This window comes from Thermomonospora sp. CIF 1 (assembly GCF_001896795.1).
Taxonomy (GTDB): Bacteria; Actinomycetota; Actinomycetes; order Streptosporangiales; family Streptosporangiaceae; genus Thermomonospora; species Thermomonospora curvata.
Genome location: NZ_MOYN02000002.1, coordinates 113,055 through 197,916 on the forward strand (window position 1 = coordinate 113,055; position 84,862 = coordinate 197,916).

The 84,862-nt window shown below is 71.8% G+C and carries 72 protein-coding genes, 3 tRNA genes and 1 pseudogene (1 of these 76 running past the window's edge); 43 read left to right on the plus strand and 33 right to left on the minus strand.

All coding sequences use genetic code 11. The features are described 5' to 3' along the window. The 6 genes from pheA to BUE48_RS00635 all read left to right on the plus strand — a co-directional run. Positions 1–215 carry the end of a prephenate dehydratase gene (pheA, locus tag BUE48_RS00610; RefSeq protein ID WP_286988297.1) on the plus strand. The gene continues 625 nt to the left of window position 1, outside the view, so 215 of the gene's 840 nt are visible here — the last part of the coding sequence; its start codon lies off the left edge, out of view; it ends in the stop codon at positions 213–215. Positions 216–359: 144 nt separating this feature from the next. Then, complete coding sequence (locus tag BUE48_RS00615) at positions 360–1,778, plus strand: hypothetical protein (RefSeq protein ID WP_286988299.1); 1,419 nt, start codon at positions 360–362, stop codon at positions 1,776–1,778. 138 nt (positions 1,779–1,916) lie between these two features. After that, positions 1,917–3,173 (plus strand): serine--tRNA ligase, encoded by a 1,257-nt coding sequence (gene serS, locus BUE48_RS00620; protein WP_012850514.1) that lies wholly within the window; start codon positions 1,917–1,919, stop codon positions 3,171–3,173. A 152-nt stretch (positions 3,174–3,325) separates the two neighbouring features. Next, positions 3,326–3,787, plus strand: coding sequence for a hypothetical protein (locus BUE48_RS00625; protein ID WP_012850515.1), 462 nt, complete (start codon positions 3,326–3,328; stop codon positions 3,785–3,787). After that, positions 3,784–4,098 carry a transcriptional regulator gene (locus BUE48_RS00630; RefSeq protein WP_012850516.1) on the plus strand — a complete coding sequence of 105 codons (315 nt, stop codon included), beginning with the start codon at positions 3,784–3,786 and terminating at the stop codon, positions 4,096–4,098. The genes BUE48_RS00625 and BUE48_RS00630 overlap by 4 nt, the downstream gene beginning before the upstream one ends. 473 nt (positions 4,099–4,571) lie before the next feature. After that, complete coding sequence (locus tag BUE48_RS00635; protein WP_041439141.1) at positions 4,572–5,402, plus strand: Cof-type HAD-IIB family hydrolase; 831 nt, start codon at positions 4,572–4,574, stop codon at positions 5,400–5,402. Between the two features lie 172 nt (positions 5,403–5,574). Here BUE48_RS00635 and BUE48_RS00640 read toward each other — a convergent pair whose 3' ends face one another. After that, positions 5,575–6,138, minus strand: coding sequence for a bacterial proteasome activator family protein (locus BUE48_RS00640; protein ID WP_012850518.1), 564 nt, complete (start codon positions 6,136–6,138; stop codon positions 5,575–5,577). A gap of 532 nt (positions 6,139–6,670) precedes the next feature. Here BUE48_RS00640 and BUE48_RS00645 point away from each other — a divergent pair. Together BUE48_RS00645 and BUE48_RS00650 are read left to right on the plus strand one after the other, a co-directional pair. Further along, entirely contained in the window at positions 6,671–8,668 is a 1,998-nt protein-coding gene (locus BUE48_RS00645; protein ID WP_286988303.1) for a nucleotide-binding protein, read from the plus strand. Positions 8,669–8,747: 79 nt separating this feature from the next. After that, a tRNA-Ser gene (locus BUE48_RS00650) sits at positions 8,748–8,836 on the plus strand. A gap of 110 nt (positions 8,837–8,946) precedes the next feature. On the opposite strand, the gene BUE48_RS00655 is transcribed toward BUE48_RS00650, so the two are convergent. After that, positions 8,947–9,984, minus strand: a complete 1,038-nt coding sequence (locus BUE48_RS00655; protein WP_012850520.1) for a serine/threonine-protein kinase — start codon at positions 9,982–9,984, stop codon at positions 8,947–8,949. A 282-nt stretch (positions 9,985–10,266) separates the two neighbouring features. Between BUE48_RS00655 and BUE48_RS00660 the strand changes: the two genes are divergently transcribed. Both BUE48_RS00660 and BUE48_RS00665 read left to right on the plus strand, forming a co-directional pair. Next, positions 10,267–11,622, plus strand: a complete 1,356-nt coding sequence (locus tag BUE48_RS00660; protein WP_286988304.1) for a PAS domain-containing protein — start codon at positions 10,267–10,269, stop codon at positions 11,620–11,622. 227 nt (positions 11,623–11,849) lie between these two features. Next, positions 11,850–12,491 (plus strand): LysE family translocator, encoded by a 642-nt coding sequence (locus BUE48_RS00665; RefSeq protein WP_286988306.1) that lies wholly within the window; start codon positions 11,850–11,852, stop codon positions 12,489–12,491. Positions 12,492–12,742: 251 nt separating this feature from the next. Here BUE48_RS00665 and BUE48_RS00670 read toward each other — a convergent pair whose 3' ends face one another. Then, the gene (locus BUE48_RS00670) at positions 12,743–13,921 is read right to left on the minus strand and encodes a methyltransferase domain-containing protein (protein WP_286988308.1); all 1,179 of its coding nucleotides are present in this window, start codon (positions 13,919–13,921) and stop codon (positions 12,743–12,745) included. A 366-nt stretch (positions 13,922–14,287) separates the two neighbouring features. On the opposite strand from BUE48_RS00670, the gene BUE48_RS00675 reads away from it, so the two are divergent. Next, positions 14,288–15,505 (plus strand): helix-turn-helix domain-containing protein, encoded by a 1,218-nt coding sequence (locus tag BUE48_RS00675; protein ID WP_286988310.1) that lies wholly within the window; start codon positions 14,288–14,290, stop codon positions 15,503–15,505. Positions 15,506–16,177: 672 nt separating this feature from the next. Here the strand turns inward: BUE48_RS00675 and BUE48_RS00680 are convergent. Next, positions 16,178–16,921 (minus strand): M15 family metallopeptidase, encoded by a 744-nt coding sequence (locus BUE48_RS00680; protein WP_286988312.1) that lies wholly within the window; start codon positions 16,919–16,921, stop codon positions 16,178–16,180. A gap of 141 nt (positions 16,922–17,062) precedes the next feature. Here BUE48_RS00680 and BUE48_RS00685 point away from each other — a divergent pair, with 141 nt between their 5' ends. Then, a complete protein-coding gene (locus BUE48_RS00685; protein WP_012850526.1) occupies positions 17,063–17,470 on the plus strand; it encodes a hypothetical protein in 408 nt (135 codons plus the stop codon). A gap of 16 nt (positions 17,471–17,486) precedes the next feature. Here the strand turns inward: BUE48_RS00685 and BUE48_RS00690 are convergent, their stop codons facing one another. Beyond that, on the minus strand, positions 17,487–17,948 hold the full coding sequence (locus BUE48_RS00690) for a MarR family winged helix-turn-helix transcriptional regulator (protein ID WP_012850527.1): 462 nt from the start codon (positions 17,946–17,948) through the stop codon (positions 17,487–17,489). A 179-nt stretch (positions 17,949–18,127) separates the two neighbouring features. Here BUE48_RS00690 and BUE48_RS00695 point away from each other — a divergent pair, with 179 nt between their 5' ends. Further along, positions 18,128–19,141 carry a pirin family protein gene (locus BUE48_RS00695; protein ID WP_286988314.1) on the plus strand — a complete coding sequence of 338 codons (1,014 nt, stop codon included), beginning with the start codon at positions 18,128–18,130 and terminating at the stop codon, positions 19,139–19,141. A gap of 50 nt (positions 19,142–19,191) precedes the next feature. Here BUE48_RS00695 and BUE48_RS00700 read toward each other — a convergent pair whose 3' ends face one another. Both BUE48_RS00700 and BUE48_RS00705 read right to left on the minus strand, forming a co-directional pair. Next, entirely contained in the window at positions 19,192–20,058 is an 867-nt protein-coding gene (locus tag BUE48_RS00700; protein WP_286988315.1) for an alpha/beta fold hydrolase, read from the minus strand. A 58-nt stretch (positions 20,059–20,116) separates the two neighbouring features. Beyond that, positions 20,117–20,752, minus strand: coding sequence for a 2'-5' RNA ligase family protein (locus tag BUE48_RS00705; RefSeq protein ID WP_286988316.1), 636 nt, complete (start codon positions 20,750–20,752; stop codon positions 20,117–20,119). A gap of 491 nt (positions 20,753–21,243) precedes the next feature. Here BUE48_RS00705 and BUE48_RS00710 point away from each other — a divergent pair, with 491 nt between their 5' ends. The 4 genes from BUE48_RS00710 (at position 21,244) to BUE48_RS00725 (ending at position 25,001) form a co-directional block, all read left to right on the plus strand. Beyond that, positions 21,244–21,984, plus strand: a complete 741-nt coding sequence (locus BUE48_RS00710; RefSeq protein WP_286988318.1) for a hypothetical protein — start codon at positions 21,244–21,246, stop codon at positions 21,982–21,984. Positions 21,985–21,990: 6 nt separating this feature from the next. Then, positions 21,991–22,641 (plus strand): class F sortase, encoded by a 651-nt coding sequence (locus BUE48_RS00715; RefSeq protein WP_286988320.1) that lies wholly within the window; start codon positions 21,991–21,993, stop codon positions 22,639–22,641. Between the two features lie 302 nt (positions 22,642–22,943). Then, positions 22,944–23,573, plus strand: coding sequence for an NAD(P)H:quinone oxidoreductase type IV (wrbA, locus tag BUE48_RS00720; RefSeq protein ID WP_012850533.1), 630 nt, complete (start codon positions 22,944–22,946; stop codon positions 23,571–23,573). A 234-nt stretch (positions 23,574–23,807) separates the two neighbouring features. Then, a complete protein-coding gene (locus tag BUE48_RS00725) occupies positions 23,808–25,001 on the plus strand; it encodes an ATP-binding protein (RefSeq protein WP_012850534.1) in 1,194 nt (397 codons plus the stop codon). A gap of 240 nt (positions 25,002–25,241) precedes the next feature. Here BUE48_RS00725 and BUE48_RS00730 read toward each other — a convergent pair whose 3' ends face one another. Together BUE48_RS00730 and BUE48_RS00735 are read right to left on the minus strand one after the other, a co-directional pair. Next, positions 25,242–26,513, minus strand: coding sequence for a MauE/DoxX family redox-associated membrane protein (locus BUE48_RS00730; protein WP_286988324.1), 1,272 nt, complete (start codon positions 26,511–26,513; stop codon positions 25,242–25,244). Further along, positions 26,513–27,499, minus strand: coding sequence for a hypothetical protein (locus BUE48_RS00735; RefSeq protein ID WP_286988326.1), 987 nt, complete (start codon positions 27,497–27,499; stop codon positions 26,513–26,515). Before BUE48_RS00735 ends, BUE48_RS00730 begins: the two co-directional genes overlap by 1 nt. Before the next feature lie 372 nt (positions 27,500–27,871). On the opposite strand from BUE48_RS00735, the pseudogene BUE48_RS00740 reads away from it, so the two are divergent. Further along, positions 27,872–28,366, plus strand: a pseudogene (locus tag BUE48_RS00740) (SigE family RNA polymerase sigma factor); the annotation flags it as partial. Between the two features lie 859 nt (positions 28,367–29,225). Further along, the gene (locus BUE48_RS00745) at positions 29,226–30,983 is read left to right on the plus strand and encodes a sigma factor (protein WP_012850539.1); all 1,758 of its coding nucleotides are present in this window, start codon (positions 29,226–29,228) and stop codon (positions 30,981–30,983) included. A gap of 4 nt (positions 30,984–30,987) precedes the next feature. On the opposite strand, the gene BUE48_RS00750 is transcribed toward BUE48_RS00745, so the two are convergent. Further along, on the minus strand, positions 30,988–31,734 hold the full coding sequence (locus BUE48_RS00750) for a MerR family transcriptional regulator (protein WP_286988328.1): 747 nt from the start codon (positions 31,732–31,734) through the stop codon (positions 30,988–30,990). A gap of 85 nt (positions 31,735–31,819) precedes the next feature. Between BUE48_RS00750 and BUE48_RS00755 the strand changes: the two genes are divergently transcribed. Beyond that, positions 31,820–32,824: an adenylate/guanylate cyclase domain-containing protein gene (locus tag BUE48_RS00755; RefSeq protein WP_012850541.1), complete on the plus strand. Its 1,005-nt coding sequence runs from the start codon at positions 31,820–31,822 to the stop codon at positions 32,822–32,824. 46 nt (positions 32,825–32,870) lie between these two features. Here the strand turns inward: BUE48_RS00755 and BUE48_RS00760 are convergent, their stop codons facing one another. Together BUE48_RS00760 and BUE48_RS00765 are read right to left on the minus strand one after the other, a co-directional pair. After that, positions 32,871–33,722, minus strand: a complete 852-nt coding sequence (locus BUE48_RS00760; protein WP_012850542.1) for an LLM class F420-dependent oxidoreductase — start codon at positions 33,720–33,722, stop codon at positions 32,871–32,873. Positions 33,723–34,075: 353 nt separating this feature from the next. Next, on the minus strand, positions 34,076–34,420 hold the full coding sequence (locus BUE48_RS00765) for a TraR/DksA family transcriptional regulator (RefSeq protein WP_012850543.1): 345 nt from the start codon (positions 34,418–34,420) through the stop codon (positions 34,076–34,078). A gap of 362 nt (positions 34,421–34,782) precedes the next feature. On the opposite strand from BUE48_RS00765, the gene BUE48_RS00770 reads away from it, so the two are divergent. Continuing rightward, positions 34,783–35,760, plus strand: a complete 978-nt coding sequence (locus BUE48_RS00770; protein ID WP_012850544.1) for a sensor histidine kinase — start codon at positions 34,783–34,785, stop codon at positions 35,758–35,760. Beyond that, the gene (locus BUE48_RS00775; RefSeq protein ID WP_286988333.1) at positions 35,757–36,491 is read left to right on the plus strand and encodes a response regulator; all 735 of its coding nucleotides are present in this window, start codon (positions 35,757–35,759) and stop codon (positions 36,489–36,491) included. Before BUE48_RS00770 ends, BUE48_RS00775 begins: the two co-directional genes overlap by 4 nt. Before the next feature lie 3 nt (positions 36,492–36,494). Here BUE48_RS00775 and BUE48_RS00780 read toward each other — a convergent pair whose 3' ends face one another. From BUE48_RS00780 to BUE48_RS00790, 3 genes are all read right to left on the minus strand, one after another. Further along, complete coding sequence (locus tag BUE48_RS00780; protein WP_286988334.1) at positions 36,495–37,673, minus strand: site-2 protease family protein; 1,179 nt, start codon at positions 37,671–37,673, stop codon at positions 36,495–36,497. Between the two features lie 523 nt (positions 37,674–38,196). After that, positions 38,197–38,637, minus strand: a complete 441-nt coding sequence (locus tag BUE48_RS00785; protein WP_286988336.1) for a hypothetical protein — start codon at positions 38,635–38,637, stop codon at positions 38,197–38,199. Between the two features lie 68 nt (positions 38,638–38,705). Continuing rightward, positions 38,706–39,485, minus strand: a complete 780-nt coding sequence (locus tag BUE48_RS00790; RefSeq protein WP_286988337.1) for a serine hydrolase — start codon at positions 39,483–39,485, stop codon at positions 38,706–38,708. A 205-nt stretch (positions 39,486–39,690) separates the two neighbouring features. Between BUE48_RS00790 and BUE48_RS00795 the strand changes: the two genes are divergently transcribed. Next, positions 39,691–40,524: an alpha/beta fold hydrolase gene (locus BUE48_RS00795; protein ID WP_012850550.1), complete on the plus strand. Its 834-nt coding sequence runs from the start codon at positions 39,691–39,693 to the stop codon at positions 40,522–40,524. A gap of 207 nt (positions 40,525–40,731) precedes the next feature. Continuing rightward, complete coding sequence (locus tag BUE48_RS00800) at positions 40,732–41,715, plus strand: LLM class flavin-dependent oxidoreductase (protein WP_286988339.1); 984 nt, start codon at positions 40,732–40,734, stop codon at positions 41,713–41,715. A gap of 11 nt (positions 41,716–41,726) precedes the next feature. On the opposite strand, the gene BUE48_RS00805 is transcribed toward BUE48_RS00800, so the two are convergent. From BUE48_RS00805 to BUE48_RS00815, 3 genes are all read right to left on the minus strand, one after another. After that, entirely contained in the window at positions 41,727–43,208 is a 1,482-nt protein-coding gene (locus BUE48_RS00805) for an FAD-dependent monooxygenase (RefSeq protein ID WP_286988341.1), read from the minus strand. A gap of 129 nt (positions 43,209–43,337) precedes the next feature. Next, entirely contained in the window at positions 43,338–43,895 is a 558-nt protein-coding gene (locus BUE48_RS00810) for a GNAT family N-acetyltransferase (RefSeq protein WP_012850553.1), read from the minus strand. Positions 43,896–44,791: 896 nt separating this feature from the next. After that, the gene (locus BUE48_RS00815; RefSeq protein WP_286988343.1) at positions 44,792–46,309 is read right to left on the minus strand and encodes a hypothetical protein; all 1,518 of its coding nucleotides are present in this window, start codon (positions 46,307–46,309) and stop codon (positions 44,792–44,794) included. A gap of 285 nt (positions 46,310–46,594) precedes the next feature. Between BUE48_RS00815 and BUE48_RS00820 the strand changes: the two genes are divergently transcribed. Both BUE48_RS00820 and BUE48_RS00825 read left to right on the plus strand, forming a co-directional pair. Then, positions 46,595–47,119, plus strand: coding sequence for an ATP-binding protein (locus BUE48_RS00820; RefSeq protein ID WP_012850555.1), 525 nt, complete (start codon positions 46,595–46,597; stop codon positions 47,117–47,119). Further along, the gene (locus BUE48_RS00825) at positions 47,116–47,676 is read left to right on the plus strand and encodes a hypothetical protein (protein ID WP_012850556.1); all 561 of its coding nucleotides are present in this window, start codon (positions 47,116–47,118) and stop codon (positions 47,674–47,676) included. Before BUE48_RS00820 ends, BUE48_RS00825 begins: the two co-directional genes overlap by 4 nt. A 957-nt stretch (positions 47,677–48,633) precedes the next feature. On the opposite strand, the gene BUE48_RS00830 is transcribed toward BUE48_RS00825, so the two are convergent. Both BUE48_RS00830 and BUE48_RS00835 read right to left on the minus strand, forming a co-directional pair. Continuing rightward, positions 48,634–49,176: an ATP-binding protein gene (locus tag BUE48_RS00830; protein WP_286988344.1), complete on the minus strand. Its 543-nt coding sequence runs from the start codon at positions 49,174–49,176 to the stop codon at positions 48,634–48,636. Further along, the gene (locus BUE48_RS00835) at positions 49,173–49,451 is read right to left on the minus strand and encodes a hypothetical protein (RefSeq protein WP_286988345.1); all 279 of its coding nucleotides are present in this window, start codon (positions 49,449–49,451) and stop codon (positions 49,173–49,175) included. Before BUE48_RS00835 ends, BUE48_RS00830 begins: the two co-directional genes overlap by 4 nt. Positions 49,452–49,653: 202 nt before the next feature. Between BUE48_RS00835 and BUE48_RS00840 the strand changes: the two genes are divergently transcribed. Continuing rightward, positions 49,654–50,496 (plus strand): helix-turn-helix domain-containing protein, encoded by an 843-nt coding sequence (locus BUE48_RS00840; protein WP_286988346.1) that lies wholly within the window; start codon positions 49,654–49,656, stop codon positions 50,494–50,496. A gap of 17 nt (positions 50,497–50,513) precedes the next feature. Beyond that, positions 50,514–50,834: a DUF397 domain-containing protein gene (locus BUE48_RS00845; RefSeq protein ID WP_286988347.1), complete on the plus strand. Its 321-nt coding sequence runs from the start codon at positions 50,514–50,516 to the stop codon at positions 50,832–50,834. A gap of 201 nt (positions 50,835–51,035) precedes the next feature. On the opposite strand, the gene BUE48_RS00850 is transcribed toward BUE48_RS00845, so the two are convergent. From BUE48_RS00850 to BUE48_RS00865, 4 genes are all read right to left on the minus strand, one after another. Next, entirely contained in the window at positions 51,036–51,551 is a 516-nt protein-coding gene (locus BUE48_RS00850; RefSeq protein WP_502694587.1) for a phosphorothioated DNA-binding restriction endonuclease family protein, read from the minus strand. 1,421 nt (positions 51,552–52,972) lie between these two features. Beyond that, positions 52,973–53,062, minus strand: a tRNA-Ser gene (locus tag BUE48_RS00855). A 161-nt stretch (positions 53,063–53,223) separates the two neighbouring features. Then, positions 53,224–53,613: a hypothetical protein gene (locus tag BUE48_RS00860; protein WP_286988349.1), complete on the minus strand. Its 390-nt coding sequence runs from the start codon at positions 53,611–53,613 to the stop codon at positions 53,224–53,226. Positions 53,614–53,727: 114 nt separating this feature from the next. Beyond that, positions 53,728–54,837, minus strand: coding sequence for a glycerophosphodiester phosphodiesterase (locus BUE48_RS00865; protein WP_012850566.1), 1,110 nt, complete (start codon positions 54,835–54,837; stop codon positions 53,728–53,730). A gap of 808 nt (positions 54,838–55,645) precedes the next feature. On the opposite strand from BUE48_RS00865, the gene BUE48_RS00870 reads away from it, so the two are divergent. From BUE48_RS00870 to hisC, 13 genes are all read left to right on the plus strand, one after another. Beyond that, positions 55,646–56,209: a class IV adenylate cyclase gene (locus BUE48_RS00870; RefSeq protein WP_286988352.1), complete on the plus strand. Its 564-nt coding sequence runs from the start codon at positions 55,646–55,648 to the stop codon at positions 56,207–56,209. Between the two features lie 338 nt (positions 56,210–56,547). Beyond that, positions 56,548–56,620: transfer RNA gene (locus tag BUE48_RS00875), tRNA-Arg, on the plus strand. A 905-nt stretch (positions 56,621–57,525) separates the two neighbouring features. Then, positions 57,526–58,752 carry a hypothetical protein gene (locus tag BUE48_RS00880; RefSeq protein WP_286988353.1) on the plus strand — a complete coding sequence of 409 codons (1,227 nt, stop codon included), beginning with the start codon at positions 57,526–57,528 and terminating at the stop codon, positions 58,750–58,752. Continuing rightward, positions 58,752–61,076, plus strand: a complete 2,325-nt coding sequence (locus BUE48_RS00885) for a serine/threonine-protein kinase (protein WP_012850570.1) — start codon at positions 58,752–58,754, stop codon at positions 61,074–61,076. The genes BUE48_RS00880 and BUE48_RS00885 overlap by 1 nt, the downstream gene beginning before the upstream one ends. 365 nt (positions 61,077–61,441) lie before the next feature. Next, complete coding sequence (locus tag BUE48_RS00890) at positions 61,442–62,353, plus strand: PP2C family protein-serine/threonine phosphatase (RefSeq protein ID WP_353745264.1); 912 nt, start codon at positions 61,442–61,444, stop codon at positions 62,351–62,353. Between the two features lie 5 nt (positions 62,354–62,358). Further along, a complete protein-coding gene (locus BUE48_RS00895) occupies positions 62,359–63,657 on the plus strand; it encodes a VWA domain-containing protein (RefSeq protein WP_012850572.1) in 1,299 nt (432 codons plus the stop codon). 4 nt (positions 63,658–63,661) lie between these two features. Beyond that, positions 63,662–64,303, plus strand: coding sequence for an FHA domain-containing protein (locus tag BUE48_RS00900; protein ID WP_012850573.1), 642 nt, complete (start codon positions 63,662–63,664; stop codon positions 64,301–64,303). Between the two features lie 7 nt (positions 64,304–64,310). Next, on the plus strand, positions 64,311–65,792 hold the full coding sequence (locus tag BUE48_RS00905; protein ID WP_041439146.1) for a GlnX family signal transduction membrane protein: 1,482 nt from the start codon (positions 64,311–64,313) through the stop codon (positions 65,790–65,792). A gap of 23 nt (positions 65,793–65,815) precedes the next feature. Continuing rightward, positions 65,816–66,655: a glutamate ABC transporter substrate-binding protein gene (locus BUE48_RS00910; RefSeq protein WP_286988355.1), complete on the plus strand. Its 840-nt coding sequence runs from the start codon at positions 65,816–65,818 to the stop codon at positions 66,653–66,655. 234 nt (positions 66,656–66,889) lie between these two features. Further along, positions 66,890–67,570: a lysophospholipid acyltransferase family protein gene (locus tag BUE48_RS00915; protein ID WP_012850576.1), complete on the plus strand. Its 681-nt coding sequence runs from the start codon at positions 66,890–66,892 to the stop codon at positions 67,568–67,570. A gap of 59 nt (positions 67,571–67,629) precedes the next feature. After that, a complete protein-coding gene (locus BUE48_RS00920) occupies positions 67,630–68,355 on the plus strand; it encodes a hypothetical protein (RefSeq protein WP_012850577.1) in 726 nt (241 codons plus the stop codon). 146 nt (positions 68,356–68,501) lie between these two features. After that, positions 68,502–69,173, plus strand: a complete 672-nt coding sequence (locus tag BUE48_RS00925) for an NUDIX hydrolase (RefSeq protein WP_012850578.1) — start codon at positions 68,502–68,504, stop codon at positions 69,171–69,173. A gap of 53 nt (positions 69,174–69,226) precedes the next feature. Next, positions 69,227–70,309, plus strand: a complete 1,083-nt coding sequence (gene hisC, locus BUE48_RS00930; RefSeq protein WP_286988357.1) for a histidinol-phosphate transaminase — start codon at positions 69,227–69,229, stop codon at positions 70,307–70,309. Between the two features lie 11 nt (positions 70,310–70,320). Here hisC and BUE48_RS00935 read toward each other — a convergent pair whose 3' ends face one another. The 7 genes from BUE48_RS00935 to BUE48_RS00965 all read right to left on the minus strand — a co-directional run bounded on the left by BUE48_RS00935 (position 70,321) and on the right by BUE48_RS00965 (position 79,995). Then, positions 70,321–71,949 (minus strand): protein kinase domain-containing protein, encoded by a 1,629-nt coding sequence (locus BUE48_RS00935; RefSeq protein WP_342610166.1) that lies wholly within the window; start codon positions 71,947–71,949, stop codon positions 70,321–70,323. 404 nt (positions 71,950–72,353) lie between these two features. Then, positions 72,354–73,625 (minus strand): transcriptional regulator, encoded by a 1,272-nt coding sequence (locus BUE48_RS00940; RefSeq protein ID WP_174315338.1) that lies wholly within the window; start codon positions 73,623–73,625, stop codon positions 72,354–72,356. 732 nt (positions 73,626–74,357) lie between these two features. Then, a complete protein-coding gene (gene murA / locus BUE48_RS00945) occupies positions 74,358–75,644 on the minus strand; it encodes a UDP-N-acetylglucosamine 1-carboxyvinyltransferase (RefSeq protein ID WP_041440490.1) in 1,287 nt (428 codons plus the stop codon). A gap of 492 nt (positions 75,645–76,136) precedes the next feature. Continuing rightward, positions 76,137–76,994 (minus strand): phosphoribosylaminoimidazolesuccinocarboxamide synthase, encoded by an 858-nt coding sequence (locus BUE48_RS00950; protein WP_286988358.1) that lies wholly within the window; start codon positions 76,992–76,994, stop codon positions 76,137–76,139. 66 nt (positions 76,995–77,060) lie between these two features. Then, positions 77,061–77,861 carry an MOSC domain-containing protein gene (locus BUE48_RS00955; protein WP_012850584.1) on the minus strand — a complete coding sequence of 267 codons (801 nt, stop codon included), beginning with the start codon at positions 77,859–77,861 and terminating at the stop codon, positions 77,061–77,063. Positions 77,862–77,950: 89 nt separating this feature from the next. Then, positions 77,951–79,267, minus strand: coding sequence for an adenylosuccinate lyase (gene purB / locus BUE48_RS00960; RefSeq protein WP_286988359.1), 1,317 nt, complete (start codon positions 79,265–79,267; stop codon positions 77,951–77,953). 20 nt (positions 79,268–79,287) lie between these two features. Next, positions 79,288–79,995, minus strand: coding sequence for a TetR/AcrR family transcriptional regulator (locus BUE48_RS00965; RefSeq protein WP_286988360.1), 708 nt, complete (start codon positions 79,993–79,995; stop codon positions 79,288–79,290). Positions 79,996–80,107: 112 nt separating this feature from the next. Between BUE48_RS00965 and BUE48_RS00970 the strand changes: the two genes are divergently transcribed. Then, positions 80,108–80,671 carry an NADPH-dependent FMN reductase gene (locus tag BUE48_RS00970; RefSeq protein ID WP_140175468.1) on the plus strand — a complete coding sequence of 188 codons (564 nt, stop codon included), beginning with the start codon at positions 80,108–80,110 and terminating at the stop codon, positions 80,669–80,671. Positions 80,672–80,696: 25 nt separating this feature from the next. On the opposite strand, the gene purD is transcribed toward BUE48_RS00970, so the two are convergent. Further along, positions 80,697–81,953 carry a phosphoribosylamine--glycine ligase gene (gene purD / locus BUE48_RS00975; RefSeq protein WP_286988361.1) on the minus strand — a complete coding sequence of 419 codons (1,257 nt, stop codon included), beginning with the start codon at positions 81,951–81,953 and terminating at the stop codon, positions 80,697–80,699. Positions 81,954–82,466: 513 nt separating this feature from the next. Between purD and BUE48_RS00980 the strand changes: the two genes are divergently transcribed. After that, complete coding sequence (locus BUE48_RS00980; RefSeq protein WP_206664021.1) at positions 82,467–83,576, plus strand: magnesium and cobalt transport protein CorA; 1,110 nt, start codon at positions 82,467–82,469, stop codon at positions 83,574–83,576. Between the two features lie 54 nt (positions 83,577–83,630). Here BUE48_RS00980 and BUE48_RS00985 read toward each other — a convergent pair whose 3' ends face one another. Beyond that, on the minus strand, positions 83,631–84,554 hold the full coding sequence (locus BUE48_RS00985) for a glycerophosphodiester phosphodiesterase family protein (protein ID WP_241661091.1): 924 nt from the start codon (positions 84,552–84,554) through the stop codon (positions 83,631–83,633). Between the last annotated feature and the right edge of the window lie 308 nt (positions 84,555–84,862).

Consider the following 84,862-nt stretch of genomic DNA (forward strand, 5'->3'; position numbering starts at 1 on the left):
AGATCCTGACCGAGTTCGCGGTGCGGGGCATCAACCTGACCTTGATCCAGTCCCGTCCCACCGGCACCGGGCTGGGCTCGTACCGGTTCTGGATGGACTTCGAAGGCCACGTGGCCGAAAAGCGGGTCGGTGAGGCGCTGATGGGGTTGCGCCGGATCTGCGCCGATGTGCGTTTCCTGGGCTCCTACATGCGGGCTGACCGGATCCGGCCATGATCATTGGGTCATACTGGCGGTCCTTGATCATCTTTGTGGATTCGCCGGATGCCGTCTTTGCGGGCGTGTCCGCACCGTGATCGCCGCGGTTTCCCGTCCCTTTGAGTCGTCGGCGCATCCCGGTCCGGTCGGTACGGAGTTCGCATGCGCAGACTGCTGATCGCGCCGGTGGCCGCGGCCGCCCTGGTCGCCGGATCGCCGTCGGTGCCGGGGCCCCTTCCCGGGATCGCGATGGCCGCAGCCGACGAGGTGAAGCCGGCCGTCACGAAGTTCACCGAGTTCCAGGTCACCCCCACGGAGGTCGACGCCGCGGACGGGCTGGTGAGGTTCTCGGGCAGGCTGGTCCATCTGGACGCCGACGGCGCGGAACGCCCCGTGGCGGGGGTTCCGCTGCTGCTCAGCTACGGGGTTCCCGAAGAGGAGCTGGTCACCGACTCCGACGGCCGCTTCGCGGGAAGCGTCTATGTGCATCACTCCAGCGTCTCCCTCCACGTCCGGTATCAGCGGACGGCCGACAGCCCCTATCGCAACGCGGTGAGCCCTTCGGTGCCGGTCACCGTGACGGGCAGTGCCGAAACCCGGCTCTCCATTCGGGTGACTCCCGGCGACAAGATCTTCGCCCAGGACACCGCCCAGGTCAGCGGGAAGGCGGAATGGCGGCGCGTGACCGGCCAGTGGCTCCCGCTGAAGGGGCACACCGTCCGGGTGATGTGCGGGACCGACGGACAGAGCGTGCGCACCGCGCTCGATGGGACTTACGCGATCCCCTTCACGGTCCGCCGGCGGTGCAACTTCTACGTCCACTACCCGTCCCACGAGCCGCAGACGCTGCTGTCGTCGACGGCTTCTGCACGGCCCACGCCGGAGGTACATGTCCGCACCCGCTTTGCGGACGTCGAATGGCCCCGTGCGGTGGAGCGCGGCAAGAGAATCCTGGTCACCGGTTACCTCTACGGGAACGAGGATGCCGGATTCAGCCCCGTCCGCGGCGCGCGGGTGAGGCTGGAGTTCTCTCCCGACGGGCGGCGGTGGAAGCACGCCGGTGATTCGCCGGTCAGCGAGGAGTCGCATTTCGAGCTGTCCGCCCTCGCCCCCGGCAAGGGCTACTGGCGGATTCGCACCCTCCAGGTGCCCTCCTACTGCACCTCTCCGGGAGTCCTCCGGAGCGCCCTCATACCGGTCAAGGACCGCACCCGGTTCACCGGGTTCAACGCCTCTCCCGAGCCGGTCCGCAAGGGCGCGGCCATCACCGTCAAGGGCACGCTTCAGCGCCGGACTCCGGCGGGCGTCTGGAAGGCGTTCGGCAAACGCGCGGTGACGATCGAGTTCCGGCCCAAGGGCTCTGGCACCTGGCGCCGGCTGCGCACGGTGAAGACGAACGCCAAGGGCCGCGTGCTGACCAGGTTCAAGGCCGTCCGGGACGGCTACTGGCGGCTGTCGTTTGCGGAGGCGCCGCTCTTCTTCGGCAGCAGGAGCGCCGCGGACACGACCGTGCGCCGGATACGCGAAGAGGCGAGCGGCGGACGCCGGTCCGGCAGGCACGGGCCGGCGTCCGTGTCCTGATCGCCGAGGTCAGGGCCGTGGCACCCGGCCGGGCGGGGAGACGGCGCGGGCACGGGCTTTGCCGGTCCGTGGCCTCCGGCCGCCCGCAGGGCCGATATCGGGGGCGGGGGGCGGCGGCGGACCGGTAGCCTCGGGTTTGTGATTGACCTGCGAGCTCTTCGAGAGGACCCCGAGCGGCTGCGCGCCTCGCAGCGCGCCCGCGGTGAGGACGAGGCCGTCGTCGACCGGCTGATCGATCTGGACGAGCGGCGCCGGGCCGCGTTGTCGCAGTTCGAGAAGCTGCGGGCCGAGCAGAAGAGTTTCGGCAAGTCGGTCTCCAAGGCCAAGGGGGAGGAGCGGCAGGCCCTGCTGGAGCGGGCCAAGGAACTGGCCCGCCAGGTCAAGGAAGCCGAGGCCGAAGCCGACCGGCTGCAAGAGGAGCTGAACGAGGTTCTGCGCGGCGTCCCCAACATCATCGAAGAGGGCGCCCCGCCCGGCGGCGAGCAGGACTTCGTGGTGCTCGAGCACGTCGGCGAGCCGCCGACCTTCGACTTTGAGCCCCGCGACCACCTGGAGCTGGGCGAGCTGCTGGGCGCCATCGACACCGAGCGCGGCGCCAAGGTCTCCGGGGCCCGCTTCTACTACCTGACCGGGGTGGGGGCGCGGCTGCAGCTGGCCCTGCTGAATCTGGCCATGGAGCAGGCGATCGAGGCCGGGTTCTTCCCGATGTACCCGCCGGTGCTGGTCAAGCCGGAGGCGATGGAGGGCACCGGGTTCCTGGGCGCCCACGCCTCGGAGGTCTACCGGCTGGAGGCCGACGACCTGTACCTGGTGGGCACCTCGGAGGTGCCGCTGGCCGCCTACCACATGAACGAGATCATCGACGATCTGCCCCGGCGTTATGTGGCCTGGTCGTCCTGCTTCCGCCGGGAGGCCGGCTCCTACGGCAAGGACACCCGCGGCATCATCCGCGTCCACCAGTTCGACAAGGTCGAGATGTTCTCCTACTGCACGCTGGAGGACTCTCACGCCGAGCACCTGCGGCTGCTGGAGTGGGAGAAGCAGATGCTGGCCAAGGTCGAGCTGCCGTACCGGGTGATCGATGTGGCGGCCGGCGACCTGGGCGCCAGCGCGGCCCGCAAGTACGACTGCGAGGCGTGGCTGCCCTCCCAGAACACCTACCGGGAGGTCACCTCGACCTCCAACTGCACCGACTTCCAGGCCCGCCGCCTGGCGGTGCGGCACCGCGGGGAGGACGGCAAGCCCCGCCCGGTGGCCACTTTGAACGGCACGCTGGCCACCACCCGCTGGATCGTCGCCATTTTGGAGAACCACCAGCAGGCCGACGGCTCGGTCCGCGTCCCCAAGGCCCTGCAGCGCCACCTGGGCCTGGAGGTCCTCGAGCCGGTGCGCTGACCGCGCTCGTCCCTCAGCCACCCGAACGCCGGGTCCCGCAACCGCGGGACCCGGCGTTCGGCGTTCCCGGCCGTTCGCGGGCCACCCTGGCTCTTTCCGTGATGGCAAGTCGTGACTTGACGACTTGGAAAGTCACTGCTTTACTTTCCACCATGGAAAGGCAAGAGTTCACGCAGGGGGCGCTGCCCTCTCCGCAGGAGGCCCGGGCCGCGCTGGAGGCGGTGGAGCAGGCTCGGGAGTCGGTGAAGACCACCCAGTGGCCGATGTGGTACTTCGTCGCCCTCGGGGTGTGGGTGGCCCCGCTCGGGCTGCTGTCGCGGATGCCGACCGACTTCCCCCGGGTGCTGGTGGCGCTGGTGGCGCTGATGGCGTGGATGGGGCTGTTCAGCGCCATCGTCGCGCTCGGCGCCAGGAAGACCGGTGTGGTGCCCTCCTTCTCCCGCGAGCAGGTGGTGCACATCGCCGCGATCCTGGTGCCGGTCGCCGTCATCGCCGCGCTGATCGGCTGGAAGGCCGGGACGGACTGGGCGCTGCCGTCCTTCAGCGCGCTGGAGGGAGCCATGATCGTCCTGTACGCCCTGTGGGTGCGGCACCGGAGCGCTCGGTCGGCATGACCACTGCGGAAAAGTCCATCGAGGGCTTCAACCCGGTGATCCACGCCCCCAACCGGCTGCGCATCTGCGCCCTGCTCAGCGCCGCCGACCAGGCCGAGTTCGCCTTCGTCCAAGACAAGCTGGGCGTCAGCGCCTCCGTGCTCAGCAAGCACGTCAGCGTGCTGATGGACGCCGGGTACGTCAAGCAGACCAGGGCCGTCCGCGACACCCGCCAGCGGGTGTGGCTGTCCCTGACGAAGGAGGGCCGCGCCGCCTACAAGGCCCATGTCGCGGCCCTCCAGGCCATCGTCAGCGGCGAGCTGGACGCCTGAGGCCGCGCGCGGAGGGAGGGCCGTCCCGCCGCGCGCGCCTCCGTGGGATCGCGGCCGAGGCCCATGCCGGTGCTCGTCTCCGGCGGCCTCCCCGATGCGTGGGACGGTCCCTAAGGAAGGGGGCGTCCCGGAGAAATGCGGCGATGGCCCGCCCGCGCGGGCCGGTGACCTGCCGCGTCCGCGCCCGCCTTGGCGGTTCTTCCCCTCGGCGGTGAATCGGCCTGCGGCTCTCCGGGGCCCGCCGGCCGGTATTCGCGGTGTCGGACCTGTGTGAGACGGTGACGTTGTTCGTTTCAGTGATGGATCGGCTTACGGTTTATGCGCGGTATATCGGTGCGGTTTGTACCGGTATGCGGCGAAGTGGCGGCAGATATGGCAGAAAGTGACTGATCGCGGCATCATGGTGGGTCCGCTGCCCGGAAGGCCGGGCGTGAGGGGAGCGGGACGTGTACGCAGGAGCGGGGGAGGACGGCTTGGCTGAGCGGAAGGCACCGCCCCGGCTGGTCGCCACCGATCTGGACGGCACCCTCGTGCGCTCCGACGGCACCATCTCCGCGCGCACCGTCCAGGCGCTGGCCCGGGTGGAACGCGCCGGCTCCACGCTGGTCATGGTCACCGGACGGCCGCCGCGGTGGATGCGGGACGCCGCCGCCGCCGTCGACCACCGCGGCATCGCCATCTGCGCCAACGGGGCGGTGCTGTACGACCTGCACACCGAGACCGTGCTGCGCACCCGCCTGATCGAGGCCGAGGTGGTCGACGAGGTGGTGCGGCGGCTGCGCGAGGCCGCCCCGGAGTTCCGCTTCGCCGTCGAGTACACCGACGGGTTCGTCTATGAGGCCAGCTACGACCTCGGCCGCTGGGACCTCGAGGCGCTGGGCGGCCGTCCGGTGGGCGAACGGGAACTGGTCAGCCGGGGCGGCATCAAACTGCTGGCCTTCCACCCCGGCGCCGACCCCGACCGGCTGGCCGAGGAGACCCGCAAGGCCGTGGGGGACCTGGTCACCGTGACCCACTCCTCCGGCCGGGGGCTGATGGAGATGAGCGCCCACGGCGTCACCAAGGCCAGCGCCCTGGCGGAGCTGTGCGCCGAGCGGGGGGTGGCCGCCGCCGACGTGGTCGCCTTCGGTGACATGCCCAACGACCTGCCGATGCTCACCTGGGCCGGCACTTCCTACGGCGTCGCCAACGGCCACCCCGACGTGCTGTCGGCGGTCACCCACACCATCGGGCGCAACGACGACGACGGCGTCGCCAAGGTCCTGGAGCAGCTCTTCCCCGCCACCGGCGCCGACGTTCGATGAAACCCTCTCGGCCCGCACTCCCGGGAGCCTCAGGCGGGAGCCCTGACGACGGGGAGCCCCTGCCGCCCCGAGCCGCACCGCTGCTCCCGGCTGCGGCGCTCCCGCGTGCTCGGCGGCGCGGGAGCGGCCGGCTGCAGAGGGTTTCAGCGGGGACGCCGCCGGGCGGGAGCGCTCACAGGTAGGGGCCGGAGGCGTGACCGGAGCGGTGCTTGTGCTCCTCGTCGCCGCGGGACTGGGCCGCGCCGGAGGACAGGGCGCCGGCCGGCAGCGCGCGCCGCATCTGCTCCAGCTGGGCGCGGGCGGCCATCTGCTGGGCGAACAAGGTGGTCTGGATCCCGTGGAACAGGCCCTCCAGCCAGCCCACCAGCTGGGCCTGGGCGATGCGCAGCTCGGCCTCGCTGGGGACCTCCTCCTCGGCGAACGGCAGCGACAGCCGCTCCAGCTCCTCCACCAGCTCGGGGGCGAGCCCTTCCTTGATCTCCTTGATCGAGGAGGCGTGGATCTCCTTGAGCCTGGCCCGGCTGGCCTCATCCAGCGGCGCCGACTTGACCTCCTCCAGGAGCTGCCGGATCATCCCGCCGATCCGCATCACCTTGGCGGGCTGCTCGACCATCTCGGTGACGGGGCGCTCTTCCTCCCCGGAGTCGTTGGAACCCCCCTCCACCGCGATGCCGTTCGGCCCGACCACGAGAACCTGGGGATTCTGCTCTGATGCGTTGCTTCGGGGCTCGTTCATAGTGTCTCCAGTTTCACATGCCGGGTCACCGGCCCGACCCCCTACGGTAGGGGTGGTCTTGCCGGTACGGCCGCCGTCCGCCAGAATTTGGTGGTTTCGGAGTGTTCGTCCGTCGGTGGGGTCCGGCCGGCGGCAAGGCCGGCGTGCGCACCGCCGCCCGTCCCGTGCGGCGGGACGGGGTCATGGGACCCCGCGGCGCCGATCCGGGCAGGTGCGATCCGGCCCGCCTGCCGCTTTGCGGGCCGGCCGTCATGAGCCGCTCGTCCTCCAACATCTCCACCCTACGTGCCGGACGCCCGGCTCGATCGGTGTCGCCGACCACACCGGAAAGGGCGTCCGCCGGGTGCCGTTTCGGGATTTCGGTGACGGCAGAAGAACCAGAGGCGCATGAGAAGCGGACAGGCCGGATGCATCCCCACGGATCAGCGCTTTCGGGGTGCGTTCACGGCATTGGAGGAGTATCACGTGCCTTAGGCTGCTGACGACCTGTTCTTGACCGATCGCGCGGGGACATGTCCGGAGGGGAGAAGCGGTGGCGAAGAACGATCCTGACCGTCGTTCCCTCGAAGAACAGCTGGCCTCCCTGGATGCCATGAGCAGAGAACAGGGCGGTTCCCCTTCCTCCGAGCAGGGGGCCCCGTCCGCCGCGCCGGCCGAGCAGGCCTCCGAGTTCCCCGCCAACCCCTGGCCGGCGTCCCCGCCGCCGCTTCCGGCCCAGCCCGGGCCGATGGGGTATGCGCCGCCCCTGCCCCCGGACAACGGGCCGCCGTCGTTCGCCCCGCCCCCGCCGCCTCCTCCCCTGACCGCGTTCGCCCCCTACGGCGGCGAGCCCGCCGCCCAGCAGCCGGGCGACATGCCGCCGGAGTACGGCTCCGGGCCGCACTCCGCTGGGGACGGGCAGCACCAGGGCGCACCGCCCTATGCGGCCCCGCCCGCCTATGCGGACCCGTCGCCCCAAGGCGAGCAGGCCCCGGCGGACTCCCCGCAAGCCGAGGCCGCTCCCGCCCACCCGCAGGGCTATCCGGGGCAGCCGATTCAAGACGGCCAGCTCCCGCCGCACGCCTACCAGAGCCCGCCGTCGCCGGACGGACCGCCTGCGCCGCCCTTTTACCCGGGGCTGCCGCTTCCGGACGCCGCTTCGCCGGGCGCGCCCTCGCAGAACCAGCCGTTCCCGGGCGACCCGTCCGCCTATCAGGGACAGGCGTATCAGGACGCCGCGGCTTCATCGGGGGCGCCCGCCGCGCAGGACCAGTCGTTCTCCGGCGATCCATCCGCTTACCAGGGCCAGCCGCAGCAGGACGCCGTCTCCCCCATGGGGACTCCCGCCGCGCAGGATCAATCGTTCTCCGGCGACCCGTCCGCTTACCAGGGCCAGCCGCAGCAGGACGCCGCTTCGCCGGCAGGGGCTCCGCAGGGCCAGGCGTTCCCCGACGGATCGGCGGCGCCCGGCGCTCCTCCCGCTTACCAGGGCCGGCCCTACCCGGGGCCGCCGCAGCCCTATCCGCCGGCGCACTACGGTTCGCCCGCACCGCAGCAGGGGCCGCCGCTGGCACCGCTGCCGCCGCTTCAGGAGGTGCCGCAGCGTCCGCCCACGGCCCCGCCGACCTCAGAGAGCCTGAGCGCCGAGACCCTGCTGCGCGAGCGCAAGACCGCGCCGTCCGGCGGCTGGCGCAGGATGATCTTCAAGGCGACCGGCGGCGCGATCCGCCCCGGCGAGTCGGCCGCCGAGCGGCGCCGCCGGGAGCTCATCGCCCGGGCCCGCACCCCCGTGGTCGGCGGCCACCACCGGGTCGCGGTGATGTCCCTCAAGGGCGGCGTCGGCAAGACCACCACCACGGTGGGGCTCGGCGCCACGCTGGCCTCGCTCCGCGGCGACCGGGTGATCGCGGTGGACGCCAACCCCGACCGCGGCACGCTGTCGGACAAGGTCCGCCTGGAGACCGACGCGACCGTGCGGGACCTGCTCAACGAGCGCGACCAGATCCAGCGGTACGCCGACGTGCGCGCCTTCACCTCCCAGGCCCCCTCCCGGCTGGAGGTGCTGGCCTCCGACCGCGACCCGGCGGTCAGCGAGGCGTTCAGCGCCGAGGACTACCGGGCGGTCGCCGAGGTGCTGGAGCAGTTCTATTCGATCTGCATCACCGACTGCGGCACCGGCCTGCTGCACTCGGCGATGGCCGGGGTGCTGAGCCTGGCCGACCAGCTGGTGCTGGTCAGCTCCCCGTCGGTGGACGGCGCCCGCTCGGCCAGCGCCACCTTGGACTGGCTGGACGCCCACGGCCACGGCGACCTGGTGCGCAGCGGTGTGGTGGTGCTGTCGATGGTGCGCGCCCGCTCCAAGAGCAGCGTCGACCTGGACAAGCTCCAAGAGCACTTCGAAAGCCGCTGCCGGGCGGTGGTGCGCGTCCCCTACGACGACCACCTGGAGGAGGGCGCCGAGGTGGACCTCGATCAGCTCTCCCCCGCCTGCCAGGACGCGTATCTGCAGCTCGCCGCCATCGTGGCGGACGGCTTCGCCTGGCCCCGCTGAGCGCGCGCCGCACGCCCGCGGAAAAAGGGCCGCGCGAGCACGCCGCGCGTCCCGCTATCGTGGTGCCTACCGATGGCATGGAGAGTTCGCATAGTGGACTAGTGCAGGCGCCTTGAAAGCGCCCAGGGCTGGGGACAGTCCTCGTGGGTTCGAATCCCACACTCTCCGCTCGGTACCAGGGGCAGTGGCGTCCGGGCCGCTGCCCCTTAGTCGTGTTTTCCGAGCGTCCCGGTCTCACCGCTTCCGGGATGCCGCCCGCGGTGCGCCGGGGTGACCGCTCAGGTGGTCCCGTCGGTTCTTCGCCGCCTCCGCGCCGGCGGCTGGAGCGCCTGACGGGGAACCGGTCCGGACGCCGCACGCGGATGCTCCCGTCCCGCATCCGACCTCCCCGCGATCAAGGCCGCGGCCTTGGCGAGGGCCTGCCGTCCGGTGTGTGCGGGGGCCCCGCGTCCGGCGCGGGCGGGGCCGGGACGGCGGGCGTGCCGGGCCGGGGCGATGGCCTGGTGGAGCAGCGCGGCGGTCTGGGCCGCGGTGAGCCGGTCGGCGGCGTCCCGGCGCATCAGCCCGGTGATGACCGGGGCCAGCGGGCCGGCGTGGACCGGGTAGGGCGGCTCGCAGGTCAAGACGGCGTGGCGGGCGGCGCCGGCGCCGGCCGCCGGGTAGGGCCGGTGCCCCTCCACCGCGTAAAACAGCGTGGCGCCCAGCGACCACAGGTCGGAGGCGGGGACGGCGGGTTCGCCGCGCGCCCGCTCCGGGGCGGTGTAGGAGGGCGCCCCCAGGACGGGGACGGAACCGGCGGGGACCGGCTCGTCCGCGCGGGCGGCGATCCCGAAGTCGGTGAGGACGGCCCGGTCCCGGCCGCCCAGCGTGCCGATCAGGACGTTGGCGGGTTTGACGTCCCGGTGGAGGATCCCGGCGGCGTGCGCGGCCTGCAACGCCCCCAGGATCTGCAGGCCGATGCGGGCGGCCCGGTGCGGGGGCAGCGGCCCGTCTCGTTTGACCAGGGAACTGAGCGCCCGGCCGTTGATCAGCTCCATGATGAGCCAGGGACGGCCGTCGTGCTCGGCCACGTCGTAGACGGTGATGGCGGCCGGGTGCGCGACCCGCGCCGCCGACCTGGCCTCGCGCAGGGTGCGCCGGCGCCGTTCGGCCAGGCGGGCCGGGTCGGCCCGGACGGGCGGGAGGGGCTCCTTGGCGGCCACGTCGCGGCGCAGCCGTTCGTCGTGGGCCCGCCAGACCACGCCGCAGCCGCCGCGGCCGATCTCGGCGATGAGGCGGTACCGCCCGGCGATCAGCGCACCCGGGAGCTCGGTCATACCGCGACCATATATTTTAATTGAAATCCAAAATGTTACTCGTGAGTTCGTTTGACCGAACCGGCTCACTCTCCTGTGGGGGCGGCGGGCGGCGGGGGCCGGTGGCCGTCCCCGGGGCGGTCCGGTGATTTGGCATATCTCACACCCTTGGCATATCTCACACTCGCCGAGGTGGCCGCCCGCATTATTTTTGATCTAGATTTTACAAGTAGCTACTTGTTTTTCGTGAATTTTTCCTGCCCGCCGGCGTCCTGCTGTGCGCATCGTGAATGGAGATGGTCGGTGAGTGCCCCCACATTGACGGAAAGTGACATCCGCTCGGGCGTACTAGGGCTACAGGAGCTGTTCTTCTCGACCACCGACCGGCGCGGTGTGATCCGGCAGGGCAACTCCGTGTTCGCCCGGGTCTCCGGATACTCGCTGGAGGAACTCGTCGGGGCGCCGCACAACATCGTCCGCCACCCCGACATGCCCGGCGGGGCCTTCCGCCTGATCTGGGACCGGCTGCAGGCCGGCCGCGCGGTCGGCGCCTACGTGCGCAACCAGACCAAGACCGGCGGCTCCTACTGGGTGTACGCGACGATCAGCCCGCTCCACGACGGCTACATCTCCGTCCGGATGGTCCCGGACGGGCCGATGTTCGCGCTGGCCAAGCAGATCTACGCGCAGGCGGTCGAGGTCGAGCGCGAGGCGATGCGCACGCATGGGGCCGGCCGCCGCGAGGCCGCCCTGGTCGGGATGAGGACCATCGAAACCCTGCTGCAGCAGCACGGCTTCGGCTCCTACGACGAGTTCATGCTCGACACGCTGCCGGCCGAACTCTCCTCCAAGAGCCACCTGCTGTCGCTGGCCCACGCCCGGCCCGGCGCGCACGGCCCGGTCGCCGAGGTCCTGGAGGGCAGCAGGGCGCTGGACCGGCTGCTGGGCGACCTCATCGGCCGGCTGGCCCAGTACCAGAACCTCAGCGAGGAGTTCGCCCGCACCTCGGCGCACGCGCTTGAGATCGCCCATCGGTTGGATCGTTCCGTGCAGGACGCCCAGCACGCCTCGGACGTGGTCGCCGACTCCGCCCCGGTGCTGGCGAACGTGGCCCGCGTGATGGCCCTGCCCATGCACGATGCGGTGAACGCGCTGGAGCGGCTGCAGGCCTCCCTGGGCCGGCTGCGCTCGGACGTGGCGGAGCTGCGTTTCAAGATCTCGCTGGCCGGCCTGTACAACCACATGGCCGCCGCGTTCGCCGCCGAGGTCGTCGACGGCGCCGCGCCCGCCGACGCGCTGAGCGCGGTGCCGCTGCTGTGCGACGCCAGCCGCATCGGCGTGCTGGAGATGTCCGCGCAGGTGCAGCAGGTCAACGACGCGCTGCACGACATCGCCGCGCTGGTGCGGGAGGCGGCCGGGCTGCTGGGGGACTTCCGCCGCTTCCTCGGCCAGTGGCGCATCCTGGTGATGCGGCACCGGGTCGGCGAGGCCGTCCGCGACAAGCTGCAGCGCATCGACGCGGAGATCGCCGCCAGCTGGGAGTGGATGCAGACGCTCAACTCCCTGGGCCAGGAGTACGAGTCGGCCGTGGTCCCCTTCGACGCCGAGCTGCTGCAGGGCCACCTGGCCAGGATCCAGGCCACCCTGGTCGCCGCTTGAAACGATCCAGACCGGACCTTTTTCAGCACCTGGCCCCGGGCGCCGCGGGTGGGAGCATCGAGGGCGTTCGGCACTGTGACGTTCCAGATCACGGCATCGTCCCCGGCTCGACCGGCGGAGAGGGCGTGTTGAAAAGGGGTTCACCGAGACGGTGAGGCCCGGCCGATGGGCGGGAAAATCCGATGACTCGCCGCGGCCGGGCCGATTAGCGTGTGCCAATGCCGAGTATGTCGACCATGGCCGTGTATGTGATCGCGGCCACTTTCGTTCTGATCGCCCCCGGTCCCGCCGTCCTGTACGTGGTGTCCCAGGGCCTGCGGCACGGCTCCCGCGCGGCCGTCACCGCGGTGCTCGGCGTCCACATCGGCACGCTCGTGCAGGTGGCCGCGGCCGTGGCGGGCCTGTCGTGGCTGCTGGTGAACTCCGCGACGGCCTTCATGGTGGTCAAGTACGCCGGCGCCGCGTACCTGATCTACCTGGGCGTGCGGACGCTGCTGAGTCGCCGATCGCCGGAGGCCGAACAAGACCTGCCCGCACCCGCCCCGAAGGGACGGCGCCGCCTGCTCGGCGAGGGCTTCCTGATCAACCTGCTCAACCCCAAGCTCGCCCTGTTCTTCCTGGCCTTCCTGCCCCAGTTCGTGGACCCCGCCAAGGGCGCCCCCGCCCTGCAGATCACCGTCTTCGGGCTGCTGTTCGTCCTGCTGGGCCTGTGCACGGACGGCGCCTATGCGCTCCTGGCCGGCGTCATCGGCCCCTGGCTGCGCCGGAACGTCCGCCTGCTGCGCGGCGAACGCTACGCCGTCGGCGGCACCTTCATCGGCCTCGGCCTGTTCGCCGCCCTCGCCCCGTCCGCCCAGCGTCACGCCTGAACCCGCCGGGGAACGCGACGCCCCGGCGGATGGTGCGATCTGCGGTGGTGCCCCAGAACGCCCGTTCGAGGCGCCGCCTGGGGCACACCGGCGGATCGACGATTGTTCCCCACCTCGTGTCCGCCTGATGGCTCGTCAGTGGACTTCCGGGCCGAGCAGATGACCTTCCGCGCCGCGGCGGCGTTGCAGAAGGGCGGGTGATCGGAGAGGTCCGCCTCCACGCCCCGGGATTCGCCCCAGCCGGTGGACGCTTACCCCGCCAAGGTCGCAGGCAGCGGCCGGTCCGGGGAGCGCAGCCACACCCGTTCGCCGTCCGGGCCGACGGTCAGCCCGAAGTCCTCGTGGCCGGGCCGTCCCTGTTCGGTCCACCACCGGTGGGCCGCCTCGACCTCATCCCACAGGCGGCGGGGGCCGCCCTGGTAGACCTCGGCCTCGGGGGCGTCGTCGAAGAACGCGATGGCCCAGGACCGGCATCGCAGGCTGAACAGCCAGCCCAAAACCGTGCCGTCCTTGCGGCTGCTGGTGGCGTACACCATGTCGGGGACCAGCAGGCCGACCGTCCACCACGCCGGGCCATAGGGAGTGTCCCATAGGTCGGCCGGACGCAGCCGAGTGGCCGATTCGACGGTGCCGGGCGGCCAGCCCCCGCCGGGCGGGAGGTAGTCGTTCCGGTCGATCTGTGGTGTGCGTTCCGGGCGGGAGCCCATGAACCGCACCGGCCATAGAAAGGGGCCGGAGGCGATGCCGTCTTCTTGAACGGTGAGGCGGACCAGGGCGCCTTGGTGGGTGAGGGTGGTTTCCCACGGTGCGAGGATCACCCCGCCGGGGCGGGTCTGCTCCACCCACGCGGTAGGGATGCGCCGGACCGCGTAGGTGCACTGGACGCGGTCATAAGGAGCGCCGTCCGGCCAGCCGGCGGCACCGTCCCCCACGATCACATCAGCGACCAGGCCCACGGCCGTGATGCGGGCCCGGGCCGCCTCCGCAACGGCCGGGTCGTACTCGATGCCGACCACCGTGCCCGCTGCGACCCGGGCGGCCAGCAGAGCGGTGGTCCAACCGGTCCCGACACCGAGATCCAAGACCCGGTGCCCGGGGCGGACGTCCAAGTCGGCGAGCATCCCAGCGACCAACGACGGTTGCGATGACGAGGAAGTCGCCGTCTGCCCGGCCGCGGCCGGGTCAGGCTGGTCGTCCCACTGGGTGACGATCGGGACATCCTGCTCAGCCCAGGCCGCCCAGCCGCTGGGATCCCGGCGGCGGTCGACGCGCACGTTCTGACCGCTGTCCGGATCCTTCGGCCAGATCACGTCGGGAAGGAACAGCGACCGGGGCAGCGCGGCGAACACCTGTACCCATCCGGCGTCCAACCGCCCGGAGGCGACCGCCTCGGCCAGCCACTCAGGTGTCGTGGTGGTCGCGGGGGTCACTTGCGGTGCGTCCCCTTGGGAGGAGGCCCCTGTTCGTCCTGGGTGGGAGGACCTTCTGGCTTGGGGTTGTCCTCCGGTGGAGACGTGGAGTGCTTTCCCATGTCGGCTCCCTCCGACGTCGGAGTGGAATGGCGCCTTCATGGTGGTGGAGGCCAACCGCACGGGTCAATACTCACAGTGGTGAGACGATTACAAAATGCCGGATCCGGCCAAGGGCAAAGTTCACCGATACAGCGCCGGGCCACCCATTCACGAGGGTCATAGCCCAGCCGACCCCGGAACGGGCCCGTAACGATCTCGGACGCGCCGAGGCCCCACGCCGTAGCCTGGGAAACGCGACATCACCCAGGCGGAGGTGTGGGGCCTATGCCCGAGATTATCAGTGTGCTTGACCCAGGAGCACCTTTCTCTAAGCGGCTCGCTTACCACCGCAAGCGCAGCGGAAAGACCCGTGCGGTTCTCGGCGGCCTGGTCGGCCGGTCCGCCGAATGGGTCAAAGGGCTGGAGACCGGACGCCTGGACATGCCCAGGCTGCCGATGCTTCTCCGGCTGGCCGACATCCTGGAAGTCGACCTGTTCGACCTGACCGGCGAAGCGCGTCTGTCGCAGGCCGCCTACACCAAGCACTCTCATCCCTCGCTGGACACCATCAAGCGTGCTCTGACCGCCTACCCGGCCAAGACGACGAACCCGGTGGCGGCTGATGTCCTGGCCGGCAGGGTCCAGCAGGCATGGCAGCGCTGGCACGGCCAACGGCGCGAGCGGGACGCCATTGCTCCTTTGCTACCGGGGCTGTTGGCTGACGCCGGTGCGGCCGTCCGCTCTCTGCAGGGCGACGAGCGGCGCCGGGCCGCTCGGCAGCTCGCGCAGATTCACCATCTGACGCAGTTGTACTGCGCATTCCAACCAGCCCCCGAACTGGTCTACATGGTCAGCGACCGGGCGATGATCACAGCTCAGGATGCAGATGACCCCATCGCCATGGCCGGTGCCGCCTGGTACCTCAACCACGTATGGCGGGATGTCGGTGAGGCGGCTGAAGCCCGTGTCGAGCTGGCCTTGGACATCGCGCGAATGTTGCGGCCGGAGCGGTCGACGGAGGAGCAGGCGCTGTATGCGCTCATGCATCTGGCTGTTGCGCTGTCTCACGCCAAGCTGGGCCGTGAAGGGGAGGCGTGGCAGCACCACGACACGGCGTATGAGGCCGTTCGGCGACTGCCCGGATACATTCACCCGTGGCTGATGATCGGGACGGGGATGGTCGAGCACTACGCCGTGACCATCCACCTCGACCTGCAGAAGCCCGGGCGGGCTTTGCAGGCGGCCGAACGGATCGATCCAGCCGCGGTTCCGAGCCGTACCCGTCAGTCCCGGTACCTGGTGGAGGTGGCCCGCGCTCACCACCGGCAACGTGATCCCGTCGCGGCCGTGCATCTGATGCTGAAGGCCCGTGAGGCCAGCTACGACACGTTCGCGTTCAGCCTGTTCGCGCGGTCCATGGTGGCGTCGATGCTGCCGGATCCCCCGGCGACGGTGGCCGATGAGGTCCGGGATCTGGCCGGAACCCTCGGCTTGGCCGCTTAAGGGGTACGGTCTGTACCTCCTGCCATAGGGGTACAGAGTGTGCTTTGTGTGACGCGTCGCTCTCCTACCGTCATCGTCACGGCGGAGTTGCGGCGCGTCACTGCTTCGTGGCCATCCGTAGTGCTGCTCTGCGGCTCCGCGCTTCGGAATTGAAAGCGGCCCCGGACGGTGCTCGTGACGCCCTACGGTCCTCGCTCTTTTCCGAGCCGGGATCGCGCTTGGGGGGCGAGGTGAAGCGTGCGGAGGTCGGTGCTGCCTGGCTTGGTCTGACCAGGCACTACCCGGAGGCTCGGGTGTATGCGCCGGCGTCCGGGCGGTGGGCTGCCTGCGTTCAGGCGAGTTCATCCACGCCGACACTCCGGGCGGGCTGGATGAGGCTCTGGCGAAGGTCTACCGGCGGCCTGCCGGCGGGGCTGTCCCGTTGCGACGCGATCAGTGAGTCTTTTCAACACGCTGTTCCCACAGGTCTTGTGCGGGGATGGCGCGGCTGGGACGGTGCCGTGGCCTGCGGCGTCATGGCCTCGAAGATCGCCGAGGTCCTCGTCCCGAGCCACCGGGACTACGTGCTGGAAAGCTCGGCGAAGGGGGCGGTGACCCGGGGTTTCGGGGCATCGCCCCGTCCGGCGGCAGGGCTTGGAGCGTCGACCGCCTGCCCCTTCGGTGTGGTGGGGCTCAGCGGCCGGTGCTGGAGAAGTGCTGGTAGTCCTTGGTGCCGGTCCAGTCGCCGCCCCAGCCCCAGCCGATGGCGGCGAACGCCTTGACCACGGCGTCGCCCTTGTGGATCACGCCCGGGTCCTTGCGGGAGCGGTCTTTGAATTTCACGCAGTCCTTGTGGGCGACGTGGCCGGAGGCCGAGACATAGGGGTTCTGGCAGGGGTTGATGTCGATCGCCAGGCCGTAGGCGTGCTGGGACCAGTTGCCCGAGCCGGTGGCCTGGCGGCAGTTGAACGCCGAGGTGTTGTTGGCCTCGATGGAGTCGAAGTCGCTGCCGCGGTACTTGTCGACCGGCTCCATGCGTTCGATCGGGTACTTCTGGTCGAACAGCTTGCGGAAGACGCCGACCAGGTCCTCGGCGGCGGAGGCGTTGACGATCAGGCGGCCGTGGTGGACCTTGCCGTCCATGCCCCAGTGGGTCATGTCGATGGCCCGCAGCCGGGAGGGCGGCACCGGGCAGCCCTCGCGCCACGAATGCCGCAGGTCCGCGGCGGTCACCTTCTTGATGTCGGCGGTGAAGCGGGCCGCTTGGCGGTCGTCCTGATCCGGTGACGGGGGGACGGCCGGGCCGCTCGCCGTGGGCGGGGAGACGCTCTCTCCGGCACCGGTGCGGTCGGGGTCTTCGCCGCCGCCGCATCCGGCCGGCGCCCCGCCCAGCGCCATGGCCGCCAAAACCACGCTGATCAGGCGTTTCTTAGCCACGTCTCCAGGATCGCACGGCGGCGGAGGTGCCCGGGCACTCCGGACCGATCGCAGGGGGCGCGGGTGTGTTCCCGGGCCGGGACGGAAGATATCCGTTACGGTGCCGGTAGATGGTCTGTCCACGCACCGGCAGGGATTGCGATGACCGACCGGCAGGACGACAAGGACGTCCCCACTCTCGAGGACGAGCTGTTCGCGCTGGGATCGGAGGGCGCCGATCGCGGGCGGGCCGAGCCGATCATCCGGACTCCCGCCGTCCCGCCCTGGGAGCGCCTGGCCAAGGTCGACCGGGGAGATCTGGTCCGGTTCGCCGCGGGGTTCGCCACGTTCGCCTTCATCGACCTGGTGATGATGTACGGGCCGCTGATGGGCCGGGGCGATTCGGGCATGCCGCAGTTCGTGGCGCTGCTGGTGCTGGCGTTCGGCCTGGGCGGCATGTTCGCCTGGCATGTGCGGGGCGCCTGGCGGCCCTACGGCCTGGGGATGATGGGGGGCTGGGTGGCCTTGACGCTGTTGTCGGCGGGTTTCCTCACCGGCCTCATGGGGTGAGTGCGGCCGGAGGGTTTCAGCGGACGCCGCGGATGTGCTCGTCGACCGCGCCGAAGGCCCGGCCGATGGCCTTGAGGTCTTCGGGGGAGATGACGTCGACGAAGAAGCGCCGCACGGTCTCCACGTGGTCGCGGGCGGCGCGTTCCAGGGCGGCGAAGCCTTCGTCGGTGAGGATGGCGTAGACGCCGCGCTTGTCGTTGGGGCAGGCTTCGCGGCGCACCAGGCCCTTGCTCTCCAGCCGGGTGCAGGTGTGCGACAGCCGGCTGCGGGACTGGCTGGCGTGCTCGGCGAGCTCGGCCATGCGCAGCGCGCGGCCCGGCGCCTCCGACAGCCGCACCAGGATCTCGTACTCGGAGGTCGAGAGCCCGTGCTTGGCCTTCAGGTCGCGGTCCAGCAGCTCGTGCAGGCGCGTGCTGCCGTCGATGTAGGCGCGCCAGTCCCGCTGCTGGCCGGCGTCGAGCCATCGGGGTTCGCTCATGTCGTCCAGTATAGTCTTTAAGTTGAAGTTTCAACTATTTTGTGGCCTGCTGTCCGGCTTTCCGGGCGGATCGGGCCTCCCGTATCGCGCCGGAATAATTTAGATTTCAACTACGTTCTGCTCAGGTGTCCCCTTCCCCGGTACGTTCCCGGTACGTCTTCCGACCGCTGGAGGTCACGATGCCCGCCATCACCGCCGACCCGCTCACCCTGCCGCGCCTGCCGCGCATGCCCGAGGCGGAGCGGGCCGGCCGCCGCGTCGCCAAGGTCGTCCGCGCCCGCCGCCAGCTGGAAGGGGAGGGCTTCGTGGTGCGCCGCCCCTTCCCCGGCATGGACCTGGCGCTGGCCGACCCGTTCCTGCTGCTCGACCACATGGGCGCCGTCGAGTACGCCCCCGGCGAGGCGAAGGGAACCCCCTGGCACCCGCACCGCGGCTTCGAGACCGTCACCTACATCATCGACGGGGCCTTCCAGCACCAGGACACCACCGGCGGCGGAGGGCTCATCTCCGACGGCGACACCCAGTGGATGACGGCCGGCGCGGGCATCCAGCACATCGAGCAGCCCCCGCCGGAACTGGTCGCCAAGGGCGGGCTGTTCCACGGCGTGCAGCTGTGGGTGAACCTGCCGCGGGCCCAGAAGTGGGCGCCGCCTCGCTACCAGGACATCCGCTCCACCGACATCAAGCTGCTGTCCAGCGCCGACGGCGCCTCGCTGGTGCGCGTGATCGCCGGTTCCCTGGCCGGGCACGAAGGGCCGGGCATCACCTACACCCCGATCACCTACCTGCACGCCACCGTCGCCCCCGGCGCCCGCCTCACCCTGCCGTGGCCCGCCGACTTCAACGCCCTGCTGTACGTGCTGTCCGGCCGCGGCGTCGCCGGGCCGGAGGACCGCCCGGTGGAGGAGGGGCAGCTGGCGGTCTTCGGCGGCTCGCCCCGCACCGAGCACGGCGATGCGCTGACGCTGCGGGCCGCCGACACCCAGCCGCAGGCCAGCAAGGACGGCTGGGAGGTGCTGCTGCTGGGCGGGCTGCCGATCCGCGAGCCCATCGCCCGCTACGGCCCGTTCGTGATGAACACCCGCGAGGAGATCATCCAGGCGTTCGAGGACTACCAGGCCGGACGCATGGGGCAGATCCCCGCTCAGCGGGTGCCCCACCGTTCCACCGCCGACGAGCAGGGCATCGGCTGACCGCCTTAGGGCGTTCCCCGGCGTTCGCCGCCCCGCCCGGCGGGTTCTCCTCATCCCGCCCGGTCCAGGAGGGTGCGCAGGATCGGCTCGGTGTGGGTCCACAGCACCGCCCCTCCGATCCCGGGGACGAGATGACGTTCGGCGCCGGGGATGCGGCCGGCCAAAACGGCCCCGTTGTCCGGGGAGTGGGAGGTGTCCTCCTCCCCGTACCACAGGTCGACCGGCACGGTGATGGACGCCAGGTCGAACGGCCAGCGGCCCATCGCCAGCACCGTGTCCCGCGCATAACCCGCCGGGCCTTGGGCGAACCCTTCCGCAAGGGCCCGGCGGTAGGCGGACGCGAACGCGGCGTCCTGGTAGACCTCCAGGTCACAGGCCGGGCTGCCCTTCATGACCAGGTCCCACATCGCCTCGGGACCAAAGCCCGCGAAGGTGCGCTCGGCGCGGGCCGGGTCGCGGGCCACCAGCTCGACCAGGCCGCGCAGCTCCTGTGGCAGGGCGGCGGCGAAGGCGGGCGCGGCGATCTCGTCCGCGCCCGACACCACGGCCAGCCCCGCCACGACCCCCGCGGCGGCGCAGGCCAGCGCGAACGGTGCGCCTTGGGAGTTGGCGACCATGAGCGGCCGGCCGAGGCCGCGCAGCGCGGCGAACGCGCCGATGTCGGCGGCGTGATCGGCGAACGTCCGGCCGGGAAGTGGGGTGGAGACGCCCGTTCCGGGCCGTTCGACGGAGATCAGGCGCACGCCCAGCGCATCGGGCACGCCGCCGCCGACCCCCAGCCACCGTCCGGTGGCCGCCCCCGGTGACAGCAGCACGGGGATCCCGTCGGGCGGCCCCCACTCGGCCCAGCCGAGCACCCGGCGGCCCGGCAGCAGGGTCCGGCCGAGCCTGGCCGGATCGTCGATGCGCACGCTCATGGACGCCAGTCTGGCCACCCGGGACGGGCGGGAACGACTGATTTTCTCTCCCGGGACGTCAGGCGCCGGCCAGGGGAACGGCGGCGACCGGTTCCCACCGGTACAGGTGGCCGTCCCGCACCTGTTCCACCAGGTGGGCCCGGCGCACCGTGAACTCGCAGGGCTCGGGGGGATCGGCCAGCGCCTTGAGGATCGGGGCCGTGGGGCCGTCGGCGTTGCTGTAGGCGACCGACACATGCGGCGTCCACACCGGACGGTCGTCCAGGTCGTCCATGTGGTGGGTGGTGATGGTCTGGGCGATGCCCTCGCGGATGGCCTCGCGCACCGGGTCGAGCGCCCGCTCGGGCGTGATGCCCATGGCCACGCCCTCCAGGTAGACGTACACCCGCCCGATCCGGACGGTGATCGGCGGCAGTTTCCCCAGCGACTGGGTCACCGCCGTGAGCATCGCGGTGACCTCGTGCCGGGGGATCTCGTCGGCGAACCCCACGATCTGGGTGGTGATGTGCAGCCACTCGTCCGGGACGGGGTCCAGCCCGCTCAATCCGGCCAGGCGCTCCCGGAAGCGCCCGGCCAGCTCGCGCACTTGCGGCTGGTCGTCCACCAGCAGGTGCCACAGCAGCATCCGCCGTCCGGGCCGCATTCCCGGCCGCCACCACCAGTGATCACGTATCAGTTCAGGAGCCTGCACCACCGGCCTCCCCCCGCTCTTCGTGGAACCTTCTGCACCATGCCGTCTCCATGGTCAAGGCGGCGGGGGCGATGCCGTGAAGGTTTCCTGCCTTACTTGCGGCCTTGCCGTAGTTGCAAACTAGTTGCAATAGTGGTCCCGCGTTCCCCCGCTCGGTCTCCGGCCCGTCCCGCGGCCGAGCGGCGCCGCGGCGCCGGCCTGAGGGCGCGGATCATGCTCACGAACGAGTTCCCAGGCCGGCGCCGCGTCTCAAACCATGTCCATCCCACGGGCACAGCGCGCGCCACCGGCGAAATGCTCCTCAAGAGAAGCAAAAGTGAATACAGGTGCACGTTGAGAAATTCATGCGCCGCATCTGCCGACCGGTAAAAGTCCACCCCGGATGAGAAGGGCTCCGGTGTCGTCACCCGGCTCGGGGATAAGGGGAAGGCCGAGGGAAACCGCCGGCCGTCCCGGTGCCCAGGGCGGCGCCGGGCCGTCCCGAGGGGGGATGCGTGGACAGCACCAGGCTGGCCCTGGCCGCGCTCGCGGTGCCGCTGGCGCTCGCGGCGGCGGCCCCGCCCGGGCACGCCGAGCAGGCCAGGGTCTTCCAGGCCGATCTCGGGCCGCTGAGCGGCTCCGGCGCCCGCGGCAGTGCGACCATGGCGCTGGACGGCGACCTGCTCACCGTCGAGATCACCACCGGCGGGATGACCGCCGACCAGCCGCACCTGCAGCACCTGCGCTTCGGCGGGCGCGACACGTGCCCGCCCCCGCAGGCGGCCGGCGACGGCGCCCTCAGCACCGCCGAGCTGGTGCCCTACACCGGGGACATCCAGGTCTCCCTGACCACCGAGGGCGACACCGGGCCGCAAAGCGCGCTGGCGGTGACGCGCATGCCCGCCGCCGACGCCGGCGGCACCCTCTCCTACCGCCGCGCCTTCCGGGTGCCCGACCGGGTCGCGGCGGCGCTCGAAGCGGGCCGGGTCACCATCGTCCAGTACGGCGTCGACGTCAACGGCAACGGCCGCTACGACTCCGACGCCGGCCTCAGCGACCTGGACCCCTCCCTGTACGCCGAGGCCACCTTCCCGGCGACCTGCGGCCAGGTCAGGCCCGTCCCCCAGGGCGGCACGTCGGCCGGCGAGGGCGGCGCCGCCGGGGCCGACCCGCGCCTGCTCGGGCTGGGCGCGCTCCTCATCGCCGCCGCGGGCGGCGCCCTGGCATGGGGACGGCGGCTGCGGCGCGGCCGGTGAACCCCGATGGGCAAGCATTCGGCGAAGAAGTCGCCCTGGCCCGGTCTCGGCCTGGCGGCCTTGGCCGCCGTGGCGCTGGGAACGGCGGGCGCGGCGCTGATCGTCACCGGTCTGGACGGAGAGCCGCCCGCCCCCGCCAAAGGACGGCCGTTGGCGCGCCCCGTGGAGGCCGCCGCCCCGCTCCACGCCCGCTCCGAGCCGGTCAGGGTGACGATCCCCGCCATCGGGGTGGACGCCGGGAGGCTGGAACCGCTGCAGGTGGACGCCGACCGGCGGCTCCCGGCGCCCCGCCGCCATGATGCGATCGGCTGGCATGCGGCCGGGCCGTGGCCGGGACAGGCCGGGGCGGCGGTGCTCGTCGGGCATGTGGACTCCGGGACCGGCCCGGCGATCTTCCACCGGCTGGGCGCGCTGCGCCCCGGCGATGTGATCACGATCGGCCGGGCCGCGGGGCCGGACGCGGTGTTCACCGTCCACCGCGTGGAGCGGTACCGCAAGGAGGAGTTCCCCACCCGCCGGGTCTACGGCCCCACCGGCAACCGCGCGGAACTGCGGCTGATCACCTGCGGCGGCGCCTTCGACAAGTCCAGCGGGGCCTACCGCGACAACACCGTCGTCTACGCCACGCTGACGGGGCTGCGCCGCCCCGGTTCTTGATCTTCATCGGGGACGCGGGCGGGGCCGCCCGGCCGATCCTTGAGTCCGGAGCCTGCGGGCCGCGCGTCCTTCCATGAGCCGTCCGAGCGGGCTTTGAGGCGGTCCCGGCCGACGTCCGCCCCGGCGGTGCGGCGTATGCGCAATCCCACGCGTCCGATGATCGAGAACTCTCGCGGACGGGCGGTATGAGAGCCGATCGACCGATACCGTCCCTGGTGAACGACCGCGGCGGGATCGTCCCAGGGCGGGGAGCGGACGGTCCCCGAGTGCGAAGCGGCACAGATGCGACCAAGGGAGTGCGCATGTCTTACGACCTGAGCGGGCCGGTGCGCCTTGCCGTCATCTACTACTCGGCGACCGGGACGGTGTACGAGCTGGCCAAGGCGGCCGGGCTGGCGGCGGAGAAGGCCGGGGCCGAGGTGCGGCTGCGCAAGGTCAGGGAGATGGCCCCGCCGGATGTGATCGCCGCCAACCGGATGTGGAGCGAGCACGTCCAGGCCACCCGGCACATCGCCGAGGCCACCTTGGACGACCTGGACTGGGCGGACGCGATCATGCTCGGGGCGCCCACCCGGTACGGCATGCCGGCGGCCCAGCTCAAGCAGTTCATCGACAGCACCGGCCCGCTGTGGGGCGGCGGGCGGCTGATCAACAAGATCGCCTCGTCGTTCACCGCGGCGGCCACCGAGCACGGCGGGCAGGAGGCCACCATCCTGGCGCTGAACAACACCTTCTACCACTGGGGCGCGATCATCGTCCCGCCCGGCTACGCCGACCCGGTGCAGTTCCGCTCCGGCAACCCCTACGGGACGAGCCACACCTCGCAGAACGGGGAGATCCCGCCCGGCGAGACGCAGCTGGCGGCGATCGAGTTCCAGGCCAGGAGGGTGGTGGAGGTCGCCCAGGCGTTCAAGCGGGGCCGGACCGTCTAGGCGCGCCGGGGTTGCTGACGGGACGGGCCGGCATGCGCTACTGTGTTCGAACAGTCGAACACAGGTTCGACTCGTGGGGAGGCATGCGGTCACACGCCGGGAGGCGGCATGGGGGCGACACCTGCGGGCGTTGCGGACAGGGCCCGGTGCCGTGGCGCGCGGCGGACGACACGCCGTGGCGTTTTCTATGGAAATCTACGGCCGCAGCTATATGAGCTCATACGCTCCGAGACCGTGGACCCCGTGCGCAACCCCTATGCTCCCGGCGCCGGGCAGCGCCCGCCCGAGCTGGCCGGGCGCGACCGCGAGCTGCAGCAGTTCGAGGTGGTGCTGGAGCGGGTGGCCCGGGGACGCCCCGAACGCAGCATGATCATCACCGGGCTGCGCGGGGTCGGCAAGACGGTGCTGCTCAACACCTTCCGCTCGATGGCGATCCAGCGGCTGTGGGGCACCGGCAAGATCGAGGCCCGTCCCGAGCAGTCCATCCGCCGCCCGGTGGCCTCCGCGCTGCACATGGCGGTCCGGGAGCTGGCGCCCCGCCACCGGGCTCCTGAGCGCATCGAGTACTTCCTCGGCGTGCTCAAGGCGTTCGCCCAGGCCGGTGAGGAACCCGCCGGCAAGGGCCGGGCGCGGGCGCACCGCTGGCAGCCGGGCATCGACGTGCCGGCGGTGCGGGGCCGGGCCGACTCCGGCGACCTGGAGATCGACCTGACCGAGCTGTTCGTGGACGCCGCCTCGGTCGCCACCGACCTCGGGGTCGGCATCGGGCTGTTCGTGGATGAGATGCAGGACGTGCCCGCCGAGGACATCTCGGCGCTGTGCGCCGCCTGCCATGAGCTGTCGCAGGTCGGCGGCCCGCTGATCGTGGTGGGGGCGGGCCTGCCGCACCTGCCGGCGGTGCTGTCGGCCGGCAAGTCCTACTCTGAGCGGCTGTTCCGCTACGCCCGCATCGACCGCCTCGACCGGGCCTCCGCCGACCGGGCGCTGCTGGCCCCCGCCGAACGCGAGAACGTCACCTACACCCCCGAGGCGCTGGAGGCGCTGTATGAGGCGGCCGACGGCTACCCCTACTTCGTCCAGGCGTACGCCAAGGTGACCTGGGACCTGGCCCCGGCCAGCCCGATCACCGCCGAGGACGTCAAGGTGGCCGCCCCCGAGGCCGAGAGCGAACTGGCGGTGGGTTTCTTCGGCAGCCGCTATGAGCGCGCCACCCCCGCCGAACGCGACTACATGCGCACGATGGCCATGCTGGGCGACGACCCGGTGCCGACCGCCGCGGTCGCCGAGGCGCTGGGCCGCAAGCCCTCCAGCCTCTCGCCCGCCCGGGACGGCCTGATCAAGAAAGGACTGATCTACAGCGCCGAACGCGGCCTGGTCGCCTTCACCGTGCCCCACTTCGGCAAGTTCCTGCGATCCCAGCCGAACTGACCTCCGCGCTGCTGGGACCGTGGGCGGCTGCCCACCGCTGCGACTGGAGAGCCACACGAACCTCATGTGACTCAAGAAATCTAGGTGTTCCTAGGGGCAACCCTAGAGAGCACTAGATTTCCCTTGCCCCGGGTGTCGCGTTTTCTACGGCGATCTAGTTCTGCCGCTAGATCACCGTAGAAAGCCCAAGGCACGCATGCGGGAGCCCGGGCAAGACCGCCCGTCCCTTCGGCCGGACGGTCAGCGGGACATGACGTACTGCCTCGCGCACTCCCGGCATTCCCCGCCGGCGGGAGCACCGGCCGCCGCGTCGCCGGCCTTTGAACCGCCCGCCCCGACGGCCGAGGCCGCGCATCGGCATCCCCCCGAAGCCTTGACCGCGGCGGATCCCGCCGCCGAAGCCGTGAGTTCACCGCCGTGATGCCCCTGAGACGCCGCCGCAGAGGACCCGCTCGACGGTGGTGCGGCCTGGGCGACGTCGGTGCCCGGGGGCGCGGGTTCGCCGTCGTGGTGCTCGTGGGAAGCAGCGGCAGGGGAGCCGGCCGCCGAAAGCGCGGTCTCGGCGCCGTTTCCCGGGGATGGAGGTTCGGTGCTGCGGTGCTCCCGCGACGGAGGGACGGGAAGGACGGCCGCCCCGGGCGCGGCTGTGGAAGGGCCGGTGGCCTGGGAGGTGGGTGTGGCGGGGGCGGGCGCTGACGGTGCGTCCTCGCGGGGGGCGGGGTCGAGCACGGCGGCCCGGACGGTGCGGTCGCGATGCGCGGTGGACACCGCGAACACGACCTCCACGGGGCGTCCGTCCCGGTGGGCGGGGTAGGCCAGGAAACGCCAGCAGCCCTCGCGCCACACGTCCAACGGCTCATCACTGTCGAGCAGGGCGCGGTACTGCCGCCACGGGCGGCTGCGTCGCAGGATCTTCTGGGATTCCCGCAAAGGGCTGCGGCGGCGTTCGCACGGCACCGCGGGGCGGCGCCGGCGCCGCAGCAGCGCGGCCGGCTCGCGGGACAGGGCGGTCAGCGCCGCCAGTTCGAGTGCGCACAGCGCCCAGGTCTGCCACGGCCCGCCGGTGAGGACCTGCATGCCGTCGGCCGTCCCGCCCAGGGTGGCCAGGGCGGCCACGGTGAGCAGCGCGGCCCGGGCGATCTCGCGCCGCCCGATGCGCTCATCGCTCAGCGCGCCGAAGCAGCCGCAGCCGGCGTCGGGGGTGCGCTGCCGCAGCTCACCGACCACCCAGGTGGCCGCCCCCAGCAGCAGCACGGTCGCCACCCGCACCGCCGGGTGCGCCGACAGCATCAAGGCGACGCCCAGCGCCACCTCCACCAGCCCGTGCACCACGGCCACCGGGCGGCTGCGCCGCAGCAGCACCGCCCAGCCGGGTTCGGCGGAGGGCACCTGGATGCCGTGGATCTGCTCCGGGCGCTGCGGCGCGGGCTCGCCGGTCAGCAGCTTGGCGAGCCCGGCGCCGGTCAGCACCGCGGCCAGCAGGAGCACCTGGGCGTCACTGACCATGGTCATCATGGCGATCCTTCCGGAGCGGGGTGAAAAGCCGCGGCGGTGGCGGTGAAGTCGAGCGTGACGTTGAAGCAGCCGGCGTCCAGGTCCCCGCCGAGAGCGGCGAAGCCGACCGGGGTCAGCTCCACGATCCTGCCGCGGGGGGACGTTCCGCACTCCACGCACCGGTCGCAGTAGCGGGCGGCGACGCAGCCGCACTCGACGATCGGCACCTTGAGGGCGCGTCCGCTGCACTCGTTGCGGACGATCAGCACGCTGCCGCGAGACAGGCAGGGCAGCGGAGCGCACCCTTGCGGGGCGTCGGCGCAGCCGCCGGCGTCCCCTTCCGGATCGACCGCCGGGTAGGCGGCGCCCGCTGCCCGGCCCGCCGCCGGGCCGTCGAACCAGGTCGCGCTGCCCTGCACGGTCTGCGGGGAGGGAGCGTCGGCGGGGGCCGGCACGATGCGGTCGGCCGGGTGGCCGGGCTGGGAGGTGCCGGGACGGACGGCGCGCGGCCCGTCCGGGGAGCGCACGCAGATCACGTCCATCAGGTAGCCGGGCTCCAGCATGGGGTGCCGTACCAGCACCCTGCGCAGGGCGTCTTCGGGAATGGTGAGCAGGGTGCGGCCGCGGTGCGGCCCGCCGTCCACCTCCACCTGCCGGCCGTCGCGGTCGCAGGACAGGATCGTTCCGGTGACGCGCGTGATGTCGACCCACACGCGCTCGGCCACGGAGCCGTCGGCGTCCAGCCGTACGATCGCCTCCCGCCCGGGCGTCAACGCCTGCGGCCCCGAGCGTCCCCCGTGCCAGACCGACGTGGTGGGGGCCATCGGCAGCCGCACCGGTTCGCCCGCCGCGGTGTCCAGGACGAGCAGGTGCGGGCTGGCGTCCACGATCGTCCCCCGGACGGCGCGGGGCGGCGCGTCGGGCACGGCTCCGGCGGGCGGGGCGGGCAGGTCGAATACGGCCCGGCTGCGCAGCCGTCTCAGGGCTCCGTCGGGCTGGGGCATCGGCGCTCCGGAAGGCGGTCTTTTGTCGGCACGGCTGTCAGGGCGGTCAGTCAAGATTGACGGGCGGTGGCCTTCCTGTCGACGGATATGTCGGTTCAAATCGGTCAGCGGGATGAGCCTCTCAACACCCGGATGGAGGAATCACCTTCAGGTTGACCCGAATATGTTGTTTTTGTTGATCCGAAATTACGGTCCCCGTGCGAGGGTCGAAACACGACGGCAGACGGGCGCTTCGGACGGCCGGCACGGAGCGCCGGGCGGACGGGGGTCGCGGCCGCATGCGGTGCACCCCTTGGCAACGTGACCGGGGCGCCGGTGCGCACCGCCCCGGGGACCGGGAGGTCGCGGGTTGGGACGAGGCAGCCCCCTGGGATCGGTGACCAGGTGAACAGGGCCCAGCAGGAGGAGTTCCACCGGTACGTCGCAGACCGGGGGCCCGTGCTGCTGCGCGCCGCCCGGCAGCTCACCGGCGACCGCACCGAGGCCGAGGACCTGCTGCAGGTGGCGCTGGCCAAGACCTACCTGGCCTGGGACCGCATCAACGACCGCGCGGCGGTGGACGGCTATGTGCGGCGGGCCATGGTCAACACGCACATCTCCTGGTGGCGGCGCCGCAAGCTGGAGATCTACCCCACCGATGTGCTGCCCGACCGGCCGGTGGACGACCACACCCGGCGCAGCGAGATGCACGACGCCCTCTCCCGCGCCCTGGCCAGGCTGCCCGAGCGGCAGCGCCTGGCGGTCATCTTGCGCTATTACGAGGACCTGCCGGAACCGGAGATCGCCAAGGTTCTCGGCGTGAGCGTGGGAACGGTCAAAAGCACCGTCTCCCGGGCGATGGCCAAGCTCCGCGAGGACGTCGATCTGGAGCACGACTTCACCGCCCCCAAGGCCGCCAAGGAGCCGGACCCCCCGTCCGAGCGCGGCGCGCTCCCGGACGCCCGCCACGCCCCGGACACCTCCGAGCGCGACCGGTGAACGCACGCCGCAAGGCCTCTCGCTGATCATCTCTTCGATCATGACCCACGCTGCGGAGGGGTGGGCCACCGAACCTTTGCAACACGTGGTCTCGAGCGGCCGAGATACGGGAGCCCCGGCGGCGCACGGTGCCCCGCCATCGCGGGCCACCACCCCCTCCCGCCTGTCCTGAGCTGCGGAAACGGTGTGCTGAAAAAGTCCGCCGCCGGATCGGCCCAGGCCGGCGGGCAGGGCCGCGGCCGGCGCATCTCACCGGAGGGCTACATGGTGCTGACTGATCGGGCCAAGACCATGATCAAACGCACGGTGAATGGATCTTCCCGGTGGAACTGATGGGCCGCCCGCGCCCGACGAAGACGCCCTCCATGGAGCATGGCGCACCCTGCCGCACACGCCCCCCGACAGGGCGGCAATGGCCTTGTGAAGCCGCCGCCGAACGGGCGAAGCCCCTGGTTGGGGCGGCGATCACCGGAATGCGGGCATTCGCCGTCCAGATCCTGCGACCCGGGCCGCAAAGTTCTCCGACAAGACGTTCGGGAACGCCGCGCAGCAGGCGATCCGGCCGCTGCTTGCCGGGATCGAACCGGCCAGACCCGCCATATCGGAAGCGGCACGCTCTGCCCGCACAGGTAACCATATTGGTGATCTTGTGGTGTGCGGGTCAGAAGTGGTGTAAGCAAAGGCCCGTACCGATGTCATATGGCCTGTGTGATGAGGGCCTTCCACCGCTGTGGCGGGAGTGAGCCAAATGCCTAGGTGGTCTTCCGGAACCCCGGACGCCGATCGTCGGCTCGTCCAGGGGTTGCACCAGGGAGACGAAGAGACGCTGGGCGTCCTCTACGACACCTATGCCGAGCAGCTCTTCGACTACTGCGTCGCCATGGTCGCGGAGGAGAGGCGGGCGGCCGACATCGTCCACGACGCCTTCATCGACGCCCAGCGCCGCGCTCCGCGCATGCGCAACCGGATGCAGTTGCGCGCCTGGCTTTACGCCGCCGTCCGGCGGCGCTGCCTGCGGGGAGGCCGGGCCGCCGGCATGTCCTGGCGGTGGGCGGCGGCGTCGGCCTGGGCGCAGGAGCCGGGCGCCGCCGAGGCGGAGGTGACGCCCGAAGAGGCCCGCCGCCTGGTGGAGGCGATGCTGGGACGGCTGGACTTCCTGCACCGGGAGACCCTGGTGCTGACGCTGCGGCACGGCATGAGCCCCGCCGACATCTCCGCCGTCCTGGGGGTGTCGGCACGCCGCGTCGCCGCCCTGGTGGCCCAGGCCGAAGCGCGCGCCGAGGCGGCGATCACGGCCGAGCTGCGCGCGATGGTGCGGCACTGCCATGCCCGGCGGGACTCCCGGGAACGGTCCCAGTCCGATCCCGCCGCCGAGCCGCAGGAGGCTCCCGAGGAGCAGCCGGTGCCGGCCGGTGCCGCCGGAGGCGGTTCGCCGGTCACCGCGCTGCGGCACCGCTCCGCCGTGCGCCTTCTCGCCTCCGGCGGAACGTTCCGCAGGCGGCGCCTCAGACGCTCCGGCACCGGCCGGGCGGACCTGGAACCCCAGCTGGCCCGGCATCTGGCCGACTGCACCGAGTGCTGGCGGCGCGGCCGGGTGGCCGCCGGGAGTTTGCTGAAAGCGGCGCCGGCCCCGGTGCCGCCGGCCGCGCTCCGGCGCCGGGTGCTGCACACCGCCACCGACCCGGAGCTGGCCCCCCACCGCACCGACATCGCCGCGCGCGGCGGTCCGCTGACCCCCGCCGGGCTGCCCCGCCAGCCCGACATGCCCTCCCCGTACGCCCGGCGCTGGCTGTTCCTGGGGGGCGGCGCGGCCGGCGCGCTGCTGGCCGCGATGGTGGCGATCTTGATGATGGGGCCGGTCACCGCGAATCTGCGCTTTCCGTTCGACCCGCGCCCCCAGCCGTCCACCGAGGAGGCGCGGGAGAAAGGGGCGGAGAGCGGCGACCACCCGGCGTTGGCGGCGCCGGGCGCCGGCGGCATGCCGGGGCCCGGCGGCGGGTACGGCCGGACGCCCTCGCCGGGTCCGCCCTTCGGTGAGGTCCCGCCCGACGAGCCGCCGGAGGACCGCACTCCGCAACCGCCGGGGCCGGATCCGTCCGGGCCGCCCGGCCCGTCCCCGTCGCCGAACCCGACCCAGCCGCCGGATCCCTCGCAGCCCCCTCAACCTCCCTACCCGTCCCAGCCGCCCCTGCCGTCGCCGTCTCCGCCGCCCGCGGAAGGGCGGCTGGTCGTCGGCCCGGCCTCGGTGGTCGTGGGCCGGCAGGGCGCCACCATCACGCTCACCGCCCAGGACGGCCCGGTCGTCTGGACCGCGGTCACCACCAGCGACAAGCTGAGCCTGTCACTGGGGTCGGGGACGCTGCAGGCGGGCGCCTCGGTCGAGCTGCAGGTGGTGCTGGCCCGGCGTTCGCTGATCAATCTGCCCGGCAACGCCGCGATCACGGTGACCGACGCGGCGGGCAACCGGCACGAGGTCCAGGTGAAGTGGCGGCTGTCGCTGTTTTGAGGCCTCAGGGCCCGAGGTGTTCGCGGATCACTTCCATCCGCTCGCCCAGCGCCTGCTGGACGCGGGCCTCCATGGCCCGGGCGATGAACGGTTCCACCACCGTCTTCACCAGCGGGCGCATCCGCCGCACCAGCGCGGCCAGCTCGGCCGGCGCCAAGTCGCCGCCCGGCCCGTCCATCCGGGCGAAGACGTGCTCGCCGACCAAGGTGACGAACCGGTCGGCGATCACCTCGCAGTCGTCGCGGATCCGCTCGGCGACATCCAGCACCGCGGCCACGGGGATCCCGGCGGCGACCAGCTCGGCGCCCACGTGCAGCAGCCGGGGGCTGGGCACCCGGTAGCGGTCGCCTTCGGGCTCGATCAGGCCCAGCGCGGTGGCCCGCTCCAGCAGCGGGCCGATCTCCTCCTCCGCCAGCCCCTTGCCGAAGGAGGCCACCAGCTCCTCGACCGTCACCTGGCCGGGCAGCTCCTCCGACCAGGGGTCGGTGAGCACCTTCTCCAGGCCGAGGACCTCGCTGACGTCCCTGCCGTGCTCCCAGGCCAGCAGCAGTTCCTTGATGACCGCCAGGGTGTAGCCGCGCGCCAGCAGCTGGCCGATCAGCCGCAGCCGGGCCAGGTGGGAGTCGTCGTAGTAGCCGACCCGGCCGCGCAGGCGGGGCGGCGGCAGCAGCCCGCGGTCCTGGTAGGCGCGGACGTTGCGGACGGTCGTCCCGGCCGCGCGGGCCAGGTCGTCGATCCGGTAGTCGGCCATCGCGGTGACTCACCTCCCGTTGACCGCCCTGATCTTACGACCGATCATTGTCACATTGATCGATGTCAAGGTTTGGGGGCGGTTGATGACCGAGGCGCCATCGAGCGACCAGCTGATCGAGGAGACCCTGCTGGGCGGGCCGGCCCGCTACACCCGCGCGCAGGTCGAGAAGCTGTCGGGCGTCCCGGCCGACTACGGGCTGCGGATCTGGCGGGCGCTGGGCTTTCCCACCCCTCCCGAGGACGAGGCCGCCTTCACCGACGAGGACGTGGCCGCGCTGCAGGAGATCCGCGAGCTGCTGGACACCGAGCTGGTGGACGAGGAGATGGTGCTGCACCTGGCCCGCGCGGTCGGCCAGACCATGGGCCGGCTGGCCGGCTGGCTGGGCGGGGTGTGGCTGCGCCGGCTCGGCCAGGAGATCCCCGACGACCAGCCGGTCACCGAGGAGCTGGTGTTCACCGCGCTGGCGGCCACCGAGGAGCTGCGCCCCCGCTTCGAACGGCTGCTGCTGCACGGCTGGCGCCGCCAGCTGGCCGCCTCCGCGCTGCACTCGCTGACCACCACCGCCGCCGCGACCGCCGACCCGGCCAGCGGGGTGGCGCTGATGGCGGCCGGTTTCGCCGACGTGGTCTCCTTCACCCGCCTCAGCCGCCGCATGGACGAACGGGAGCTGGCCGAGTTCGTCGAGCGCTTTGAGGCCACCGCCGCCGGGATCATCGCCGACCTGGGCGGCCGGCTGGTCAAGACGCTGGGCGATGAGGTCTTCTTCGTCGCCGCCGACGCCGCCGTCGCCGCCGAGATCGCGCTGTCGCTGGCCGGACGCCACGGCGTCGACCCCGGCTTCCCGCGGGTGCGGGCCGGGCTGGCCTACGGCGAGGTGATCTTGCGGCTGGGCGACTTCTTCGGCACCCCCGTCAACCTCGCCGCCCGCCTCACCTCCATCGCCTACCCCGGCGCGGTGCTGGTGGACGGCGAACTGGCCGCCGCCCTGGCCGACGACGACCGCTACGACTTCTCCTCGCTGCGCCCCCGCCCGCTGCAGGGCCTGGGCCGGGTCCGCCCCCGCCTGCTGCGCCGCCGCACGTCCTGACCCCGCGGGGCGCCCCGGCCGGCGGCGCCCCGCGGGGCCGGCGGGGTCACTGCTTGGCCAGCGGGGCCAGGGCGCGCCACTGCTCCAGCGGCAGGGTCCGGTAGTCGGCGGTGATGACCTGGACGGCGGCGTGGTCGGCGCCGGCCTGGAAGTGCTCGGCGATGCGCCGTTCGGCCGCCTCCACATCGCCGATCGCGAAGACCGCGTCGATCAGCCGGTCGCTGCCGCCGCCCGCGAAGTCCTCCTCGGTGAAGCCCAGGCGCAGCAGGTTGTTGGTGTAGTTGGGCAGCTGCAGGTAGAAGGACAGATGGTCGCGGGCGCTGCGGCGGCCCCGCTCCAGGTCGGTGTCGAGCACCACCTTCACCTCGGGGGCCAGCAGCGGCCCGTCCCCCAGCACCTGCCGGGCCCGGTGGGTGTGCTCGGGGGTGACCAGGTACGGGTGGGCGCCGGCGGCGCGGTCCCGGGCCGCCGCCAGCATCTTCGGGCCGAGCGCGGCCAGCACCCGCTCGGCGGCCGGCACCCCGGCGGCGTCCAGCTCATCCAGGTAGCTCATCATCGTCGCGTACGGACGGCGGTAGCGGTCGCCGACCGCCGGCCCGTGGCTGATGCCCAGCCCCAGCAGGAAGCGCCCGGGATGGTCGTGGGCGAGCGCCCGGTGCTGGGCGGCCACCTCCGAGGCCGGATGGTCCCAGACGCTGAGGATCCCGGTGGCCACCACGATGCGGGAGGAGGCCTCGATGAGCACCCGGGCCGACTGCACCCCCGGGCTGCCGCCCAGCCAGATCGCCCCATAGCCGAGCTCCTCCAGCTCGGCGACCGCCTCCGCGATCGGCTCGGGGGCCTTGGGCCGCCGGGTCCGCAGCGCGGGAGTCCAAATGCCGATCCGTCCGAGTTCCATCCACGCCTCCGTTGTCGATCATCCGGCTCTTGTGGCAACCGGGCGGCGGTGCCCGCTGTTCCCGCCGCGCCGCTTCGGCGACGCCGGGGCGGGAGGAGTTCCGGGCACGACTCCCCGCCGGGGGCATGCCCGTGCCGCGGCCGGAGTTCCTTCAGGACCTCGTGCCGAACATGCCCGCCGATGATCGAACCGTGGCAAAGGCGCCCCGCCGCGGCGCGCGGTGACCGGCACCGCGCGCCGCAGCCGGGCCTCGGCTCAGGGCACCACGCCGGAGCGTGCCTCGGGTACTCGTCCGTACCGTCCATCGCCGCAGCGGCAGACGGTGGTGAGGAAGGCGATCGATCCGGCCGCGCTCATGCTCGTCCCCGTCGGCGCTGCTGGCAGGAGACACAGCAACGGGCGTACGGCAAGATCTCCAGCCGCCCCTCGGGGATGGGCTTGCCGCACTTTTCGCACAGTCCGTACCGGCCCTGCCGCAGCCGCAGCAGCGCCTCCTCGATGTCCTCCAGCGTCTGCCGCAGCGCGTCGGCCTGCACCAGCGCCGTGTCGTCGGGCTGCCCGTCGTCGGACCGCGTCAGGGCGGCCAGCTGGGCCTCCCGGCTGCGGCGCTCCTCCTCCAGCCGCTGCCGGACCTCCCGGCCCCGGGGGCTGTCGGGGTCGTAGCCGCCGGTGACGCTGTGAGCGGTGTCCAGGGTCATCGATGACCTCCTTTCGGGCGCCCGCAGGCGCCCCGGATAATCCAATGCCCCCCACGGTTTCGTGGAGGGCATGCCACGACGCCGATGTCCGGCCGCCGGGGTTCACAGCGGTGGTTTTCCGGACATCGGCGACGAGATCGGGCAGGATTTATTGGATCCGTCCTCACCATGAGTGAATTGCCCGGGCGGCGCAATCGGTGGCAACACCCATCTGGCGGCCGGGCCACCATGTAGAAGCGGGACCGCTCCAGGCGGCTTTCATCAGCGGCAATGGACGCCGTGCCCGATCGACCGGCCGGGGCGGGCGCGGCACAGTGGAGATGACGCCCGGGCCGACGAGCAGAGATGGGGGACTGCGGTCAGTGCGGCTGTTCTGGCGAGTGTTCTGGCTGAACACCCTGGTGTTCGCGGTGGCCACCGTGCTGCTGGCGATCGGCCCGTGGACGGTGTCGGCCCCCATCCGCCTGGTGGAGCTGGCGGTGCTGCTCACCGGGGCGGCGGCGCTGCTGGCCATCAACGCCGCGCTGCTGCGCTGGGGGCTGGCGCCGCTGGACCGGCTCACCCGCACCATGGCCACCGTGGACCTGCTGCAGCCCGGCCAGCGGCTGCCGGTCACCGGCAGCGGCGAGGTCGCCGCGCTGATCGACACCTTCAACCAGATGCTGCAGCGGCTGGAGACCGAACGCAGCACCAGCAGCGCCCGCGCCCTGTCGGCCCAGGAGGAGGAGCGCCGCCGCATCGCCCAGGAACTGCACGACGAGATAGGCCAGAGCCTGACCGCCGTGCTGCTGGAGCTCAAACGCCTCACCGACCGGGTCCCCGAGCCGCTGCGCGAGGACGTGCGGTATGCGCAGGAGACCATCCGCGACAGCCTGGATGAGGTCCGCCGGATCGCCCGCCGGCTGCGGCCCGGGGTGCTGGAAGACCTCGGGCTGGCCAGTGCGCTGACCGCGCTGACCAGCCAGTTCTCCGAACACACCGGGATCAGGGTGCGCCGGTCGCTGCATCCGGACCTGCCCCCGCTCACCCCGCAGGTGGAGCTGGTGCTGTACCGGATCGCCCAGGAGAGCCTCACCAACGCCGCCCGGCACTCCGGCGCCGGTGCGGTCGAGCTGAAGCTGGCCCCGGCGGACGGCGGGGTGCGGCTGGACATCACCGATGACGGCCGCGGGCTGAACGGGGCGCCCGAGGGCGCCGGGATCCGGGGCATGCGGGAGCGGGCCCTGCTGGTGGGCGGGCGGCTCACCCTCGAGTCCGGCCCCGAGGGCGGCACCCGGGTCTCCCTGCATGTGCCCACTCCTCCGAAAGGACCCCAGGAAGGACGAGGACCACGACCATGACCGACGAGACGGCGGCCCACCCGCAGGGGCGGGCCGTCTCCGAGCCGGCCCAGGGCCGCCCGGACGGCCCGGCCAAGACGCGCATCCTGCTCGCCGACGACCACGCGCTGGTGCGGCGGGGCGTGCGGCTCATCCTGGACGGCGAGCCGGACCTGTGGGTGGTCGGCGAGGCCGGGGACGGCGCCGAGGCGATCGAACAGGTGCGGCGTCGGGCGGGCACGCCGCAGGAGGTCGATCTGGCCGTGCTGGATGTGGCGATGCCGCGGATGACCGGCCTGCAGGCCGCCCGGGAGCTGTCGCGGATGTATCCGCGGCTGCGGATCCTCATCCTCACCATGCACGACAACGAGCAGTACCTGTTCGAGGCGCTCAAGGCCGGGGCGGCCGGGTATGTGCTCAAGTCGCTGGCCGACCGCGATCTGGTGCAGGCTTGCCGGGCGGCGGTGCGCGGCGAGCCTTTTTTGTACCCCGGCGCGATCAGCGTGCTGATCCGCAGCTACCTGGAGCAGGCCCGCCAGGGGGAGGAGCCGGAGACGCCGCTCACCCCGCGCGAGGAGGAGATCCTCAAGCTGGTCGCCGAGGGCCACTCCTCCCGGGAGATCGCCGACACGCTGTTCATCAGCGTCAAGACCGTCGAGCGGCACCGCGCCAACATCCTGGCCAAGCTCGGCATGAAGGACCGCCTGGAGCTGACCCGCTACGCCATCCGCACCGGCCTGATCGAGCCGTGACCGTCAGGGCCGGCGCGGCGGGAGCGTCACCACATCGGCGCCGCGATGCGCATAGGGCCCGGTCAGCTCGCCGACCTGGATGGCCCGGCTGATGTCGCTGGGGGTGACGAGCCCGATGACCCGCCGGTCCGGCGACAGCACCACGGCGCGCCCGTCGGTGCAGCCGGACATGTTCGCCAGCAGCTCGGTGAGCGGCTGCTCGGGCCGTCCCAGGGGGATGCCCTCCAGGGGGCAGGCGATCTCCCGCAGCGTGGTGGTGGCCCGCAGCGCGGCGGGGACGTCGCGGATCCGGTTCAAGGTGACCAGCCCGTCCAGCCGGCCCAGCTCGTCCACCAGCGGGTAGGTGGAGAACCGGCGGGCCAGCACGACCTGGTGGATGAAGTCCGCCACCGTCTCGTCCGGATGGGCGGTGAGCGGATGGGGCGTCATCACATCGCCGACGCGGACCCCGCCCAGCACCGTCTGGACGCGGGTCTGCTGCTCTTCCGCCGCGGCGGCGTTGACCAGGAACCAGCCGATCAGCGCCAGCCACAGCCCGTTGACCCCCATCCCGGTGACCACCTGCAGCAGCCCCAGCGTGATCAGGACGAACCCGAAGGCCCGCCCGGCGCGGGCCGCGCTGATCGCCGCCGCGTGCCGGTCGCCCCGCCACCGCCACAGCGCGGCCCGCAGCACCCGCCCGCCGTCCAGCGGCGCCGCCGGGATCAGGTTGAACACCGCCAGCACCACGTTCAGCAGCGCCAGGTACACCAGCGTGCCCACCGCCAGCGGCGACCCGGTGGCCCAGCCCACCGCCAGGGCCAGCAGCCAGAACACCGCGCCCAGCGCCACGCTGGTGAGCGGCCCGACCACGGCGACCAGGAAGTCGGCGCGCGGGGTGCGGGGCTCGCCGTGCAGCCGGGCCACCCCGCCCAGCAGCCACAGCGTGATGCCCTCGACCTCCACGCCGTGGCGTTTCGCCACCACCGCGTGCGCCAGCTCGTGCGCCAGCAGCGAGGCCAGGAACGCCAGTGCCGCCAGCAGCGCCGCCAGCAGGTAGGCCGCCGTGGAGTAACCCGCGAACGACTCGGGGAACAGCCCGAACGCCAGCCCCACCACCAAGATCACGACGATGACCAGGACGCTGACGTTCAGCCCGACGGGTATCCCGGCGATGCGCCCGAGCCGAACCGACTCGTTCATGACTCTCCTTGAGGAAGGACTCTCATCGCGAGACCTACCCGATCACGCCCGCTCTATAGCCCATCGCGCCGTTGGGTGCTGTTTCTCACCTCTCGTGTACGGGCCTGCACAGGACGGGCAGATATCCGTAATGGGGTTATTTGCGTAGGTGGGTGGTAGGGACAGGGCTTGGAAGCCGGACCGTCCCAGGGGCCGTGATCTCTCAGGGGCGGTATGAGCGCACTGGAGGGGGACCATGAGCGCCAAGCCCGAACCCGGTGGGACTCCGCACCCGGTGAGCGGCAGGGGCCGGCCCGCCGCCCCGGCCGCGTCGGCCGCGGGAAGCACCCCGCGCACGACCGCGCAGCCCACCGGACGGTCGTCCAGGAGCCGGGGCAAGGACTACGGCATGCGGGGGAACACCGCCCACCGTTCCGAAGAGTTCAGCCCCGACGATTTCGAATGACCGCGTGTTCGAACGACCGCGTGGCGGCCCGGCGCCGGAGCGAAACGGCCCGGCACCGGACCGTCCGCCCGCCGCGCCTCACCCGTCTTTACGGGACCGGTCTTTGCCGGCGAGCTCCTCGATGAGCAGACCGATGCCGATGCCCAGCAGCCAGACGTCCTTGGCCAGACCGGTCCCCTCCACGGTGGGCCGCAGGCCGCCCTCCTGCCGCATCCCCGGCGTCCGCAGATATAGGCCCACCAGTCCCGCCGAGAACGCCGTGAGCGCCGCGCCCGCCAGCGCGGACGGCACGAACGGCAACAGCAGCGCCGTGCCCAGCGCGATCTCGGCCCGCGACAGCAGCCTGGTGAAGGCCGCCGGGTCCATGTTCTTGAAGAAGGGGTAGGCGCCCGCGGCCATGCCGTGCACCCCCGCGGCCGTCTCCTCGTCCGCGTTCTTTTTGGACAGCCCGGAGTTCAGGACGTAGGCGCCGACCGCCAGCCGGACCGGCAGATGATGAGAACGTGTGAGAAAACGCATGCCTCCCCCGATCGGTAGGTGCCTGTGGCCCGGTCCCTACCCCCTGGACGGGAGGAATGCCCGCGCCCTCACCGGGACGCGGTCTGGCGCAGGGCGTCCATGACGGTCACGGCGACCCGCTCCACCAGGGCGATGCCCGCCTCCTTGGTGGCGTTGCGGTCGGACAGCACCGCGATCAGGTAGTCGTGGCCGTCGCGGATCCGCCCGATGCTGTTGATCACCCACAGCCCGCCGTCGGCGGAGCGGGGCAGCCAGCCGTTCTTGAGCGCCACCCGGCCGGCGGAGCCGGCCGCCGCGCCGACGCCCCACCGCTGGCCGGCGTTCACCGCGCCCATGAGCTCCCAGATCAGCTCGCGGTCGGAGGCGGCCAGCGGGCCGCCGGGGCCGGCCAGCGCGCGCAGCAGCCGGATCTGGTCGCGGGCGCTGGTGCCGGTCAGCCCCCAGCCCGCGCCGGTCGCCGTGGTCTCCCGCAGCCCCAGCGCCTCATTGGCCTCGCTCAGCCCGGCCGCCCCGCCGATCTGCGCCCACAGCGCACTGGCCGCGTCGTTGTCGCTGTCGATGATCATGCGGGCGGCCTGCTCGCGCTGCGGCCCGTCCAGGCTGCGGCCCTGCCGGCCGAGCCGCAGCAGCAAAGCCGCCAGGATGTCGACCTTGACGATGCTGGCGGTGACGAACCGCCGGGCGGTGCCGTAGGAGTAGCCCGCTCCGGTCGTCAGGTCGCAGGCCGACACCGACAGCCTGGCGCGGCCGGTGCCCCGCAGGGCCCGTTCGACGGCCCTGGTGAGCCTGCGGCGGTGGAGCGGGTCGAGCCGGCCTGGGCCGGTCCGGGACGTGCCGGTGAGGTCCATGGGTGAAAACGGGGGGTCGCGGTCATGAACGGCCGGTACGCGCCGGGACGGGATACCGGGCGAAGCGCCCAGGCTACCGGCTGTGGCGCGATCCGCACCCCGGCACGCCGCGGCTGTTTTCACCAATTGTTGACCCGGCCGCTCTCTTCAGCCGCCGACTTCCGGGCAGGGGCGAGTCGTTGCCGACTGCAGCGAAGGAGGCGTCATGCCGTTCGTCACCACTTCCGATGGCACGGAGATCTTCTACAAGGACTGGGGGAGCGGGCGCCCGGTCGTCTTCAGCCACGGCTGGCCGCTCAACTCCGACAGCTGGGAGGGGCAGATGCTCTTCCTGGCCGAGCACGGCTACCGGTGCGTCGCCCACGACCGCCGCGGCCACGGCCGCTCGGCCCAGGTCTGGGACGGCAACGACATGGACCACTACGCCGACGACCTGGCCGCCGTCATCGACGCCCTCGACCTGAGGGAGGCCACCTTGGTCGGGTTCTCCACCGGCGGCGGCGAGGTCGCCCGCTACATCGGACGGCACGGCACCGGGCGGGTCGTGCAGGCCGCGCTGGTCAGCGCCGTCCCGCCGTTCATGCTCCGCACCGACGACAACCCCGGGGGAGTCCCGATCGAGCAGTTCGACGAGGCGCGCGCCAACTCCCTGGCCGACCGCGCCCAGTTCTACCGGGACCTGGCCGACGGGCCGTTCTACGGCAACAACCGGCCGGGCGCCTCGGTGTCCCAGGGGGTGCGGGACTTCTTCTGGCTCCAGGGCATGCAAAGCGGGCACAAGAACGCCTACGACAGCATCGCCGCCTATTCGGCCACCGACTTCCGCGACGACCTGGCCGCCTTCGACGTCCCCACCCTGGTCATCCACGGGGAGGACGACCAGATAGTGCCGCTGGAGGTCGGCGGCAGGGCGTCGGCGGGGCTGATCAAGGAGGCCGAGCTGAAGGTCTACCCCGGCGCCCCGCACGGCCTCACCGACACCCACAAGGACCGGCTCAACGAGGACCTGCTGGAGTTCCTCAACTCCTACAAGAGCTGAGCCCCGCACCGGGCGGCATGCGGTCTGGAATAACTCCCAGAAGACACCGGTTGCCACACCGATGAACCCTTCCGGCCTGCGGCCGCGGGGACCTTGGACGGCGCGCGCCGGTTCAGGCCGTCCCCGGGGACGGGCAGGACGAAGAGGTTCGGTCCACAGGGTCCACGCAGTGAAGGGCAGCCCCCAACGGTGTCGCATCGCGTTCCGGTGAGCATTCTCGATCTGGTGCCGATCCCGGAGGGCCGGACCGCCGCCGAGGGCATCGCCGCCTCGATGGAGGCGGCGCGGCAGGCCGACGAGCTCGGCTACCGCAGGCTGTGGTTCGCCGAGCACCACAACACCCCGGGCCTGGCGGCCAGCGCCTCCGCGCTGCTGATCGCCCGCGCGGCGTCGCTGACCGAGCGCATCCGGGTCGGTGCGGGCGGGGTCATGCTGCCCAACCACTCCCCGCTCATGGTCGCCGAACAGTACGGCACGCTGGCCAACATGTTCGGCGGCCGCATCGACCTGGGGCTGGGACGCGCACCGGGCACCGACCCGATGACCGCCCGGGCGCTGGCCCGCTCCGCCGCCGACGCCCAGTCGTTCGCCCGCAACATCGCCGACCTGCAGGGCTGGTTCGGCGCTGCGGGCACGGCCCGCAGCGCGCCCATCTTCTCGGCGGTCTCGGCCGGCACCGACGTGCCCATCTGGGTGCTGGGCTCCACGGTCAACGGCGCCTCCATCGCCGGGCGGCTCGGGCTGCCGTTCTCGGTGGCCTCGCACTTCGCCCCCGAGCAGGTGATGCAGGCGATCGAGGTCTACCGCGACGCCTTCGACCCGAAGGCCCCCACCGCGCAGATCGACCGGCCCTACATCATGGCCGGCATCAACGTCCTGGTGATGCCCACCGACGAGGAGGCGCGGCGGCAGTGGACCACCGTCCAGCAGATGTTCCTCAACATCCGCCGCGGCCGGCGGGGCAAGATCCCGCCCCCGGTCGATCCCGATCAGGTCGCCCCGGCCTTTGAGCTGGCGTTCGCCGAGTCCGCGCTGCGCTTCAAGGCCGTCGGCAGCCCCAAGACGGCGGTGCGGGCGCTGGAGGAGTTCGTGGCGCGGACGGGCGTCGATGAGCTCATCGCCGTCACCTACACCTACGATCCCGCCGACCGGATGAAGTCCTTCCAGCTCCTGGCGGAGCACTGGTTCTGACGCCGGCCGCCTCAGCCCGGCACCGGCGCCCGGAACCGGGGAGGCCCGCAATGCGCGGCCAGGGCGTCCCGGACCGCGGCGGCGGACGGCCGGTCGGCGGCCCAGGCGATGTACCCGTCGGGACGGACCAGCACGGTGCTGGCGGTCGGCCCGCCCGCCCCCAGCGTGCGGACGCGATCCGCCCACGCCGCCCCGGCCGCTGCCGCCGCCGGGTCGTCCGCCCTCGGGGCGACCAGCAGGAAGCAGCCGTCGCGCAACGCCTGGTAAAGCCGCCGCCCATCGGCCAGGGGGATGTCGGGCGCCCGCCTGCCGGTCAGCCGGTGGGCCCCCTTGGGCGCCGGGTAGGCGATGCTCAGCCCGGAGGCCAGGCCCGTCGCCCGCCGCCGCAGCGGCGCGACGCCCGTGACGGCGCGGCCCAGCAGGTTGCGGACGGCGCGCAGGGGCGGCGGGCCGGTGACGACCACGCGCACGATGGCGCCGCTGGCCAGCAGCACCGCCCGGCCGACCGGGTGCCGCTCGGCCTGGTAGGAGTCCAGCAGGCCGGGCGGGGCCCAGCCCTGCAGGGCGGCGGCGAGCTTCCAGCTCAAATTGGCCGCGTCCTGCATGCCGGTGTTCATGCCCAGCCCGCCGGCCGGGGAGTGGATGTGCGCGGCGTCCCCGGCCAGGAACACCCGGCCGACGCGGTAGCGGGGCACCTGCCGTTCATCGCTGTGGAAACGCGACATCCACCGCGGGTCGTGCGCCCCGTAGTCGGAGCCCAGGGCCAGCCGCATGGTCCGGCGGATCTCCGGCAGGCCGACCGGGGCGGAGTCGGGGACCTGGTGGTGGCGGTCCCAGGCGACCACCCGGTACCAGCCGTCCCCGAACGGGGCCAGCAGGGCGAAGGCGTCCCCGGTGGCGTTGACGGTCAGCGCATCCGGCGGGTCTTCGGCCAGGCGGACGTCGGCCAGCATCATCGACCGCACCACCGACCGTCCCGGGAAGGCCAGCCCCAGCGCCCGGCGGACCGTGCTGCGCGCCCCGTCCGCCCCCACCACGTACCTCGCCCGGACCGTCCGGGCGGTGCCGTTCCGCCGCCGCAGCGTCACCTCGACGCCGCTCGCATCCTGGCGCAGCCCGACCGCCTCGGTGCCCTCCCAGATCTCGGCGCCGCATGCGCGGGCCCGCCGCTCCAGCAGCCGTTCCGTCTCGTACTGGGGGGTGATGAGGACGTAGTTGAACCGGCTCGGCAGGCGGGACATGTCCACCGTCACATCGCCGAACGCCCGCAGCGCGCGCAGCCGGTGCCCGGTGGCGGCCAGCTCGTCGGCCAGGCCGCGGGCGTCCAGCTGTTCCAGCGTCCGGGCGTGCACGGCGAACGCCCGCGACAGGTTCGACTCCCCTTGCCGCCGTTCCACCACCACGCACCCGGCCCCGGCCGCCGCCAGGTCACCGGCCAGCAGCAGCCCGGTGGGGCCCGCACCCACCACCAGCACATCAGCCGCGTATTCCACATCCCTGGGCCTACCCGGTCAGAGCGCCGCTTACTTAGACGAGAACGGAAAAGCGCGGCCGGCTCTGCGGGGGCCGGGGTGCCGCGGGTGAACCTTCGCGGCCGCGGAAACGGGCGGGTGGTGCTCCCATCAAGGGCTGGGGCGGCGTTCGTGTTCGAGAATGGAGTGGACGATGGAGTCGCGCCACTGGCCCCCGATGCGCAGGTGGTGACGGATCCGGCCTTCTTCGACCATGCCGTGTTTGAGCATGAGGCGGGCCGAGGTGGTGTTGGCCGGGGAACGCGCGCCCCAGAGCCGGTGCAGCCCCAAATGGTCGAAACCGAGGGTGAGGAGAAGACCGAGCATCTCCGAGCCCAGCCCTTGCCCCCAGTGGTCTTTGCGAAGGGCGAAACCGAGCTGGGCGCTGGACTGGCCGGGGTGACCGGTGTCGACGGCCAGCCGGGCGAAACCGATGGCCTCGCCGGTGGAGATCAGCGCGGCGGCCAGGGAATACTCGGTCCGCGGAACGGCGCGGGCGGCTTGGGTGACGGTCCGGATGGTGGCGGCCACCTGGTCGCGGGTGCGAGGTTCGAAGCTGAGATGTTCGGTGACCACAGGGTCGCCGTAGATGGCCAGTACGGCATCGATGTCGGCTTCGGTGAACTCACGCAGGACGAGGCGTTCGCCATGAACCATGACCGGGTACATATCTCTGAAGGGTAACCTCCATAAGCCGTTATGAACGGCACGGCTCAGCCGGCGATCCGCACTGCCGACCGAAGGCCGTGACGGGGTTTCTCGGAATCGAACGTTGAATTTTCAAGCCCGTGTGTTTCTGCAGGCCACACGCGGAGCGATGCGGCCGGAAGCGGCAGCGTGCACTGAGAGCGGAGCGGAGGAGCGCAGGCCGCTGACGGCCCCAGGAGCGGCAGTCGAAAAGCCCGCTCATCGCGGTTTTCCGTGCGAAATGTGGCATGTGTCCGCGCTGTATCGTTCCTGGTAAGACGCGGTGTCTGGGCCTTCTGTCGGCGGCATCGGCCGCATGAGCCACCTGACGTCCTCCCGTCTGTAAGCCGTGGCCGCTTGCGCACTGGCTTCCGCACCGTCGTCTCATCTCAAAAACAACCGACCGGCAAGAAAATCTTGGTAGAATTTTTCAACGGAATCGAGCGAATGCCCGTACCTCACCGCTCCCCATCAGAGCGGCGGCACCCGCCCCGGCCATGACGCGGTCCGGTGCCGCGCGCCGGGGTTTTCGCAACGAAATAGGGAACGTACCCGGGGCGTGTCGCCTCCTTCCGAGGTGGCGGTGCGCGCGGTCCCAGGCGGGCGCCTCCAGGCCCGATGACGGCTGCTTCCGCGCACCGCCGAATTCCGTTCTTCTCGCCTCCGCCGGTGAGCCTTTTTCAACCCGTGGCCGCAGCGGGCCAGGGGCGGGGGCGGCGATGCCGTCGGGGCATCGTCCCCGACCCCCTCATGCCCGTTGCGGAGGCGGCGTGCCGAAAAGGTTCAGCGGGCTCCCCCGGCCGGCCGGGCCCGCGGGCCTTGCGGGAACGCCCACCGACCGGGGCGAGCCGGAACGGCCGCCTGCGCGGTGCGGGCGCTCATCGGCTCCGGGACAGGGCGGCGGCCGGAACCTGCGTGTACGCCTCGATGGCCTGCTGGGTGTCGCGGGCGATCTTGGCGGCGCGGTAGGCGGGGGCGCCCAGCGCGGAGTGGACCCGCATGACGCTGGCGACGATGCCGCCGATGCGCCGGTCGGGCGGTAGCTCCAGGACGGGACGCAGCGCCGCCGCCGCCCCGTCCAGATCGCCGGTGTTGACCCGGGCGAGGGCCTGATCGGTGCGGGCGCCGGCCTCGTCGCTGAAGGAGCGTTCGGCCGGAGGGGCGCTTTCGTAGGCCGCGATGGCCTCACCGGCCGCGCGCTCGGCCTCCGCGTCGGCCCCCGGCAGCCAGATGCGGGCGTCGGCGGCGTAGTAGAGCTGGCGCGGCAGCGGGAAGGACATGATGCCCCCCAGCTCATCCAGGTCATCGCCCTGCACGGCCTCACGCGCCCGCAGCGCCCGGGCGATGGCCTCCTCGGCCCTCTCGGCGTCCCCGAGGGCGGCCCGGGCCCGGGCCTCCTGGGCGGGCAGCCAGACGGAGGCGGTGCCGGTGGTGCGGGCGGCGGACTCGGCGCCGAGCTGGGCGTAGCGGACCGACTCGTTCAGCCAGCCCGCCCAGTAGGCGATCAGCGACTGCAGGCAGCGCGTCCAGGTGCGCAACCCGTCGTGCCCGGCGTTGTCGGCGCACACGTAGGCGGTGCGGGCCTGGGCCATGGCGGCGTGCGGGTTGCCGACGTCGTGGGACGCCTTGGCGAGCATCCCGCTGACGGCCCCGGCCAGGACGTACAGGTCGGTGGTCTCGGCGGGGCGCTGCCGCCCCTCCAGCAGGCGGAACGCCACGTCCTGCAGGTCGACGAGGTCGCCGAGCAGGGACGGGAGGGGCTGCTTGGGGTAGGCGGCGGCCAGCCGGCCCACCTCCTCGCGGAGCTGGTCGAGGGTTTCGGGGCCGATGTTGCTGCCCTCGGCGGTGACGGTGAAGCGCACAGCGCGTCGTGCGGCCATCTCTACCTGCCTTTCCAACTGGTCGGTTCCGGCGGTGGACGCCGCCTGCGGCGGCGTCGCCTTAGCGGGGGCGAGGGCCGGCTCGGCGGCGATCTCGCGGGACGCCGGGGCCGGGGCGGCGGAAGCGGCGGTGAAGGCGGCGTTGCACCTGATGAGGACGGCCCGTTCGTGCTCGTCCATCCGGTCCAGGGCGCACGGGCTCAGCAACCGCAGCGGGCTGGTGCCGTACAGCGAGGCCAGCACGATGATCTGGGTGGCCTGCGGCTGCCGGGAGCCGGCCGCGGGAAAGCCCTCCAGCCGCGACAGCAGCGGCTGGTCCATGACCGAGCCCGGGGCCGAGGCGATGTAGCGCTCCACCACCTCCGGCTGGGACCACCCCAAGGCCATCCGGAAAGCCGCCAGCGGTGAACATCCGGTCATTTGTCGTATTTCAGCCGCTATTTCCTCGGTGGAGCGGCCTTGCTGGATCATTTGACTGCGCAGCCGGTTGACGTCCCGCTTGCTCCATCCGCTCATGCCGATCTCCTTGCCTTCGGCTTACCCGCCCAGAATCGCCGGAAGCTGACGAATTCGGCAACAGTGCAAATCGGGCAACGCCTGTCCGGGTGACATATGGCGATGGCTGGGTATTTAAAAAGCCCAGGTCAGAGGGGTTTTGGGGGGCATGGAAAGCATGTCGCAACACCTCGTGACAAGGGCTTGTCGGGACGGATTGACTTGCCGGTGACAGCAAGCACGTCAACCCCCGAGGGCGGGAGGTGTCTCCGGCCTTCGACATTTCGCAATCGCCTGGAGCCAGCGATGTCCGTGCTCCCCGTCGAACGGCATGTCCCGATGCCGCCTGCCCATTTCCGTACAAATCAACATGATCCCGACCTGCGGCGTGAGAAATTGCGTCTGGCGGCCCTTCCGAACGCCGTCGGCACGGCCCGCCGCTTCGTGACGGCGCAGCTGCGCGGGTGGGGCCTGGACCAGTTGGCCGGCGACTGCGAGCTCGTCGTCTCCGAACTGGTCACCAACGCCGTCATCGCCACCGGCGACCGCACGGTCCCCGCCGGCTACGCCCGGCTGCACGACCGGACCCCGCCCACGATCGTCGTGCAACTGCGGCTGACCTGGTACCGCCTGCTGTGCGAGGTGTGGGACGCCAGCCCGCGCCCCCCGGTCCCCGCCGCCGCGTCCCCCCTGTCCGAAGGCGGCCGGGGCCTGCACCTGGTCGCGGCCTACGCCGCCGGCTGGAGCGCCTACACCAGCCCCGCCGGCGGGAAGGTCGTCTACGCCTGGTGGAACCTGCCGGCGGCCGGCCCCGAAGGGACGGCCCGATGACCCGCCGCCCGTTCCGCGACTTCGACGCCCCGCGCCTGAAGGAGCCCACCTGGCGCCGCCCCGGACCGCCGCACGCCGCCCCCGCGCCCGCAGACGACCTGACCGAGGCCATCGCGGAACTCCGCCGGACGTTCGCCGAGTGGCTGCGCGACCTGGCCCGGCAGGCACAGAACGCCCAAGGGGACGCCACCGAGACGGCCTCCCTGCTGCTGCGCCTCGGCGCCTGCGCCAAGGCCGCCGCGAGCCTGACCGAGGAGAACCCCGCCACCCCACGGAATCGCCCCGACCGCCGCAAACCCGAACGAACACCCCCGCCCCCGACCCGCCCCCTTCATGAGCCCCGCGACGGGCCGGGCCGACATGACAAAAGCCGCCTGAAGTCCCCGGCCCGTCGCGGTCCCACCCCCCTTTTCCGCTCCATGGCCCCGCGGCCCCGGCCGGGCGTCTTCCCGAACCCCGAGACGCCCACCCCGGGGCCGCGGCCCGGCGGGCCCGGCTCCCGCCGATCACCACCGGCTCTCGTCCCCCCGGAGCCGGTGCCATGGCTGCGGCCCTGAGCTGAAACCGCCTGCCCCCAAGGCTCCCCCCGTTCCCAGCTCGGGGCCGCAGCCGCACGGGGACCTCCGGGCCTGCAGATGGCCGTCTTCCGAAACCGGTGCCGTGCGGTCGCGGCCGGTGAACGTGATCTTGGCCGCCGGAGGACGGACGCCCGGTACCGCGACCGCCTCGTCCCCGGCTGCGCGCACCCGCCCGAGCCTGCGGGAACGACGCGTTGAAAGGCTCGGCGGGCGCAGACGCCGGACCTGGAGCGAAGGAACAGGTCTCCGGCCGCCGCGAGGCGACTCGGCCGCAGCCGGATGACCGACGAATAGACCCCGCAGCAGGGCGGCCACCGCTGGACATGTCATGGCGGATCCAGGCGCCCGGCCCGGCAGAGGCTCCCGAGTAAGAACGCGTCCGGGCTGCGCGGGGCCGTGTCCTGGCCTGCGCAAAGGGCCAGGACACAGGCGGGTATGCGCGGCAGACGACAGAGCCGATCCGGTGATCGATCCGACAAGCCGCTGGTGTTGCTGCGCAGAGAGCCGCCGGAGCGGGAGGCGGCTCGGCGACCGGCGGTGTACGGCCCCAACCGGGTGCACCGGCGCGAACGCGAGTCTTTCGGCCGCTGGCCGGGGGCCGCCTGCCCACCTGGGGGCGGGTGCGTCGGCGTTCGTGGCCGGGACGGCGGCGCCGGACGAGACGATCCCGACGCTGAACGCGGCGCACGCCGCGTTCACGCCGCCGCCAGAGCATCAGGCCGAGCGGGTGGTGCGGACGCTCGCCGCCTGCCTTGCCCGAACAAGCCAAGGCCGTCTGGGACGGTGGTGGGGAGGGCCCTCATAGCACCCGGCGGCCTAGTGGTGCCGGAGGAGGGGGGAATGGTTGCCGCGGTGGTCTCATGGGTGCACCGAGGCTTCAGCTGGTCGGGTCCGTAGTCGGCGCGGCCCGGATCTTCAAGGGCGCAGGCGTCTTTCTCAGACGTGGTCGGCGCTTCGTCCTGGGACCCGGATCATCGGCGCCGGAGTCGTGTCTCGGTGCAGGTGGTCGGCTGAAGGACGGGGGTGTGCGGTGGGGGTGCCGGGTGCTGCGAGTGGACGCTTGCGGCACGGGCGGTCTGAGGGAGGAGGCTCGGCTGCGAGTTCGAACCAGACGCTGAGGTGGCCGGGCAGGAGGGTGCGGTAGCCCCAGGCGCGGGCGAGGGCGTCCAGGATGGGCAGGCCGCGGCCGCCTTCGGCGTCGGGGTCGTCGAGGCGGTGGGGGACGGTGGGGCCGGCGCGGTTGGTGACCTCGATGTGCAGGGCGGCCGGGCGCTGGGCCGCGCTGAGGGTGACGGTGGGGCCGCTGCCGTAGCGGACGGCGTTGGTGACGGTCTCCGACAGCAACAGTACGGCGTCGTCGGTGGCCTGGCGGATGCGGTCGGGGCGGTCCTGGAGCAGGCGGGTGAGCCAGCGGCGGGCCCGGCGTACGCTGGCCGGGTCGGCGGGCAGGGTGCAGGCGCCCAGCGGGATCCAGCTCATTTGGCGCCCACCAGGCGGGCGATGCGGGCGGCGACGGCGTGGACGTCGTCGGCGCCGGTGACGTAGGGGCCGAAGGCGAACATCCAAGCGCCCCGGCATTCGACCACCGCGACGTTCAGCCGCATGTCCGGCTGCCCCGGGTAGAGCACCCGCAGCACGGCCTCGCCCGGGATCGGCCACAGCAGCACGGACTCGCACCCGCACTCCCGCAGCAGATAGCACAGGCTGCACAGCAGCCGGAACCGCAGCACCTGCGGTGAGGTCGCCTGAGGCATCGCACACCCCTCCCGGTCCAACGAATCCACGACGAATTTCCGCAATCACCCGGACACACCGCGTGATCGACGCTACGTTCGGAGTGTGCACTGACGCGCAGCGTGACTGCAAGCAGAACTAACTGAACTATTTCAGTTTGGTAGTAGGAACTATCCGGAGCGGCTCGGGAGACAGCGCATGGCAGCACGGAGAAGCCCCACGGTGCGAAAGCGTCGGCTGGCCGCCGAACTGCGACGACTCCGCAAGGAGTCCGGACTGACGCGGGAACAGGTGGCCGAACGGGTCGGCTGCGCCCCGATCACGATCACCCGCATCGAAACCGGCCAGAGCGGCGCCCGGCTCGGCGAGGTCGCGCTGATGCTGGAGACGTACGGCGTCACCGGCGACAGGCGCGAGGCACTGATGCAGGTCGCCCGCGACGCACGCAAACGCGGCTGGTGGCACCCGCACACCAAGGCCATCCCGGAGTGGTTCCAGACCTACATCGGCATCGAAGAAGAGGCATCGTCACTCCGCATCTACGAGGCGGAGGTTGTGCCTGGGCTCCTGCAAACGGAGGCGTACGCGACCGCCACCTACCTGGCGGAACCGGTGCTGCTGGAGAAGGATGAGATCGCTCGCAGGGTCGCCCTACGGATGGAGCGGCAGCGGCGGCTGCTCGAAGCCAACGACGCCCCAAGCATGTGGGTAGTGCTGAGCGAAGCGGTCTTGCGTCGTCATGTCGGCGGCAAGGCAGTCATGAGAGAGCAGCTTCAGTACTTGGACACGCTCTCGCGACGTCCGAACGTCATGTTGCAGGTCCTGCCCTTCTCAGCAGGGGCACATCCCGCCATGCAAGGCGGATTCACCATTCTGAGCTTTCCAGAGCCGGAAGATCCGGACGTTGTCTATGTTGAGTACCGCCTTGGGAGTATCTACCTAGAAGGGCATGAAGAGGTAGATTCTTATGCGCTCCTATACAACCACCTCTGCGCTCAGGCTCTCAGCCGTGACGGGACGCGCGATCTCATCGCACAGGTGGTGGACGACATGAGGGAGCCCTAGTGCCTGGGGAGACGCGGATGATCGAGACGAACTTCTCTCAGATCTCCTGGCGGAAGAGCAGCCGCAGCACGGGTAATGGCGGCAATTGCGTGGAGGTCGGTCTCTGGCGTAAGAGCAGCCACAGCACCGGCAATGGCGGCCAGTGCGTCGAGGTCGGTGTGTGGCGCAAGGCGAGTACCAGTGCCAATAACGGTTCTTGCGTCGAGGTTGCCTTGGGCGGGGCGGTGGTGCTGGCTCGGGACTCCAAGGACCCTGACGGGCCGGTTCTCGGGTTCAGCCCGGATGAGTGGCGGTCGTTCATCACCTCGGTCAAGGCCGGACGGCACGACCTGCACTGAGCCCTCCGCAACACCCGGTCCCCAGGCCCATGCCTCGGCCGGCCTGCACGGCATCGGGCCGGGGCATGCTGCTGCCTGGGGAGGTGGTGCGGTCCAGCGTGCTTACGTGCTGCTGAAGGACTTCAGGAACAGCAGGGTCTGGGGCCTGCCCAGGTTGTGACTCGGGCTGGTGCATGGCTTGAGCCGCAGCGCCCAAGATCATTACTCAACGTCCTTCAGAAGCTCGCCAGGATCGAGTCCGACAGCGCAGAGCAGGTCGCCGTATTCCTCTCCCAACGCGAATTTGCGCCCAATCTCCTGAACCGCCTGCCTACGGGCCTCAGTGCTGTCACGCATGATCTCCCACACGGCAACAGGCAAGCCGCCTTCAGGCTGCTGGTCAGCGAACCATGCCTTGAGCAAAGAGTCCCCGTGCGCTGTCGGAACCGCCCCGTCATGGCCGCGCAACTCCCAGAGCCCAGCCCGATAGAGAGCCGCGATCGGGTAGTCAGGACGACCGGCCCGCTCTCCAGATCGGCGGAACTCCCTGAGAAGAGGGACCAGCTCAACCACCGTGTCATGCCAAGGCAGCAGGCGACTCCCACCCTCGGCCGCCCGGCCGATCCCCCAGAGCAGCACCACTGCCTGCTTCAACATGGGCAGACCATTGACTCGGGCAGGCCGCAGATCGGAGATGGACGCAAGAACTGCTCCCAACGAGTGCTGACTATCTCTCACTTCACGGCCGTCCTTGAGGAGAGAGGCTCATCGTTCCGCTTGTCGCTTAGGTCTGAGGATGGGGTGAACGCTGGAGTCGCACCACCGACCTCCGGCAGCAGAGACGGTGGTGTGGATGCGTCCTCCCCAAGCATGCCGTCTCGCGCATGAGACCGCCGGAGAACGGCGTTGGCCGGCAAGCGGGCCGGAGACCGGCGGAGACCGAGACGGCAGAAGCCGGAGCTGATCAGTAGCCGGAGCGGTTTTGAACCCAAGCCCTGCTCAGTGCTCCTTGTGGAGGCCGAGCCGGCCGCTGGACCGCCGGGCTATGGACCGTTCAGCGGATCTGGGGTGTCGGGACGACCTAGAAAGCCGCCGAACGGCGTATCGGTGTCTGCGGCAGGTCGTTGTCCGGCGGCGGCCAGCATTGATCGCCCGCGATGTCCCCGCCCGACCTGCGGTGGTGGCTGCAATCGCCGTCCGGCCGCGCAGACCGCTCAGCCGGAACAGCGGCATGAGCCGCCAACGGATCCCATCTGCGCCTACTGCTCCGGGTGCGCGACCTGGACACTGCGCGGGCACCGTCCCCACATCGCCACACCTAACCGCGACCGGCGGGGGACGGTGCTGGGAGCGCTGGAAGCGACGGTCAGCACCTGGGCGTATCGGCTGGTCGGCTAGGCCGCCGCGGTAGAGCGGGCTTCCCGGTGTTTGATCATCGCCGAGGTCGGGACCGGTGCGGGCAGTCCGATCGGCCTTTCAGCAGGTGCCGGGTGGCCTGCCTGGGCAGATCCGCTTGTCGGTGCCGTTTCGGCCGGTGCGCTGCCCGTGAATCCTGGCCGGTACGACGACCAGGTCCCCGACTCGCTCGCGTCCCACTGCATCTCCTCGCCGGACTTGGTCACGAGGGCGATGAGGCGATCACCGTTGATTCGGGGCTCCTGACACACTCCCAGGGGCCGTGCGTCCTGAACATCCACCGGGTCACAACCGGGACCTGGGAAGGCCCGCGTGCCGTGCGAGATGAGGGCAGAGCATTCCTGTGATCGAGCCGATGCCGCTGACTGCGAACGGCGGCCGACAGGAAGGCGTCCGTCCATCAAGCCTTGGACGTCCCGTCCGGCTACGGCCGCCTGTCAGGTACCTGTCTGGCAAGGGGAGTCATGACCCCGCCTGACCACAGGGCGCTGGACTCTCCCGAAGGCCGGTTCCGTCCCATGCCGGGCGTCGGCGATCCAAGGACAGGTTCCTCGCCGATCCCGGCTGGTGCTCCCACATCGTCGCGATGCCCGGCGCGCTCGCCGAGGACGTGACGACGCCTGGTGCTCGTGCCGGCCGCATGCGGACAGCAGGACAAGACGGCTCTGGGATGTCGCGGCCGTACCCGCAAGATCGAAAACGCCCCCGCCGGGGGCCGGACCCCGACGGGGGCGCTGGTAGAGCGGAGGATCGGGGATTTGAACCCCGGAGAGGCGGTAAGCCTCAACCGCATTAGCAGTGCGGCGCCATAGACCTGACTAGGCGAATCCTCCTTGGACCATGGCCTCCTTGGACCATGTGGGTCGGAAACAGGCTACCCGGCAAAGGTCCGAGCGGCAAAGTGCGGCACGGCAGTTGGGCCCGGACAAGGTCGTCCGAATACGGTCACGTCCCGCCCGCCCCCGCCGGGCGGGACGTGACCGAAGACCGCAGGTCAGGCGTTGCAGGCGTCGCGGAGCTTGGCGCCGCTGCTGATCAGCTTGCTGGTGTCGGGCATGCGCAGGTTGCCGGAACCGGCGTCCCGCAGCACCTGGGCCAGCTCCTCCAGGTCGTCTGCGACCTGCTCGGCGGCCTCCTGGACGTCGCCGCCGGCCTTGCGGCCCTCGGCGCGGACCTTGGCGGCGGCGTCGGAGTAGACCTGGGCCGCGGCGCCGGGGTTGCTCAGGTGCTGGCTGGCCTTGGACGGCACGGCGCCGATCTCTTCCACCATGGCCTGGCAGGCCGCGGTCTTCTCCGAGTCGCCGCCGGGGAGGCAGGCCGTCGCCGCCAGCATCGCGCCACCGATGGCGAGGACGCCAAGGAGCCTGGTGGTCTGCGTACGCATGGAGATGTACTCGCTTTCTGTGGGGGGCTGTTGACGGGAACGCGGGTGTGCCGCGTTCCCGTCGCTCTACCTCCTTTTGTCGTCAGGGAAAGGCAATTGGTTGGGATCGATCGCTCATGAGCCGAACACGGCCGTGCGCGCGCCGACCCCGGCCGACGGGTCGTCGCAGAAGACCCCGTCCACGCCCAGCCTGTAGAGCTTGGACAGCCATCCCCCGACATCGCCGGTGGCCGCCCGGTAGCCGGGAGCGGCGGCGTTGCCCTGGCGGAAGTCGGCGGGCAGGAACTCGTTCTCGTTGCGCACCGTCCAGGTGTGGACGGCCAGGCCGTGCCGGTGCGCGTCCCGCACCAAGGTGGTGGGCTTGCCGAGCCGGCCGGAGGAGTCCACCGGGACGATCCAGCCGGTCGCCGGGCCGATCCCGTCGGCGTAGGAGGAGATCCACTTCAGGCCCGCGGGTTTGACCAGGTCGGCGTAGGTGCGCCGGTCGCCCTTGCGGACCAGGTCGTACGGCGCGCCTGAGCCGTCGATCAACTGGATGAGCCGGACCTTGGTGAGCTTGCGCAGGTCCCGCAGGTTGGAGGTCTCGAACGACTGGATGAAGACCTTGTCGCGGCGGCTGTCGAACCCGTACTTGTGCAGGGCGGCCACCAGCGGCTCCTCCATCGACAGCCCGAGACTGTCGAAATAGCTGGGGTGCTTGGTCTCCGGATACACCCCGACGCCGTGCTTGCGGGCCAGATCGAGCACCTCCTCCAGGGTGGGGATGGGCTCCAGGCCGTTGAAGACCGTGTTGCCGGGACGCAGCCCCGGTATCCGCTCCTCGGCGCGCAGCGTCCGCAGCTCGGCCAGGGTGAAGTCCTCGGTGAACCAGTCGGTGCGGGTGACGCCGTCCACGGTCTTGGTCCGTTTGCGGTCGGCGAACTCCGGGTGCTCCTCGACGTCGGTGGAGTCGGCCAGCCAGTTGTCATGACGGGCCACCAGCCGGCGGTCCTTGGTCATCACCAGGTCCGGCTCGATGTAGTCGGCGCCCTGCGCGATGGCCATCCGGTAGGCGGCCAGGGTGTGCTCCGGCCGCAGCCCGCTGGCTCCCCGGTGGCCGATGACGATGGGACGGCCGGCCCGCTCGGCCGCGGCGGGCGCGGGCTCGTCCAGCACCACTGTGCAGAACCCGGCGACGGCCGCTGCGACCAGCCCTCCGGCGAGTATCCGTGTGATCCGAGACATGACGCACCTCCGTTCTGGTGCGTCCGAAACGTAGGGCTGGAATCTTGCCGCTGCCGGACACTGAGGCGACGTGCGGAGAAACACCGCCTGACCGTCGGGGAGCCCTCGGTTGTTTTGCTTGACAGGACGGGTTTGAGTGGATTGCGTATGGTCGGTGTGATGGTCGCTTTATCAGTGGAGTCGGCTGGATGCCGTTTGAAGCTTGCTACCGGGGCGGGAACCAGGTGGGTCATGGATGTCCGGGATTCTGGTGTGACGGCGAATGGCGGCGGAAGGAGCTCATCTCCACAGTGGGCCGATGGCTGAATTCAGCCATCGGATTGCAGGGGATATCACTTGACTCCTCTAGGGGAGTTGATTGTTTCGGCTGGGCCGCGAAGGCAATGAACGTATCGGCGGAAGACTTCCCCGCGTTCGCCTGTTGGAGCGACCAGATCGGGCTCTGAACTGGAAACACGACGACCAGAGGAAGCGGTGGACGGACCTCCGGGGGCCTTGCTCAAGCCCTGTATTCGAGGTTCGCCTCACCGCTTTCGTGTGCCTCTGCCGGCGGGTGACTAATCCGCCGCTTCAAGGAGAAGCTTGCGTGGGCGGTTGGTTCAGCCGAAATTGTCGGGACACTGTCGGTTGTGGATCTACGAATAAGGGTCGTCGGCTCCTTGTTGTGTTCTTGCCTGGTCGGCAGAGACAACGTGCTGAGAAGGTTCACGGAGAGGAACTTGCGAGCAGCGGCTGACCACCGGTTGATGTCGGCCCCGGTCGGCGGCGCGCAGGCACCGCCTTCTGGCGGTTCACTGAGAGGTATGGCATGACGCTCGTCGAGTTCGAGGCCAAGCTCCTCGATATCGATCCCGAAGAGATGGCCTGCCGAATCGAGTCCGCCGGCGGGCGCCGCACGTCCGAAGACCGCCTGCAGCGGCGGTACGTGTTCGACATCGACACTCCGCCCGACCCGGCGCGGTGGATGCGGCTGCGAGACGACGGCGTCAGGGCGACCCTCGCCGTCAAGCACATCGTCCATGACGGAATCGACGGCACCAAAGAGGTCGAGGTCTCCGTGGACGACTTCGACCAGACGCTCCTGCTTCTGCAGGAGCTGGGATACAAGCCGAAGTCCTACCAGGAGAACCGCCGCACGAGCTTCCAGCTCGGCGAGGTGCACCTGGAGGTGGACGAGTGGCCGCTCATCCCGCCCTACCTGGAGCTCGAAGGCCCGTCCAAGGAAGCCGTCCTCGCGGCGGCCGACAGGCTGGGCATCGAACACGGCAGGCTGACGGGCATCAACACGGTCGAGGTCTACCGCCGATATGGCATGGACATCACCGACTACCCCGAGCTGAGGTTCGACCTCGAGGGCGGAAGCCACCGCTGACGCGAGCCCACGAGAGCGGTTCAGCCGGGAAGCCGCAGGCCCGGTGATGAGTCACCGGGCCTGTCCTCACCCCGGCCTCATCGGCTGGAGCACAGGCCTGGGCCACCTGCCGCCTCGTCACGTCCCACGACCGCCCCGGGCATCCGGACAGGGCCCTCTCCCGTGGCGCGAGCGCCTTGAAGCCACCGAACGAGAGCTTCGAATCGATTGGACCACGACGCAGGCTGTCTTAGACTTGAGAGCACCGTGGTGCACAGGAGCAACGGGTCTAGGCAAGGGCAGAGACCTGCTAGACTCTTCACCAGCACCACGCACCTGGCAGACAGACCAGGAGCCAAGCAGCCGTAGCTCAATGGATAGAGCATCTGACTACGGATCAGAAGGTTAGGGGTTCGAATCCTCTCGGCTGCGCAGCAGGTCAAAGGCCCCTCGCGATCACCGCGAGGGGCCTTTTGCTAACAGGTTTGCTAACAGCGGACTCCGCTCGGGCCACGGATTCCCCGACCGCCGCGGCGAAGATCCCAGCGGCTTCCACGAGCTGCTCGTTGATCACGTGTGCGTAGACCCGCAGCGTGACCGCCCGGATCGGCGTGGCCGGCCCGGGCGGTCACCCGACGGAGACGCCCGCCAGGAGCAGCGTGCGTGGATGTGGCGAAGGTCATGCAGCCGGGTATGCGGCGGCGGTTCGGCCGGGGGAGGCCCCGTCCTTCGGGGCGTTGTGGGCTTTCATCAGGTTGGCCACCAGCGAGGAGACCGTGTCGGGGTGAGCGGGGCCACCCTGGGCGGGGCGGAACACGTGATCATCGGTGGAGTGCCAAGACTCCCCCGGTTTCGGGTTTCTCGGCGGTCTGACGCCCGCGGTGAGCCTTTGGAACCTTGACCGTATCCGGCAGTGATGCCGACGACGCGGGATCGGCTGCTCTCGGTCGTCCCCTCGACACGTCGGCCACCCATGAAGGCCGCCGAGCCGGTGATGTGGATGGTCGCACCGTCGAGGTCGATATCCCGCCGGCGCAGGTTCAGCAGCCCGCCGCGCCGGAGAGGAGCCGATGTCGTCATCAGGAGAGACGTCCCCCGAGGTTGAGCAGGCCGCGCCTCGGTGGACGATGCGACGTGTCCTGCCCGTTTTGTCGATGAAACCCGAATGATCGGGGAGCCGGTCATCGCCGTCCGAATACCGTGCCCCGGTGATTCGGCCGGTTCGTGTCACCCGCCACAGAAGATCGGCGGTACCCCTGCCAGGCTGGACGATACTTACGTCAAGGGCGCCCCAAGTGGGAGGCGTAACGGAGTCGGCGGGACCACGCGGAGCGGCAGTGAGCGACAACGGCGCGGCGCCCCTGGGCCGGGACGAGATCGACCGCGCTCTGGCGTCGCTGCGCGACGAACGCGACCGCATCTCCACCGCCCTGTACGACCTGGAGAACCACCCCGGCTACCGGCTGCTCGAAGGCAGCCGGCTGACCGGGCTGACCCGTCGCCGCTGGCAGGAGGCCACCGACCGGCTGGCCACGCTGTGGCGGCTGTTCGACGCCTACCAGCGGGTCCTGGAGGAGGCCGAGGCGCTGCGCGAACGGCACCCGCGGCCCGCTGCGGCGGTGCTGCGGGAGCTGACCGGCCTGCTGTCCGGGCCGTCGGTGAAGCTCCTGCCGCAGGAGGTCTCGCTGCGGCGGCGCTCTCTCCTCGACCCCACCGGCGAACGCTGCACGCTGGCAGAGAGCGTCCGCCGGATGAGCGAGGCCTACCGCGAGGTCACCGAACTGGTCGCCACGGTCGACGCGGCCTGGGAGGCGCTGCTGGGCCCGCTGGGCGAACTCGAGGAGCAGTGGCGGCAGGCGACCCGGCTGGCCCGGTCGCTGGGACGCGGCCGGGACGCCGAACTGGACCGCATCGGCCGGGAGCTGGCCGCCGTCGGGCAGACCGTGCGGACCGACCCGCTGGCGCTCGCCCGCGACGGCAAGGCCGACACCGCCCGCCTGGAGGCGTTGCGCTCGGACCTGGCGGCGGCGCGCCGCGCCCTGGCCGAGGCCGTCCGGCTGCGGGAGGACTACGACCGGCGAATCGGCGAGCTCACCTCGTCCCTGGAAAAGCTGGAGGAGGTGGTGCGCCGGGCGCGGCGGGACTACCGCACCGTCCAGGTCAAGATCGCCTCCCCGGGGGTGAGCGAGCCCGCCGACCCCGCCCCGCGGCTGCGCGAGCGGCTGGCCTCCTTGGACGGGCTGCGGCGGGCCGGCCGCTGGGCGGAACTGGCGGGCGAGGTCGCCGAGCTGGAAGAGGCCGTCGCCGGTGCGCTGCGCCAGGCCGAACGCAGCCGCCACCTGATCGTCGGGCTGCTGGAGCGCCGCGACGAGCTGCGGGGACGCCTGGAGGCCTACCAGGTCAAGGCGGCCCGGCTGGGCCTGGCCGAGCACGGCGAGCTGGTGCGCCTGCAGGAACGGGCCCGCTCGCTGCTGTGGACGGCCCCTTGCGATCTGCAACGATCCACCGTCGTGCTGGCTGAGTACCAGCGTGTGCTCAGATCCCTCGAAACGGGGACGGACTGATGGAAAAGTGCACCCGGCCGGGTTGCCCCGGCTACATCGAGGACGGCTTCTGCAACGTCGATGGCCTGGCCCCCGAACCCGTTCCCGCCCAGCCCACGGCCGTCAGCGGGGCGCCCGGGGGGCAACCCGCCCCGCCCACTCGCCCCAGCGTTCCCGCCCCCTCCCAGCCGTCCGGCGCATCCGGGGCGACCGGCTCGGGCCGCACCGCCTCCGGGCGCAGCGCGCGCACCGGCGGTACCGCCTCCACCGGCTCCTCCCGCCGGGGCATGCTCGGCGCCGGCCTGGTGGAGGTGCCGCCGGTGCCCTACCGGGACCCGGCCACCGCCATCATGCGCAACCCCGAGGTGCCCGAGAACCGGCGCTTTTGCAGCGTGGACGGCGAGCCGGTGGGCCGCAGCCGGGACGGCCGCCCAGGACGCACCGAGGGTTACTGCCGCAAATGCGGGCACCCGTTCTCCTTCACCCCCAAGCTGCGGCCCGGCGACCTGGTCGGCGGCCAGTACGAGGTGCTCGGCTGCCTGGCCTTCGGCGGGATGGGCTGGATCTACCTGGCCCGCGACAAGAACGTCAGCGACAGCTGGCGGGTGCTCAAGGGCCTGCTGGACTCCGGCGACGCCGACGCCATGCGGGCCGCCACGGCCGAGCGCGCCTTCCTGGCGCAGGTGGACCACCCCAACATCGTCAAGATCTACAACTTCGTGCAGCACCCGGACCCGCACACCAAGCAGCCCGTCGGCTACATCGTCATGGAGTACGTCGGCGGCAAGTCGCTCAAGGAGATCGTGACGCAGCTGCGCCGCGAGCACGGCGAGGAGGCGTCGCTGCCGCTGCCCCAGGTGATCGCCTACGGGCTGGAAGTGCTGCGCGCCATGGGCTACCTGCACAGCCGCGGCCTGCTGTACTGCGACTTCAAACCCGACAACGCCATCCAGTCCGAAGAGCAGCTCAAGCTGATCGACCTGGGCGGGGTGCGGCGGATCGACGACGAGGACAGCCCGATCTTCGGCACCATCGGCTACCAGGCCCCCGAGGTCCCCACCGACGGCCCGTCGATCTCCTCCGACCTGTACACGGTGGGCCGGACGCTGGCGGTGCTGAGCTTCCCGTTCCGCGGCTACACCGGCCGCTACGCCCACAGCCTGCCGCCGCGCGAAGAGGTGCCGCTGCTGATGCGGCACGAGTCGTTCTACCGGTTCCTGTGCCGGGCCACCCACCCCGATCCGCGGGCCCGTTTCCAGGACGCCGCCGAGATGGCCGAGCAGCTCACCGGGGTGCTGCGGGAGGTGCTGGCCGCCGAGGACGGCCGGCCGCGCCCGGCCCCCTCCACCCTGTTCGGCACCGAGCAGCAGGCCGCGGGCGCCACCCTGCTCGAGCCGGCGGACGAAGCGGGCAGCGGGCAGAGCGCGGTGCTGCCCGCGCTGGATGTGCGCGCCGCCACCGCGGCGCTGCCGGTGCCGCAGGTCAGCCCCGCCGACCCGGCCGCCGGGTTCCTGTCCGGCCTGACCGCCCGCGACCCGGCCGACCTGGAGGCGGCGCTGGCCTACTCGCCGGTCTCCTCGCCCGAGGTGTCCTTGATGCTGGTGCGGGCCCGCATCGGGCAGGGCAAGCTGGGCGAGGCCGTGGAGCTGCTGGACCGGCTGGCGGCCGAGCGGCCCGAGGACTGGCGGCTGGACTGGTACCGGGGGCTGGCGGCGCTGGCGGCCGACGACCGCGCCACGGCCGTGGCGATCTTCGACGACCTGTGCAACCTGATGCCGGGGGAGAAGCCGCCCAAGCTGGCGCTGGCGTTCGCCCACGAGCGCAACGGCAACCTGCCGGCGGCGGTGCTCTACTACGACCTGGTGGCACGCACCGATCCCGGCTATGTCAGCGCCGCGTTCGGGGCGGCGCGGGTGCGGCTGGCGCTGGGGGACCGGGCCGGGGCCGTCGCCGTGCTGGACTCGGTGCCGCGGGTGTCCAGCCACCATGCGGCCGCCCAGCTGGCCGCGGTGGCCGCCGTCGTGCGCGGCCGCCCGCCCGCCGAGCTCAACCCGGCCGAGCTGGTGGCGGTCGGGCGGCGGCTGGAGGCGTTGCAGCTGGACGCCGAACGCTACCAGCGGGCCGCCGCCGAGGTGCTGGAGGCCGCGTTGAGCTGGACGCTGGCCCACCGCTCCTCCGCCGGGCAGGGCGCGCCGCAGGTGCTGGGCGTCCCGTTGCAGGAGGGCCCGCTGCGGCGCCGGCTGGAGAAGCTCTACCGCGGCCTGGCCCGCCTGTCCGACGATGTGGAGACCAGGCACCGGCTGGTGAACCGGGCCAATCGCGTGCGGCCGCGGACGCTGCTGTGAACGAGTGCTCAGGCGACCGGATCGAGGCAGGGATCATGGAACCCACGGCGGCCACCCGCTGCCCCGGCTGCACCGAGGCCGTCTCGGCGGACGACCAGTTCTGCGAAGCGTGCGGCCGGTTCCTGCGCGGAGCGAGCTCCACTGCCCGCCCTTCGGCGCCCCATCCCGGGCCCGGGGACGGCGGCGGGTCTGCCGCGGCGTCACCGGGCCCGGAAAAAGAGGAGAAGGCCGCGTCCGCGCCGCCTCCCCCGGCCGACTCCACGGCGTGGGAATGGGACCTTCCGTCGACGGTCGCATACGGCCCTCCGTCCGCGGCGGGGGGCGCCGTGCCGGAGCCCGAGCCGAAGCGGGCCGGAGCGCCGTGCGTGGAGTGCGGTGCGGCCGAGATCAGCGAGGACGGCTACTGCGAGCGGTGCGGGGTGCGCCAGCCCAGCGGACGCGAGCATCTGGAGATCGAGATCGCCGGTGCCGCCGGGGTCAGCGACCGGGGGTTGCGCTACCGCCGCAATGAGGACGCCATGGCGGTGGCCACGGCCGCCGGCAAGGTGATCGCGGTGGTGTGCGACGGGGTCTCCTCCGCGCCGCGTCCCGAGGAGGCCTCCAAGGTCGCCGCCGACACCGGCGCGGCCATGCTCGTCGCCCAGCTCACCGCGGGAGCCGACCCGCAGACCGCCACCCGGGCGGCGCTGGCGCGGGCGGCCAGGGCGGTCACCGCGCTGGCCGACTCCCCCTACGACGCGCCCGCCTGCACGTACGTGTCGGTCGTGGTGGGCGACGGCGCCGTCACCGTGGGCTGGGCCGGTGACAGCCGCGCCTACTGGATCTCCGGCGGCGGCGGCGCCCGCCCGTCCACCGCGCTGACCGTCGACGACTCCTGGGCGGCGCAGATGGTGCAGCGGGGCCTGATGACCCGGGCCCAGGCGTACGCCGACCACCGCGCCCACACCGTCACCGCCTGGCTGGGCGCCGACGCCGGGGAGGTGACGCCGCGCGCCGAGACCTTCCGGCCCGGTGGGTCCGGCGTGGTGGTGGTGTGCAGCGACGGCCTGTGGAACTACCTGCCGGAGGCCGCCGAGCTGGCCGAGGCCGTGCACGGCGCGCGCAGCCGCTGCGCGAGCGGGTCGCCGCTGGAGATCGCCAGGTCGCTGGTGCGGACGGCGCTGGAGGCGGGCGGCCATGACAACGTGACGGTGGTGCTGATCCCCTTCCCGCCGGGGGACGCCGAAACCCCTCCCGCAAGGGCGGAGGCTCTGGTGCGGGGCGAGACCGGGAGGTGACCGGGATGCCGGAGTTCACCATCAAAGTCGACCAGAACCGCTACCTGCCGGTGAGCGGCGGCGAGGTGCACGCCATCGTGACCGTCGAGGCCACCGGCTCGTCCGCGCCGCCCGGCGGGGGCGCCGCCGAAGCCGCCGAGGTGATCATCATCGACACCTCCGGCTCCATGGCGTCCGATGGCAAGCTGGCCGAGGCCAAGCGGGCGGCCCGCACGGCGGTGGACACGCTGCGCGACGGCGTGCACTTCGCCGTGATCGCCGGTTTCCACCGCGCCGAGCCGGTTTACCCCGGTGGGGAGAGGCTGGCGGTGGCCTCCGCGAGCACCAAGAAGGAGGCCAAGAAGGCGATCGGCCGGCTGACGTCCGGCGGCGGCACCGCCATCGGCTCATGGCTGCGGATGGCCCACGGACTGATGTCCCGGCAGGGCGCCGGCGGGGTGCGGCATGCGATCTTGCTGACCGACGGCCAGAACCAGCACGAGACCGCCGAGGAGCTGGACGCCGCGCTGCGGGCGGTGTCCGGGAGTTTCGTGTGCGACTGCCGGGGAGTCGGCACCGACTGGAGGGTGGCCGAGCTCCGCAAGATCGCTTCTGCGCTGCTGGGCAGCGTGGACATCGTGGCCGACCCGCGCGACCTGGCGGCCGACTTCCGGGCCATGACCGAAAACGCCATGGGCAAGACGGTGGCGGATGTGACGCTGCGGATCTGGACGCCCCTGCACGGGACGCTGAAGTTCATCAAGCAGGTCTCGCCCGCCCTGGAGGACCTGACCGGCAAACGCACCGACTCGGGCCCGCAGACCGGGGACTACCCGACCGGGGCGTGGGGCGAGGAGATCCGCGACTACCACCTGTGCGTGCAGGTCCCGCCGGGCGAGGTGGGCCGGCAGATGCGGGCGGCCTGGGTGAAGCTGGTCGTCCCCGACGGCGCCGGCGGCGAACGGGTGGCGGCCACCGGTAATGTGCTGGCCGAGTGGACCGATGATGAGGCCAGATCCACTCGGATCAACCCCCGCGTGGCCCACTACACCGGGCAGGAGGAGCTGGCCGAGGCCATTCAGGAGGGCCTGGACGCGCGGCGGGAGGGCGATCTGGACACGGCGACCGCGCGGCTGGGCCGTGCGGTGCAGCTGGCCCGGCGGGCCGGCAACCGGCAGATGGAGGAGCTGCTGGGCAACGTGGTGGACGTCATCGACCCGGTCACCGGAACCGTCCGGCTGAAGAAGAAGGTCGAAAAGGCCGACGAGATGTCGCTGGAGACCCGCTCCACCAAGACGGTGCGCACCCGCAAGGACGGAGGCTGAGGCCATGCCGCACTGCCCGAACGGCCATTCCTCCGCCGCCGAGGACTACTGCGACGTCTGCGGTGAGCTGATGGCCGGTGCGGCGTCCACCGCCTCCGGGCCGGCCGAGCCGCCGCCGGAGCCGTGCCCGGTCGACGGCACGCCGCGCAGCGGGCGGTTCTGCGAGACCTGCGGATACGACTTCGAGACCGGCAACCGGGGCGGCGGGCCGCCGCCCCAGCCGGCCCGGCCGGCGGTTTCCGGAGGCTGGTCGGCGGTGGTGTCGGCCGACCGGGAGTACTTTGCGACCGTGGTGGCCGAGATGGGACCGGACGCCGCCGCGCTGACCTTTCCGCCCTATGCGCCGGACCGGCGGTACCTGCTGGTCGGCCCGCAGGTGCGGATCGGCCGCCGCAGCCTCTCGCGCGGCTTCGTCCCCGAGATCGATTTGAGCATCCCGCCGGCGGACCCGGGGGTCTCGCACATCCACGCGGTGCTGCTGGCCCGCCCGGACGGCGGCTGGGCGCTGGTGGACCCGGGCTCCACCAACGGCACCACCATCAACGGATCGACCGAGCCGATCGCCTGCAACGTCGAGGTGCCGCTGAAGAACGGCGACCGCATCCACGTCGGCGCATGGACCACCATCACCCTGCGGAAGGAATGACGAAGGCGTGAGTAGCACGGTGCGGCGGCCGGCATCGCCCCATCCGTCCGCCGCGACCCGCCGCCCGGGGGCGCCGGCGCGGCCGCGGCGCCGGCTGCATCTGCGGACCGTCCCGGCCCGCATCCGCGCGCTGACCGCGGTGGTGCTGGTGGCGGTGGCGGCGCTGTTCGGCACGGCGAGCTGGGCGATCGGCAACGCCCGCACCGGGCTGGAGGTCATCGGGCACGACGCCGGGCCGCAGGTGATGGTCACCGGCGACCTGTTCTTTGCGCTCAGCGACATGGACGCCCAGGTCGCCACCGTGCTGCTGCTGGGCCGCGATCACCGGCTCGGCCGCGGCCGGGCGGCCGCGCTGGAGCGCTATGAGCAGCGCCGCAGCGAGGCCAACCGGGCGCTGCTGCAGGCCGCCCAGCTCGCCGGGGACGACCCCATCGAGCGGCGCACGGTGCAGGCCGTGCTGGACGGCCTGGGCCGCTATGAGCGGCTGGCCGGCCAGGCCATGCAACTGGACCAGGAGCCGCAGTACGCGCACCCGGCGGGCCGGCCGTCCCCGCGGGTGCTGGAGCTGTACCGGCAGGCCGGCGAGCTGATGAAGCTGGAGCTGCTGCCGCAGGCCTACAACCTGACGTTGGAGAGCGGCTCGATCGTCCGCAAAACCTACGAGAGCAAGCACTGGTCGGTGCGGGCCGGCCGGGTGGGGGTGCTGGCGGCCGGGCTGGCGGTGGTGGCCGCGCTGCTGGTCCTCCAGTGGTATCTGGCGCGGCGGTTCCGGCGGCTGCTCAACCCGGCGCTGGTGCTGGCCACGCTGGGGGTGCTGGCGGTGACGCTGCCGGCGGCCGGGCTGCTGGACTCGCTGGCCGGCCGGCTGCAGAGCGCCAAACGGGACGGGTTCGACTCGGTGCTGGCGCTGTCGCGGGCCCGGGCCATCAGCAACAGCGCCTACGCCGATGAGAGCCGCTACCTGCTGGATCCCGCTCGTGCCGACACCTACGAGCAGGTCTACTTCGACAAATCGCAGGCGATCTTGTACTTGGACGCCGAGCGCACCAAGAGCCTGACCGACTATCACGCCGGGGTGGGCCCGGCCGTGGAGCGCTTTGTGACCGGTGGCCGGGCGCAGGTGGACTTCCTGGGCTTTTTCGGCGACCAGGCCCGGCGGGCCGAGCCCGGCACCTCCCGGGCGCGGGCCTTGGCCGAGGTGCTCACCGGGTACCGCGCGTTTCAGGAGGGCGACCGGCGCCTGCGGGAGCTGGTGGCCGCCGGCCGGCCGGCGGAGGCGCTCGCCCAGCATCTGCAGGCCGACGCGTTCGAACGCTACGACGCGGCGCTGGTGCGGCTGGCCGAGCAGCACCGCACCGCGTTCACCGGCGCCATCGCCGACGGCGACCGCAGGCTGCGGGGCTGGCATGTGGCGCTGCCCGGTGCGTGCGCCGTCATCGCCGTCTTGGTTCTCCTCGGCGTCCGGCCCCGCCTGGCCGAGTACCGCTGAAGCCGCATCGGAGGTTTGCGATCATGCGTTCGTCCCGCATCGCCGGCCGTAGGGCGGCCGCCGCGGCATCGGCCGTCCTGGCGGCCGTCGCGCTCGCCGGCTGCGACGCCGGCGGGGCCGGCTCGATCCTGGACAAGTCCACCTTGCGGATCGGGGTGAAGGCCGACCAGCCCGGGCTGGGCCTCAAACGGCCGGACGGCACGTTCGAGGGCTTCGATGTGGACGTGGCCAGGTACGTGGCCGGCAGGCTGGGGTTCGCCGAAGAGGACATCACCTTCGTCGAGACGCCCTCCAGCGTCCGGGAGCAGGCCCTGCAGGAGCGGCGGGTGGACATGATCGTGGCGACCTACTCGATCACCGCCGGCCGCAAGACCAAGGTGACCTTCGCCGGGCCGTACTACGTCGCCCACCAGGACACCTTGGTGCGGGCCGGCGACGGCGCCGTCAGGAACGTGCGCGACCTGAGCGGCCGCAGGCTGTGCAAGGTCACCGGCTCCAACTCCTGGCGGCGGGTGACCGAGGAGCGCAAGGTCCCGGCACGGCTGGTGGAGACCTCTTCCTACAGCGATTGCGTGAACCGGCTGCTGTCGGGCGAGCTGGACGCGGTCTCGACCGACGATCTGATCCTGGCCGGGTTCGCCGCCCGGTACGGGGACAGGGTCAAGATCATCAATGCCCCGATCTCGGACGAAAAGTACGGGATCGGGCTGCATAAGGGCGATATCGACGGGTGTGAGGCGATCAACACCGCGTTGACCCAGATGTACCAGGATGGCACCGCCCGGAGGTTGCTGGACAAGTGGTTCGGCCGCACCAGCCTGCGGACCAACCCGTATGTGCCGCAGTTCGAAGGGTGCGGCTGAGCGCGCGGAATTCTTACCGGCCAGTAGGGATTACTGGCCAGTAGGAATTGGTGAGGACTGGACTTACCGTCCAGTACCGAAGAGGATTTCCCCCGGCGTTCCCGGAGCGCCCGCCAATGTGTGTGAAATCACCCCCATCGGGCCTTTGACCTGTGCAGAGCCGACAACGGCGATGCGGTTCGGGGCCGGTTGGCCGGGCACGTTACAGTGGCGGTGCGGAATTCGGGAGGCTGGGTGTTTTACACGTTCATGTCGCGCGTAGTGGCTCCGATCCTTCGCCTGCTATTTCGCCCAAAGGTCGAAGGACTGGAGAACGTCCCCGCCTACGGGCCACTGATCATCGCCAGCAACCACCTGTCGTTCATCGACAGCTTCATCATCCCGCTGTCGATCCCCAGGCCGGTGACCTACATCGCCAAGGCCGAATACTTCGAGCAGCCCGGGCTCAAAGGCCGCTTCATCCGCTGGTTCCTGACCACGCTGGGGCACATGCCGATCCAGCGGGGCGCCCGGCGGGCCGCCATGGGGGCGCTGGAGCAGGCCCTGAAGGTGCTGGAGAACGGCGGCGCCTTCGCGATCTACCCCGAGGGCACCCGCTCCCGGGACGGCCGGCTGTACCGGGGCCGCACCGGCACCGGCTGGCTGGTGCTGGCCTCCGGCGCCCGGGTGCTGCCGATCGGGCTGCAGAACACCGAGATCCTGCAGCCCATCGGGCGCCGCCTGCCGCGCATCTGCTGGCCCGGCCGCCCCCGCCCGATCGTGCGGATCGGCCCGGTGATGGACTTCTCCCACTACCGCGACCTGCCCCCGGCCAAGGCCCGGCGCGTGATCACCGACGAGATCGTCGAGACCATCCAGAAGCTGTCCGGCCAGGACTACGCCGGGGTCTACAACGAGAACGCCGACGTCTCCTGACCGCCACCAAAACGTCGTCACCGGCGTGTCTCGCCAGAGGTATCAGTAAGGTCGCGGGCATGGCTTCGTCACGTAGCGTCAATGCCCTCTTCCTCAGTGTGCTCACCTGCGCCGCTCTGGCCACCGCGTGCGGCGGCCAGAGCGGCGACGGCAAGGCCGGCGCCGATCAGGAAAGCGAACGCGCCGCCCCCGCGGGAACCGGCTACACCTCCGACCAGCTCCGCCAGGCGCTGCCCACCGAACTGTCCGGATACCGGCGCACCGGCGAGCCGGAGGCCGGCGAGTACGCCTCGCTGAAGAGCATCGCCAACTTCCTGCAACTGCAGCGCCAGGTCACCTACGACAAACCCCGCTGCGCCAAGGTCACCGGCGCCTCCGTCGCCCTCGACGAGGAGCTGCGCACGGTGCCGGCCGCCGTCGCCATCTTCTCCAAGGGCGGCGGCCACTCGGTGTCCACCACCTTGATGGCGGTGCCCAACTCCACCGCCGAACGGCATGTGCAGGTGCGGATGCCCGAGCAGTGCAAGCAGTTCCGCACCAAGATCAACGGCAAGTGGGCCGAGCACGAGGTGGTGGAGGCCGGCTCCGGCGACACCGGGCTGGGCTCGCGCATCGTCGGGGTGGCCAGCACCCTCAACGAGACCGCGGTCAAGACCTGGTACGTGGTGCTGCGCGGCCGGGGCTACCTGGCCACGATCGCCCTGTACGGGCCGACGGCCACCCGCGCCGAGGCCGAGCAGCTGGCCCGCCAGACCTACGACCACGCCGAACGCATCCTGCCCTGACAAGCGCTCACCGCGCACCGGCCCGCCGGCGTGGCGCCGGGAGGACGCCCCGGCGTCACGCCGTTCTCCCCGGCTGCGGCCGGAAAAGGTTCGGTGAAAAGGAGCGATGGGACCAGGGGACCCGCCGGGGCCGATAACGTTCAAGCATGACCGTCCCCCGGCTGGCAGTCTCCGTGGACCTCGTGGTGCTGACCGTCCGTGAACAGCGGCTGTGCGCACTGACCTGGCGGCGTGACCGGCCGCCTTATGAGGGATGCTGGTCGCTGCCGGGCGGGTTCATCCAGCTGGATGAGGACCTGCCGGTGGCCGCCGCCCGGCTGATGGCCGAACGGGCGGGGCTGGCCGACGTCCGCATCCACCTGGAACAACTGGCGACCTACGGCTACCCCGACCGCGACCCCCGCCAGCGGGTGGTCAGCGTCGCCTACCTGGGACTGGCGCCCGACCTGCCGGCCTCCTCCCGCGCCCAGGTGCTGTGGCGGAGCGTGGACGAGCTCGACAACGAGCGCGCCGCCTTCGACCACCGCAGGATCCTGCGGGACGGGGTGGAACGGGCCCGCGCCAAGCTGGAGTACACCTCGCTGGCCGCCGCGTTCTGCCCGCCGGAGTTCACCGTGGCCGAGCTGCGCCGGGTCTATGAGATCGTCTGGGGCACCCATCTGGACCCGCGCAACTTCCACCGCAAGGTCACCGGCGCCGACCGGTTCCTCATCCCCACCGGCCGCACCACCACCCGCGACGGCGGCCGTCCCGCCCAGCTGTACCGGCGGGGCGACGCCGAGCAGCTGCGCCCGCCCATGCTGCGCCCGCGTCCATGACGCCGCCGGCGGCGTAGTCTTGGGACGTCACCCGTCACCTTTGGAGGGCAACGGTGCCTGAGGTCGCCACTCCTCGTTTCCGCTCCGTGCTGGACCGGTTCGCCGCCTACAAGCCCGGCAAGACCGCGGTCTCCCCGGACGGCCGGTCCTACAAGCTGTCGTCGAACGAGTCCCCGTTCGGGCCGCTGCCGTCGGTGCTGGAGGCGATCGGTGAGGCGGCGCGGCGGGTGAACCGCTACCCCGACAACAACGCCACCGCGCTGATCGAGGCGATCTCCGAGCGCTTTGCGGTGCCCGCCGACCACATCGCGGTGGGCTGCGGCTCGGTGGGCGTCACTCAGATGCTGCTGGAGGCGGTGGCCGAGCCCGGCGCCGAAGTGCTGTACGCCTGGCGGTCGTTCGAGGCCTACCCGGTGCTGGTGGCGCTGTCGGGGGCGCAGGCGGTGCAGGTGCCGCTGCGGGAGGAGACCCACGACCTGGCCGCGATGGCCGAGGCGATCACCGAGCGGACCCGCCTGATCTTCGTGTGCAACCCCAACAACCCCACCGGCACGGCGGTGCGCCGCGCCGAGCTGGAGTCCTTCCTGGACCGGGTGCCCGCCGACTGCCTGGTCGTCCTGGATGAGGCCTACCGCGAGTACATCCGCGACGAGCAGGTCCCCGACGGCCTCACCCTGTACGGCGACCGCCCCAACCTGGCCGTGCTGCGCACCTTCTCCAAGGCCTACGGGCTGGCCGGGCTGCGCGTGGGCTTCCTGGTGGCGCACCCGGTGGTGGCCGGCGCGGTCCGCAAGACCATGCTGCCCTTCAGCGTCAACTCCCTGGCCCAGGCCGCCGCCATCGCCTCCCTGGCCGCCGAGGACGAGCTGCTGGAACGGGTGGAGGGCACCGTCAAGGAACGCCACCGGGTCGTCAGCGCCCTGCGCGACCAGGGCTGGTCGGTGCCCCCCACCGAGGCCAACTTCGTCTGGCTCCGCCTGGGCGAGCGGACCTTGGACTTCGCGGCCGCCTGCGAGGCCCAGGGCGTCAGCGTGCGTCCCTTCGCCGGGGAGGGCGCGCGGGTCTCCATCGGCTCGCCCGAGGAGAACGACGCGTTCCTGGCCGTGGCCGCCGCCTACCCGCACCGCAACCGCTGAGCTTGCGCCCGTTAGGCGCACTCCCCTTCGGCCGCCAGGCGGTGGGAGGGGGCACTGCCGGGGGACGCACTGGCCTGGCCCGCGTAAACAGCGGGGCACGCGTCGTAGGAGTGCGTGACCTCCACAGTGGTGCTCCCAGTGGCCGGCACCGTCACGGTCACGGTCTCGGGAGCGCCATGGGCGACGTCATCGGCGTAGAACTGGACGGTGAGGGTGACCGTGCCGGCACCGGAGGCGGTGACCTTCACCTGCGCGGTGGCGGTGGTGCCCGTCTCGTCCAAGGAGAGCCCGACGATCTCCACGGCGGTGGCCTCGAAGGAAGCGGACGGGGACGGGCTCGGCGTGGGCGGGGGGCTCGGCGGGCTCGACGGCCTGCCGGGCGGAACGGCCGGGCCGCTGGATGGGCTGCTGCCGGTGGGGGCGCCGGCGCTCGGCCGGTCGATGCCGATGCTCGCCGCCCCGCCGGTGGCGGAGCGGCCGCCCTTGACGGCCGGGCTTTCGCCGGCGTCGAAGCCGGGCAGTGCAGAAGACTCCACGGGAGGCGCCGGTCCCGTCTCGGAGACGCCGGGCAGCGCCTCACCGGTGCCCCGGGCGTTCTTGCCGGAGGCGTAGACCACCGCGCCCGTGCCGACCACCAGCAGCAGGGCGGCGGCCAGTGCGATCAGCAACCTGCCGCGGGAGCGCCGGCGGCGCCCGTTGAGCATGGCCCGGGCCTGCTCGTCGCTGACCAGTTTGCGCGACAGCGGGAACAGCAGCTTCAGCACCGACGCCCGCTCACTGAGCTGCTCCCGTCCGCGTTGCTCCCAGGCGGGCCCGTAGGCGGCCAGCGCGACGGATTCCAGGCGGCTCACGAAGACCGGTGCGGTGACGGGACGCTCGTTGGGGTCGGCGGCCAGTCCGGTGGTGACCAGGGAGACGAGGGGCTGGGGGAGCTGCGGCCCGATCGGGCCGGCGCACCGTCCGCCGGTGAAGACCGGCGGCTCCCCGGTCAGACACTCATAGAGGATCGCGGTGGCCGAGTACAGGTCGGCGGCGGTCGTCACCGGGCCGCCGGCGGCCAGCTCGGGCGCCCGGTAGCGCTCCGCCCCCGCCGAGGCCGCCGTGCCGCCGCCGGCGATGACGCCCAGCCCGGCCAGTTTGCAGGTGCCTTCGTCGTCCACCAGGACGTTCCCGGGGCTGACGGACCCGTGGGTCAGCCCGCTGCGGTGCGCGGCGGCCAGCGCCAGCAGGACCGCCTTGCACACCAGCAGGGACGCCTCCGGCGCCAGGCGCCCCTCGGCCTTGATGATCCGCTCCAGGCTGATCCCGTCGACCAGCTCGCTGATCAGCGCGGTGCCGTGCGGGGACGTGACGTACTCGTGCAGCCGGACCAGCCCCGGGTCATCCAGCCCGGCGATCAGCCGTGCCTCGTCGTGGAACGCCTGCCGGCCGGGCGGCTGCGGCGGCAGGTACCTGATCGCGACGGGGGTGCCGGTGGACTTGCGGACGGCGAGCATCACCCGTCCGACGCTGCCCTCTCCGAGCTCACGGATATGGCGATACCCCGCAACCGCCCATTCTCCGCTCACATCACACCCTTCGCTCCGAGCAGCTTCGACCGTCCCGTTCCTCGGGGCCACCGTCGCGTCGGGCAGTGGCACGACAGAGACGGTACGGTGCGCTTGACCGTATCGCCGCTACTTTGCGTCCGTTTTTCGGAGGCGACCGCTATAGGTCAGACGTTCCGCCCGTCTCTCTGGTTGTCACGACATGATCGGCTTCCTGTGCGATCCGCGGCCCGTGCCCGCATGAAGCAGGCGGACCGCCATCAACGTAGCCGATCGGGCTGACGGTCGCGGAGGCGAAGCTTGGGGTGCGGGTTGCAGGCGGGACGTCTGGTGCGATCGCCTGCGTATTCGGCGAGCCGGGGGGTGAAGCGAACGAACTCGCTCTATCGGCGGGCTCTGCCTGCCGCAGGAGGCGGAAACCGTTTGAACGGCCCTAGAAAGGACGAAGCCGACCGGGGGCGGGGTCCCCGGACGGCGATCGGCCGGTGGACGGGCCGTCAGGTGGTGGCCTTGGGGCCGAGTTTCTCCACGATCAGCCGGTAGAGCTGGCGGGGACGGCCCGGCTGCGGGGTCCGGTTGGGAGGCAGCGGCCAGGCCAGGCCCTCCTCCACCAGGGTGCGCAGCAGCCGGCGGGCGGTGCGGGGGGTGACCCCCAGCATCCGGCCGGCGTTCTCGGCGTCCACGATGAGGGGCTGGCTGTCGCCGTTGCGCCCGCCGTTCTCGGCGTCGATCTTGTCGGCCAGGCGGGCGAGGATCTCCAGCCCCTTCGGCTTGGGCTGCGGCTGCGTGCGCGGCGGGGTGCGCGGCGCGGGGACCAGGGCCCGGCCGTCGCGGTCGAGGGCGAAGCCCTGGGCCCGCTGGGAGGTCTGCGAGCGGGCCAGTGCCGCACGGGCGTGGGTCTCGGCCTCGTGCGCGGTGCGGCCCATGCCGATGCCGACCTCGATGGCCACCCCGAGCTCCTCGCGGACCCGGTCCACGAACGGGGGAGTGCGGAAGCCCTCGGTGACGGCGGAGACCGAGCCCCGGGTGGCGGTGACCAGGTAGCTGTGGTCGTCCACCGGCCAGACCGAGGCGTTCATCCGGTGCGCCTCCTGCACCAGGGTGCGGTGCAGCGCCAGCTTCAGCTCCTCCCGCCAGTAGCGCGGGGTGACCCGCCGCGGCGTCTCGCGCAGCGTGGGGACGTCCACCACGATCACCACCAGCTGGGACTCCTCCAGCCGGTGGTGGGCGCCCAGCAGCGCGGCGGTCTGCAGGGAGCTGCGGATCGCCGCGCCCGTGGGGCGCACCCGGATCGTCGGCACGCCCGCCATCTCCATCCGCTCGGCGGTGGCGTGCACGCAGGTCATCGCCACGGTGGTGATGCCGCGCCGCCACAGCCGCTCGTGGAAGGCGGCCAGCGTGCCGGGGCCGGCGGCCTCCTCGCGCAGGTGGACGTTCTCTATGCCCAGGTTGATCTCGCTATAGGCCTCCTCGACGTCGGAACGGGTGAGCACGTCGATGCTGACCTTGGCGGGGTCGTAGCGGTCGTCCAGGGCCGCCTGCAGCAGCGCGCCCTGCAGCGCCGCCCCGTTCAGCGGCACGTAGGTGGCCGGCATGGTCAGCACCCCGGCCTTGCGCGCGAAGTCGTAGGGCACCGGACTGGCGAACAGGCACACGTCCACGGCCGACCCCAGCCGCAGGACCTTGTCGGCGGCCTCCTGCTCGTCCCGGTAGGCCGCGGCGACCAGCCTGCTGGGGATCGGCGTGGAGCTGTGGTTGCCCATGAGCATGACGCGTTCCACCAAGTCATGCGGGCCGACCACACCGATGGTCAAGTCCGGTGTCGAACCGGTCGATCTCGACGCGCTCATAGGCGACCTCCCCCGTGGGGTGGTGGCCCCTTGCGGTCGTGCGCGTTCGCGCATGCTCCGCCCAACCGTTGACTCATGGCTTGCCGCCCCTGCCTTCTGACCCAGCACCGCAGTTCCCGCGATTCATTCCTCATTGGGCAGATCGGGTCAGGGCGACGAAGTGTGACGCCCAGACGCGAAATCGAATCAAGAGTGCGGCGAAAAAGTAACCTATGGGACCCCTTGGTCAGTAACTTGTTACCATACGGACAGACACAATCCGGTATCTTCGGATGTCCGAAGTTCGGCGGTCAAGTTTCGCTGTCCGGAAAGATCCCTGCCCTGAGGGCTGATCGCGACGGGAGGTCCGGAGAGGGGTTGTCAGGGCTTTGTCAACGTTCTGGTCAGGTTTCGGGAAGGCTGCCTAGATTGTTGTCGAGTGCCCGAAATGTCGGAACCGTTGAGGCGGTGACCGCGCTCGGCGCCTGTTGATGACCGAGGGGTCACTTTTTGCGGTCGCCCGAAACCACCGCTTGAGCGGGAAACCTTCGGAAGCCGGACCGGGACGGCGCAGCCGCCCGTCCGAAGCGGCGCCCGGCCCGGCCGGGCGCCGAGGCTGCGGGACCATCATGCCCCGCCGGCGGCGTCCGGGGCCGGCGGCCCCGGACGCCTTCAGAGCACTTCGCGGACGATGTCGGCGCCGACCTGCGACAGCCGCTCGGCCACATGGGCGTGACCGCGGTCCAGGTAGTAGGCCTGGGTGATGACGGTCTCGCCCTCGGCGCTCAGCCCGGCCAGCACCAGCGCGCTGCCGGTGCGCAGGTCGTGCGCCACCACCTCGGCGCCGTGCAGCGGGGTGGGACCGAACACCTTGGCGCGGTTGCCGTTCACCTCGATGTTGGCGCCCATCTTGGTCAGCTCCCCGGCCAGCTTGAAACGGCCGTCGAAGATCCGCTCATAGATGTAGCTGGGGCCGTCGGCCAGGCAGGACACCGCCATGATCGGCGACTGCAGGTCGGTGGCGAAACCGGGGTACTCGTCGGTGATCACGTTGATCGGGCGCAGCGGCCGCTCCCGGCGCACCTGCAGCACCGCGCCCTCCTGGTGGAACTCCACCCCCATCTGCTCCAGCTTGTCGGCGGCCACCCCCAAATGCTCCAGGGACGCCCCGACCAGGCTGAGCTCGCTGCCGGTGATGGCCGCGGCCATGATGAACACCCCGGCGTCGATGCGGTCGGGCATCACCGTGTGCTCGACGGCGGCCAGCTCCTCCACGCCCTCCACGGTGATGAACCCGGTGCCGCCGCCGGAGATCCGCGCCCCCATCCGCTGCAGGAACTCGATGTTGTCCAGCACCTCCGGCTCCAGGGCGCAGTTTTTGATCAGCGTGGTGCCCTTGGCCAGCGCCCCGGCCATCACCAGGTTCTCGGTGCCGGTGTGGGAGGGGGTGTCGCAGTACAGGGTGGCGCCGCGCAGGTCACCGGCCTTGATGTAGATCACGCCGTTGCCGTCGCCGTCCACCTGCTCGGTGACGGTGGCCCCCATCCGCTTGAAGCCGTTGTAGTGGAAGTCCAGGTTCCGGCTGCCCAGGTTGCAGCCGCCGACGCCCTCGATCACGGCCTCGCCCAGCCGGTGCAGCAGCGCCGGGACGAACAGGAACGAGCCGCGGAACCGAGAGGCGATCTCGGCGGGCAGCACCGGGCTGCTCAGCGTGGAGGCGTCGATCACCAGGGTGCGCTCGGCCTCGTGCAGCTCTGCCTTGGCGCCCACGGCCTGGGCCAGTTCCACCGCGCGGCGCACGTCCTCGATGATCGGAACGTTCCGCAGCACCGTGCGGCCCTTGGTGGCCATCAGGGCCGCGCCGATCATCGGCAGCACGGCGTTCTTCGCGCCCTGGATGAAGACGGTGCCCTGCAGCTTGCGGCCGCCTCGCACACGGTACCGAACCTCGTGGCCCATGCTCATTGCGCCTAGCTCCTTATGGGATGCGGGTGTTGGGTTACCGGCCACCCGCTCGTCCACGGCGGGTCACGAGTGCCAGGCACGCCGCCGCCTGTGCGCTCTTGTAGTAAACCACCGTGCGGACGGTCCGGATGCCCGTTGCGCCCCCCTTTTGGAGGGCCGTCCTTCAGCTGTTTAGATCGCGGAACGTTTCGGAAGGTTCGTACCCTCCGGCGTTCCGAATGTGACCCATGTCGCAGGTGTGCAAACCAGGTCTCAGGTAAACCGATCCACCCAAGTTACCGCTGTTCGGCCGGTGGGATTCAGTGAATCCGTCACCCTCCCGTGGCCCGTGCGGCCACGCGGCGGGCGGCCGTGGCCCGGATGCGCGGATGGGACCGGTACCGAGACCGGCGTCGGAGGGCTTCTCACCGCCGAAAGCTCCGTTCCCTGCGAAGTTCCTGCCAAGAGGCGGTTCCCGTCAAGACACGCCGGGCCGCCGCCGCGGGCTCAGCCGAAGGCCCGCCCGGTCAGCCGTTCGTAGGCCTCGATGTACTTGGCCCGGGTGCGTTCGACGATGTGCGGCGGCAGCGGCGGGGGCGGATCCCCCGAGGCCCGGTCCCAGCCGGCCTCCGCCGAGGTCAGCCAGTCGCGCACGAACTGCTTGTCGAACGACGGCTGCGGGCCTCCCGGCGCCCACCGGTCGGCCGGCCAGAACCGGGAGGAGTCGGGGGTCAGCACCTCGTCGGCCAGCACCAGCTCGCCCTCCGGCGACCAGCCCAGCTCGATCTTGGTGTCGGCCACGATGATCCCGCGCTCGGCGGCCAGCCGCGCGCCCCGCCGGTAGATCTCCACGGTCACCTCGCGCAGCCGCTCGGCCACCTCGGCCCCGACCGCGCTCACCACCTCGGCGAACGTCATGGGCTCATCGTGCGCCCCCAGCGCCGCCTTGGTGGTCGGGGTGAAGATCGGCTCGGGCAGTTTGGAACCGTCCACCAGCCCCTCCGGCAGCGGCACCCCGCACACCGAGCCGCTGCGCCGATATTCCTTCAGCCCCGAGCCGGTCAGATAGCCGCGGGCCACGCACTCCACCGGCACCATCTCCAGCCGGCGCACCACCACCGCCCGGCCCGCCCACTCGGGCGGGGCGCCGTCCGGCAGCTCGGTGGAGATCACATGGTTGGGCACCACGTCCGCCAGCTGCTCGAACCACCACAGCGACAGCTGGGTGAGGATCTTCCCCTTGTCCGGGATGACGGGCTCCAGGACGAAGTCGTAGGCGGAGATGGTGTCCCGGGCCACCATGAGCAGTTCCCCGCCCGGCAGCTCATACAGGTCGCGGACCTTGCCGCTGTGCAGATGCTTCATGCCGCCTTCACCGTGTCCTCAAAGCTCGCCATGGTGGGCGCCGGATGCCGTCGGCCGGGTGCGCCCTCAAGCCGGCCGCCGTTCCAGGACCTCCACCGCGTCACCGACCCGGAGGGTGCCCACGGTGCGGGGCACCCCGTTCTGCCCGAACCGGATGCCGCGGCCGATGGCCCGGTAGGAGCCCAGCGTGCGCAGCGGCTCGCGGCCCCGCTCCCCGGTCTCCTGGTCGGTGGTGATGACCACGCACCGCGCGCACGCCTTGACCAGCTCGATCACCGTCTCGCCGATGCGCAGCAGCCGCACCCGGTCCTCGCCGAACGCCCCGAGCCCGCGCACCACCAGATTGGGCCGGAACCGGTTCATCGGCACCGGCCGCTCCAGCCGCCCGTTCAGGTCCTCCAGCGACTCCTGCGAGATCAGCAGCAGCGGGTAGGCGTCGGCGAACGCCACCCGGCCGTCGGCCCGGCGCGTCGCCCGGTGGCCGGTGAAGCGGACCAGCCGGCAGTCGGTCCCCAGCAGCGCCGAGAACCAGCCGGCCGCCTCATCGCCCTGGTCGATGCCCAGGCACTGGGAGCGGTGCACGTACACCTCGCGCACCGGCCCCGCGTCGGTCGCCTTGTGGACCAGCGGGGCGTCGGCCAGGGACGGGTCGGCGACCTTCACCGTCAGGACCTCCCCGTCGTAGGACGGCCGCAGCAGCGCCATGCGGGCCAGGTCCCGCTGCGACAGGAACCGTCCCTCGGGGGTGACGAGCATGAACTCGCGGTCGTGCCGCAACCCCGTGGGCACCAGCTCGGCGGTGGTCAGGGGCGTCCCGCCACCTCCCTTGAGCGGGTACACGGTCAGGCCGGTCAACACGGCGGTCATACGGGCTCCTGGCTGCGGACGGCGTCAAGCCGGACGGTCACGAGGGGGCGTCGGCACGGGCATCTGGCCTGCTTTCTGCGCGCTGGGGGTCAGGAGAGGGCGGCCAGGCGGTCGAAGACCGGGCCGAGCCGCTCGACGAACCGCTCCGGCCGGCACACCTCGTCCAGCCGCGCCTCATCCAGCGTCAGCCCCGCCGCGGCGGCGTGCTTGCGCAGCGTCTCGCGGAACGGGGTGCCGGTCTCCCAGGTCTCCATCGCGGCCTTCTGGACCAGCGGGTAGGCCTCGTCGTCGCGGGACATGCCCATCTCCACCAGCTCCAGCAGCACCGTGGAGGTGTAGATCAGCCCGCCGGTGGACTCCAGGTTGGCCCGCATCCGCTCGGCGTCCACCACCAGGCCCGACATCAGCTTGATGGTCAGGTTCAGCATGTAGTCCAGCGCGATCGAGGCGTCCGGCAGCGCGATCCGCTCGGTGGAGGAGTGGGAGATGTCCCGCTCGTGCCACAGCGGGATGCCCTCCAGCACCGGCACGATCTGCGCCCGCACGATCCGCGCCAGCCCGAGCCCGGCCAGCCGCTCCGAGAGGATCGGGTTCTTCTTGTGCGGCATGGCCGAGGAGCCCTTCTGCCCCTTGCCGAACGGCTCCCACAGCTCGCGGACCTCGGTGCGCTGGCCGTGCCGCACCTCCAGCGCGATGGCCTCGCACACCGTCGCCATGATCGCCAGCGCCGACACCCACTCGCTGATGCCGTCCCGCATCACCACCTGGGTGGACACGTCGGCGGGCCGCAGGCCGAGCCGTTCGGCCACGTACCGCTCCACGGCGGGGTCGATGTTGGAGTAGGTGCCCACGGCCCCGGAGATGGCCATCACGCCCACCGACTCGCGGGCCCGCCGCAGCCGGTCGCGGGAGCGGGCCATCGCGAACGCGAAGTCCGCCACCCGGTGCCCCCACACGTCCGGCTCGCCGTGGATGCCGTGGGTGCGGCCCACCCGCAGGGTGTGGCGGTGCTCCAGGGCGTGGTCGCGCAGCACCGCCACCAGCCGGTCCGCCTTCTCCAGCAGGATGTCGGTGGCCTCGACCAGCTGCACCGCCAGCGCGGTGTCCAGCAGGTCCGAGGAGGTCATGCCGAAGTGCACGTAGGCGGCGGCCTCGCGGGGCTCGGTGTTGTCGGCCCAGGCGGTCAGGAACGCGATGACATCGTGCTGGGTGACGGCCTCGATCTCGCGCACCCGTTCCGGGGTGGGCGGCGGGGCCTTGCGGATGGGCTCCACCACGTCGGCCGGGATGGTCCCCGCCGCCGCGTGGGCCTCGACCACGAGGGTCTCCACCCGGCACCACAGCTCGTACTTGTGCGCGTCGCTCCAGACGCGCCCCATCTCCGGAAGGGTGTACCGCTCGATCACACGAGGAGTCTATGAGGAGGTCACACCTGCTGTGATGGGCGGTGCACCCGGTCGCCGGGGGCGGCGGCGCCCGCTGCGCCCGCCCCGCGGGCGGCGGTGAGGCGGTCGACGAGGTCGCACCAGCCGGCCTCCAGGCGCCGCAGGCTCATGCCGCGGCGGGTGACCAGATGGTCGACGAAGGTGCTGTCCAGATAGCCCAGGAGCGTATGGGCGATCAGGTCCGGGTCGCCGCAGGAGCCGATCCCGCGCAGCAGCATCCGGACGTGGGCGAAGCGGAACTCATAGACCGGGGTGGTGTAGCGGCGGCTGGTGTCGGCGCCGAGGGCCAGGTACAGGTCGTGGTGGGCGTGCTCGTGGCGCATGACGGCCGGGCCGAAGGCGCGCAGGCGTTCGAGGGCGGGGGCGCCCGGGCCGAGCGGGGGCGGGCCGTACAGCAGCGCGTTCTGCAGCTGCCGTTCACGGTGGTCCAGCAGCGCCGCCAGCAGCCCGGAGCGGTCGCCGAACCGCCGGAAGACGGTGCCCTTGCCGACGCCGGCGGCGGCGGCGACGGCCTCCATCGTGAGGTTGGCCACTCCGCGTTCGCTCGCCAGCCGGTCGGCGGCCTCCAGCAGGCGGGCGCGGTTGCGGGCGGCGTCGGCCCGCAGCCGGGCGGGGGCGCCGCGGGAGGTGAGGACCGTCAGGACCCGTCCGGGATCGCCGGAGGAGAGGGGTCGCGGGGGTGTGGTCATGTCCACAGCGTAGCCTGCGCCGGGAATAAACGGACCGAGGTCCGGTTATAGTGGGGCGACATGTAAGCGGACTGCGGTCCGGTTATCTGCGCATCTGTTTCGGGAGGCTTTCATGACCGTCCGTGTCCTCGCGCTCGTCGGCAGCCTGCGCGCCGGCTCCCACAACCGCCGCATCGCCGAGGCCGCCGCCCGCCTCGCCCCCGAGAACGTGCGGGTCGACCTGTACGGGGGACTGGGCGAGCTGCCCTTCTACAACGAGGACATCGACACCGAGACCGCCCAGCCCGAGCCCGCCGCCCGGCTCCGCGCCGCCGTGCGCGAGGCCGACGCCCTGCTGCTGGTCTCGCCCGAGTACAACGGCTCGATCCCGGCCGTGCTGAAGAACGCCATCGACTGGCTCTCCCGCCCCTACGGCGCCGGCGCCATCGCCGGCAAGCCGGTCGCCGTGGTCGGCACCGCGCTCGGCCGCTACGGCGGGGTGTGGGCGCACGAGGAGATCCGCAAGGCCGTGCGCATCGCCGGCGGCACCGTGCTGGAGGACGTGAAGCTGGCCGTCCCCGACTCGCTCGGCCGCTTCGGCGACCTCGACCCCGCCGACGACCCCGAGGTCGCCGAAGGGCTCTCCGCCGCCGTCGACCGCCTGACCGTCGCGGCCTCCTCCACCGCCGCGGCCTGACCGAGGCGCCGGAGGGGCGAGGCCGTCAGCCGCGCGCCCGCTCGACCGCCGCGCGGGCGATGTCGCCCCGGTGGTGGGAGCCGCGCAGCCGGATCTTCTCCACGGCCGCATAGGCGGTCCGCCGGGCCACGGCCAGGTCCGGGCCGGTGCCCACGACGTTCACCACCCGGCCGCCGCCGGAGACCAGGACACCGTCCTCGTTCACCGCGGTGCCCGCGTGCAGCACGTACGCGCCCTCGACGGCGGCGGCCTCCTCCAGCCCGGTGACGGGATCGCCCTTGACCGGGCTCGCCGGGTATCCCTCCGCGGCCACCACGACCGTCACCGCCGCCCCCGGCCGCCACTCCAGCCGCTGCTCGGGGGCCAGGCCCCCGGTGGCGCACGCGTGCAGCAGACCGCCCAGCGGGGTCGCCAGCCGGTCCAGCACCACCTGGGTCTCCGGATCGCCGAACCGGGCGTTGAACTCCACCACCCGCACGCCCGCGGAGGTCAGCGCCAGCCCCGCGTACAGCACGCCGACATAGGGGGTGCCCCGGCGGCGCAGCTCGGTGACGGTGGGCCGGACGACGGTGCTCATCACCTCGTCCACCAGTCCCTCCGGAGCCCACGGCAGCGGGGTGTAGGCCCCCATGCCGCCGGTGTTGGGGCCCTCGTCGCCGTCGTAGGCCCGCTTGAAGTCCTGGGCGGGCATCAGCGGCACGGCCGTGGTCCCGTCGCAGAGCGCGAACAGCGACGCCTCCGGCCCGTCCAGATACTCCTCGATCACCACCCGGCCGCAGGACCGCGCGTGACGCACCGCCAGTCCACGGTCCTCGGTGACGACCACGCCCTTCCCGGCGGCCAGCCCGTCGTTCTTGACCACATACGGCGGGCCGAACTCCGTCAGCGCCGCCTCCACCTCCTCGGGCGCGGTGCACACCCGCGCCTTCGCGGTCGGCACGCCCGCCGCGGCCATGACCTCCTTGGCGAACGCCTTGGACCCCTCGATCCGCGCCGCCTCCCGATCCGGGCCGAACACCGGCACCCCGCTTGCGCGCAGCGCGTCCGCCACCCCGGCGACCAGCGGCGCCTCCGGGCCGACCACCACCAGGTCCGGACGCAGCCGGGCGGCCAGCGCGGTCACCGCGGCCGGGTCGGCCGGGTCGATCGCGTGGCCCTCGGCGAGCTCCCGGATGCCCGGGTTGCCGGGGGCCGCGTGCAGGTCGGCGACGGCGGGGTCGAGATGCAGGGCGCGGACGATGGCGTGCTCGCGCCCGCCGGATCCGAGAACGAGGATGCGCACGTCGGATGAGCCTAGCGGGCCGCGACACCGAGTCCGCGCGGAGTCCGTCCGGCGCCCGCACGGAAGTTCGCGCGGCGCCCGTCCGGAGCCCGTCCGGAGCCCGTCCGGCGCCCGTCCGGAGCCCGCGCGGAGTTCGCGTGGCGCCCGCGACAAACCCGGCGTTCGCCGGGTTCGGCGGGGCCCGGTCGTGTATGAATGCTCGTGTGCGAACGCCGGTGCCGGCGAAGACGTCTTGGCACGGCGTGACAACCTTCGCCCGGAACAGGGCGTCTTTCCCTGTGGTTGATAGCCTTTTGAGGTTGTGTGCCCTGACGCCGTCGCACGGAAGGAGGTGGTCGGAATGAGCTCTGGTGATCCTTGCAGTACGGCAGAGATCCCGCACAGTCCGAGCGTGACCGTTCATCCGTCCGCCTTTGTCCGGCGTCCGGCCGCAGCCGTCGTGCGCTCCCTCCGCTGAACGCGCAGGTCGAGCGCGCTTTGCGTGCTCGCGGCCGGAGGGAAGGAGCACCAGCGATGGCCATGACTCGCGTTCGCCCCCGTCGGGCGACCATGGCGCTGCTCAAGCCACTGGCACGTCCGAACCGCACTGCTCCCGAACCCGTCCCCCAGCCGCGCACCTCGGCGGTCATCGACTGGGCCGCCTACATCGACGGACAGCGCGTCGACACCGAGACCATCGCCGACGCCGTGCGTCTGGTCCGGGACGGCGAGCTCGCCGAGAACGACAACGGCATGGGCTTCGTGTGGGTCGGGCTGCACGAGCCCGACGCCGCCGAGCTGGAGCGCCTCGCCCCCGTCTTCGGCCTGCACCCGCTGGCGGTCGAAGACGCCATCCACGCCCATCAGCGGCCCAAGCTCGAGCGCTACGACGACGTCCAGTTCTTCGTGATGAAGACGCTCGGGCTCGCCGACCGCGCCGGCCAGCACGACGGCGACGTCGTGGAGACCGGCGAGATCATGATCTTCTGCGGGGCCGACTTCGTGGTCACCGTCCGGCACGGCCGCCACGGCGACCTGGCCCGCGTCCGGCGCCGTCTGGAGGCCGACCCCGAGCGGCTCAACCTCGGCCCCACCGCCGTCGTGCACGCCGTCGTGGACCACGTGGTGGACGGCTACATGTGCGTCGCCGAGGCCGTCCAGGACGACATCGACGAGGTCGAGGAGGCCGTCTTCTCCCCCGGCCGGACCGACGAGTCCCGCCGGATCTACCGCCTCAAGCGCGAGGTCATCCAGCTCAAGCGCGCCGTGGGGCCGCTCGCCGGGCCGCTGCGCAACCTGGCCGGCCGGCGTTTCGTCCCGCCGGAGATCAAGGAGTATCTGCGCGACGTCGAGGACCACCTGACCCGGGTCCGCGACCAGGTCGAGTCCTACGACGAGCTGCTCAACCCGATCCTGCAGGCCCACATGACCCAGGTGACGGTCGCCGACAACCAGGACATGCGCCGGATCTCCGCCTGGGGCGCCATCATCATGCTCCCCACCGCCGTCACCGGCGTGTACGGGATGAACTTCGACAACATGCCCGCCCTGCACACCGAGTGGGGATATCTGGCGGTGCTGGCCGTCATCGCCGTCATGTGCCTGGCCCTGTACCGGGGCTTCCGCAAGAACGGCTGGCTGTGAGCGGGATCCCCGGGCCGGGAGGGGGATCCCGCGCGGGCGGCCGGTCGGGGACGGTCAGGGGATGAAGGCGGGGACGCAGGGCTCGGGGAGCGGCAGGTCGTGCTCGGCGAGGACCCGGCGGAGCCGGTCGGGATAGTCGGTCACGATGGCGTCCACGCCGTACTCGACGAAACGGGCCATGTCGGCGGGGTCGTTCACCGTCCACACGGCCACCGGGAGGCCCAGGCCGTGGGCGTCGTGGACCAGCTGCGAGGTCACCAGACCGTGCTCGGGGGAGAGGATCCCCGCGCCGGCGGCGACCGCGGCGGCGGCCGGATCCTCCGGGGACAGGTCGGCCAGCCACCCGCCGTCGGGGGCGAGGGTCTCCCGATCGAACAACGCGACCCGGGTGACCTGCGGGACCTGGCGGTGCGCCTCGAGCAGCACCCGCCAGTCGAACGCCAGCAGACGGGACGACGGCAGCAGGTCGAAGTCCGCCAGGACCGCGGCGACGGCGGCGACGAAACGGCGGATCTCATCGTCCGGCCAGCCCGGATCGGTCTTGAGCTCCACGGCCAGCCGGACGGCGTGCAGATCCTGCAACAGGGCGCAGACCTCGGCGAGGGTCGGCACCCGCGTGCCGGGCACCGGAAGCTGGGTGAGCACGAACGGGTCGCGGTCCTGATCGGGGCCCAGCCGCCGCACCCCCGCCTCCACGGTCTTGATCTGGGCGAGGGTGAGGTCGCGCAACTCGCGGCCCACATAGGGGAACAGCGGGTCGTCGGGGACGACCGGCACGGTGTCGGCGGTGGTGACCGGAGACAGCGACTGGTCGTGGTTGACGACCACCACTCCGTCGGCGGTCAGCCCCACGTCCAGCTCGATGGCGTCCACGCCGAGCTCGAGGGCGTGCGCGAAACCCGGAAGCGTGTTCTCCGGCCGCAACCCGCGTGCGCCTCGATGCCCGTGAACCTCGATGCGTCCGTTCGGCAAGGTCACGCCGGGAACGTTACGAGGAGTGACCAAACGTCCCCCGATCCAACGGTTACGACCTCACCAACGGCCGCTGGCGTCAGCGTAGCGGCATCGCCGAGGTGACCAAGGGTGATTCGCATCATAGGGCGATAAGGTGGCGCACGCCACACTCCGATCGACGATTACTGTCCGTGACCGGCGCTGGCGGACGGCAGCGCCCGCACCAGAGCGTCCACCGCCGCCGCGAACCCGTGCTCGGGCGGCGTGCCGTACCCCACCACCAGCCCGTCCCGGGGCGGCATGACGCCCGCCGGATGCCGGTAGTCGCCGAG

Coding starts and splice junctions, on each gene's coding strand:
- BUE48_RS00745 (WP_012850539.1), top strand. CDS start 29,226: ATGCCTAGGTGGTCTTCCGGAACCCCGGACGCCGATCGTCGGCTCGTC.
- BUE48_RS00825 (WP_012850556.1), top strand. CDS start 47,116: ATGACCCGCCGCCCGTTCCGCGACTTCGACGCCCCGCGCCTGAAGGAG.
- BUE48_RS00940 (WP_174315338.1), bottom strand. CDS start 73,625: ATGCTCATGGGCAACCACAGCTCCACGCCGATCCCCAGCAGGCTGGTC.
- BUE48_RS00675 (WP_286988310.1), top strand. CDS start 14,288: ATGCCCGAGATTATCAGTGTGCTTGACCCAGGAGCACCTTTCTCTAAG.
- BUE48_RS00910 (WP_286988355.1), top strand. CDS start 65,816: ATGCGTTCGTCCCGCATCGCCGGCCGTAGGGCGGCCGCCGCGGCATCG.
- BUE48_RS00950 (WP_286988358.1), bottom strand. CDS start 76,994: ATGAAGCATCTGCACAGCGGCAAGGTCCGCGACCTGTATGAGCTGCCG.
- BUE48_RS00665 (WP_286988306.1), top strand. CDS start 11,850: ATGTCGACCATGGCCGTGTATGTGATCGCGGCCACTTTCGTTCTGATC.
- BUE48_RS00730 (WP_286988324.1), bottom strand. CDS start 26,513: ATGACCATGGTCAGTGACGCCCAGGTGCTCCTGCTGGCCGCGGTGCTG.
- BUE48_RS00860 (WP_286988349.1), bottom strand. CDS start 53,613: ATGCGTACGCAGACCACCAGGCTCCTTGGCGTCCTCGCCATCGGTGGC.
- BUE48_RS00885 (WP_012850570.1), top strand. CDS start 58,752: ATGGAAAAGTGCACCCGGCCGGGTTGCCCCGGCTACATCGAGGACGGC.
- BUE48_RS00895 (WP_012850572.1), top strand. CDS start 62,359: ATGCCGGAGTTCACCATCAAAGTCGACCAGAACCGCTACCTGCCGGTG.
- BUE48_RS00755 (WP_012850541.1), top strand. CDS start 31,820: ATGACCGAGGCGCCATCGAGCGACCAGCTGATCGAGGAGACCCTGCTG.
- BUE48_RS00835 (WP_286988345.1), bottom strand. CDS start 49,451: ATGCCTCAGGCGACCTCACCGCAGGTGCTGCGGTTCCGGCTGCTGTGC.
- BUE48_RS00630 (WP_012850516.1), top strand. CDS start 3,784: ATGACCACTGCGGAAAAGTCCATCGAGGGCTTCAACCCGGTGATCCAC.
- BUE48_RS00715 (WP_286988320.1), top strand. CDS start 21,991: ATGGGCAAGCATTCGGCGAAGAAGTCGCCCTGGCCCGGTCTCGGCCTG.
- BUE48_RS00900 (WP_012850573.1), top strand. CDS start 63,662: ATGCCGCACTGCCCGAACGGCCATTCCTCCGCCGCCGAGGACTACTGC.
- BUE48_RS00625 (WP_012850515.1), top strand. CDS start 3,326: ATGGAAAGGCAAGAGTTCACGCAGGGGGCGCTGCCCTCTCCGCAGGAG.
- BUE48_RS00795 (WP_012850550.1), top strand. CDS start 39,691: ATGCCGTTCGTCACCACTTCCGATGGCACGGAGATCTTCTACAAGGAC.
- BUE48_RS00780 (WP_286988334.1), bottom strand. CDS start 37,673: ATGAACGAGTCGGTTCGGCTCGGGCGCATCGCCGGGATACCCGTCGGG.
- BUE48_RS00810 (WP_012850553.1), bottom strand. CDS start 43,895: ATGTACCCGGTCATGGTTCATGGCGAACGCCTCGTCCTGCGTGAGTTC.
- BUE48_RS00965 (WP_286988360.1), bottom strand. CDS start 79,995: ATGACCACACCCCCGCGACCCCTCTCCTCCGGCGATCCCGGACGGGTC.
- BUE48_RS00920 (WP_012850577.1), top strand. CDS start 67,630: ATGGCTTCGTCACGTAGCGTCAATGCCCTCTTCCTCAGTGTGCTCACC.
- BUE48_RS00700 (WP_286988315.1), bottom strand. CDS start 20,058: ATGAGCGTGCGCATCGACGATCCGGCCAGGCTCGGCCGGACCCTGCTG.
- BUE48_RS00790 (WP_286988337.1), bottom strand. CDS start 39,485: ATGGACCTCACCGGCACGTCCCGGACCGGCCCAGGCCGGCTCGACCCG.
- BUE48_RS00695 (WP_286988314.1), top strand. CDS start 18,128: ATGCCCGCCATCACCGCCGACCCGCTCACCCTGCCGCGCCTGCCGCGC.
- wrbA (WP_012850533.1), top strand. CDS start 22,944: ATGTCTTACGACCTGAGCGGGCCGGTGCGCCTTGCCGTCATCTACTAC.
- BUE48_RS00865 (WP_012850566.1), bottom strand. CDS start 54,837: ATGTCTCGGATCACACGGATACTCGCCGGAGGGCTGGTCGCAGCGGCC.
- BUE48_RS00640 (WP_012850518.1), bottom strand. CDS start 6,138: ATGAACGAGCCCCGAAGCAACGCATCAGAGCAGAATCCCCAGGTTCTC.
- BUE48_RS00925 (WP_012850578.1), top strand. CDS start 68,502: ATGACCGTCCCCCGGCTGGCAGTCTCCGTGGACCTCGTGGTGCTGACC.
- BUE48_RS00655 (WP_012850520.1), bottom strand. CDS start 9,984: ATGACCGAGCTCCCGGGTGCGCTGATCGCCGGGCGGTACCGCCTCATC.
- BUE48_RS00765 (WP_012850543.1), bottom strand. CDS start 34,420: ATGACCCTGGACACCGCTCACAGCGTCACCGGCGGCTACGACCCCGAC.
- BUE48_RS00820 (WP_012850555.1), top strand. CDS start 46,595: ATGTCCGTGCTCCCCGTCGAACGGCATGTCCCGATGCCGCCTGCCCAT.
- BUE48_RS00830 (WP_286988344.1), bottom strand. CDS start 49,176: ATGAGCTGGATCCCGCTGGGCGCCTGCACCCTGCCCGCCGACCCGGCC.
- BUE48_RS00785 (WP_286988336.1), bottom strand. CDS start 38,637: ATGCGTTTTCTCACACGTTCTCATCATCTGCCGGTCCGGCTGGCGGTC.
- BUE48_RS00760 (WP_012850542.1), bottom strand. CDS start 33,722: ATGGAACTCGGACGGATCGGCATTTGGACTCCCGCGCTGCGGACCCGG.
- BUE48_RS00955 (WP_012850584.1), bottom strand. CDS start 77,861: ATGACCGCCGTGTTGACCGGCCTGACCGTGTACCCGCTCAAGGGAGGT.
- BUE48_RS00870 (WP_286988352.1), top strand. CDS start 55,646: ATGACGCTCGTCGAGTTCGAGGCCAAGCTCCTCGATATCGATCCCGAA.
- BUE48_RS00750 (WP_286988328.1), bottom strand. CDS start 31,734: ATGGCCGACTACCGGATCGACGACCTGGCCCGCGCGGCCGGGACGACC.
- murA (WP_041440490.1), bottom strand. CDS start 75,644: ATGGGCCACGAGGTTCGGTACCGTGTGCGAGGCGGCCGCAAGCTGCAG.
- BUE48_RS00970 (WP_140175468.1), top strand. CDS start 80,108: ATGACCGTCCGTGTCCTCGCGCTCGTCGGCAGCCTGCGCGCCGGCTCC.
- BUE48_RS00685 (WP_012850526.1), top strand. CDS start 17,063: ATGACCGACCGGCAGGACGACAAGGACGTCCCCACTCTCGAGGACGAG.
- BUE48_RS00690 (WP_012850527.1), bottom strand. CDS start 17,948: ATGAGCGAACCCCGATGGCTCGACGCCGGCCAGCAGCGGGACTGGCGC.
- BUE48_RS00735 (WP_286988326.1), bottom strand. CDS start 27,499: ATGCCCCAGCCCGACGGAGCCCTGAGACGGCTGCGCAGCCGGGCCGTA.
- BUE48_RS00980 (WP_206664021.1), top strand. CDS start 82,467: ATGGCCATGACTCGCGTTCGCCCCCGTCGGGCGACCATGGCGCTGCTC.
- BUE48_RS00815 (WP_286988343.1), bottom strand. CDS start 46,309: ATGAGCGGATGGAGCAAGCGGGACGTCAACCGGCTGCGCAGTCAAATG.
- BUE48_RS00615 (WP_286988299.1), top strand. CDS start 360: ATGCGCAGACTGCTGATCGCGCCGGTGGCCGCGGCCGCCCTGGTCGCC.
- BUE48_RS00845 (WP_286988347.1), top strand. CDS start 50,514: ATGATCGAGACGAACTTCTCTCAGATCTCCTGGCGGAAGAGCAGCCGC.
- BUE48_RS00775 (WP_286988333.1), top strand. CDS start 35,757: ATGACCGACGAGACGGCGGCCCACCCGCAGGGGCGGGCCGTCTCCGAG.